At 66.9% G+C, this 114376-nt stretch carries 110 protein-coding genes, 1 tRNA gene, 5 pseudogenes and 1 riboswitch (2 of these 117 cut by a window edge); of the genes and pseudogenes, 71 read left to right on the forward strand and 45 right to left on the reverse strand.

Features of this window, described 5'->3' with window-relative positions; all coding sequences use genetic code 11:
* The 4 genes in view from cphA to glgC are tightly spaced (at most 43 nt apart) and all read right to left on the reverse strand, a layout consistent with a single transcriptional unit that may run on beyond the window.
* Nucleotides 1–1685: the 5' portion of a cyanophycin synthetase gene (gene cphA, locus H7F30_RS10565; protein WP_187034997.1), read on the reverse strand. 1165 nt of this gene lie to the left of the window's left edge; the window shows 1685 of its 2850 coding nt (coding positions 1–1685); the start codon lies at nt 1683–1685; its stop codon lies beyond the left edge, outside the window.
* A gap of 30 nt (nt 1686–1715) precedes the next feature.
* Entirely contained in the window at nt 1716–2606 is an 891-nt protein-coding gene (locus H7F30_RS10570; RefSeq protein ID WP_047312799.1) for a cyanophycinase, read from the reverse strand.
* A gap of 10 nt (nt 2607–2616) precedes the next feature.
* Nucleotides 2617–3840 (reverse strand): phosphoserine phosphatase SerB, encoded by a 1224-nt coding sequence (gene serB / locus H7F30_RS10575; RefSeq protein WP_222617795.1) that lies wholly within the window; start codon nt 3838–3840, stop codon nt 2617–2619.
* A 43-nt stretch (nt 3841–3883) separates the two neighbouring features.
* Nucleotides 3884–5137, reverse strand: a complete 1254-nt coding sequence (gene glgC / locus H7F30_RS10580; RefSeq protein WP_187035001.1) for a glucose-1-phosphate adenylyltransferase — start codon at nt 5135–5137, stop codon at nt 3884–3886.
* A gap of 63 nt (nt 5138–5200) precedes the next feature.
* Between glgC and glgA the strand changes: the two genes are divergently transcribed.
* Complete coding sequence (glgA, locus tag H7F30_RS10585; protein WP_187035003.1) at nt 5201–6412, forward strand: glycogen synthase; 1212 nt, start codon at nt 5201–5203, stop codon at nt 6410–6412.
* A gap of 64 nt (nt 6413–6476) precedes the next feature.
* Here glgA and H7F30_RS10590 read toward each other — a convergent pair whose 3' ends face one another.
* Genes H7F30_RS10590 through H7F30_RS10600 form a run of 3 tightly spaced genes read right to left on the reverse strand, consistent with a single transcriptional unit; the run spans nt 6477 to nt 9249 of the window.
* On the reverse strand, nt 6477–7238 hold the full coding sequence (locus H7F30_RS10590) for a hypothetical protein (RefSeq protein WP_038568232.1): 762 nt from the start codon (nt 7236–7238) through the stop codon (nt 6477–6479).
* Nucleotides 7239–7263: 25 nt separating this feature from the next.
* Nucleotides 7264–8550 carry an MFS transporter gene (locus H7F30_RS10595; RefSeq protein WP_187035005.1) on the reverse strand — a complete coding sequence of 429 codons (1287 nt, stop codon included), beginning with the start codon at nt 8548–8550 and terminating at the stop codon, nt 7264–7266.
* Between the two features lie 57 nt (nt 8551–8607).
* Entirely contained in the window at nt 8608–9249 is a 642-nt protein-coding gene (locus tag H7F30_RS10600) for a GntR family transcriptional regulator (RefSeq protein WP_118912400.1), read from the reverse strand.
* Nucleotides 9250–9422: 173 nt separating this feature from the next.
* Between H7F30_RS10600 and H7F30_RS10605 the strand changes: the two genes are divergently transcribed.
* The 3 genes and pseudogenes from H7F30_RS10605 to H7F30_RS10615 all read left to right on the forward strand — a co-directional run.
* Nucleotides 9423–10208: an ABC transporter ATP-binding protein gene (locus H7F30_RS10605; RefSeq protein WP_118912399.1), complete on the forward strand. Its 786-nt coding sequence runs from the start codon at nt 9423–9425 to the stop codon at nt 10206–10208.
* Nucleotides 10209–10307: 99 nt separating this feature from the next.
* A complete protein-coding gene (locus tag H7F30_RS10610) occupies nt 10308–11084 on the forward strand; it encodes a sulfite exporter TauE/SafE family protein (protein WP_187035007.1) in 777 nt (258 codons plus the stop codon).
* Between the two features lie 23 nt (nt 11085–11107).
* Nucleotides 11108–11628 (forward strand): annotated as a pseudogene (locus H7F30_RS10615) (TrmH family RNA methyltransferase); the annotation flags it as partial.
* A 480-nt stretch (nt 11629–12108) separates the two neighbouring features.
* Here the strand turns inward: H7F30_RS10615 and H7F30_RS10620 are convergent.
* The 7 genes from H7F30_RS10620 to H7F30_RS10650 all read right to left on the reverse strand — a co-directional run bounded on the left by H7F30_RS10620 (nt 12109) and on the right by H7F30_RS10650 (nt 19180).
* Complete coding sequence (locus tag H7F30_RS10620) at nt 12109–12771, reverse strand: CueP family metal-binding protein (protein ID WP_255464766.1); 663 nt, start codon at nt 12769–12771, stop codon at nt 12109–12111.
* Nucleotides 12772–12867: 96 nt separating this feature from the next.
* Nucleotides 12868–13203, reverse strand: a complete 336-nt coding sequence (locus tag H7F30_RS10625) for a metal-sensitive transcriptional regulator (protein WP_255464767.1) — start codon at nt 13201–13203, stop codon at nt 12868–12870.
* Nucleotides 13204–13214: 11 nt separating this feature from the next.
* Nucleotides 13215–15398, reverse strand: a complete 2184-nt coding sequence (locus H7F30_RS10630) for a heavy metal translocating P-type ATPase (RefSeq protein ID WP_187035009.1) — start codon at nt 15396–15398, stop codon at nt 13215–13217.
* Nucleotides 15399–15488: 90 nt separating this feature from the next.
* Nucleotides 15489–16085, reverse strand: coding sequence for a YdhK family protein (locus H7F30_RS10635; protein ID WP_047312809.1), 597 nt, complete (start codon nt 16083–16085; stop codon nt 15489–15491).
* A 148-nt stretch (nt 16086–16233) separates the two neighbouring features.
* Nucleotides 16234–16575 (reverse strand): hypothetical protein, encoded by a 342-nt coding sequence (locus H7F30_RS10640; protein ID WP_187035011.1) that lies wholly within the window; start codon nt 16573–16575, stop codon nt 16234–16236.
* Between the two features lie 49 nt (nt 16576–16624).
* Nucleotides 16625–18895, reverse strand: a complete 2271-nt coding sequence (locus H7F30_RS10645; protein ID WP_187035012.1) for a cation-translocating P-type ATPase — start codon at nt 18893–18895, stop codon at nt 16625–16627.
* Between the two features lie 75 nt (nt 18896–18970).
* Nucleotides 18971–19180: a heavy-metal-associated domain-containing protein gene (locus tag H7F30_RS10650; protein ID WP_047312812.1), complete on the reverse strand. Its 210-nt coding sequence runs from the start codon at nt 19178–19180 to the stop codon at nt 18971–18973.
* Nucleotides 19181–19328: 148 nt separating this feature from the next.
* On the opposite strand from H7F30_RS10650, the gene H7F30_RS10655 reads away from it, so the two are divergent.
* The 4 genes and pseudogenes from H7F30_RS10655 (at nt 19329) to H7F30_RS10670 (ending at nt 23659) form a co-directional block, all read left to right on the forward strand.
* The gene (locus tag H7F30_RS10655) at nt 19329–19766 is read left to right on the forward strand and encodes a DUF6153 family protein (protein ID WP_047312813.1); all 438 of its coding nucleotides are present in this window, start codon (nt 19329–19331) and stop codon (nt 19764–19766) included.
* A gap of 206 nt (nt 19767–19972) precedes the next feature.
* Nucleotides 19973–21496 (forward strand): multicopper oxidase family protein, encoded by a 1524-nt coding sequence (locus H7F30_RS10660; protein WP_047312814.1) that lies wholly within the window; start codon nt 19973–19975, stop codon nt 21494–21496.
* Nucleotides 21497–21707: 211 nt separating this feature from the next.
* A pseudogene (locus H7F30_RS10665) lies at nt 21708–22136 on the forward strand (TrmH family RNA methyltransferase); the annotation flags it as partial.
* Nucleotides 22137–22612: 476 nt separating this feature from the next.
* Nucleotides 22613–23659, forward strand: coding sequence for an IS30 family transposase (locus H7F30_RS10670; protein ID WP_255465017.1), 1047 nt, complete (start codon nt 22613–22615; stop codon nt 23657–23659).
* Nucleotides 23660–23726: 67 nt separating this feature from the next.
* Here the strand turns inward: H7F30_RS10670 and H7F30_RS10675 are convergent, their stop codons facing one another.
* The 3 genes from H7F30_RS10675 to H7F30_RS10685 are packed head-to-tail and all read right to left on the reverse strand — an operon-like array spanning nt 23727 to nt 25464.
* Nucleotides 23727–24266, reverse strand: coding sequence for a YbhB/YbcL family Raf kinase inhibitor-like protein (locus H7F30_RS10675; protein WP_187035016.1), 540 nt, complete (start codon nt 24264–24266; stop codon nt 23727–23729).
* A 32-nt stretch (nt 24267–24298) separates the two neighbouring features.
* Nucleotides 24299–24691 (reverse strand): DUF3037 domain-containing protein, encoded by a 393-nt coding sequence (locus H7F30_RS10680; RefSeq protein WP_187035018.1) that lies wholly within the window; start codon nt 24689–24691, stop codon nt 24299–24301.
* Nucleotides 24688–25464: a HipA family kinase gene (locus H7F30_RS10685; protein WP_129663518.1), complete on the reverse strand. Its 777-nt coding sequence runs from the start codon at nt 25462–25464 to the stop codon at nt 24688–24690. The genes H7F30_RS10680 and H7F30_RS10685 overlap by 4 nt, the downstream gene beginning before the upstream one ends.
* A 34-nt stretch (nt 25465–25498) precedes the next feature.
* Here H7F30_RS10685 and H7F30_RS10690 point away from each other — a divergent pair, with 34 nt between their 5' ends.
* The 4 genes from H7F30_RS10690 to H7F30_RS10705 all read left to right on the forward strand — a co-directional run bounded on the left by H7F30_RS10690 (nt 25499) and on the right by H7F30_RS10705 (nt 30919).
* Nucleotides 25499–26272: a 1-acyl-sn-glycerol-3-phosphate acyltransferase gene (locus H7F30_RS10690; protein ID WP_187035020.1), complete on the forward strand. Its 774-nt coding sequence runs from the start codon at nt 25499–25501 to the stop codon at nt 26270–26272.
* A gap of 77 nt (nt 26273–26349) precedes the next feature.
* Nucleotides 26350–28446 carry an ATP-dependent DNA helicase RecQ gene (locus tag H7F30_RS10695; protein WP_187035022.1) on the forward strand — a complete coding sequence of 699 codons (2097 nt, stop codon included), beginning with the start codon at nt 26350–26352 and terminating at the stop codon, nt 28444–28446.
* A gap of 53 nt (nt 28447–28499) precedes the next feature.
* Complete coding sequence (locus H7F30_RS10700) at nt 28500–29546, forward strand: glucose 1-dehydrogenase (protein ID WP_187035025.1); 1047 nt, start codon at nt 28500–28502, stop codon at nt 29544–29546.
* Nucleotides 29543–30919 carry a DNA polymerase IV gene (locus H7F30_RS10705; RefSeq protein ID WP_187035027.1) on the forward strand — a complete coding sequence of 459 codons (1377 nt, stop codon included), beginning with the start codon at nt 29543–29545 and terminating at the stop codon, nt 30917–30919. The genes H7F30_RS10700 and H7F30_RS10705 overlap by 4 nt, the downstream gene beginning before the upstream one ends.
* 43 nt (nt 30920–30962) lie before the next feature.
* Here the strand turns inward: H7F30_RS10705 and H7F30_RS10710 are convergent, their stop codons facing one another.
* Complete coding sequence (locus tag H7F30_RS10710; RefSeq protein ID WP_187035029.1) at nt 30963–31331, reverse strand: hypothetical protein; 369 nt, start codon at nt 31329–31331, stop codon at nt 30963–30965.
* Nucleotides 31332–31467: 136 nt separating this feature from the next.
* Between H7F30_RS10710 and H7F30_RS10715 the strand changes: the two genes are divergently transcribed.
* The 4 genes from H7F30_RS10715 to H7F30_RS10730 all read left to right on the forward strand — a co-directional run bounded on the left by H7F30_RS10715 (nt 31468) and on the right by H7F30_RS10730 (nt 34883).
* Nucleotides 31468–31920, forward strand: coding sequence for an NfeD family protein (locus H7F30_RS10715; RefSeq protein WP_047312822.1), 453 nt, complete (start codon nt 31468–31470; stop codon nt 31918–31920).
* A gap of 67 nt (nt 31921–31987) precedes the next feature.
* A complete protein-coding gene (locus H7F30_RS10720) occupies nt 31988–33241 on the forward strand; it encodes an SPFH domain-containing protein (RefSeq protein ID WP_047312823.1) in 1254 nt (417 codons plus the stop codon).
* 161 nt (nt 33242–33402) lie between these two features.
* Nucleotides 33403–33487, forward strand: a tRNA-Leu gene (locus H7F30_RS10725).
* Between the two features lie 73 nt (nt 33488–33560).
* Complete coding sequence (locus H7F30_RS10730) at nt 33561–34883, forward strand: M20/M25/M40 family metallo-hydrolase (RefSeq protein ID WP_129663532.1); 1323 nt, start codon at nt 33561–33563, stop codon at nt 34881–34883.
* Between the two features lie 32 nt (nt 34884–34915).
* Here the strand turns inward: H7F30_RS10730 and H7F30_RS10735 are convergent, their stop codons facing one another.
* Complete coding sequence (locus tag H7F30_RS10735) at nt 34916–35116, reverse strand: DUF5703 family protein (RefSeq protein WP_047312900.1); 201 nt, start codon at nt 35114–35116, stop codon at nt 34916–34918.
* Nucleotides 35117–35153: 37 nt separating this feature from the next.
* Between H7F30_RS10735 and H7F30_RS10740 the strand changes: the two genes are divergently transcribed.
* Nucleotides 35154–35432 (forward strand): hypothetical protein, encoded by a 279-nt coding sequence (locus H7F30_RS10740; protein WP_047312825.1) that lies wholly within the window; start codon nt 35154–35156, stop codon nt 35430–35432.
* Between the two features lie 94 nt (nt 35433–35526).
* Here the strand turns inward: H7F30_RS10740 and H7F30_RS10745 are convergent, their stop codons facing one another.
* Both H7F30_RS10745 and H7F30_RS10750 read right to left on the reverse strand, forming a co-directional pair.
* Nucleotides 35527–36513 (reverse strand): aldo/keto reductase, encoded by a 987-nt coding sequence (locus tag H7F30_RS10745; RefSeq protein ID WP_222617796.1) that lies wholly within the window; start codon nt 36511–36513, stop codon nt 35527–35529.
* A complete protein-coding gene (locus H7F30_RS10750) occupies nt 36510–37511 on the reverse strand; it encodes a magnesium and cobalt transport protein CorA (RefSeq protein WP_047312901.1) in 1002 nt (333 codons plus the stop codon). Before H7F30_RS10750 ends, H7F30_RS10745 begins: the two co-directional genes overlap by 4 nt.
* A gap of 51 nt (nt 37512–37562) precedes the next feature.
* Here H7F30_RS10750 and H7F30_RS10755 point away from each other — a divergent pair, with 51 nt between their 5' ends.
* The 4 genes from H7F30_RS10755 (at nt 37563) to mshC (ending at nt 40936) form a co-directional block, all read left to right on the forward strand.
* Entirely contained in the window at nt 37563–38291 is a 729-nt protein-coding gene (locus tag H7F30_RS10755) for an MSMEG_4193 family putative phosphomutase (protein ID WP_187035033.1), read from the forward strand.
* Nucleotides 38292–38300: 9 nt separating this feature from the next.
* Nucleotides 38301–38822 carry a DUF3090 domain-containing protein gene (locus H7F30_RS10760; RefSeq protein WP_047312828.1) on the forward strand — a complete coding sequence of 174 codons (522 nt, stop codon included), beginning with the start codon at nt 38301–38303 and terminating at the stop codon, nt 38820–38822.
* Complete coding sequence (locus H7F30_RS10765; protein WP_222617797.1) at nt 38819–39655, forward strand: SCO1664 family protein; 837 nt, start codon at nt 38819–38821, stop codon at nt 39653–39655. The genes H7F30_RS10760 and H7F30_RS10765 overlap by 4 nt, the downstream gene beginning before the upstream one ends.
* A 144-nt stretch (nt 39656–39799) precedes the next feature.
* Entirely contained in the window at nt 39800–40936 is a 1137-nt protein-coding gene (mshC, locus tag H7F30_RS10770) for a cysteine--1-D-myo-inosityl 2-amino-2-deoxy-alpha-D-glucopyranoside ligase (protein WP_370562447.1), read from the forward strand.
* 69 nt (nt 40937–41005) lie between these two features.
* On the opposite strand, the gene H7F30_RS10775 is transcribed toward mshC, so the two are convergent.
* Nucleotides 41006–41884 (reverse strand): PAC2 family protein, encoded by an 879-nt coding sequence (locus H7F30_RS10775; RefSeq protein ID WP_255464769.1) that lies wholly within the window; start codon nt 41882–41884, stop codon nt 41006–41008.
* Nucleotides 41885–41984: 100 nt separating this feature from the next.
* On the opposite strand from H7F30_RS10775, the gene metH reads away from it, so the two are divergent.
* Both metH and H7F30_RS10785 read left to right on the forward strand, forming a co-directional pair.
* Nucleotides 41985–45761, forward strand: coding sequence for a methionine synthase (metH, locus tag H7F30_RS10780; RefSeq protein ID WP_187035035.1), 3777 nt, complete (start codon nt 41985–41987; stop codon nt 45759–45761).
* Nucleotides 45762–45763: 2 nt separating this feature from the next.
* On the forward strand, nt 45764–46483 hold the full coding sequence (locus tag H7F30_RS10785) for an HAD family phosphatase (RefSeq protein WP_322612347.1): 720 nt from the start codon (nt 45764–45766) through the stop codon (nt 46481–46483).
* 171 nt (nt 46484–46654) lie between these two features.
* On the opposite strand, the gene thiC is transcribed toward H7F30_RS10785, so the two are convergent.
* From thiC to H7F30_RS10810, 5 genes are all read right to left on the reverse strand, one after another.
* Nucleotides 46655–48520 (reverse strand): phosphomethylpyrimidine synthase ThiC, encoded by a 1866-nt coding sequence (gene thiC / locus H7F30_RS10790; RefSeq protein WP_187035037.1) that lies wholly within the window; start codon nt 48518–48520, stop codon nt 46655–46657.
* A gap of 89 nt (nt 48521–48609) precedes the next feature.
* Nucleotides 48610–48724, reverse strand: a riboswitch (TPP riboswitch).
* Between the two features lie 94 nt (nt 48725–48818).
* A complete protein-coding gene (locus tag H7F30_RS10795) occupies nt 48819–49529 on the reverse strand; it encodes a CE1759 family FMN reductase (protein ID WP_118912375.1) in 711 nt (236 codons plus the stop codon).
* A gap of 103 nt (nt 49530–49632) precedes the next feature.
* Entirely contained in the window at nt 49633–50823 is a 1191-nt protein-coding gene (locus H7F30_RS10800; RefSeq protein ID WP_187035039.1) for a CE1758 family FMN-dependent luciferase-like monooxygenase, read from the reverse strand.
* A 115-nt stretch (nt 50824–50938) separates the two neighbouring features.
* Complete coding sequence (locus H7F30_RS10805; protein ID WP_187035040.1) at nt 50939–51403, reverse strand: hypothetical protein; 465 nt, start codon at nt 51401–51403, stop codon at nt 50939–50941.
* Nucleotides 51396–52241, reverse strand: a complete 846-nt coding sequence (locus tag H7F30_RS10810) for a PD-(D/E)XK nuclease family protein (protein ID WP_187035042.1) — start codon at nt 52239–52241, stop codon at nt 51396–51398. The genes H7F30_RS10805 and H7F30_RS10810 overlap by 8 nt, the downstream gene beginning before the upstream one ends.
* Before the next feature lie 69 nt (nt 52242–52310).
* On the opposite strand from H7F30_RS10810, the gene H7F30_RS10815 reads away from it, so the two are divergent.
* From H7F30_RS10815 to arc, 3 genes are all read left to right on the forward strand, one after another.
* Nucleotides 52311–53474 carry a site-2 protease family protein gene (locus H7F30_RS10815; protein ID WP_052947153.1) on the forward strand — a complete coding sequence of 388 codons (1164 nt, stop codon included), beginning with the start codon at nt 52311–52313 and terminating at the stop codon, nt 53472–53474.
* 10 nt (nt 53475–53484) lie between these two features.
* Entirely contained in the window at nt 53485–54627 is a 1143-nt protein-coding gene (locus H7F30_RS10820) for a tRNA (adenine-N1)-methyltransferase (protein ID WP_187035043.1), read from the forward strand.
* A 157-nt stretch (nt 54628–54784) separates the two neighbouring features.
* Nucleotides 54785–56389 (forward strand): proteasome ATPase, encoded by a 1605-nt coding sequence (arc, locus tag H7F30_RS10825; protein WP_187035045.1) that lies wholly within the window; start codon nt 54785–54787, stop codon nt 56387–56389.
* Between the two features lie 76 nt (nt 56390–56465).
* On the opposite strand, the gene H7F30_RS10830 is transcribed toward arc, so the two are convergent.
* Nucleotides 56466–56837, reverse strand: coding sequence for a DUF3054 domain-containing protein (locus H7F30_RS10830; RefSeq protein ID WP_187035047.1), 372 nt, complete (start codon nt 56835–56837; stop codon nt 56466–56468).
* 141 nt (nt 56838–56978) lie between these two features.
* Here H7F30_RS10830 and H7F30_RS10835 point away from each other — a divergent pair, with 141 nt between their 5' ends.
* From H7F30_RS10835 to H7F30_RS10890, 12 genes and pseudogenes are all read left to right on the forward strand, one after another.
* The gene (locus H7F30_RS10835; protein WP_255464770.1) at nt 56979–59003 is read left to right on the forward strand and encodes an MFS transporter; all 2025 of its coding nucleotides are present in this window, start codon (nt 56979–56981) and stop codon (nt 59001–59003) included.
* 52 nt (nt 59004–59055) lie between these two features.
* Nucleotides 59056–60573: a depupylase/deamidase Dop gene (gene dop, locus H7F30_RS10840; protein WP_187035051.1), complete on the forward strand. Its 1518-nt coding sequence runs from the start codon at nt 59056–59058 to the stop codon at nt 60571–60573.
* A 108-nt stretch (nt 60574–60681) separates the two neighbouring features.
* Complete coding sequence (locus tag H7F30_RS10845; protein ID WP_187035053.1) at nt 60682–60879, forward strand: ubiquitin-like protein Pup; 198 nt, start codon at nt 60682–60684, stop codon at nt 60877–60879.
* Nucleotides 60880–60933: 54 nt separating this feature from the next.
* Nucleotides 60934–62305 (forward strand): annotated as a pseudogene (gene pafA / locus H7F30_RS10850) (Pup--protein ligase).
* A 78-nt stretch (nt 62306–62383) separates the two neighbouring features.
* Nucleotides 62384–63430 carry an FKBP-type peptidyl-prolyl cis-trans isomerase gene (locus H7F30_RS10855; protein ID WP_187035055.1) on the forward strand — a complete coding sequence of 349 codons (1047 nt, stop codon included), beginning with the start codon at nt 62384–62386 and terminating at the stop codon, nt 63428–63430.
* A gap of 33 nt (nt 63431–63463) precedes the next feature.
* Nucleotides 63464–63883 (forward strand): FKBP-type peptidyl-prolyl cis-trans isomerase, encoded by a 420-nt coding sequence (locus tag H7F30_RS10860; RefSeq protein ID WP_047312839.1) that lies wholly within the window; start codon nt 63464–63466, stop codon nt 63881–63883.
* Between the two features lie 142 nt (nt 63884–64025).
* Nucleotides 64026–65063 carry a YafY family protein gene (locus H7F30_RS10865; protein ID WP_187035057.1) on the forward strand — a complete coding sequence of 346 codons (1038 nt, stop codon included), beginning with the start codon at nt 64026–64028 and terminating at the stop codon, nt 65061–65063.
* Complete coding sequence (locus H7F30_RS10870; protein WP_047312841.1) at nt 65060–66070, forward strand: YafY family protein; 1011 nt, start codon at nt 65060–65062, stop codon at nt 66068–66070. Before H7F30_RS10865 ends, H7F30_RS10870 begins: the two co-directional genes overlap by 4 nt.
* Nucleotides 66067–66420, forward strand: coding sequence for a hypothetical protein (locus H7F30_RS10875; RefSeq protein ID WP_187035059.1), 354 nt, complete (start codon nt 66067–66069; stop codon nt 66418–66420). Before H7F30_RS10870 ends, H7F30_RS10875 begins: the two co-directional genes overlap by 4 nt.
* A 52-nt stretch (nt 66421–66472) precedes the next feature.
* Entirely contained in the window at nt 66473–66751 is a 279-nt protein-coding gene (gene tatA / locus H7F30_RS10880; protein WP_129663572.1) for a Sec-independent protein translocase subunit TatA, read from the forward strand.
* 64 nt (nt 66752–66815) lie between these two features.
* Nucleotides 66816–67598 carry a twin-arginine translocase subunit TatC gene (gene tatC / locus H7F30_RS10885; RefSeq protein WP_047312844.1) on the forward strand — a complete coding sequence of 261 codons (783 nt, stop codon included), beginning with the start codon at nt 66816–66818 and terminating at the stop codon, nt 67596–67598.
* Nucleotides 67599–67671: 73 nt separating this feature from the next.
* On the forward strand, nt 67672–70461 hold the full coding sequence (locus tag H7F30_RS10890) for an RNA helicase (RefSeq protein WP_187035061.1): 2790 nt from the start codon (nt 67672–67674) through the stop codon (nt 70459–70461).
* Nucleotides 70462–70482: 21 nt separating this feature from the next.
* Here H7F30_RS10890 and H7F30_RS10895 read toward each other — a convergent pair whose 3' ends face one another.
* Nucleotides 70483–71409: a 5'-3' exonuclease gene (locus H7F30_RS10895; protein WP_047312911.1), complete on the reverse strand. Its 927-nt coding sequence runs from the start codon at nt 71407–71409 to the stop codon at nt 70483–70485.
* Between the two features lie 37 nt (nt 71410–71446).
* Nucleotides 71447–71944, reverse strand: a complete 498-nt coding sequence (ybaK, locus tag H7F30_RS10900) for a Cys-tRNA(Pro) deacylase (protein ID WP_187035063.1) — start codon at nt 71942–71944, stop codon at nt 71447–71449.
* Between the two features lie 289 nt (nt 71945–72233).
* Here ybaK and lnt point away from each other — a divergent pair, with 289 nt between their 5' ends.
* Nucleotides 72234–73808, forward strand: coding sequence for an apolipoprotein N-acyltransferase (lnt, locus tag H7F30_RS10905; RefSeq protein ID WP_255464773.1), 1575 nt, complete (start codon nt 72234–72236; stop codon nt 73806–73808).
* 7 nt (nt 73809–73815) lie between these two features.
* On the forward strand, nt 73816–74415 hold the full coding sequence (locus H7F30_RS10910) for an FxsA family protein (protein ID WP_255464774.1): 600 nt from the start codon (nt 73816–73818) through the stop codon (nt 74413–74415).
* Nucleotides 74416–74491: 76 nt separating this feature from the next.
* Here the strand turns inward: H7F30_RS10910 and H7F30_RS10915 are convergent, their stop codons facing one another.
* The 8 genes from H7F30_RS10915 to H7F30_RS10950 all read right to left on the reverse strand — a co-directional run bounded on the left by H7F30_RS10915 (nt 74492) and on the right by H7F30_RS10950 (nt 80331).
* Nucleotides 74492–74848, reverse strand: a complete 357-nt coding sequence (locus H7F30_RS10915) for an RNA polymerase-binding protein RbpA (protein ID WP_047312847.1) — start codon at nt 74846–74848, stop codon at nt 74492–74494.
* A 140-nt stretch (nt 74849–74988) separates the two neighbouring features.
* A complete protein-coding gene (locus H7F30_RS10920; RefSeq protein WP_187035065.1) occupies nt 74989–76362 on the reverse strand; it encodes an MFS transporter in 1374 nt (457 codons plus the stop codon).
* A gap of 122 nt (nt 76363–76484) precedes the next feature.
* The gene (locus tag H7F30_RS10925) at nt 76485–76673 is read right to left on the reverse strand and encodes an antitoxin (RefSeq protein WP_187035067.1); all 189 of its coding nucleotides are present in this window, start codon (nt 76671–76673) and stop codon (nt 76485–76487) included.
* Nucleotides 76674–76683: 10 nt separating this feature from the next.
* Nucleotides 76684–77385, reverse strand: a complete 702-nt coding sequence (locus H7F30_RS10930; RefSeq protein ID WP_187035069.1) for an HAD hydrolase-like protein — start codon at nt 77383–77385, stop codon at nt 76684–76686.
* 86 nt (nt 77386–77471) lie between these two features.
* Nucleotides 77472–78296 (reverse strand): DUF1206 domain-containing protein, encoded by an 825-nt coding sequence (locus H7F30_RS10935; protein WP_187035071.1) that lies wholly within the window; start codon nt 78294–78296, stop codon nt 77472–77474.
* The gene (locus tag H7F30_RS10940) at nt 78293–78835 is read right to left on the reverse strand and encodes a YbaK/EbsC family protein (RefSeq protein ID WP_187035073.1); all 543 of its coding nucleotides are present in this window, start codon (nt 78833–78835) and stop codon (nt 78293–78295) included. The genes H7F30_RS10935 and H7F30_RS10940 overlap by 4 nt, the downstream gene beginning before the upstream one ends.
* Before the next feature lie 64 nt (nt 78836–78899).
* Nucleotides 78900–79859 (reverse strand): pseudouridine synthase, encoded by a 960-nt coding sequence (locus H7F30_RS10945; RefSeq protein WP_187035075.1) that lies wholly within the window; start codon nt 79857–79859, stop codon nt 78900–78902.
* A 10-nt stretch (nt 79860–79869) separates the two neighbouring features.
* Nucleotides 79870–80331, reverse strand: a complete 462-nt coding sequence (locus H7F30_RS10950) for an SRPBCC family protein (protein WP_187035077.1) — start codon at nt 80329–80331, stop codon at nt 79870–79872.
* Between the two features lie 68 nt (nt 80332–80399).
* Between H7F30_RS10950 and H7F30_RS10955 the strand changes: the two genes are divergently transcribed.
* Complete coding sequence (locus H7F30_RS10955) at nt 80400–80828, forward strand: PH domain-containing protein (RefSeq protein ID WP_187035079.1); 429 nt, start codon at nt 80400–80402, stop codon at nt 80826–80828.
* A 16-nt stretch (nt 80829–80844) separates the two neighbouring features.
* Nucleotides 80845–81789: an aminoglycoside phosphotransferase family protein gene (locus H7F30_RS10960; RefSeq protein ID WP_187035084.1), complete on the forward strand. Its 945-nt coding sequence runs from the start codon at nt 80845–80847 to the stop codon at nt 81787–81789.
* Here H7F30_RS10960 and H7F30_RS10965 read toward each other — a convergent pair.
* Complete coding sequence (locus H7F30_RS10965) at nt 81770–82177, reverse strand: RidA family protein (protein ID WP_187035086.1); 408 nt, start codon at nt 82175–82177, stop codon at nt 81770–81772. The genes H7F30_RS10960 and H7F30_RS10965 overlap by 20 nt on opposite strands.
* Before the next feature lie 349 nt (nt 82178–82526).
* On the opposite strand from H7F30_RS10965, the gene H7F30_RS10970 reads away from it, so the two are divergent.
* From H7F30_RS10970 to H7F30_RS14935, 11 genes and pseudogenes are all read left to right on the forward strand, one after another.
* Nucleotides 82527–82955, forward strand: a complete 429-nt coding sequence (locus H7F30_RS10970; RefSeq protein ID WP_118912351.1) for a PH domain-containing protein — start codon at nt 82527–82529, stop codon at nt 82953–82955.
* A gap of 152 nt (nt 82956–83107) precedes the next feature.
* Nucleotides 83108–83812 (forward strand): Pr6Pr family membrane protein, encoded by a 705-nt coding sequence (locus H7F30_RS10975; RefSeq protein WP_187035088.1) that lies wholly within the window; start codon nt 83108–83110, stop codon nt 83810–83812.
* A gap of 76 nt (nt 83813–83888) precedes the next feature.
* Nucleotides 83889–84347, forward strand: coding sequence for a hypothetical protein (locus tag H7F30_RS10980; RefSeq protein WP_187035090.1), 459 nt, complete (start codon nt 83889–83891; stop codon nt 84345–84347).
* A 417-nt stretch (nt 84348–84764) separates the two neighbouring features.
* Entirely contained in the window at nt 84765–85949 is a 1185-nt protein-coding gene (locus H7F30_RS10985) for a S1C family serine protease (protein WP_187035092.1), read from the forward strand.
* Between the two features lie 163 nt (nt 85950–86112).
* A complete protein-coding gene (locus H7F30_RS10990; RefSeq protein WP_255464777.1) occupies nt 86113–87456 on the forward strand; it encodes a hemolysin family protein in 1344 nt (447 codons plus the stop codon).
* Complete coding sequence (locus tag H7F30_RS10995; protein ID WP_187035096.1) at nt 87453–88499, forward strand: hemolysin family protein; 1047 nt, start codon at nt 87453–87455, stop codon at nt 88497–88499. The genes H7F30_RS10990 and H7F30_RS10995 overlap by 4 nt, the downstream gene beginning before the upstream one ends.
* Nucleotides 88496–88777 carry an acylphosphatase gene (locus H7F30_RS11000; RefSeq protein ID WP_187035098.1) on the forward strand — a complete coding sequence of 94 codons (282 nt, stop codon included), beginning with the start codon at nt 88496–88498 and terminating at the stop codon, nt 88775–88777. Before H7F30_RS10995 ends, H7F30_RS11000 begins: the two co-directional genes overlap by 4 nt.
* Before the next feature lie 11 nt (nt 88778–88788).
* A complete protein-coding gene (locus H7F30_RS11005; RefSeq protein ID WP_187035100.1) occupies nt 88789–89922 on the forward strand; it encodes a methyltransferase domain-containing protein in 1134 nt (377 codons plus the stop codon).
* A gap of 123 nt (nt 89923–90045) precedes the next feature.
* On the forward strand, nt 90046–91170 hold the full coding sequence (locus H7F30_RS11010) for a cation:dicarboxylate symporter family transporter (protein WP_370562460.1): 1125 nt from the start codon (nt 90046–90048) through the stop codon (nt 91168–91170).
* Nucleotides 91080–92012, forward strand: a pseudogene (locus H7F30_RS15150) (recombinase family protein); the annotation flags it as partial. The gene H7F30_RS11010 and the pseudogene H7F30_RS15150, both read left to right, overlap by 91 nt.
* 93 nt (nt 92013–92105) lie before the next feature.
* Entirely contained in the window at nt 92106–92624 is a 519-nt protein-coding gene (locus tag H7F30_RS14935; RefSeq protein WP_255464778.1) for a hypothetical protein, read from the forward strand.
* A gap of 140 nt (nt 92625–92764) precedes the next feature.
* Here the strand turns inward: H7F30_RS14935 and H7F30_RS11020 are convergent, their stop codons facing one another.
* The gene (locus tag H7F30_RS11020) at nt 92765–93310 is read right to left on the reverse strand and encodes a hypothetical protein (RefSeq protein WP_187035104.1); all 546 of its coding nucleotides are present in this window, start codon (nt 93308–93310) and stop codon (nt 92765–92767) included.
* An 861-nt stretch (nt 93311–94171) separates the two neighbouring features.
* On the opposite strand from H7F30_RS11020, the gene H7F30_RS11025 reads away from it, so the two are divergent.
* From H7F30_RS11025 to H7F30_RS11085, 13 genes and pseudogenes are all read left to right on the forward strand, one after another.
* Entirely contained in the window at nt 94172–94513 is a 342-nt protein-coding gene (locus H7F30_RS11025; protein WP_187035106.1) for a hypothetical protein, read from the forward strand.
* 1 nt (nt 94514) lies between these two features.
* The gene (locus tag H7F30_RS11030) at nt 94515–94964 is read left to right on the forward strand and encodes a hypothetical protein (RefSeq protein WP_187035108.1); all 450 of its coding nucleotides are present in this window, start codon (nt 94515–94517) and stop codon (nt 94962–94964) included.
* Nucleotides 94961–95185 (forward strand): hypothetical protein, encoded by a 225-nt coding sequence (locus tag H7F30_RS11035; protein WP_187035110.1) that lies wholly within the window; start codon nt 94961–94963, stop codon nt 95183–95185. The genes H7F30_RS11030 and H7F30_RS11035 overlap by 4 nt, the downstream gene beginning before the upstream one ends.
* 1077 nt (nt 95186–96262) lie before the next feature.
* Nucleotides 96263–97702, forward strand: a complete 1440-nt coding sequence (locus H7F30_RS11040; RefSeq protein ID WP_187035112.1) for a terminase large subunit domain-containing protein — start codon at nt 96263–96265, stop codon at nt 97700–97702.
* The gene (locus H7F30_RS11045; protein ID WP_187035114.1) at nt 97702–99045 is read left to right on the forward strand and encodes a phage portal protein; all 1344 of its coding nucleotides are present in this window, start codon (nt 97702–97704) and stop codon (nt 99043–99045) included. The genes H7F30_RS11040 and H7F30_RS11045 overlap by 1 nt, the downstream gene beginning before the upstream one ends.
* A gap of 44 nt (nt 99046–99089) precedes the next feature.
* Complete coding sequence (locus tag H7F30_RS11050; protein WP_222617798.1) at nt 99090–99527, forward strand: phage head morphogenesis protein; 438 nt, start codon at nt 99090–99092, stop codon at nt 99525–99527.
* Entirely contained in the window at nt 99524–99946 is a 423-nt protein-coding gene (locus tag H7F30_RS11055; RefSeq protein ID WP_187035118.1) for a hypothetical protein, read from the forward strand. The genes H7F30_RS11050 and H7F30_RS11055 overlap by 4 nt, the downstream gene beginning before the upstream one ends.
* Before the next feature lie 112 nt (nt 99947–100058).
* On the forward strand, nt 100059–100934 hold the full coding sequence (locus H7F30_RS11060; protein WP_187035120.1) for a phage major capsid protein: 876 nt from the start codon (nt 100059–100061) through the stop codon (nt 100932–100934).
* Complete coding sequence (locus tag H7F30_RS11065; RefSeq protein ID WP_222617799.1) at nt 100931–101260, forward strand: hypothetical protein; 330 nt, start codon at nt 100931–100933, stop codon at nt 101258–101260. The genes H7F30_RS11060 and H7F30_RS11065 overlap by 4 nt, the downstream gene beginning before the upstream one ends.
* Nucleotides 101261–101539: 279 nt before the next feature.
* A pseudogene (locus H7F30_RS11070) lies at nt 101540–101902 on the forward strand (cation:dicarboxylate symporter family transporter); the annotation flags it as partial.
* Nucleotides 101903–102072: 170 nt separating this feature from the next.
* Entirely contained in the window at nt 102073–103530 is a 1458-nt protein-coding gene (locus tag H7F30_RS11075) for an amino acid permease (protein WP_118915104.1), read from the forward strand.
* A gap of 167 nt (nt 103531–103697) precedes the next feature.
* Complete coding sequence (locus tag H7F30_RS11080) at nt 103698–104111, forward strand: hypothetical protein (RefSeq protein ID WP_187035122.1); 414 nt, start codon at nt 103698–103700, stop codon at nt 104109–104111.
* 59 nt (nt 104112–104170) lie between these two features.
* Nucleotides 104171–105562 (forward strand): cystathionine beta-synthase, encoded by a 1392-nt coding sequence (locus tag H7F30_RS11085; RefSeq protein WP_187035124.1) that lies wholly within the window; start codon nt 104171–104173, stop codon nt 105560–105562.
* Between the two features lie 65 nt (nt 105563–105627).
* On the opposite strand, the gene fdhD is transcribed toward H7F30_RS11085, so the two are convergent.
* Entirely contained in the window at nt 105628–106401 is a 774-nt protein-coding gene (gene fdhD / locus H7F30_RS11090; protein ID WP_187038014.1) for a formate dehydrogenase accessory sulfurtransferase FdhD, read from the reverse strand.
* Between fdhD and H7F30_RS11095 the strand changes: the two genes are divergently transcribed.
* Nucleotides 106395–107225, forward strand: a complete 831-nt coding sequence (locus H7F30_RS11095) for a fructosamine kinase family protein (RefSeq protein ID WP_370563193.1) — start codon at nt 106395–106397, stop codon at nt 107223–107225. The genes fdhD and H7F30_RS11095 overlap by 7 nt on opposite strands.
* Before the next feature lie 67 nt (nt 107226–107292).
* A complete protein-coding gene (locus H7F30_RS11100) occupies nt 107293–108294 on the forward strand; it encodes a M15 family metallopeptidase (RefSeq protein WP_187035128.1) in 1002 nt (333 codons plus the stop codon).
* A 15-nt stretch (nt 108295–108309) separates the two neighbouring features.
* Here H7F30_RS11100 and H7F30_RS11105 read toward each other — a convergent pair whose 3' ends face one another.
* The 4 genes from H7F30_RS11105 to H7F30_RS11120 form a co-directional block, all read right to left on the reverse strand.
* Nucleotides 108310–108873, reverse strand: coding sequence for a nucleosidase (locus H7F30_RS11105; RefSeq protein ID WP_187035130.1), 564 nt, complete (start codon nt 108871–108873; stop codon nt 108310–108312).
* Entirely contained in the window at nt 108870–109493 is a 624-nt protein-coding gene (locus H7F30_RS11110; RefSeq protein WP_187035132.1) for an L-threonylcarbamoyladenylate synthase, read from the reverse strand. Before H7F30_RS11110 ends, H7F30_RS11105 begins: the two co-directional genes overlap by 4 nt.
* A gap of 3 nt (nt 109494–109496) precedes the next feature.
* Nucleotides 109497–109973, reverse strand: coding sequence for an SRPBCC domain-containing protein (locus tag H7F30_RS11115; RefSeq protein ID WP_187035134.1), 477 nt, complete (start codon nt 109971–109973; stop codon nt 109497–109499).
* Between the two features lie 109 nt (nt 109974–110082).
* A complete protein-coding gene (locus tag H7F30_RS11120; protein WP_187035136.1) occupies nt 110083–110511 on the reverse strand; it encodes an OsmC family protein in 429 nt (142 codons plus the stop codon).
* Nucleotides 110512–110539: 28 nt separating this feature from the next.
* On the opposite strand from H7F30_RS11120, the gene H7F30_RS11125 reads away from it, so the two are divergent.
* The 3 genes in view from H7F30_RS11125 to H7F30_RS11135 are tightly spaced (at most 44 nt apart) and all read left to right on the forward strand, a layout consistent with a single transcriptional unit that may run on beyond the window.
* Entirely contained in the window at nt 110540–111175 is a 636-nt protein-coding gene (locus H7F30_RS11125; RefSeq protein WP_047311614.1) for a histidine phosphatase family protein, read from the forward strand.
* Between the two features lie 44 nt (nt 111176–111219).
* The gene (locus H7F30_RS11130) at nt 111220–112410 is read left to right on the forward strand and encodes an exonuclease SbcCD subunit D (protein ID WP_187035138.1); all 1191 of its coding nucleotides are present in this window, start codon (nt 111220–111222) and stop codon (nt 112408–112410) included.
* A protein-coding gene (locus H7F30_RS11135) for an AAA family ATPase (protein ID WP_187035140.1) crosses the window boundary here: on the forward strand, nt 112407–114376 show its 5' portion. Its footprint extends 1306 nt past the window's final position; 1970 of the gene's 3276 nt are visible here — the first part of the coding sequence; it begins with the start codon at nt 112407–112409; the stop codon falls past the right edge of the window. Before H7F30_RS11130 ends, H7F30_RS11135 begins: the two co-directional genes overlap by 4 nt.

Below are 114376 nucleotides of genomic sequence, written 5' to 3' on the forward strand. Positions count from 1 at the left end.
GGGTTCTGCAGCACCATCTTGGCCGACTTGGGGCCGGACGCGTCACGGGTGATGAGCAGACGCTCGTCGACGATGATGCCGTCGGTCGAGGTCATGCCGACCTTCTTGCCGAGGCCCTTCATGACGTGCGCGAGCATGCGCGACGTCGTCGTCTTGCCGTTGGTACCCGTCACCGCGACGATCGGCACACGCGACGGCGTGCCGGGCGGGAAGAGCAGGTCGACGACCGGCTTGGCGATGAACTGCGGTTCCCCGACCGTCGGGTGGGTGTGCATGCGGAACCCGGGAGCGGCATTGACCTCGCAGATCGCGCCACCGGACTCACGCACCGGCACCGTGATGTCGGGGCAGATGAAGTCGATACCGGCGACGTCGAGTCCGATGAGGCGCGCGGCCTCCTCAGCGATCTCGACGTTGTCCGGGTGGGCATCCATGGTGCGGTCGATGGAGATACCACCGGTCGACATGTTGCCGGTGAGGGCAAGCTTCACCATGACGCCGGCCTCAGGCACGGCGTCCATCGCGTAGCCCTGTTCCTCGACGAGTTCGCGGGCGGCGTCGTCGACCTTGATGCGCGTGAGCACCTTCTCGTGACCGTATCCACGACGCGGGTCGGCGTTCGTGATGTCGACGAGTTCGGCCACCGTGTGCTCGCCGTCGCCCATGACGTGGGCGGGCACGCGCTCGGCGATGGCCGCCATCCGGCCGTCGATGATGAGGCAGCGGTAGTCCTTGCCCGTGACGAAGGACTCGACCTGCAGCACGCCGCGGCGCGACTGGGCAAGAGCGATCGGGTAGGCCTCGCGGACGTCGTCCTCGTTCTGCAGGTTGAGGCAGACACCACGGCCGTGATTGCCGTCGAGCGGCTTGACGACGACCGGGAAGCCGATCTCCTTGGCCGCCTCGACGGTGCCCTCCATCGTGCGCACGACGTCGGACTTCGGCACCGGCAGACCGGCCGAACCGAGCAGCTTCACCGTGAGGTTCTTGTCGCCCGCGATGTCCACCGCGAGGGCGGGGGTGCGCGACGTCATCGTGGCGCGGATGCGCTGGGCGTGGACGCCCTGACCGAGCTGGACGAGGGAGGCGCCGTTGAGGCGGGTCCACGGGATGTCGCGCGAGACGGCCTCTTCGATGATGGCCTGCGTCGACGGGCCGAAGGCCTTGCGCTGCACGAGGTTGTGGAACCGCTCGAGCTCTGCCTCGACGTCGAACTCGGGGTTGTTCTGCACGAGGTGATTGACGATGTTGACCGCCAGTTCACCGGCTGCGAGACCGACGCTCTCGTCGAGGAAGGCGAAGATGACGTTGTACCAGCCCTCGCGGTCCTCGACACCACGCGTCTTGCCTCGACGGACGTCGTGGCCGGCCTCCTGCTGCAGCTGCAGCGCGAGGTGCTCGGCCACGTGACCGAGCCAGGTGCCCTCGTGGAGGCGCTCGATGAAGCCACCCTCACGCCCGCGCGAACACGAGTGACGCTGCAGACCGGGGAAGAGCTCGACGAGAGCCTCGGTGAAACCGGGCAGCGCGTGCGTCGGGTAGTACTCGAGCACGCCCAGATCGAGCACGAGGTGAATCGCCGGCTCGTAGGACCACACGTTGGGGCCGCGGTAGACACGCGTGCTTCGGATGCGCAGGCTCGGCTCGATGGGCCCGGGAGCTTGCGGGATCTCGACGACGGTCATGGAGTTCTCCCTCGTGGAAGGCACAGCGTCTCAGTGACGCAGTGCGGCTGCCGCCGTGGCGGTGTCGTGCTGATCCTTCGCGGCCGTGACGGCCACGTCGGCGTTCTGCTCGACGAAATCCGTCAAGGTCGCTGTGGTCAGGTCGAACGTCGCTCCGTACGGGAGCGAGTGAACGACCGCTCCCGTGACGAGCAAGGGCGCGTCACGGCGGGCTTCATGGGCGTCGGTCTGCGCCCGTCGGGCATCGACGATGAAGACGGCACCGGATCCGACGATCGTCATCTCGTGCCCGTTCGTGATCTCGGCGGCCGTGTCCTCGTCGATGCCCATTCCGAGCAGGCTGGGAGAACCGGCGACGAGCGACAGCAGTCGGCCGTAGCGCGAGCGCTGGTCGAAGTGCTGGTCGATGATGACGCCCGGCACGAGGCCGAGACCCTGCGTGAGCTGGCTGGAACGCTGGCGAGGGGTGACGCCTTCCTCGCCCATGGAGATCATGAACTGGCTCATGATCGAGGCGCCCGCACTCGTGCCGGCGATGACGGCGCCACGCTCGTAGGCGCGCAGCATGGCGTCGCCGAGCGGGGTGCCGACGATGAGCTGGCTCAGCTTGAGCTGGTTACCGCCCGAGATGAAGACGCCCGTGGCGTTGTCGATGCGCTCGACGAGCTCCGGCGACGACGACTCGAGCCGCGTCTGCGGGTCGACGCTCGAGACCTCGGGGCACCCCAAGCGCGAGAACACGGTGGAGTACACCTCGATGACCTCGGACGCCAGCGACGATGCCGTCGGGATGACGACGATGTTCGACTTGCGGCCCCCGGCCAGACGCACGAAGCGGCGCAGGATGGTCACGCGGCCGATCTTGTCCTCGGCCCCACCGATGATGAGCAGGGATCGACGGGGCTCGCTGTTCTCAGGCATGGGGGCTATGTTAGGCGCCCGTTCCGCTTATCGCAGCAGAGTCCACGTCGAGATTGTCGGCCTCTTCGATGTCCTCGCGGCTGATACCGAGCAGGAACAGCACACTGTCCAGGTAGGGCACGTTCACGGCGGCATCGGCCTGAGCCCGCACAACGGGCTTGGCGTTGAACGCAACGCCGAGACCGGCGAGCGCGAGCATGTCGAGGTCGTTGGCTCCGTCACCGATCGCGACCGTGCGTTCCAGGGGGAGACCTTCGTTCTGCGCGAAGTGCGCGAGAGCGCGTGCCTTGCCCTCACGATCGACCACCTCGCCGAGCACCCGCCCGGTGAGCTTGCCGTCCGCCACCTCGAGTGTGTTGGCCTGGGCATACGTGATGCCGAGTTCGTCGGCCAGGGGGCGCACGACCTCGATGAAGCCACCCGAGACGACGCCGACGGTGAAACCGAGACGCTTGAGGGTGCGCACCAGCGTGCGCGCGCCGGGCGTCAGGCGAATCGCGGCGCGGACGTCATCGAGCACCTCGACCGGAAGCCCTTCGAGAACGGCGACACGTGCGTGCAGGGACTCGGCGAAGTCGAGTTCGCCGCGCATGGCCCGCTCGGTCACCTCGGCGACCTCGGCCTCACGGCCTGCGTGGGCCGCGAGCATCTCGATGACCTCGTCCTGGATGAGCGTCGAGTCGACGTCCATGACGACGAGACGCCGCCCTCGCCGCGCCAAACCGGCAGCGGCGACACTCGCGTCACAGCCGCTCTCCGCCGAGACCTCGGCCACGCGGCGTCGCAACTCGACGACCTCGACACCGGACACATCGAGCTCGATGGCCGTCACGGGGGTACGGGCGAGACGACGCACCCGGTCGATGTTTCCGCCGTGGTGAACGACTTCGGCCGAGATCTCGGCCAGTGCCTCGGCCGGCACGGTGTCCGCCAGCAGCGTGACGACGGCGCGCCCGGGCAGGCGGTGCACGTCATCCGCCATACCGGGCGTCAGCGTGAGCGAGAGACCACGCAGTTCGGCGAGGCGGCGCATCTCGACCTCGAAGTCCTCCGGATGCTGGGAGGAGACGAGGAAGGACAGCGTGATGCTCCCGCCGAGCACGGCCTGCCCGACGTCGATGATCTCGACGCCGAACCGGGTCATCGCATCGGCCAGTTCGTGGAAGAGCCCCGGGAAGTCGGTGCCCTGGAACGTCAGGCCGATGAGGTCGGTACGCGAGTTGTCGTTCGTCACAACCCCATTCATAGCGTGAACCACTCTCGCGTGCATCCGCCGCTCACGACGTGATGACCGTGCCCTTGCCGACGACGACAATGCCCGACTCCGTGACGGTGAACCCGCGAGCACGGTCCTGCTCGTGGTCGAGGCCGATGTGCGTGCCCTCGGGCAGGTGCACGCCCTTGTCGATGATGGCGCGTCGGATGATGCACGAGCGGCCCACGTCGACGCCGTCGAGGAGGATGGACGAATCCACGTCGCTGAACGAGTGAACGCGCACGTTCGGCGAGAGCACCGACTGACTCACCGTGGCGCCGGAGATGATGCACCCGGGGGAGATGAGCGAGTTCACGCCCGCACCCGTGCGTCCGTGCTCGCCGTGGACGAACTTCACCGGCGGGAGGCTCATGCCCGACGTCGTGTGGATGGGCCAGTCGCCGTTGTAGAGGTTGAAGATCGGGTGGACCGACACGAGGTCCATGTGCGCGTCGTAATAGGAGTCGATGGTGCCGACGTCGCGCCAGTAGCCGCGGTCACGGTCCTCTGCGCCGGGGATCGTGTTGTCCTTGAAGTCGTAGACGTAGGCCTCGCCCCGGTCGACGAAGGCGGGAACGATGTCGCCGCCCATGTCGTGCTTGCTGCCCTCGAGGTCCGCGTCGCGGGTGACGGCATCGATCAGTGCGTCCGCCGTGAAGACGTAGTTGCCCATCGAGGCGAGCACCTCGTCGGGGCTGTCCGGCAGGCCCTGGGGGTCGGTGGGCTTCTCGAGGAAGGCCCGGATGCGCGACGGGTCCTCGGGGTCGACGTCGATGACGCCGAACTGGTCGGCGAGGGAAATGGGCTGACGGATCGCGGCGACGCTCGCCTTGGCGCCGGAGGCGATGTGCGCCTCGACCATGTCGGCGAAGTCCATGCGATAGACGTGGTCGGCGCCCACGACGACGACGTAGTCGGGCTTCTCGTCGTAGATGAGGTTGAGGCTCTGGTAGATCGCGTCGGCTGAACCGAGGTACCAGTTCTTGCCCACGCGCTGCTGTGCCGGGACGGGCGTGACGTAGTTGCCGAGCAACGAACTCATCCGCCACGTCTTCGTGATGTGGCGGTCGAGGCTGTGCGACTTGTACTGGGTCAGCACGACGATCTGGAGGTAGTCGCTGTTGACGAGGTTGCTCAACGCGAAGTCGATCAGTCGGTAGATACCGCCGAACGGCACCGCGGGCTTGGCCCGGTCCGTGGTCAGGGGCATGAGGCGTTTGCCCTCGCCGCCGGCGAGAACGATGGCTAGGACCTTGGGGCCTCCACGATTTGGCATGCCACTGACGATAGGCGGATCGTGTCTTTCATCACACCCCCGGAGGGGCTACCGTCTTGTCCCGTGAGAGTCGACATCCTGACGAAGGAATACCCGCCCAACATCTACGGCGGCGCCGGGGTCCACGTCGCCGAACTCGTCAAGGCCTTGCGAGCGACAGGCACGCAGACCAAGGTGCGGGCGTTCGGCGAACCGGTGGGGGAGGCCGACACCGTCGGATTTCCCGATCTGCCGCAGTTGGCCGACGCCAACGGCGCGCTGAAGACCCTCGGCGTCGACCTGACGATGGTGCCCGCCGTCGCGGGCGCTGACGTCGTGCACTCGCACACCTGGTACGCCAACTTCGCCGGCCACCTCGCCTCGATGCTCCACGGCATCCCGCACGTCGTGAGCGCGCACAGCCTCGAGCCGATGCGGCCATGGAAGGCCGAACAGCTCGGCGGCGGCTACGCGATCTCCTCCTTCATCGAACGCACCGCCTACGAGGGCGCGGCCGCCGTCATCGCGGTCTCCGACGGCATGCGACGCGACGTGCTGCGCAGCTACCCCCAGCTCGACGAGAGCAAGGTCCACGTCGTCCACAACGGCATCGACGCAGACGCCTGGGCGCCGGATTACTCCGAGAAGGCGCTGGAGATCGTGCGCGGCCACGGCGTCGACACCGGCCGCCCGAGCATTGTGTTCGTCGGTCGCATCACCCGTCAGAAGGGCCTGCCGTTCCTCCTGCGCGCCATGCGTGACGTTCCCGCCGACGTGCAGCTCGTGCTGTGTGCCGGCGCCCCGGACACCCCCGAGATCCTTGCCGAGGTCGAGGGCCTCATCGCCGAACTGCGTGAGAGCCGTGACGGCGTCGTGTGGATCCCCGACATGCTGCCCCGCCACGAAGTCGTCGCGCTGCTGTCACAGGCCACCTGCTTCGTGTGCCCGTCCGTCTACGAGCCGCTCGGCATCGTCAACCTCGAGGCAATGGCGTGCGAGGCGGCCGTCGTCGGCACGGCCACCGGGGGAATCCCCGAGGTCGTCGTGGACGGCGAGACCGGTTGGCTCGTGCCGATCGAGCAGGTGAACGACGGAACGGGTACGCCCGTCGACCCCGATACGTTCGTCGCCGATCTGGCCCGCGCCCTCACCGAGGCGACCTCCGACGTCGAAGAGGCCCGCCGACGGGGTCGAGCCGGGCGTCAGCGCGCCGTCGAGCACTTCGGGTGGGACGCGATCGCCGAGCGCACCCAGCAGGTCTACGCGACGGTCCTCGAAGGCTCCCGTACGGCCTGATACGTCATTGCCGGAGACACTCCGCTCTGAGCACACCGCAACGCGCGATCAACGTTGCCCGTCCTCATCTAGGGCGGGCAGCGTCGTGTGCGAGGCCGATGGCAGCCGCCGTCGCGGCCTGTGCGAGAGCGAGTTCGGCCTCGTCGAGCAGGGAGCGCAGCGTGCGCTCGCGCGCTGCGACGCTACCCGCGTCGAGGCCGCCGCTCGTCGTCAGTGCCTCGTCGAGGGCGGCGACGACGAGGCCGGCCGTCGTGATGATGCGCATCGCCCGCGGGTGCAGGCCCGGTGGCAACGCCCAGCGCGCGCCGTCGAGGCGTTCGTCGACGCGCTCGCGGGCCGAGGAGCCGAGGAACGGTGCGATGTGCAGGGATTCGAGCACCCCGACGTGCGCCAGCAACGCCTCGCGGAAGCGTCGGTCGATGTCGGCCAGTGCGAGTGCCTCGAGGCGGTGGATCGGCACCGGGTCGCTGTCGTGCGGTTCGAGCGTGAGCTTGAGGCCCTCGTCGCCGGCCGGCCCGTAATACTCCAGCCGCGGCACGAGCACCCCGCCGAGCGACGGCACGAACAGGCATTCTCCGACTTCGATCGCAGCCTGAGTCGCGGGTCCGCCGGGCGGCAGCAACCCGCCGTGGACCCCCGGGCGGGGCAGGTCGACGCAGACGATGCGTTCGCCGAGGTCACGCCACAGTTCGAGGCGCGGCAGGCCACCCTCGACGGCGTCGACGTCGGGCAGCGCGGCGCCGATCGCCTCGCTGAGCGGGCGATCGGCGGCGATGGCGTGCGTGGCCCACAGGGCCAGGCGCACGGAGGCAGGCAGTTCGTACACGATCGCCCAGTCTAGTGGCGACGGGTCAGTGCGCCAGAGCCGTCGGAAGGTGCTTGCGCGAGAACATCAGGACGACGCCGAGGCTCAGCGCGGCGAGCACGACGCCACCGACGAACATCACGGGGTAGCTCAGCCAGTGGCTGACGACGGCGAGCGCGGCGGGCACGAAGAAGCCGAGGTAGGTGATCGAATAGTAGACAGCCGTCAGTCCCGCGAGGTCCTCGGGACCGGCGATGCGCTGCACCTCCTGCAGGCCGGAGACAAGCAGCATGCCGTAGGCGAGACCGAGGACGGCGGCCGCGACGAGCGCGAGCCACGGGCTGACGAGGCGCGCTGCAAGTGCGGCGATGCCGAGGCCGGGCAGCGTCATCGTCAGGGCGATGATGATGGCGCGCGCGGAGCTGACGTCGTCGAAGCGCTTGCCGACCTGCTGGATGAACAGCCCGCAGCCGAGCGCGACGAGGCACAGCAGGCCCGAGAAGGCGATGCCGAACGAGCCGGTGCGATCACCCATGACGGCGGGCAGCACGGCATAGGCGCATCCCGCGCAGCCGAACACCCACGGCGCCATCGGCAGGACGACGAACAGGAAGCGACGGTGGCCCGCAGCGGGCACGCGCAGGTCGTCGAGGAAGCGTCCCGGCATCTTTTGGGCCGCATGCGTCTCGGGGGCGCGCGTCAGGAGCACATAGCTCGCCGCCGTGATGACGAGGTGGACGAGGTAGCACAACTCCGCGGGCAGCGGCGCGAACTGCGCGAGCGCCGCTGCGGTGGCGGCGCCGAGCGCGAATCCGGCCGTCAGGCTGATGGAGGCGCGACGCGCGCCCGCGGCGGCGTCGGCCTCGGCGTCGAACGGGGGGCTCGACAGTTCTTTGATCCACGAGCCGCCGACAACCATGGCGAGCCCGAGCGCCAGGCCGGAGAAGATGCGGCCGACGAAGAGCACGGCTGGCGAGCCGGAGCCGACGGCGAGCAGCACCGACGCGATGATCGCGAGGATCGGCGCGGGCAGCATGAGCGGGCGACGGCCCCAGCGGTCCGAGGCGGGCCCGCCGAGCAGCAGCGCGGGCATGATGCCGAGGACGTACGCACCGAGCAGCAGGTCGACGGCGCCCGTCGAGAGCGCGTCGATGTCACGGTAGAGCCCGAGCAGCGGCGTGAACTGATTGCCACCCCACGCGACGGTGAACATCGCCGCCCCGACCGGCAGCCAGGCGGCACGCGCGCCCCCGGCGCCGGCGCGCTCGGGGCTGTCGACGCTCGTCGTGACGCGTTCGTGGCTGGTGGTGCGGGTCGGGGTGTCGAGTGACACGCGGGGGCCTTTCGTCGGGTGTGGGTGAGTGGTGCGAAACTCGTGTGGTCGGAGGGCTCAGGGGAGCAGTCCGTCGTAGGAGTGGTGCAGGTGCGCCGTCAGCTCCTGCTCGAAACCGGTCGCGTCTCCCGCGGCGACGAGGTCGACGAGGCGGGCGTGGGCGGTGAGGACGTCGCGGCAGCGGCGGTCGTCCTTCCACAGGATGCGCGCGGCCATCCGGCGCTGACGTTCCCCGAGACGCTCGTAGAACTCGGTGAGGATGGCGTTGCCGCCGGCGGCGACGAGGTGGGTGTGGAAGACGCAGTCGGTCTCGGTGAAGTCGTCGTGGTCGCCGGTTTCGAGGCTCTGGCGCTGACGGCGCAGGATCTCGCCGAGGTCGATGGCGACGTCGCGGTGCTCCTGCGCCTCGACGACGCTGCGCGCCGCACGCGACTCCACCGCGATGCGCGCCTCGACGACGTCACGCACCTCGCGCGGTTCGACGGCGCGCACGAGCGCGCCGCGCTTGGGGTACAGCGTCATCCACCCCTCGGCCTGCAGCCGGACGAACGCCTCGCGCACGGGGGTGCGGGAGACGTCGAGCAGCTCCGAGATCTCACCCTCGCTGATGAGGGCGCCGCCGGCGATCGAGCCGTCGAGGATGCAGCCCTTCACCTCGCGGTAGACCGCGTCGGCCGCGGAGATCTTCGGCTCGCTCATGCTCGCTCCTCGTTCAGGTGGTCGATGTGCTGCCCACGCTTGCAGGCGTTCGACGCAACATAGATACAAGTTGTAGCTTACACCCGTGTCGGCTGGGCGTCAGGCGCGTCCACGACGTCATCGGTGCCGTGTCGCGTGGCATTCGACCCCGTCGAGTCAGTAGGGTCAAGGGTATGAGCGATGTGTTGTCCTTCTCCGGGGTCGGTGTCACGCGCGGCGCGCAGAAGCTGCTCGACGACATCAACTGGGACGTCGAGGAGGGCGAGCGTTGGGTCGTCGTCGGCCCCAACGGCGCCGGTAAGTCGACGCTACTGTCCATCGCGTCCGGGCGGATGCACCCGAGTGCCGGTGTGGCCGGCATCCTCGGCGAGGTGCTCGGCGCCGTGGACGTGTTCGAACTGCGTCCGCGTATCGGCCTGTCGGCCGCCACGATCGCCGACCGTATTCCGAACGCTGAGAAGGTTTCCGACGTCGTCGTCACGGCCAGCTACGGCATGGTCGGACGCTGGCGCGAGAAGTACGACGAGTTCGACCACGGCCGTGCTGCGGAACTGCTCGAGGAGATGGGTGTCTCGCACCTCGCCGAGCGTCGCTTCGGGACGTTGAGCGAAGGTGAACGCAAGCGCGTTCTCATCGCCCGCGCTCTCATGACCGACCCGGAGCTCATGCTCCTCGACGAACCCGCCGCAGGGCTCGACCTCGGCGCCCGTGAAGATCTCGTCGGTCGCCTCAGCACACTCGCCGAGGACCTCGACGCTCCGGCGCTCGTCCTCGTCACGCACCACGTCGAAGAAATCCCGCCGGGCTTCACCGACATCCTCATGCTGCGCGAGGGCCGTGTCGTGGCGGCCGGCCCGATCGAGTCGACCCTCACGGCGGAGAACCTGTCGGAGACCTTCGGCATGCCGCTCGAACTCGAGCAGCACGGCGAACGCTGGAGCGCCCGAGCCGCTCGCTGATTTCTTGGTGCGAAGGCCGCACGCCTTCGTCCGTGTGCGGCACCCACGGCCCCACCGTGCCCACGCGCCCCTCCTCGTGGCCGTGAGAAAGATGTCGACATGGGTCTGTGGGAAGCGCTCGCCATCATCGCGGCGGGTATGGCTGCTGGCATGATCAACGCGGTTGTCGGTTCCGGCACCCTCGTCACCTTCCCTACTCTTCTCGCCCTCGGGTACCCGGCCGTCACGGCCAATATGAGCAACACGATCGGACTCGTGGCCGGCGGCATCACGAGCACTCTGGGTTACCGCGAGGAACTGCGCGGCAAGGCCGCCCGCCTCAAGCGGATCGTTCCGTTCTCCTTCTTCGGTGCCGTGGTCGGCGCGCTGCTCCTGCTCGTGCTTCCCGAGTCGGCCTTCGACGCGATCGTCCCGGTGCTCATCGCGCTGGGCGTGCTCCTCGTGCTCGCCGGACCGTGGCTCAACAAGAAGGCCGCGAAAGCACACGAGGACGCCGACCCCACGCGTCCGCTCGCGGGGCCCCGCCTCGTCGCGCTGGCCGTCGGAATCTTCGTGGCCGGTATGTACGGCGGCTACTTCGGCGCGGCCCAAGGCATCATCCTCATGGGCCTCATGAGCGTTCTCCTGCCTGATCCGCTGCAGGAGATCAACGGCATCAAGAACGTTCTCGGCACGGTGGTCAACGGCGTCGCAGCCCTGACGTTCATGGTCGTCGCGACCGACCAGATCGACTGGGCCGTGGCGGCCCTCGTCGGCATCGGCGCTCTCGTCGGCGGCTTCGTGGGAGCGCGCGTCGGGCGCAAGCTCAACCCGTGGGTCCTGCGCGTCCTCATCACCTTCATCGGCATCATCGCGATCGTCAACATCCTGCGCTGATCCCGCCCGCGTACCCTTGTGCGGTGCCGATCGAGATCACGAGCCCCGACGACGAACGCGTCGCCGACTACTTCCGCCTCACCGACGTCGCGCTGCGCAAGAAGCTCGAGACCGAGCGTGGCCTCTACATCGCCGAGAGCGAGAAGGTCATCCGCCGGGCACTCTCCCGGGGTGACGTTCCCCGCAGCTTCCTCATGGGCGAGCGCTGGCTCACCGACCTGGCAGACGTCGTCGCCGACGCCGAGGCCCAAGGCGTTCCGGTCTACGTGGGGGAGGCCGACGTCATCGAGTCGATGACCGGCTTCCACCTCCACCGCGGTGCGCTTGCGTCGATGAATCGTCCGGCCCTCGCCGACCCCGCGGAGTTGCTCCGTGGGGCCCGCCGCGTCGTGGTGCTCGAGGACATCGTCGATCACACGAAGGTCGGTGCTCTAATTCGTAATGCCGCCGCGCGACTGGCGTCGAAGCGTTCCTCGTGACTCCACGTTGCGACGACCCGTTGTGCCGACGAGCAATCCGAGCCTCGATGGGGACCGTCTTCCAGTTCTTGCGGCCTCGTCTCCTCGAGCCGGCCTCGCTGGCGAGCTCGGTGCGGAGCTGGCTGACCGATTGCCAGTCAACCTCCATGACCAGTTCGCCTCGGCTGCCGCATTTGCTGAGGGTGACGACCCAGCGCGGTGGGCGCGCCGGGCGAGCAGCCTGTTCGACCTGATCAAGAATCCAGGCCGGGTACTGGCGGAGCTCGGCAAGGCTCAGCACCGACAAGTCTGAGCTTGAGGACATGGCCAGAGAAAATCCCCCAAGTGCGCATCGTGGAGAGGCGTGGGGGATGAAGTGCTCTCAAGTTAGCACAGGCTGGTCCTGGTCGACGCGGCATCAGCCCGATGTGCTCGCGCCTTCCGACGACCCTGAAGCTAGCTCTCTGGTGGAGCCTCAGGTCGGCAAGACTCTCGGGGAAGACCGAGGATTGGACCGTCCAGACGCCTGATCTGTCGACGAGGCCGAGGAGCACGAGGTCCGGACCTCAAGTCAGCTGGAGGGCGGTTAGGCAGGTGGGGTCGTCGAGGCGGGTCGAAATGTCCTGCTTCGCGGTGCGGTCTTCGGTGCTGACCGTGAGCGTCGCGTGAATGCCGCGGGGCAGCCAGAGTCCGATGAATCCGTTGTCGTAAGTCGTGAGTGTTGCGTCGAGGATGGTCTTGCCGGATGCCGCGTTGACCACTGTGACGTCGACGTCAGTGTTGGCGAGCTCGCCGAGGCAGGTAGTGAGGCTGTGGAAGTAGCACTCGTGGGTCTGCTCGGTATATGGGGCGACTGAGACGTAGAAGTCTTCCTTTGGCATCGGCAGCGTGGTTTGGTTGTTCTGATTGTCGGTGAGGACGAGTTCGTCGGTTTTGATCGCGGCCATGAGTTCGGTTGAGCGGTCTGTGACCGGCATCGTGTCAAGGCGCTTGATGATTTCCCGGGCGTCCAGGCCATCGAGGCCGTGCTCGGTCAGCAGGGACTGATCGGATCCTGCGGAAGAAGAGGGACCGGGGTCAGCCCCGGCGCAGCCGCTGAGTAGGAGGACGGCGCTGGCTGCCATCGCGGTTATGGTCGCGCCGAGTCCCTGCCGGCTTCTGGGAGGCCGGTTCGGTGCGGAAAGTGAAGGGAACATGTCGAGCTCTTCTCTCGGGTAGATCGTGTTCATGACGTCAGGCCCGATCTCCGCCTTCGCGATCGCGCCCAGGGGCCGAGGGCAAGGCGAAGCGCAGCTCACTACTGCGCGAGGCTGAATCCGATGGCGTCAGGAGCGGACGAGCCGGTTGATAGCATCGGTGGCTTCTTGGATCTTGGCGATGGCCGCGTCCTCATCACCTTGTTTTGCGGCGTCGAGCACGCAGTGCTTGAGGTGGTCATCGAGCAGGCCGGTCGCCACCCCCTGAAGGGCCCGGGTGAGGGCAGAGACCTGGGTGAGGATGTCGATGCAGTACTTCTCGTCGTCGATCATCTTCGTAATGCCGCGGGCCTGGCCCTCGATGCGCTTCATGCGGTTGCGGTAGCGGTCCTTGTCGCTGATGTAACCGTGCTGGTGGGCCCCGGTGTCGGTGCAGGTCTCATCGGTTGCAGTGTCGTTGGTCATGGGCGTGGCCTTCACTTCTGGCGCTCCAGGACAGAGCGGGTGCTGGCTTCGGGGGTGAGGTCAATGCGGCGCAGCAGCTGGGCGTTGAGCGCGACGACGACGGTGGAGATCGACATCAGTATCGCGCCGACCGACATCGGCAAGACAAAGCCGATAGGTGCGAGCACGCCGGCCGCGATCGGTACAGAGAACAGGTTGTACCCGGCAGCCCACCACAGATTCTGCTTCATTTTACGGTATGCGGCACGGGAGAGCTGGATAACTGAGAGCACGCTGCGCGGGTCGGAGCTGGCGAGGATGACGCCCGCCGAGGCGATGGCGACGTCGGTGCCCGCGCCGATGGCGATGCCGACGTCGGCCTGCGCCAGCGCCGGGGCGTCGTTGACGCCGTCGCCGACCATGGCGACTTTCTTGCCTTCGTCCTGAAGCGCGGCGACCTTTGCGGACTTGTCTTCGGGGCGGACGCCGGCAAAGACACGGTCGATGCCGAGTTCGCGGCCCACCTCGTTCGCCACGGCCTCGGCATCGCCGGTGATCATGACGACCTCAACGCCGAGCTCATGGAGGGCGTCGACGGCGTCGCGGGACTCGGGCCGGACCTCGTCGGCGAGCTTGAGGCCGCCGATCACTTGGCCGTCGCGGAGGACGTGCAGGATGATCGCGCCCTCGGCCCGCCACGCGTCGGCCGCGTCGATCTCGTCCTGCCCGGTCTCCTCGAGCAGACGAGGTCCGCCGACGCGGATCTCCTGGCCGGCCACAGTCGCGGTGACGCCGACCGCCGGGGAGGAGGTGAATCCACTGGCCGCCTCGATAGCGAGGCTCTTCTCCTTGGCGGCAGCGACGATGGCCTGGGCGAGCGGGTGCTCGCTGTCGGCCTCGGCCGCGGCGGCCAGGGCGAGGACCTGGTCGGCATCCAGCGCACCGGTCGGCTCGACGCCGGTGACGGTGGGCTCGCCCTTGGTCAGAGTGCCGGTCTTGTCGAAGAGCACCGCGTCGACCTGACGCATCGACTCCAGGGAGAGGCGGTCCTTGACCAGGACGCCGCCACGGGCGGCGCGCTCGGTGGCGATGGACACGACCAGCGGGATCGCCAGACCCAGCGCGTGGGGGCACGCGATGACGAGCACGGTGATGGTGCGAATGACCGCGTCGTCGGGCAGCCCGAACAGCGTCCAAACGACTGCGGTGATCAGGGCCGCACCGAGGGCGAACCAGAACAGCAGGGCGGCAGCGCGGTCGGCAATGCGCTGGGCGCGGGAGGAGGAGCCCTGCGCCTCGGCCACGAGCCGGTTGATGCCGGCCAGGGCGGTGTCGTCGCCGGTGGCGCTGATCTCCACGCGCAGGCCGGAGTCGGTGGCCACGGTGCCAGCAGTGACGTTCTCGCCTTCGCCGCGGGCGACGGGGCGTGATTCGCCGGTGATCATGGACTCGTCCATATCGGCGCGGCCGTCGACGATGGTGCCGTCGGCGGGGACGCTGCCGCCGGGGCGGACGATGACGAGGTCACCGACGCGGAGGTCGGCGGGGTCGACCTTGACCACGTCGTCGCCCTCGACGCGCTCGGCCTCGTCAGGCAGCAGCGCGGCCAGGGAGTCCAGCGCCGAGGTCGTCTGGGCCAGGGAACGCATCTCGATCCAGTGGCCTAGCAGCATGATGACGATCAGCAGCGCCAGCTCCCACCAGAACTCGAGCTCGTGGTGGACGAGCCCGAGAGTGGCGGCCCAGGAGGCGAGGAACGCTACGGTGATGCCGAGCGCGATGAGCAGCATCATCCCCGGCTGGCGGCTCTTCAGCTCGCTGATCGCACCGGTGAGGAACGGGGTGCCGCCCCAGGCGTACATGACGGTGCCGAGGACTGCGGCGACCCAGCCCGCCCAACCGGGCACCGAGTAGCCCAGGAGCATGGCAAACATCGGGGAGAACGCGACCACCGGGACGGCGATGACGAGGTTGATCCAGAACAGTCGACGGAACTGGCCCACGTGGTCACCGTGGCCGGCATGACCGCCGTGGCCGCCGTGCGCTGCGTGGTCGTCGTGCTGGCCGTGGCCCTCGTGCTCGCCGTGGCCCTCGTGCTCGCCGTGGCCCTCGTGCTCGCCGTGGCCCTCGTGCTCGCCGTGCGCGCCGTCCCCGTGGCCGAGCTCGGTGGTCGCGACGGCGTCGTGGTGATGTTGGTGCGCGTTCGGGTCCGTCATTGCTCTTCGCTTCCCCTCGTTCTTCCCCGGTCTTTCCTTCGATCGGGTCGTGTCTCGCCGCGGACCTTGAATGGGCCCGGGGCGACCGGCTCAGGAGGCCGGCTTGATCTCGCTCTCGACGACCCACTTGTGGTTGGTCATCGTCATGCCGTCGGACTCGTAGTCGACCATGTAGACGGTCTCGTCGGTGGAGGAGGCGATGGTCGCCTTCGCGCCCTTCATGCCCTCCATGTGCTCGGCCTCCAGGGTGACTTCGGTGCCGTCGGCGATTCGCTGGTCGCCGGCGTCCTCGATCTCCTCCTGCACGACCCACTTGTGATCCTTGACCGGATCCCCGCCGGTGGTGGGCGTGAAGTTCACCGCGTAGGTATACGTGTCAAAAGCGCCGGCGATGGTGGCCGGTGCGCCGTCCATTCCCTCCATGTGGTCGGCGGTGAGCGTCACCTCGGTGCCGACCGGGTACTTCGGCGACGCAGCCTTCTCGATGCCCTCGGGGGCGGGGCCGCCGTCCATCGGATGCTCCATCCCGCCGCTGTCAGAACTGCCGCCACTGCTCCCGTGGCCCTCGTGCTGACTGGTCGACGAGGGGGTCGCTTGGTCCTGATCCCCTCCGGTGCTGCAGCCGGAGAGCACGAGTGCTCCGCCGAGCACTCCCGCGGCGACGGTGGTCATGAGGCGCTTACGCATAAAATCTCCTATTCATTCTGGCCCGATCAACATTATACCCCTCTGGGGTATGGGTCAAATGTCGATCGGTGGGCGTGGAATCGCTCAGCTATGCTTTAGTCGCCCCGGGGCGGCAGCAGTGATGCTGCAGCCCCGGGGCGTCGAAGGATCAGGCCATGTTGGCGGCGTACTTGGCTGGGTCGGAGTCGAAGGTCGGTCCGCAGCCTGGGCAGCAGAGCCAGTAGCGTTGCCCGTCGAAGTCGCGGAAGAGGTCCTTTTCTTCGGCGTCCTGTTTGTTGACCGGATTGCCGACCATGACGGGGCAGGTGGTCACGTCGTCGCTTCCTTCGACGAGGAGGTTTTCGCGATGGCCGGAATCGGCGGCGTGGTTCTCTGCGCCGGTCGTGCCGCAGCAGCTGGAACCGTCGCTGACAGGTTCCTCGGCTGCGGATGTCTCGGTTGCAGGGGAGGTGCTGCAGCAGCTGGTGAATGCCTGGTCTTCGTTGCTCATTCTCGGTGAATGCCTTTCGTGTATTCGGATGATGGTCGATTCTGCGGCGTCACTGCCTGGCAACGCTGCGGAACCCGTGCAGGCGGAGGCTGTTGCCGACGACGAAGACGGACGAGAACGCCATCGCCGCGCCTGCGAGCATGGGGTTGAGCATGCCCAGCGCCGCGACCGGAATGGCCGCGACGTTGTAGGCAAACGCCCAGAACAGGTTGGTCTTGATCGTGCCGAGGGTCTTGCGGGAGAGTCGGATCGCGTCGACCGCGGCCCGCAGGTCCCCGCGCACGAGGGTGATGTCGGAGGCTTCGATGGCGACGTCAGTGCCGGTGCCCATCGCCAGGCCCAGGTCGGCCTGGGCCAGCGCCGGGGCGTCGTTGACGCCGTCGCCGACCATCGCGACGACCTTGCCCTCGTCCTGGAGTCCGGTGACGACGTCGACCTTGTCCTTGGGCAGGACCTCGGCGATGACCTTCTCGATGCCGACCTCGGCGGCGATCCGGCGAGCCACGGCCTCGTTGTCGCCAGTGAGCAAGACCGGGGTGAGGCCCATGTCCTTCAGGCCCTGGATCGCCTCGGCGCTGGTGGCCTTGACGGCGTCGGCGACAACGAAAATCCCGCGGGCCTGTCCGTCCCAGCCGACGGCGACGACGGTCTTGCCCTCGTCCTCGGCTGCGGCCTTAGTAGCAGCGACGTCGCCGGAGAGGTGCTGGGACCAGTCGGCCAGCAGGGACTCCCGGCCGACGAGCACGCCGCGGCCGTCGACGACGCCCTGGACGCCCTTGCCCTCGATGTTGGCGAAGTCCTCCGGGGAGGGCAGCTGGCCGATCTCCCCGACCGCGCCCTTGGCGATGGCCTGGGCGATCGGGTGCTCGGAGGCGTTCTCCAAAGCGCCGGCCAGGCGAAGCAGCTCGGTGCGGTCAGTGCCCGGCTCGGTGATTGCGTCGACCAGGGTCATCTTGCCGGTGGTGACGGTGCCGGTCTTGTCGAGGACGACGGTGTCGACCTTGCGTGTGGATTCGAGGACTTCGGGGCCCTTGATGAGGACGCCCATCTGCGCGCCGCGGCCTGTCCCGACCAGCAGTGCTGTCGGGGTGGCCAGGCCGAGGGCGCAGGGGCAGGCGATGACGAGGACCGCGACCGCTGCGGTGAAGGCGGCGGAGACGCCGGGTCCGAAGATCAGCCACGCGCCGAGCGTGCCGAGGGCGATGACGATGACGATCGGCACGAAGATGCCCGAGATCCGGTCGGCCAGGCGCTGGACGGCGGCCTTGCCGGACTGGGCGTCCTCCACCAGTTTGGCCATCTGCGCCAGCTGGGTGTCCGAACCGACCCGTGTCGCCCGGACAACAAGACGCCCGCCAGCGTTGACCGTGGCCCCAGTCACCGCGTCGCCTGCGACGACCTCGACGGGAACGGACTCGCCGGTGAGCATGGAGGCGTCCACGGCCGAGGTGCCGGAGACGACGGTACCGTCGGTGGCGATCTTCTCGCCGGGACGGACGGCGAACTCGTCGCCGACGGCCAACTCTCCGGTCGGGATCTTGGTCTCGACGCCGTCACGCAGGACGGCGACCTCTTTCGCCCCGAGGTCGAGCAGGGCGCGCAGCGCGGCACCGGCCTGTCGCTTGGAGCGCTTCTCGAAGTAGCGTCCGGCGAGGATGAACATCGTCACACCCGCGGCAGCCTCGAGGTAGATGTTGCCCGCGCCGTCAGACGGCGCGATGGTGAACTCGAAGGGATGCGTCGTCCCCGGCATGCCGGCATGGCCGAGGAACAATGCATAGAGCGACCACAGGAACGCCGCGCTCGTGCCCATCGAGACGAGCGTGTCCATCGTGGCTGTGCCGTGCTTGAGGTTGGTCCATGCGGCCTTGTGGAACGGCCAGCCCGCCCAGACGATTACCGGCGCGGCCAGAGCCAGCGAGGCCCACTGCCAGTAGGTGAACTGCAGGACCGGAATCATGGCCATCGCGATTACCGGCACGGTGAGCACGATCGACCCGATCAGCCTCTGCTTGAGCGAGGTCAGTTCGGGGTCATCGGCTGGGTCCTGATCGTTGCCTTCGGAGTCCGTCGTCGCGGCTTCGGGCCGGGGCAATGCCGCGGTGTAGCCGGTCTTCTCGACCTCGGCGACCAGAAGAGCCGGGTCATAGCCGGCGGGCACGGTGACCTTGGCCTTTTCGGTGGCGTAGTTGACGCTCGCGGTGACGCCGTCAAGCTTGTTCAGCTTGCGCTCGATCCTGTTCGCGCAGGAGGCGCAGGTCATCCCTCCGACTTCCAGCTCGATGCCCGAGTCCGCGCTCAGTGGCGCTGGTGCGCTCATGCTGTTTCCTTCTCTCTGCTCTGCCGCGACCGTGCAGTGCAGTGCAGTGGGCCGCGAGGCTGGCCGGGGCCTTCATCAGGCGCGCACGGCCGAATAGCCGGCCTCTTCGACGGCGGCCAGGACCTGTGCGTCGTCGATCTCGCCGGAGGTGGTGATCACGAGCCTTCCCGTCTGGGCGCTGACCTCGATGGCGGTGACACCGGCGATCTCGCCGACCTCCTCGCGGACTGATGCCTCGCAGTGCCCGCAGGTCATGCCCGTCACTTGGTACTCGTTTGCAGTCATCGGATAGCCTCCTCTACTTGGATACCCCCGGTGGGTACTCTTTTGAGAACCTTATACCCGCACAGGGTATTCCCGCAAGGTCGGCCGGGATCGCTTCTGAACGGACCCGTCGTTTCGAAGTGATACGCCACCGGGGTATGCTGTGGCTGTGAAGTGCGCGACTCCTGAACCCTGCCGCGGCCGGCAATGGCTGCAGCTGGTCGTTCTTACGGTGCTGCTGATCACGGGTCTTCTCGGCATGCACGCGCTGGTCGGCGGCCCGGCAGCGGCGACGGCCTCGATGGCGTCGCCGGCTCACGCATCCCCGTCCTCGCCCGGCATGACGGGCATGTCGCCTACCGCCTCCATGTCGGCCGCGGCCGGAGCGCAGGGCCTGGTGCACGGCTCCGGCGGCTGCGCAGACGCCATGAACAGCGGCGACTCTACCTGTGTCTCCGCGCCCACGGCCGAGAGTATTCCGGCCCTTCCCGTTCCTTCCGTCGCGGATGTCCTCACGCCCGTCTCTGCGCCCCTGCCGACGCCGCTATCGGAGACGCCTCGCAGGTTTGCGCTGACGCATCTGGAACTGTCGATCTACCGAACGTGAGCAGACGGGAGCGCCGATGCTGCGCTCCTCAGTCAGCCACCTCGGCGGGTCCACTACCCTGCCGTGCCTGCCACGACACCGTGTCCCACAACGATGGCCCCCCTTCTGGGCTCATGCTGACCTGCGCCTCCGACCATCCGTGATCGTCGAGCGCGCAAGCGCGATGCCGTGGCTCCGCTCACTACCGACACACAAGGACATCACCCATGCATTCCACCCTGAACCGTCGACAGTTCCTGTCCGTCGGCGCACTGACCCTCACCGCCGCCGGCCTCGCCGGATGCAGCACCACTGCCACCAAAACAACCTCATTCGTGAGACCCAGCAGCACCGCGGTCACCGCCGCGGAGGCGAAGCGCCGCAGCACCGGTGCTGTCGTGCACCGCGCGCTGACCGCCGAGCCGGTCACCCTCGACCTCGGCGGGAAGACCGCGAAGACCTGGGCCTACCGGGGAGCCTCGGCGACCCAGCCGCTGCGCGGCAACGTCGGCGACACCCTGAAGGTCGCCTTCACCAACGATCTCCCTGATCCAACCAGCGTCCACTGGCACGGGCTGGCGCTGCGCAACGACATGGACGGCGTGCCGAGTCTCACCCAGGATGCCGTGAAGCCCGGCGGGTCGTTTGATTACGAGTTCACACTGCCCGAATCAGGCACATTCTGGTTCCATCCCCACGTCGGCACGCAGCAAGACCGTGGTCTGTACGCGCCGCTGATCATCGATGACCCGAACGAGAAGGGCGACTACGACAAGGAATGGGTCATCGTCGTCGACGACTGGCTCGACGGCATCACCGCAACACCGGACGAGGTGATGAAGGAGCTCGGCCAGGGAATGATGGACCACGATAGTGGGGGACACGGTGACATGGACATGGGCCCGATGCGAATGGGCAACACCCTCATGGGCGCGACCTCGCCTCTGCTCGGCGGCGACGCAGGCGACGTCTACTACCCCCTCTACTTGATCAACGGCAAGCCCGCCAACGACCCGCAAACCTTTGCCGCCAAGCCTGGAGAGCGGATCAGGCTGAGGATCATCAATGCTGGCGGCGACACCGCCTTCCGCTTCGGCGTCACCGAGCACGAGATGACGATCACGCACTCCGACGGATTCCCCGTCAAACCCCTCAAGGCAGAGAGCCTCGTTCTTGGAATGGGGGAGCGCTACGACGCAGTCGTCACTGCCGGCGACGGCGCATTCGCAGTCATCGCCGAAGCCCTTGGGAAGCAGAACCAGGCCCTTGCTATTCTGCGCACTGGGTCGGGAAGCGCGCCCGCGATGGACGTGAAGCTGCCCCAGCAGAAGACCCCCGCCACCGCGGACAGCCTCAAAGCAACCAGTTCAGTCGCTCTGCCGAACCGCGCTGTCGACCGCACCCTCTCACTTGAGCTGACCGGTGGCATGGAGAAGTATGACTGGGCGATCAATGGCAAGCGCATGAACATGGACAAGCCGATGCGCGACGCCCTCGGTATCGTCGAAGGGGAGCGGGTCGCCCTCGAGTTCAAGAACTCGACTGAGATGTGGCACCCGATGCATCTGCACGGACACACCTACCAGCATTCCGGGGGAGGGCCGCGCAAGGACACCTCGATCGTTGTTCCCGGCACAACGTTGCGGGTCGAGTTCGATGCCGACAATCCCGGACGGTGGCTCTCGCACTGCCACAACGTCTACCACGGGGAAGCCGGTATGATGACGACGATCGCCTACCAGGTGAACTGAAGCATCGGGGCCGCGCGCCTTACCGGCGCGGCGCAGGTCATCGCTGCTCCTCCCGGCCTGGGCAGAGAAGATCTCCGAAGTGCGCTTCGAGGTTGGTTCGGGAGCGAGCAGCCTGCGACGATAGTGGTATGCAAGGTGAACAAGTCGTCAAAATTCGCACGTCATATCGGTCCCTCCGAATAGCGAGCCCTCCTCCGTCGGCAGAGCGCGTGTTTTAGAACACCCGACCAATGTCGGTGCCATCTTCCGTTCCGCTGCGGCACTCGGCGTCGATGCCGTGCTAGTGACGCCCCGGTGCGCCGACCCGCTCTACCGGCGCTCGATCCGCGTCTCAATGGGCACGGTGTTCCAGGTGCCGTGGACCCGCATCGAACCGTGGCCGGGCGGCATGGACGCGTTGCGCGAGCAGGGTTGGGCCTTCGCCGCGATGGCTCTCGGCGACGACTCGGTAACGCTCGACGAGTTGGCGGCCCGCGCGCCGGAGCGGCTGGCCCTCGTCATGGGTACGGAGGGCGACGGCCTCGGCAAACGAACGGTGGCCGGCTGCGACCTCACGGTGCGGATTCCCATGGCCGGCGGCGTCGACTCGCTCAACGTCGCCGCGGCGTCCGCCGTCGCCATGTACACGTTGCGCGCCTGACGTCGAACCCGCGCCGCACCACGGCCCCCCGGCCCAGCACTTCACTGGACAGCATCGACGACGCCCCACTCGAGCTTGGCGGGTTCTAGTAGTCCTCGCAACACCCAGACTTTTTGGGAGTTGCGAGGACTGTGTCGGTTGACGGGGTGAAGGCAGCGTTCTTGGCTGCGATGGATGCCCATGATGGGAACGTGTCGGCTGCTGCTCGCGCGGTCGGTGCGAATCGGAACTCGGCGTACGCGTGGGCGCGCCAAGCGGGCCTTCGCGGGCGTGGGAAAACCGGGGCCGGTCCGCACCCGCGCCGTGGTGAGTACGACTTGTTGCGTGCTCGTGGAGTCTCGCGCCGGGAGGCTGCCGCCCTGGTCGGCGTGCATGCGCGCACAGCTCATGACTGGGATCGGGGGATTCGTCAGATCGGTCATAGCCGCCTGCACTCCGATGGGCGCCTGGTCGACTATCGCACTGGTACGACGACGATGGTCGGCATGGACACCTTGACGCCGACGTTGGCGGCGTTATCACGGCCCCTACACCCGCGATACGTGACGCTCGAAGAGCGGGAGAAGATCGCGGACATGCGCCGGGAGGGAGCATCATTGCGCACGATCGGGCGCGCACTGGGACGGCCTGCGTCCACGATCAAACGTGAGATCGACACCTACACCGATGAGGCGGGCCGCTATCGCCCGTATGCCGCGCACCGGGCGTGGACGCAGTCGCGGGCCCGTGCGAAGGAAGCGAAACTCGCCCAGCCGGGCCGGCTGCGTGACTACGTGATCGCGAAGTTGGGTGTGAAGTGGTCGCCCGAGCAGATCCACAATGTCTTGATCAAGGAATTTCCTGACGATGAGGACATGCGGGTGAGCACCGAGACGATCTACCAAGCGATCTACGTGCAAGCCCGCGGCGGATTGAAGCGTGAAGTCACAGCGGCGTTGCGCACGGGCCGCGCCCGCCGCCGCCCGCACCGCAGCCCGGATCAGCGCGCGAGCCGGTTCGTTGATCCGATGGTCATGATCGGCGACCGGCCACCCGAGGTCGCTGATCGTGCGGTGCCCGGGCATTGGGAGGGCGACTTGATCATCGGAAAGGATGGCGCGTCAGCGATCGCGACACTGGTGGAGCGTCACACCCGGTATGTGATGCTCGCTCATTTACCTGGTGGCGCGCATGACGCGTTGACCGTCAGGGACGCGCTCATCGCGACGATCGGTGGGTTGCCACAGCATTTGCGGGCGTCGTTGACGTGGGATCAGGGCGCGGAGATGGCGTTGCACAAGCAGTTCAGCATCGCGACCGGCACCAACGTGTACTTCTGTGACCTGCATTCACCGTGGCAACGCGGCAGCAACGAGAACACGAACGGATTGCTGCGTCTGTACTTCCCAAAGGGCACTGACCTGAGCGTGCACGGGCCCGCCGAACTGGAACTCGTCGCTGCCGAGCTCAACGGGCGCCCACGCAAAACGCTCAACTGGGACAACCCAGCCGAGCGCCTGCGTGATCTACTTCAAACCACGTGATCAATCAGGTGTTGCGAGGACCACGAGAATCAGCCCAAGCTCGAGTGGGGCGTCGTTGTGAGCCGGATCAGTGACCGTAGGTGGCCGTGATCGTTGCGCGCGCCGCGGTCTGGAAGACCGCGTTGAAGCTGAGGACCGCGGGGGTGACGCTGTCGTCGATGGCGAGCGGGTCGCCCTCGATGGCGTGCACCGCGAAGATGTAGCGGTGGGGACGATCGCCCTCGGGCGGAGCGGCGCCGGCGTAGCCGCGCGAACCCGTGTCGTTCGTCAGCTGGAAAACACCTTCGGGCAGGTTCGTGCCGTCACCGGCGCCTTCGGGCAGTTCAGTGACGTCGGCGGGGATACCGGCCACGGCCCAGTGCCAGAAGCCGGACGGTGTGGGGGCGTCGGGGTCGAAGCACGTGACGACGTAGGAGGTCGTCGACTCCGGAGCGCCGCTCCAGCTCAGCTGAGGGGAGCGGTTGCCACCGGTGAAGCCCCAGTCGTCGAAGACGTGCGCGTCGGCGAGCGTGTCGCCGTCGGCGAAGTTCTCGCTCGTCACGGTGAACGACGGAACCTCGGGCAGGAGGGAGTAGGGGTCGGGTGCGACGGGTCGTTCGAGAGTCATGTTTCGACCCTATGCCGCGACCTCGGGCGTTGTCAGCCGCCCGACGGGGTGACGAGGCGCGACACAAGCCGATCGAGGGTGAGTGCCGGATCGTCGGTGACGCCGCCGTGCAGGGGGCCGGGCTGAAGGATCGTCGAACGAGGGGCGGTGATCCATCCGAAACGCTGCCCCAACTTCGGCATCGCCGGTCGGCCGGCGCAGGCCTCGCCACGCACAGCGGCACACATACGCTCGAGCGCGGCTTCGACATCAGCCGGGTCGAGGTGCGGTGCGAAAGCTTCGAGGCGCTGCGGCGCGAGATCGAAGCGGGCGTCGAGGAAATCGGCCATCTGCGCATAGACGACGACGCCGACGTTGAGGAACTCCTCGCGCTCGATCGACGGCACGAGACGCAGGAGGACGTACTGGTAGCCAATGCCGCTCATCGCGCACCCTCCGCGTGGGCGGGCGACCAGGCCTGCGGTGAGGCCAGCCGCGCGAGAAGGTTCTCGACGTAGGCCCCGCGGACGTCGGTCGGCGTCGGCATGGCATCGGTGGCTTCGAGCCACTCGTCCGGTACGAGGCCGAGGATGCGCTCGAGGAGCTGTGCATCGACCTGGGCGCTGAGCCGTTCGTGCGTCGCGGCGGCTTCGGTGGCCACGCCCCACATGATGTGCGAGGTGGCCTCGAAGCGTTGCGCGGCGAACCGCTCTGGGTTGGAGCCCTTCGACGGCCACGAGTAGTGGAAGTAGAGCGCTGCGCCGTGATCGATGCACCACGTGTTGCCGTGCCAGCGCACGAGATTCGGGTTGTGCGGCGTGCGGTCGATGTTCGCCGTGAACGCATCGAGCCAGAGGATGGTGGCGGCTTCGTCGGCGGGCGGCGGCTGCGAACCGTCGTAGGCGAACGCGCCGGGCAGCAGGTCCACCCCGAGGTTGAGCCCGAGGCTTGCCGTGAGCAGGTCCTGTACCTCCTCGTCCGCCTCGTACTTCGCGATGGGTTCGGGGAGCTCGACGAGCTTCAGCGCAGGAACCCGCAGGCCGAGGGTTCGTGCGAGTTCACCGACGACCACCTCGGCGACGAGAACCTTGAGCCCCTGACCGGCTCCGCGCAACTTGACGACCCACGTGCCGTCGTCACTTCCCTCGACGACGCCGGGCAGCGAACCGCCCTCCTTGAGGGGGACGACGTACCGCGTCGCGGTGATGGTCTCGAGCACCGCAACAGGGTAGCCGGGCCACTAGGCTGGCCGCATGGAACCGGTCTACACCTCCGTCATCGGCCTGGCCCGCACGCTCTTCGCCGGCCAGGGCTTGAAGTTCACCCTCCTCGGTGAGGACAACGTGCCGCGCACCGGCGGCGCCGTCGTCATGATGAACCACCTGTCGTACATGGACTTCACGTACGCCGGCTTCCCCGCGCGCAAGCACAAGCGCCTCATCCGCTTCATGGCGAAGAAGGAGGTCTTCGACAACAAGATCTCCGGTCCGCTCATGCGCGCCATGAAGCACATCGCCGTCGAGCGCGGCAACGGTGCCGCGAGCTACCGCCAGGCCGTCGACGCTCTCAAGGCAGGCGAGATCGTCGGCATCTTCCCGGAGGAGACGATCTCGCGCTCCTTCGAACTGAAGTCCTTCAAGTCCGGTGGCGTCCGCATGGCCAAGGAGGCCGGCGTTCCGATCCTTCCCATGATCATCTGGGGCTCTCAGCGCGTGTGGACCAAGGGCAAGCCCAAGCGCATGGGCCGCACGAACACGCCCATCACGGTCGCCGTCGGTGAGCCGATGCACTACGACGAGGCGCTCAGCCCCGAGGAGAACACCGAGCGTGTCAAGGGCGTCATGAAGACCATGCTCGACGAGATCCGCGCCGCCTACCCGAAGCTCAGCGGCAGCGACCTCGAGTTCCTACCGGCCTCCATGGGCGGAACCGCCCCGACGCTCGAGGAGGCCGAGGCCGAGGACGCCCGCGTCGCCGCCGAGCGTCGCCGCAAGTACGTCGAGAAGCAGCACGAGAAGCGCGACTGATCTCTGGCAGGTTCGGAGCGAGGCGCCGACAGCCCCGGATTTCCGGGGTTGTCAGCGCCTCGTCCTAGGGTGAGGACATGTCGATCGACCACGTCGCCACTCGCGTCCTCGAAGCGCTCGCCGGTCCTGGGGCCACCCTCCGCGACGATCAGCGCACCGCGGTCGAAGCGCTGTCCCGTCCGGGTGCCCGCGTCGTCGTCGTGCAGGCCACCGGCTGGGGCAAGTCTGCCGTCTACTGGGTCGCCACGGCAGCCTCCCGCGAACGAGGTGACGGTCCCACCCTCGTCGTCTCGCCACTGCTCAGCCTCATGCGCGACCAGGTCGCCGCCGCCTCCCGTGCCGGCCTGCGCGCCGCGGCCATCCACTCGGGCAACCTCGACTCGTGGAGCGAGATCGAGGCAGCCGTGGCCGCCGACGAGCTCGACGTTCTCCTCGTCTCACCCGAACGCCTCGCGAACCCGACCTTCGGCAAACGTGTCATGAGCGGCCTCGCCGGGCGCCTCGGTCTCCTCGTCATCGACGAAGCCCACGCAGTCTCCGACTGGGGCCACGACTTCCGGCCCGACTACCGCCGCGTCGCCGACGTCCTGCGCGAACTGAACCCCCGCACGCCCGTGCTCGCCACCACGGCCACCGCAAACGAGCGTGTCACCGAGGACCTGGCGGCCCAGCTGGGGGAGTCGGCCCTCGTGCTACGCGGTCCGCTGGCCCGATCGTCCCTCCACCTCGCGGTGCTCCCGGAGATGACGGCGCTCCAGCGCTACGCGTGGGTCGTCGATCACCTCGCGTCACTGCCGGGCAGCGGCATCGTCTACACCCTCACCGTCGCGGACGCCGAGCGCCTGACGGCCGCCATCAAGGCGGCCCACGGCGATTCCCTTCCCGTCGAGGCCTACACAGGTCAGCTGGAAGCCGGTGAACGCGAGCACCTCGAGGACGCTCTGCGGCGCAACGAGGTCAAGGCCCTCGTGGCCACGTCGGCCCTCGGGATGGGCTATGACAAGCCCGACCTCGGCTTCGTCGTCCACCTCGGCGCCCCGGCGTCGCCGGTCTCCTACTACCAGCACATCGGGCGAGCCGGGCGAGCCATCGAGCACGCCGTCGTCGCGCTTTTGCCAGCGGCCGGTGACGAACACATCTGGGACTACTTCGCCACGGCCACCATCCCGCGCAAGGACCAGGTCGAGTCCCTCCTCACCGCACTGCGTGCCTCCGACGGGCCGATGAGCGTTCCGGCCCTCGACGCCGAAACAGGCATCCGCCGTACCCGCGTCGAACTGCTGCTCAAACAACTCGCGGTCGACGGTGTGGTCGAGCGCAGCGCGGACGGCTGGAGCGCCACCGGCGTCCAGTGGACGTTCGACGAGGAGCACTACAAGGGCGTCATCGCCACGCGTGAGCGTGAGGCCGACATCATGCGCAGCTACATCGCAGGCCGCGAATGCCTCATGAAGCTGCTGCGTACGGCCCTCGACGACCCGGAGGCCGAGAACTGCGGCCGATGCTCCGTCTGCCTCGGGCGTCTGCCCGAACCGCTGAGCGCCGACGTCGACGCCGCCACGGTCGAGCGCATCGCCGCCGTGTTGCGCGCGGAGACCATCACGCTCGAACCCCGCAAGATGTGGCCAGGTGGCCCCTTCGGGGCCCGTGGGCGCATTCCGGCGGAACTGGGAGCAGATCCGGGGCGGGTCATCATTCACGCCGACGCTGCCGAGTGGGAGGACGAACGCCGCGAGGATGCCCGCGCCGGTGGAAGCGAGCCACCCTCGCAGGCGCTCCGGGACTCTACGGTGCGTGTCCTCGCGGCCTGGGCGTCCACCTGGCGCCGCCGCCCGAGCTGCGTCATCGCGCTTCCCACACGCACCGCATCGGCCGCCGTCGCCGCGGCGCGCGTCGAGGGCCTCGCCGAGCACCTGGGCGAGGTAGGCAATCTGCCCGTGGCGACGTGGAACGGCGTCCCGCCGGACACCCAGGGGCTCTCCGGAGCACAGGTTGCTGCGGCGTGGCGTGACGCCTTGGCCACGACGGGTTTCCCCGACGTGGCCGGCGCGAGCGTTCTCCTCGTCGTCGACACGACAAACACGACGTGGGAGCCCACCGTCGCCGCGGCGAGCCTGCGCGAAGCCGGTGCCGATGTCGTCCTTCCGCTCGTCATCCACCGCGCGGTCGGCTGACGTGGCGTGCGTCGAATCGCCGGTCGCCCGGCCTCGGTTCTAAGGTGACGTTCATGCGTGCACTCACCGTCGTACCCCTGAAGGCCGGCTCCCTCGCCGTCACCGACATGCCCGACCCGAACCGTGGTGACGACGAGCTCCTCGTCGAAGGCCTCGCGCTCGGCGTATGCGGCACCGATCACGAAATCTCCGAAGGCGCCTACGGCTGGGCCCCCGACGGTGCCGAGCGCCTCATCCTCGGCCACGAGTCCCTCGGGCGCGTTCTCGAAGCTCCCGAAGGCAGCGAGTTCGCACCGGGTGACCTCGTCGTCGGCATCGTGCGTATGCCCGACCCCCAGCCCTGCGTCGCGTGCGCCCACGACGAGTGGGACATGTGCCGCAACGGCGAGTACACCGAGCACGGCATCAAGCAGATCCACGGCTTCGGTTCGAGGCGCTGGAGCATTCCCGCCGAACACGCCGTGAAGCTCGCACCCAACCTCGAGAAGGTCGGTGTCCTTCTCGAACCGACCACCGTGGTCGCCAAGGCGTGGGAGCAGGTCGAGCGCATCGGCTCGCGCGCCTACTTCGACCCCAAGAAGGTGCTCGTCACCGGCGCCGGTCCCATCGGTCTCCTCGGCGCCCTCATCGGCGTTCAGAAGGGCCTCGAGGTCTACGTCCTCGACCGTGCCACCGAGGGCATCAAACCCGAACTCGTCGAAGCGCTCGGCGCGCACTACGTCACGGGCGATGCCGTCGAGCAGATGACGACCATCGCCCCCGACGTCGTCATCGAAGCCACCGGTGCCGTGCCCGTCATCTCGGCCGTGCTGGCCAACAACGTTCCGTACGGCATCGTCTGCCTCACCGGAATCTCGGCTCCGCACGAGTCCGAGGTCGACCTCGGGTTCATCAACCGTGACCTCGTGCTCGACAACGGCGTCGTCGTCGGCTCCGTCAACGCCAACCGTCGCCACTACGAAGAGGCCGCCGCAGTGCTCGACCGTGCGGACAACGCGTGGCTCGAGCGTCTCATCACGCGCCGGGTGCCGCTGGAGGACTTCGCGCAGGCCTTCGAGCGTCAGGACGGCGACGTCAAGGTGGTTCTCGACCTCACGTGAGAAGCGACCCCAGCATCCTGCACGTCGACCTCGACGCCTTCTTCGCGTCCGTCGAACAGCGGGACAAGCCCAGTCTGCGTGGGCGACCAGTCGTCGTCGGCGGCACCGGGATGCGTGGGGTCGTCTCGACGGCGTCGTACGAGGCCAGGGTTTACGGTGCCCGCAGCGCGATGAGCACGGCGGAGGCGCGTGCTATCTGCCCCGCCGGAACGGCGTTCCTCTCCCCGCGATTCGAGGCGTACCGCAAGTCGTCCCTCGTCGTCATGGATCTGCTGCGTGAGCTGTCGCCGCTCGTGGAGCAGGTCTCCATCGACGAGGCGTACGTCGATCTGCGGGGCGCCGACCTGGAGGATCTGGAGGTCGACACCGTCCGGAAAAGACTCGAGCGCCTCGATGCCGACATCCGGGAGGCGACCGGCGGCCTCACGGCCAGCGCCGGTGCCGCCACCTCGAAGATGCTCGCGAAGATCGGCTCGGATCTCGACAAGCCGAACGGCATCACGATCGTCGCGCCGGGGGAGGAGAAGAGCGTCCTCGAACCGATGAGTGTGCGGGCGATCAGCGGCGTCGGGCCGGCCACGGCGGCCCGGCTGCGCACGTTCGGGGTCGAGACGGTCGGCGACCTGCGGCGCATGACCGACACCGACCTCGTCAGCGTGTTCGGCGAACGGCACGGGCGCTCCCTCTTCGCGCTGGCGCGGGCCCGGGACGACCGCGAGCTCACGCTCTCGCGCGAGGCCAAGAGCATCTCGAACGAGGAGACCTTCGAACGTGACGTGCACGAGCGTCACGTCCTGCACCGCGAGATCGAGCGCATCGCCGAATCGGTCGGGGCGCGCGCCGAGAAGGCCGGTGTTTTCGGCCGAACCGTCCACCTGAAGGTGAGGCTTCCCGACTTCACGGCCCTGACGCGCAGCTTCACGACCGCCTCCCCGACGCGGGACGCCGACGTCATCGCGCGAACCGCCACACGCTTGCTCGACGGGCTCGATCTGCCTCAGGGTGTGCGTCTGCTCGGCGTTGGTCTCAGCGGGTTCGTGGCGCACGCCCAGACGGGACTGTTCGATCTCGAGACCGCGGCCGGCGACGAGACCGAGTACCCGGAGGTCTTCGCGCCGTCACCGCAGGACGAGCCCGCCCCCGGCAGTGACGCCATCGATCTCTCGACGCGCTTCAGCCCGTCGCCAGAGCGCCGCTGGCGTACCGGAATGGACGTCCACCACCCCGATCACGGCAACGGCTGGGTCTGGGGTTCCGGGCGCTCTCGCGTCACGGTTCGCTTCGAGGGGCCGACCACCCCGCCGGGACCGGTGCACACCTTCGCCGTGGACGACGAGGCCCTCTCACCAGCAGAAGCGCCGTGCTGGACGTAGATCACGTCTCAGCTCGGCGCTTCGCCGGTTGTTCTTCGGACTGTCAGTCGGCAGTCACGCCCAGGGCCGCCGCCAAAGCGGCCGGAGCCTTCGCTTCCTCCGCGCGCCCCTGCCGCTGCAGCGTTCGCGCGAGAAGCATGGCGGCGTAGCCGTTCGTCGGCTGATCGCTCATGACGGCACGAGCGGTGCTCTCGGCGAGATCCAGCCGGGCCGAGTGGTAGTAGGCGCGGGCGAGCAGTTCACGCACGTCACCGAGCCCGTGGCGGTGGTCGACCGGCTGGCCCAGGATCCATTCGAGCCGCTCGGCGGCATCGACGTAACGGCGGCGTTCGAAGTCACGCAGGGCACCCTCGTACTCGACGCGGGCGTCGGCGCGCACGGGGGTGAAGTCGCTCCACGGGTAATTCGTCATCGAAGGCCTCCTGACCGATTGGTCGATCTTCTGAGATGTAAGACAATCGTTAGGGTTTCCGCATTCCCGACCCCAGTCGGACCACGTACGGTGGGCCGCAAGCGCATTGACGGCCAACCCTTGGGAGCGGAACACGATGAACGGCAGTGCATGGCTGATGTGGCTCGGCGTCGCGCTCGCGATGGCGGCCGTGGAGGCCGTCACGGTGGACTTCGTGTTCATCATGCTCGCGATCGGCGCTCTCGCCGGCGCCCTGGCCTCCTTCCTCGGCGCAGGGTTCGTCCTCAGCGCGGTCGTCGCGGTCGCTGTCGCAGTGGGCCTCCTGTTCACGCTGCGCCCGGCCCTGCGCAAGCGTCTGCGCCCCAAGCGTGACAACAGGGACATCGGCCCGACGTCCGTCGTCGGCCTCACCGGCTACGTCGTCGAGCCCGTGTCCGACACGGCCGGCCTGGTCAAGGTCCACGGTGACCTGTGGACCGCGCGTACCGACGTTCGCACGACGCTGCCGCTCGGCTCGTCCGTTCAGGTCGTCGAACTGCAGGGCGCCACCCTGCTCGTCGACCCGGCCAGCCCCGGCGCCCACTACTGATCGCGCGCCACCACAGTCCGAAGCACACACACTGCCGGGCACCCGAACCGGCGGGGGAGGGAACACCATGTCACCAGGACTCATCGCCGTCCTGCTGCTCGTCCTGTTCGTCGTCGTCGTCCTCATGCGGACGGTGCGCATCGTGCCGCAGCAGACGGCGCAGATCATCGAGCGCCTCGGTTCGTACAACCGCACCCTGACCGACGGTCTGCACATCCTCGTGCCGTTCATCGACCGCGTCCGCGCGAACATCGACCTGCGCGAGCAGGTCGTCACCTTCCCGCCGCAGCCGGTCATCACGAGCGACAACCTCGTCGTGAGCATCGACACCGTCATCTACTACTCGGTGACCGACCCGAAGTCGGCCGTGTACGAGATCGAGAACTTCATCCAGGGCATCGAGCAGCTCACGGTCACGACGCTGCGTAACGTCATCGGTTCGCTCGACCTCGAGCAGACGCTGACCTCGCGCGACCAGATCAACGGCCAGCTGCGCGGCGTGCTCGACGAGGCGACCGGGCGCTGGGGCATCCGCGTCAACCGCGTGGAGCTCAAGGCCATCGACCCGCCGGCTTCGGTGCAGGACTCGATGGAGAAGCAGATGCGCGCCGAGCGTGACCGCCGCGCCGCCATCCTCAACGCCGAGGGTTTCAAGCAGTCGCAGATCCTTACGGCCGAGGGTGAGAAGCAGTCCTCGATCCTCAAGGCCGAGGGTGAGGCCCAGGCGGCCATCCTCAAGGCACAGGGTGAGGCCCGCGCCATCCAGCAGGTCTTCGACGCCATCCACCGAGGCAAGCCGACGCAGCGTCTGCTCGCCTACCAGTACCTGCAGACACTGCCGCAACTCGCTCAGGGCGACTCGAACAAGATGTGGGTCATCCCGTCCGAGGTCACGGACGCTCTGCGCGGCATCTCGAGCGCCCTCGGCGGCGACGCCGGTCGCCCGGGGGACAACGACGACGAGGAATGGGTCGACCCCGGCACGAACGACACCAACGCGTTCGCCGACACCACGCTCGAGGACCCGGAGGTCGCTCTGGCGAACGCCCGCGGTGAGGCCAACCAGGCCACGACCGAGGCGGAGCGCAACACGCAGACGGCCGCTCGCCCCGTGCGAGCTGCTGCTCCGTCAGCCGCCGAAGATGCCCCGAGCGAAGTCGAGCGCCAGCAGATCGCGCCGTCGCCGCACGTGGCTGCTCCCACGTTCGACGAGGCTGAAGGCTCGCCGGAGCCGGCACCGCAGGAGGTGCGCGAGGAGCGTCCCGTGCGCGCGCCGCTGCCAGGCGTGAACCGCGACGAGCAGGGGAATCCCAACGCCTGACGTATGACGTTTCGACGTCGTCAGCACGCGAACGGCCCGCCGACATCACCGTGTCGGCGGGCCGTGGCGCACCCCCAGGATCTCGATGTGCATTCGCCGGAATCGCCTGGTAGTGTTTTCCCTCGTTGGAAGGACGCGGAAGCGGCCGGAAAACACCACCTGTCCGGGTGGCGGAATGGCAGACGCGCTAGCTTGAGGTGCTAGTGTCCTTTATCGGACGTGGGGGTTCAAGTCCCCCCTCGGACACACCGCGAAGCGGCTCGATGAGAGATCATCGGGCCGCTTTTTCGTGCCCGGAAACGGGTGGCAGAGTAGGAGCATGACTTCTGCAGCCGCCGAAAGCGACGTCCTTCGTATCTGCCGTGACCTCATTCGCATCGACACGAGCAACTACGGCCCCGGGGTCGAGGGGCCGGGGGAGCGCGAGGCGGCCGAGTACGTCGTCGGTCAGCTGCAGGAGGTCGGCCTCGAGCCCGAGTTGTTCGAGAGCGAGAAGGGCCGCGCTAACGTCGTCGTCCGCATCCCCGGTGAGGACTCCGAGCGCGGGGCTCTCGTCGTCCACGGGCACCTCGACGTCGTTCCGGCGGAAGCGGCCGACTGGACCCACGACCCCTTCGCGGCAGACCTGGCCGACGGGTGCGTCTGGGGTCGCGGCGCCATCGACATGAAGGACATGGACGCCATGATCCTCGCGACGGTGCGTGACTTCGCCCGCCGCGGCGTCAAGCCGTCGCGTGACCTCGTCGTCGCCTTCTTCGCCGACGAGGAAGCCGGGGGAGTGCTCGGCTCACACTGGGCCGTCGACAACCGCCCCGAGTTGTTCGACGGCGCCACCGAAGCTATCAGCGAGGTGGGCGGCTACTCCGTCACCGTGCCGGCAGCCTCCGGTGGTGACCAGCGGGCCTACCTGCTCCAGACCGCGGAAAAGGGCATCCGGTGGCTGCGCCTCACCGCCCACGGACGCGCCGGACACGGCAGCGTGCCGAACGACGAGAACGCCATCGTTCGACTCGCGCAGGCCATCACGCGCATCGACGCCCACGTGTGGCCGCGCCAGTACATCGCGAGTGTGCGCGCCCTCCTCGACGGTCTGTCGACCACCACGGGCATCACGTACGCCGACGACGACAACACCGCCCTGCTGTCCACGATCGGCGGGGCTCGCGGCTTCGTCGAAGGCACCCTGGCGAACACGTCGAACGTGACGATGCTTGCGGCGGGGTACAAGCAGAACGTCATTCCTCAGACGGCATCGGTCAACGTCGACTGTCGCTTCCTGCCCGGCCACGAGGACGAGCTCATGGCGGTCATCGAGGAACTCGCCGGTGAGCACGTGACGGTCGAGACGTTGCATCGGGACATTGCGCTCGACGCACCGTTCGAGACGGACCTCGTCGATCGGATGAAGTCGGCTCTGCGCGCCGAGGACCCGGGATGTGAAGTGCTGCCCTACTGCCTCTCGGGCGGCACGGACAACAAGGCGCTCAAGGAACTCGGCATCACCGGCTACGGGTTCGCACCCCTGCGTCTGCCGGCCAACCTCGACTTCGCCCCGATGTTCCACGGCATCGACGAGCGCGTGCCGGTCGAGAGCCTGGAATTCGGTCAGCGCGTCCTGGCGCGCTTCCTTACCGACTGCTGAGCGGCTCGCGGCTCCGCCCGACACGACAGGAGTCAGAGCAGGCCGCCGGGGGACTCGCGGCGCATGCGAATGATGCGCCGGCGCAGCCAGACCCGACGCATTCCGCCGAGGTAGAGGCGCGTGCGCGCGAGTTCCCAGTGCCCGTACTCCGCCTCGTCGGTGAGGGCCTGTCGGATGTCTCCGCGGCTGGTGCCGCGCTCGAAGGTGAGCGTGCGGTATTCGTACTCGGGCATCTGCACATTCTGCCGCGTTCGCGGTAGCGTTTTCCACATGACCGCAGACCCGCGCGCAGCTCTGGAAACACTCACGAGCGCCTTCGAACGTCACCTCGAAGCATGTTCCGGACGACGGGGAGAGAATGACCCCGCGGTCGTCGCCGCCTACCAGGCGTTGGCCGATGCCTTCGAGGACTACGACGACGCCCTCATGGACGCCTTCAACGAAGTCACACCGCTCGAGGTGTACTCGGAGGAGGACTTCGACGAAGATGACGACGACGAGTACGACGAGGAAGACCTCGACGACGAAGACGAGGACGACGAGCACTGAGCGCCGCGCGCGTCATGGTGCAATGACGCTCCGAACATGAGGAAGGCCCGCCGGCAACGGCGGGCCTTCCTCATGTCTAGTGTCGCGAGGCGACTCAGCGGGTGCGCGAGACCTCGTCGAGGACGGCAAGGATCTCGTCGGGGACGACGAGTTGGCCCGCGCGCAGGAGCACGCGCATCTGCGCTGGTGTTCGCGCACCGACCATGAGGGCGTCGAGTCCCTCCTGCCGCAACTGCCAGGCGAGGGCCAGTTCGCTCGGGTGCACGCCCAGCCCCTCGGCGGCGGTGGCGAGCGACTCGACGACGGAACGCGCCGAGGCACCGAAGTGACGGGGCTGGAGCGGGACGACACCGGCGGCCCTGCGCGAGTCCGCCGGGGTTCCGTGGCGGTACTTGCCGGTCAGGGCCCCACCCGCGAGAGCGCTTCCGCCGAGCACACCGTGGCCCCGAGTCCGAGCTGCGTCGACCACGTCGGTGTCCGCAGAACGCTCGAGCAGGCTGTACTCGGTGGCGTGCGCCGCGAGACGGATGCGCCGCGTGGCCAGTTCGTGGCTGAGATCCACTGCGCGCCAGGCCGGTACATCGCCGACACCGACGTAGGTGGCGCGCCCTGAGATCAACGCCCACTCCATCGTCTCGGCCACCTCGGCGATCGGCGTCACGCCGTCGAAGCCGTCGACCAGCCACAGGTCGAGGTGCTCAGTGCCGAGGCGGGCCAGCGACGCGTCGAGGCCCGCCATGAGCGCCCGACGCGACGTGTCGCCGCTACTACCGGGCACCGGCACACTGTGCGAGCCGCGCCCGGAACGTCCGATGAGAAACACTTCGTCACGCGCATGGCGGCCGCCGACGATCTCACCGAGAAGTTCCTCGGCCACGCCGCCGTCCGTGTCACCGACCTCGAGGGTGAAGCCACCGGCGTCACGGTAGGTGTCGACGACCTCGGCGCCCCGTTCGGCGTCGACGCTGCCGCCCCACCCGGAGACACCGAGGACGACACGACTCACCCGGGCGCCACTCGCGCCGAGGGTCGCGACGTCCACGTGCGGTCGGTCGTCGTGCAGGTGCGTCAGTGAGCTCACAGCCATCCTGTTCTCTTGAAGGTGCGCCACAGGAGCACACACGCGGTGACGAGGACGGCGAGCACGACGTAGTAGCCGTAGTAGAACTCGCTGCCGCCGACATTCACCGATGCTTCCAGCTCCGGCATCGAGTGGAAGTTCATGCCGTAGATGCCCGCCAACATCGTCGGGACGGACGCGATCGCGACCCAGGCCGAGATCTTGCGCATGTCGTCGTTCTGGCGAACCGAGACCTGCGCGAGGTGGGCCGACAGGACATCCGACAGGAGCCGGTCGTAGGTCTCGATGTGCTCGTGGACGATGAGGAGGTGATCCTGGATGTCACGGAAGAAGGGCGAGAACTCGTCGGGCACGAAGCGTGCCGCGAGCAACCGCCGAGCGGGCTCGATGAGGGGCTGCACGGCCCAGCGCGCTTCGAGCAGTTCGCGCTTGAGCGCGTAGATCTCACCGACGTCCGTCGTCAGGCCGGGGGTGAACACGCGGTGCTCGATGGCGACGACGTCGTCACTCAACTCCTCGTCGATGGTGCGGTAGCGGTCGACCACCGCGTCCATGACGCTGTAGAGCACAGCCATCGGCCCCTTCTCGAGCATCGTGGGGTCGTGTTCGAGCGCAGATCGCACCTGCTCGAGGGGCGCGGGTTCACCCCGTCGCACCGTGACGACGAAGTGGGGGCCGACGAACGCCATGAGTTCACCGGTTTCGACGTCGGAACTCTCGTCGATGTAGCGCAGGGTGCGCATGACGACGAACGCCATGTGGCCGTAGATCTCGAACTTGGGTCGTTGGCCGCCCTTGAGGGCATCCTCGACAGCGAGGGGGTGCAGCTCGAGTTCACGGGCGAAGTGTTCGAACTCGTCGGCCGTCGGATCCTTGAGGCCGATCCACAGGAAGCTGGACTCGTCGTCCCCTCGGGCCTGGAGTTCAGCGAGTTCGTCGCTGATGTCACCGCAAGGCAGGCGTTCGCCCCGGCGGTAGACGGCCTGGTCGATGATCACGGGCTCATTGTCCTCGACCATCCCGCCCGGCGCTGTCATTAGGCTGGCGGCGTGGCGACCCTCATCCTGCTCCGACACGGACGTACGACGGCCAACGCTTCAGGTGTTCTCGCCGGTTGGACGCCCGAAACCCACCTCGACGACACCGGCCGAACACAAGCCTCCGCCATCGCCGAGTCGATCTCCGGGGCGACGACTCCCGTACGCCTTGTGACGTCGCCGCTCGTGCGCTGTCGCGAGACGGCAGCCCCGCTCGCAGAGCGCACCGGCTTGGCGCCCGAGGAACACGACGGCATCGGCGAGTGCCACTACGGAGCGTGGACGGGGCGCCCACTCGTCGAGTTGGCGAAGGAACCGCTGTGGAAGGACGTCCAGGAGGCCCCCTCCGGCGTCACCTTTCCGCCCAGCGACGCGTTCGAGCACGAGTCGATGCGCGACATGCAGCGTAGGGCCGTCGAGACCGTCCGCGGGATCGACGCCGGGGTCGAGCAGGCCCACGGCGCGAGTGCCACGTGGGTTGCCGTGAGCCACGGCGACGTCATCAAGGCGGTGCTTGCCGACGCTCTGGGCACACCGCTCGACGACTTCCAGCGGATCGTCGCCTCGCCCGCCTCGGTCAGCATCGTGCGCTACACGTCGTCACGGCCGTTCGTCCTCCTCATGAACCACACCCACGGCGGGCTGCGTGACGTGCTCACCCACCAGGCGACGAGCGGCTCGGACGCCACCGTCGGCGGATCGAGGGGCGTCACGGACACCGCGTCTGGACAGCGCAATTAGGCTGGAGCCATGCCAGTGCTCGAGTTCGTTCATCCTCAGCGCTTCGTCGCCGGTACGGTCGGCGAGCCGGGGGCCCGTGAGTTCTACCTTCAGGTGCGCGACCCGCGCCGCGTCGAGGGCGTCGCCATCGAGAAGCAGCAGGTGGAACTCCTCGCCGAGCGTGTTGCCGAACTGCTCGACGAGGTGGGAGCCGACCGGGACGTTCCTGCTGCGCCGCAGGACAACGACCCCCTCGAGCTGCCTGTCGACCCGATCTTCCGGGTCGGCAGTATGAGCGCCGCGTGGAATCCGACGACGCACTTGCTGAGCATCGAGTGCCACGACCTCGAGCACGAGGTGGGCGCCAGCGACGAGACCGACGGCGAGCAGACGACTCTGCGCGTCGTCATGACCCCCAGCGTGGCGCGAGAGTTCTCCCGCCGCTCGATCGCCCTCGTCGCGCAGGGCCGACGTCCGTGCCCGCTGTGCAACGAGCCGCTCGATCCCAGCGGTCATGTCTGCCCTCGAGCCAACGGGTACCGCCGCCGTTGAGCGAATCCAAGGAATCAGGAGGTTCGCTCCCTGAGCACGCGCGGTGGACGCTCGAAGGGCGACTCGTCGAGGCGTCCAACGTCGTCCTGCGCATGGCCGACGTGAGTTCACTCGCCGCGGTGCCGGACGACCCGAGCGAGCTCCCGGACGACGCAGCCCGCGCCGTGTTCAAGCCCGTGGCGGGCGAGCGTCCGCTGGCCGACTTCCCCCGAGGCACCCTCGCGCACCGGGAGGTTGCGGCGTCCCTCGTGTGCGCCGCGCTCGGCTGGGATCACGTTCCCGAGACCCGGTGGTTCGAAGACGACCTGGGCGAAGGCTCACTGCAGCGCTGGGTGGGTCCCCTCGTCCCGACGGAGCAGGCACACGTCGCGCTGCTCGACGAGGAGGAGTTCGTCTCCCAGCAGGGGTCGGTCCACCCGATCGCCGCGTTCGAGGGTGAGGAGGGGCCACTCGTCCTCGTCCACACCGACACGCCCGCCCTGCGGCGAATCGCCGTGTTCGACACTGTGACGAACAACGCAGACCGCAAGGGCTCCCACCTCATCGAGACACCCGAGGCACTGTTCGCCATCGACAACGGCCTCACCTTCCACACCGACGACAAGCTGCGCACCGTCCTGTGGGGCTTCGCCGGTGACCCACTGGAGGAGCCCATCGAGAACGCCCTTCGCCGCCTTGTCGCGGCGCGAGGGCAGCTCACGCAGGAGCTGGCCTCGCTCCTTACACCGGCCGAGATCGAGGCGCTGCACGCGCGCACCGACGCACTGCTCGAATCCGGCACCTTCCCGGACCCACCCGAGGAGCGCTACGGCCTGCCCTGGCCGCCGCTGTGAGCGCGTTAGGCTGGGCGGCGTGAAATCGTGGTCCGCGCCCTCCCTGCCCGCCGTCTCGACCACCGCAGGAGCGGACACGCCGTTCGCCCTCTTCGACACGGCCGCCGGGAACCCCTTCCGATCGAGCCCGCTGAAGCAGCCGGCATGTACGTCTGCGGCATCACTCCGTACGACGCGACGCACCTCGGTCATGCGGCCACCTACGTCACCTTCGACCTGGCCCACCGCGTCATGCGGGACATGGGCATGAAGGTCACCTACGTCCAGAACGTCACGGATGTCGACGACCCACTGCTCGAACGTGCCACCCGTGACGGTGTCGACTGGCGCGACCTCGCCATGAGCGAGATCGAGCTCTTCCACGGCGACATGGAAGCCCTTGCCGTTCTGCCGCCGCAGCACTACATCGGCGTCGTCGAGTCCATGGGCTCACACGCCGCCAATGTGACGAAGCTCGTCGAGTCCGGCGCGGCCTACGCCTCGCCGGTGCCCGAGGGTGAGGACGTCGCCGACGGCGCGGCGGACATTTACCTCGACCTCGCGCAGCAGCCCACGTTCGGCGACCTGTCGCACTGGAGTCGCGAGGAGATGCTCGACGTCTACGCCGACCGTGGCGGTGACCCCGAGCGCCCTGGTAAGCGCGACGCGCTCGACCCGCTCCTGTGGCGCGCCGAGCGCGCGGGGGAGCCCGCCTGGAACGGCGGTTCGGTCATCGGACGCGGTCGCCCCGGATGGCACATCGAGTGCACCTCGATCGCGCTCGAGCACCTCGGTTCCGGTTTCACTCTGCAGGGCGGCGGCACCGACCTCGTCTTCCCGCACCACGAGATGAGCGCGGTCCAGGCCGTCGCGCTCACCGGCCAGGTGCCCTTCGCCCGTCACTATGCCCACCAGGGCATGGTCGGGTACGAGGGCGAGAAGATGAGCAAGAGCAAGGGCAACCTCGTCAAGGTCTCCGTGTTGCGCCGTGAGGGCGTCGACCCGATGGCCATTCGTCTCGTCATGCTCGCGCAGCACTACCGCAGCGACTGGGAGTACACCGACGCCATGCTCGAGGCGGCCAAGGAGCGACTGGCGCGCTGGCGTGCCGCCACGTCCAACGATCGTGGGGACGCCGAGGCCGTCGTCGCGGATCTGCGCCGGGCCCTGCGCAACGACCTCGACACCGCATCGGCGCTCGCCGCCGTGGACGCTTGGTGTGAGACCGCGGAGAACGAGGCCATCGGTTCCGGTGGCCAGGTCCGCGAAGCGGTCGAGGCCCTGCTCGGCGTCCGCCTCTGAGTCACACTCCGACTCTCGCGAGGATCGGCCCGTCCCCACGTGGGGGCGGGCCGGTCCTTGTTCGTGCGCTCAGAGCTGGTCGTCGTCGCGGCGGCGCAGGAACTGCTCGAACTCCTGCGCGATGGCGTCTCCCGACGCCTCGGGCAGTTCGGTGACGTCGACGGTGTTCTCGAGCGTGTCGACGTAGGACGCCATCTCACCGTCCTCCGCCACGAGGTCGCTCACACCCCGTTCCCACGCGCGCGCCTGCTCCTCGAGATCGGCCAGGGGGAGCGGCGCCTCGAGAAGGCGTTCCAGCGCGCTGACGACGGTCAGGGAGACCTTCGGCTGGGGCCCACCGAGCGCGTATCGAGGAACGGTCACCCACATCGAGAGCGTCTCGTACGCAGTGCGCCCGAGGGCGTCGACGAGCACCCCGACGATGCCCGTCGGTCCGATGTAGGTGGGTGTCCGTGCGTCGTGGGCCGCCCGGGTCACCGGCTGAGGGGAGGTGAAGGCGACGGGGAACGGACGCGTGTGGGCAACTTCGCCGTCGAGCACGCCGCACAGGACCACGCGACGGGGGTTCACGTCGTCGAGCATCGTGAGCAGTTCGTCGAGGAACGCCTTCCAGCGGAACGACGGTTCGATGCCCTTGACGAGCAGCACATCGCCCACCCCGGCCACCACCGCGTGGTGGACCTCGGTCGTGCGCCAGATGATGCGACGCTCGCCGTCGACGACGTCGACGCGCGGCTGGTTGACCTGGAAGTCGTAGTAGTCCTGAGGATCGATGTCGGCCCACAGCCGAGCCTTCGTCTGGGTGACGAGGTGGTCGACGGCGTCCAGGGCCGCACCGGACACGTCGTTCCACCCCTGGAACGCGACGATGACGGTGGGCGCGGTCTCGGTGACGAGTTCGAAGTGACGACGCACTGCGGGCACCCCTTCGGGTCGAAAGATCGGCAAGCGTTCCAGTATGCGGCCACGAGGCTGCGCGCACCAAGGCCGGTACCTCGCTCCCGCTTAGCATGTGGCGTTCAGACCATCTTCGGTGAAGGGACGTCACGTGAGCAGCCGCTCCAAGACAACGACCGACCAGGACGAGTTCGTCACGACCAGCACGGATCGCACGGACGAACTCAGGCGCCTCCTGAGCGATCGCCTCCTCATTATGGACGGCGCCATGGGAACGATGATCCAGCGCGCCGGCCTCACCGAAGCCGACTACCGCGGCGAGCGGTTCGCCGACTACCCGAGCGACCTGCGGGGCAACAACGACCTGCTCTCGCTCACCGCGCCCGACGTCATCGAGGGTATCCACCGCGAATACCTCGAAGCCGGGGCCGACATCGTCGAGACGAACACCTTCAATGCCCAGCGCATCTCGCTCGCCGACTACGACATGAGGGACCTCGCCTACGAGCTCAATCTCGCCTCGGCGAAACTCGCGCGCAACGCCGCCGATGCCGTCGCCACCGACGAGCGTCCCCGCTTCGTGGCCGGGGCCATCGGCCCGACGAACCGCACCGCGTCCATCTCGCCGGACGTCAACGACCCGGGCAAGCGCAACATCTCCTTCGACGAGCTCGTCTCGGCCTACCTCGAGCAGGCCGAAGGCCTGGCCGACGGCGGCGTCGACATCATGCTCGTCGAGACGATCTTCGACACCCTCAACGCCAAGGCAGCTCTGTTCGCACTCGACGTCCTGTTCGAGCAGCGCGGCCGCCGTTGGCCGATCGTCATCTCGGGCACGATCACCGACGCCTCGGGACGTACGCTGTCGGGCCAGACGAGCGAGGCGTTCTGGAACTCGGTGCGCCACAGCAAGCCGCTGGCCGTCGGCCTCAACTGTGCACTCGGCGCGGACGAGATGCGACCGTACGTCGCCGAGATCTCCCGCATCGCAGACTGTTTCGTTTCCTGCTACCCGAACGCGGGGTTGCCGAACGCCTTCGGTGAGTACGACGAGACGCCCGACGCGATGGCGGGGGTCGTCACGACGTTCGCCACCGACCGACTTGTCAACATCGTCGGTGGATGCTGCGGCACGACCCCGGACCACATCGCGGCCATCGCGGAAAGGATCGAGAAGCTGCCGCCACGTCCGGTGCCCGAGATCGGTTCTGCTCTAAGGCTTTCCGGCCTCGAGCCCTTCACCGTCGACGACGACTCGCTCTTCGTCAACGTCGGTGAGCGCACGAACATCACCGGTTCGGCTCGATTCCGCAAGCTCATCAAGGACGGCGATTACCCCACCGCCTTGTCTGTGGCTCGTCAGCAGGTCGAGAACGGCGCTCAGATCATCGACGTCAACATGGACGAGGGGATGATCGACGGCATCGAGGCGATGGACCGCTTCTGCAAGCTCATCGCGTCCGAACCCGACATCAGCCGCGTTCCGGTCATGGTCGACTCCTCGAAGTGGGACGTCATCGAAGCCGGGCTCAAGTGCATCCAGGGCAAGTCGATCGTCAACTCCATCTCGATGAAGGAGGGCGTCGAGCCGTTCGTCGAGCAGGCGCGACTCGTCAAGCGCTACGGCGCTGCGGCCGTCGTCATGGCCTTCGACGAGGACGGCCAGGCGGACACCCTCGAGCGGCGCAAGGACATCTGCCGACGCGCCTACGACATCCTCACCGGGCCGGAGGTGGGCCTGCCGGCCGAGGACATCATCTTCGACCCCAACATCTTCGCCATCGGTACGGGTATCGAGGAGCACGCCAACTACGGCGTGGACTTCATCGAGGCCACGCGCTGGATCAAGGAGAACCTGCCGGGCGCTCTCATCTCCGGCGGCGTCTCCAACGTGTCGTTCAGCTTCCGCGGCAACAACCCCGTGCGCGAGGCCATCCACGCTGTCTTCCTCTTCCACGCCGTCGCCGCGGGGATGGACATGGGCATCGTCAACGCGGGCGCCCTCGTCGTGTACGACGAGATCGACCCCGAACTGCGCGACCTCGTCGAGGACGTCGTGCTCAACCGTCGACCCGACGCCACGGAGCGCCTCCTCGAGGCCGCCGAGCGCTTCAACACCGGCGACGCCGTCGCCGAGACGAAGTCCGAGAAGTGGCGCGAGGAGCCGGTGCGCGACCGCATCACGCACGCCCTCGTCAAGGGCATCGACGACTTCATCGAGGACGACACCGAGGAAATGCGCGCGGAGCTCGAGGCCGAGGGAAAGCGCCCGCTCGAGGTGATCGAGGGCCCGCTCATGGACGGCATGGGCGTCGTCGGCGACCTCTTCGGTGCCGGCAAGATGTTCCTGCCCCAGGTCGTGAAGTCGGCCCGGGTCATGAAGAAGGCCGTCGCGTACCTCATCCCCTTCATCGAGGCGGAGAAGGTGAAGAGCGGCACGACGGGCAAGCAGACGAACGGCACGGTCGTGCTCGCGACGGTCAAGGGCGACGTCCACGACATCGGCAAGAACATCGTCGGCGTGGTGTTGCAGTGCAACAACTACGAGGTCATCGACCTCGGCGTCATGGTGGCCGGGCAGAAGATCCTCGACGCTGCCCGTGAGCACGAGGCCGACATCATCGGCCTGTCGGGCCTCATCACGCCCTCGCTCGAGGAGATGGTGAACGTCGCGGGGGAGATGCAGCGGCAGGGCTTCGACCTGCCCCTGCTCGTCGGGGGCGCCACGACGTCGCGCGCACACACCGCCGTCAAGATCGATCAGCGCTACGACCAGCCCGTCGTGTGGGTCAAGGACGCCTCGCGCTCCGTACCGGTCGTTGCCGCGCTCCTGTCGAAGGGCGCCCGTCGCGAGGCGCTCCTCGCGGACGTGACGGCCGACTACGACTCTCTGCGTGCGCGCCACGCGGCCAAGCGTGACGACCGCCCGCTGCTCAGTCTCGATGCGGCTCGGGAGAACCACCCGATGCTCGACCTCGGTGCTGTGCCCGCAGCGCCGGCACTCGCCGCGGACGGGGCGCCGGTGACACGCACGTTCACCGACTACCCCGTGAGCGAACTGCGCGAGTACATCGACTGGCAGCCCTTCTTCGCCGCGTGGGAGATGAAGGGTCGCTTCCCGGACATTCTGAGCAACCCCGCCCAGGGTGAGGCAGCACGCAAGCTCTACGACGATGCGCAGGAGATGCTCGACCGTGTCGAGGCCGAGGGCTGGCTCCACCCGGCCGCCGTCATCGGCTTCTGGCCCGCCGCGGGCGACGGCGACGACACCGTCCTGTTCACCGACGCCGAGCGTTCCGACGAGCGTGCCCGTCTGCATCACCTGCGCCAGCAGGGTCAGCACCGCGAGGGCGTGCCGAACCGTTCCCTGGCCGACTTCGTCGCGCCGCAGGGCTCCGGCGTGGACGACTGGGTCGGCGCCTTCGCCGTGACCGCCGGTACCGAGCTTCCGGCTCGGATCGCCGCGTTCAAGGAGGAACTCGACGACTACTCCGCGATCCTGCTCGAAGCCCTGGCCGACCGATTGGCCGAGGCGCTCGCCGAGCGCATGCACGAGCGCGTTCGCACCGAGTTCTGGGGTCACGAGGCAGGGGAGAACCTCTCCAACGAGGACCTCATCGCCGAGCGCTACACCGGCATTCGCCCCGCGCCGGGCTACCCGGCGTGCCCCGAGCACACGGAGAAGGACACCCTCTTCGAGTTGCTCGATGTCACGCGTGAGATCGGTGTCGAACTCACCGAGTCGCGTGCGATGTGGCCGGGAGCGTCGGTGTCCGGGTGGTACTTCGCCCACCCCGAATCGCGCTACTTCGTCGTCGGACGGATCGGGCGCGATCAGGTGGAGGACTACGCTGGGCGAAAGGGCTGGTCGGTGAAGGACGCGGAGCGTCATCTCGCCCCCAACCTCAGCTACGACCCGGAAGACTGACCGTGAACCCGACGCCCCACCTCACGCGCCTCGAGCAGCGTGTCACGCACGCCCCGACGAGGCCTCACGGCGTGCTGTGGGACATGGACGGAACACTCATCGACACCGAGCCGTACTGGATGGAGGCCGAGAACGACCTCATCGAGTCGCACGGCGGCACGTGGAGCGACGCCCAGGCGTTCCAACTGGTCGGCAACGCGCTCATCGTCTCGGGGCGCATCATCAAGGAACAGACCGGCATTCCCCTCACGCCGGAGGAGATAGTCGACGCCCTGCTCGAACGTGTCGTCGTCAAGCTGCGTGAGCACGTGCCGTGGCGACCGGGGGCTCGCGAGCTCCTGCTCGCGGCGCGCGACGCGGGTCTACCGTGCGCCCTCGTCACGATGTCGTACGAGTCGTTCGCCCGGGTTCTCGTCGATTCCCTGCCTGCGGGGACGTTCGAAGTCGTCGTCACCGGCGACATGGTCGAACACGGCAAGCCGCACCCAGAGCCGTACCTGCGGGCCGCACACAACCTCGCGCTCGCGCCCGAGCAGTGCGTCGCGATCGAGGACTCGGCGACGGGCGTGCGCTCGGCCGTCGCGGCCGGCGTCCCCACGCTCGCCGTGCCGCATCTCGTCGAGATTCCGCAGCTCGACGGCCTCGTGGTCGTCCCCGACCTCGCCGCCGTCAGCCTCGACGACCTGCCGCGTCTGGCAGAGCGGGCTCGGGCGACGCGCTGACGCTCGAGCCGGCCCGGCAGGCCGTGGCACAGGCGAATGTGACCGAAAATCGCAGATGGGTACGCCGTTCGCGCATGTGGACGTAGATCGCAGATGGGGTGGACACGGACGGAGACAAGAGTCGGTGAGGGGCGGAGTCGCGTCGCTCCACCCCTCACCGTTGCGAACCCGTCAGTCCTGGGGCGTGGGGGTTGCCAAGGCGTGGGCGGTGTCGGGTTCGACGTAGACGCTGCGTCCGAGCTCGACGAACGTCTTCGACATCTGCTGCATGCCCTCACGGGCCTCGCTCTCGCTGACGACGCGCTGCTGGGCGCCGGCGTCACCGAAGCGGTGGCGCACGTCCTGGCTGATGCGCATCGAGCAGAACTTCGGCCCGCACATCGAGCAGAAGTGTGCCGTCTTCGCCGCCTCGGCGGGCAGCGATTCGTCGTGGAACTCGCGGGCGGTGTCGGGGTCGAGCGACAGGTTGAACTGGTCGTTCCAACGGAACTCGAAGCGCGCCTTGCTCAACGCGTCATCCCACGCTCGCGCGCCGGGGTGGCGCTTCGCGACGTCGGCGGCGTGCGCCGCGAGCTTGTACGTGATGACGCCGGTCTTGACGTCATCACGGTTCGGCAGCCCGAGGTGCTCCTTCGGCGTGACGTAGCACAGCATCGCGGTGCCACCCATCGCGATCGTCGTCGCGCCGATGGCGGAAGTGATGTGGTCGTAGCCGGGTGCGACGTCGGTGACGAGCGGGCCGAGCGTGTAGAACGGCGCGCCGTCACACCACTCCTGCTGCAGGCGCACGTTCTCCTCGACGAGGTCGAGCGGCACGTGCCCGGGGCCCTCCACCATGACCTGGACGTCGAACTGCCATGCCCGCTTCGTCAGCTCGGCGAGGGTGCGCAGCTCGGAAAGCTGCGCCTCGTCGTTGGCGTCGGCAGTGCAGCCAGGGCGCAGGCCGTCACCGAGGGAGAAGGCGACGTCGTAGCGGGCGAAGATCTCGCACAGCTCGTCGAAGTGGGTGTAGAGGAAGTTCTCCTCGTGGTGCGCGAGACACCAGCCGGCCATGATCGAGCCGCCGCGGCTGACGATGCCCGTGATGCGCTCGGCCGTCATCGGCACGTAGCGCAGCAGCACGCCGGCGTGGATCGTCATGTAGTCGACGCCCTGCTCGCACTGCTCGATGACGGTGTCGCGAAAGATCTCCCACGTCAGCTTGTCGGCCTCACCGTTGACCTTCTCGAGGGCCTGGTAGATCGGCACAGTGCCGATCGGGACGGGGGAGTTGCGGATGATCCACTCGCGCGTCGTGTGGATGTCGTCACCGGTCGACAGGTCCATGACGGTGTCGGCGCCCCACGTCGTCGCCCACGTCAGCTTGTCGACCTCCTCGGCGATCGACGACGTCACGGCCGAGTTGCCTATGTTCGCGTTTACCTTGACGAGGAAGCGGCGCCCGATGATCATCGGCTCGCTCTCCGGGTGATTGACGTTGGCCGGGATGATCGCGCGCCCGGCGGCGACCTCGTTGCGCACCAGTTCGACGGCGCAGTTCTCGCGCGCCGCGACGAATCGCATCTCGGGGGTGATCAATCCCTTGCGGGCGTAGTGCATCTGGGTGACGACGGCACCGCCCTTGGAGCGCAGCGGTGCGCGACGTTCGCCGCGCCACTCGCGGCTCGCCTCACCGCGTCGGACGGCCGAGCGGCCGTCGTCGAGCAGGGTGCGTTCCCGACCGGCGTAGGTCTCGACGTCGTCGCGCTCGGCGATCCACTCGGCGCGCAGCGGCGGCAGCCCGACCTCGGGGTCACTGCCCGGGCCGGAGGTGTCGTACAGCTCGACGGGAGCGTTGGCCGCGCCGGTGCCGGGGGAGTTGTCGAGGATGACCTCGGTGTAGGGCACGCGCAGGCCGTCCGCGTCGCGGTACTGCTTCCGGCGAGCGTCCGATCCGTCAGCGGGGGTGGTCGCGCGCGTCTGAACGGGGGCCGACGTCGGCGACGTGGCTGCTCGGTCGGTGGTGGCCGCGAGCTCGCGGGAGTTGAACGTCGTCATGATGGTGCCTCCTTCGGATCGGGCGAAGGCACTGCAAGACCCCACGCAACAGATGTCGACGAACGTCGGCACCGAACGGAGGATGAGCGACCACGAGGTCTCCTTGGCTGCCTGCGCCGGCATGATCCGGGTCAGGTCGGGTAGCGGTCGGAGCAGTATCAGCTCCCTCTCAGCCCTGTTCTCAGGACTCCCACGAAGGACGCTTCCGACTATGGCACATCCCGGCAGACGAACGTGACGAAGGGGTCCGTCAGGTTCATGACGAACCTGACGGACCCCTTCCGGTCACGGGTCGTGCTCAGCCGCGCAACATCTCTTCCATCGTCGGCACCGCGACGAACGGATCGCGCGCCCGATTGCGCGTATCGGCAAGCGTACGAAACGATTTCGACGATGTTCTCGGCGCTTCTTCAACCTTGGACGAGCGCGCCTCAGAACTGCCGTTCACCGCCACGTCCGCTCCGCCGAGCCCGCGCTCTAGCTGCTGCGTCAACTCATCGGCAGCCTCGCTCGCACGCGCTTCCAGGCCTCGCCCGGCCCACTCGTCGGGCGAGGCGTAGACGGCCGTCGGCATGACGAGCGCCTTCATGTACGCGAACAGCGGTCGCAGGGCCGTGTCCGTCACAAGCGAGTGTCGGGTGGAACCGCCCGTCGCGCCGACGATGACGGGCACGCCGCTCAGCACGCCGTCTGCAGTGGCGTCCCAGAACGACTTGAACAAGCCCGTGAAGCTCGCCTTGTACGTCGGCGTCACCGCGACCACGGCGTCGGCCGCGCCCAGCACCTCGTACGCGTCCGCGAGCGCCGGGGGAGCGAACCGGGTCAACGACGCCGTCGTGATGTCGTGCGCCAGCGCCCGCAGGTCGATCCGCTGAACGACGACCTCGCCGCCCTGCTCCCGCGCACTCTCGACAACCGCGTCGCACAGCAGCTGGGCGAGACGATGCGTCGACGATTCCTCACTCAGCCCGCCGCTGATCACGGCGAGGCGTGCCGTCCAGTTCGTCATCGTGTTCTCCTTCGTCTCGTTGCTCTGAGTCTGGGCCGAACGTCGCCGCCGGCGTCGCCCGCCGGGCCCGGTTAGCCGAGTTGTCGGCGAACCGGGCTGATGCTCAACGGTCTTCGGCGCGCGTTCCCGTCACGTCGTCGACCTTCGGAGCGCGCGGCGCACCTGTCTCGACGCTGCCCATCTGACCGGCGTCAGCCGAGGGCGTGTCGGTCGCCTGGGCAGCGCGCGCAGCCAGCAGGCTGGCATGCGTCGGGGCGTCCGGCACACCGGCGGCGCGGCGCTTGGCGAACTCCTCGCGCAGCACCGGGACGACCTTCGTGCCGAGCAGCTCGATCTGGTTGAGCACCTCCTGGTGGGGGATGCCGCCGTGGTCGACGAGGAACAGCTGGCGCTGGTAGTCGCCGACGTACTCGCGGAAGCCGAGCGTGCGCTCGATGACCTCGTCGGGCGTACCCACCGTCAGCGGCGTCTGCGTCGTGAAGTCCTCGAGGGAGGCGGCACCGCCGTAGACCGGGGCGTTGTTGAAGTACGGACGGTAGGTCTCCATCGCCTTCGACTTCGAGTCAGCCATGAACACCTGACCACCCAGACCGACGATGGCATCCTCCGCGCGACCGTGACCGTAGTGCTCGAAGCGCTCACGGTAGAAGCGCACCATCTGAGCCGCATGCTCCGGCGGCCAGAAGATGTGGTTGTGGAAGAAGCCGTCACCGTAGTAGGCGGCCTGCTCGGCGATCTCGGGGCTGCGGATCGAACCGTGCCAGACGAACGGCGCGACGCCGTCCATCGGACGCGGGGTCGAGGTGAAGCCCTGCAGCGGCGTGCGGAACTTGCCCTCCCACGTCACGTTCTCCTCGCTCCACAGCTTGCGCAGCAGGGCGTAGTTCTCGATGGCCAGCGGGATGCCCTCACGGATGTCCTTGCCGAACCAGGGGTAGACCGGTCCGGTGTTGCCGCGTCCGAGCATGAGGTCGACGCGCCCGTCGGCGAGGTGCTGCGCGTAGGCGTAGTCCTCGGCGATGTGCACCGGGTCCGTCGTCGTGATGAGCGTCGTCGCGGTCGACAGGATGATGTTCTTCGTCACCGCGGCGAGGTTGCCCATGAGGACGGGCGGGCTGGCGGGGGCCACGAAGGGCGGGTTGTGGTGCTGACCGGTGGCGAAGACGTCGAGACCGACCTCGTCCGCGACCTTGGCCATCTCGACGGTGTTCTTGATGCGCCGGTGCTCGCTGACCGTGCGACCCGTCGTCGGGTCCGTCGTGACGTCACCGACCGTGAAGATTCCGAACTGCATGACCCCTCGCGGAAGTAGTTGAAATTGAAACTATCTGTTGAACCGTAACCCTCGGCCGGGTATTCCACGAGGTTTTGTGAAGGGGATCACGAGCACGGCGAAGGAGTCGCGCGGCTCAAGCACTGACCTCGAACTGCGTGCCGCGCCCGGTCATCTTCGGCCCGAACCACCGGGGGTCAGCGAGGAAGCGACCACCGAACTGGGGGTGGACCTGCGGCCAGAACACGTCGAGCCGGCCGTCGCGCGAATCGGGCGCCACGAGGTGGGTACACGCGAACTGCTCGGGTGCCGTGACGGAGACGAGCCAGACCGCGCCGCCGTTGTGCGTCAGCGTGTCCACGTCGAGACCGGAAACGATCTCCCCCGGGACGCCGTGGGCTGCCGCCACCTCGACGAGGGCGCGGTGGCGCCATCCGAGCGCGTCGTCGTAGCCATCGGCCGCGAGCGCCGCGCGCAACACCTCGTTGAGGTTGACGTCCACGTCGGCTTGGGTGAGGACGTGATGGAGTGCTTCGACATCGCAACCGACGGTGCGCCAGGCCTCCCAGTCCGCACCTTGAACCTGATCAGGTTCAGTCACCGTCGACATCCCCCAGGTCGGCGCTCGCGTGCGGGTCGAGGGCGAGCACGCCGGCATTGTCGGGCAGCGGCGGGGGAGTGCCGCCCCAGGCGGGACACAGCGCCTTGTGGTCGCACCAGCCGCAGAGGAACGACTTGCGTGGACGCCAGTCACCCGTCTGCGCGGCGCGCTCGATGGCTCGCCACAGAGCCGTGATTTTGCGCTCGAGAGCCCGCAGGTCGTCCTCGTCGGGCTGGTAGCGCACGAATTGGCTGTTGCCGAGGTAGACGAGCTGGAGCATGAGCGGCATGACGCCTCGAGTTCGCCAGATGACGAGCGCGTAGAACTTCATCTGGAACAGGGCCTTGCCCTCGAAGAGCTCCGACGGTGAGCGCCCCGTCTTGTAGTCGACGACGCGGATTTGCCCGCCGGGTGCTACGTCGAGCCGGTCGATGTACCCACGCAGGGTGAGGCCGTCGAGGTCGGCTTCGACGTAGAGCTCGCGTTCGGCGGGTTCGAGGTGCTGCGGGTTCTCCAGGTCGAACCACTTCTCGACGAGCTTCTCGGCGTCGCGCAACCACGTCGCGAGGTCGTGGGGCGTGCCGCCCGCGAGTTCGGCGAGTTCGGGTTCGTCGGCGAGTATGTCCTCCCACGCGTGCGGGACGAGGGAGAGCGCGTGCTCGAGTGTTCGCTGCGGCGCCTCGACGTCGAAGATGCGCTCGAGCACCGAATGGACGAGCGTGCCGCGCGCCGCGGCCGGGCTCGGCGGCTCGGGTAGCTTGTCGATGACGCGGAAGCGGTAGAGCAGCGGGCACTGCATGAAATCGGACGCTCGTGAGGGGGACAGCGCGGCGACCATTCAGCGAGCCTATCGCGCGTAACTCGCACCGCCCGAGCGACGCCGAGCCACGCCGCTTAGGCTTTCCTCATGCCGTCGACGTCCCCGGGTCTCAAGATCGCCACGCTGCGCGGCGTGCCCGTCTACATCGGCCGATCCTGGCCGATCATCGCCCTCGTCATCGTCGCGCTCTTCGGCCCGCAGGTCGCCCGACTGCACCCCGAATGGGGAGCCGGCGCCTACCTGCTCGCGGCCGCGTACGCCGTGCTCCTGCTCGTCAGCGTGCTCGCGCACGAGGCTGCTCACGCCGTCGTCGGCCAGGCCTGTGGTTACCGCGTCAACCGCATCGTCGCCGACCTGTGGGGCGGCCACACGGCCTACGACTCACCCGACGCGACACCCGGGCACTCGGCGCTCGTCGCCGTCGTCGGGCCCCTGACGAACCTCGTCCTCGCCGGCGCCGGATGGTTCGCCCTCACCCAGTCGAGCGGTGACGGCGCGGGCCATCTGCTGCTGCTCGCCTTCACCTTCAGCAACGGCTTCGTCGGGTTGTTCAACCTCCTGCCCGGGCTGCCTCTCGACGGCGGGTTCATCGTCGACGCCCTCGTGTGGAAGGTCACCGGTAGCCGGGCCAAGGGCATGAAGGCCGCGGGCTGGTGCGGCCGAATCGTCGCTGTCGCCGTCGTGCTCTGGGCCCTCGTGCCGGTGCTTCGCGGCGAGGGCTCGACGTGGAACCTCATGTGGTTCGCGCTCATCGCCATGTTCCTGTGGCGAGGTGCCAGCACCGCCGTCACCGTGGGCACGAACCGGGAATTCCTCTCCGGCATCCGAGTGGCCCAGGTGATGCGCCCCGCAGTGTCAGCCGCCGCCGACACGCCCGTCTCGGCGCTCCCCGAGGGGCCGGACCCCGTCGTCCTGCTCGGAGCGTCCAACGAACCCGTCGCCGTCGTCCCGCCCGGCGCTCACGTGCGGGTTCCGCTGGAACAGCGTGACCGGGTGCCGGCCAGTGCGATCGCCGAAGCCATCGTTTCCGGCGCCACCGCCATCGTCGCCGACACCCAGGCTGACATCACCGCCGTCCTGCCGGGTTTCGAGGGCGACACGACGCCGCAGCTCGTCGTCGTCACGCAGCCCGCGCCGGCCGCCGCGCCGCCGCACGGCGAGCAGGTCATCGGCGTCGTCCTGCTCAGCGATCTCGAGCGCGCCCTGCAGGCGCACGCGGGAGCGCAAGGCCGCGACCTGCGTACCACCTAAACTTCTCGGCATGACCGACGCCGATCGCCCGTCCGACCTTCCCGCCGCACCCACGGGAGCCGAGTACCGCCGCGGCCCCTTCCGCGAGGGTGAGCGCATCCAGCTCACCGACCCCAAGGGCCGCATGCACACGATCACGCTGACGCCGGGCAAGCAGTTCCACACCCACCGCGGCTTCGTGCGCCACGACGACCTCATCGGCTCGCCCGACGGCGTCACCATCACGAACACCGCCGGCGTCGAGTACCTCGCCCTGCGTCCTCTGCTGTCCGACTACGTCATGTCGATGCCGCGCGGCGCCGCCGTCGTCTACCCCAAGGACGCCGGCCAGATCGTCACCATGGCCGATGTCTTCCCCGGCGCTCGCGTCGTCGAGGCCGGTGTCGGTTCGGGCGCCCTGTCGATGTCGCTGCTGCGTTCGGTCGGCGAGCACGGCCGTGTCTACTCGTTCGAGCGTCGTGAGGACTTCGCCGCCATCGCCGCCGGCAACGCGCGCGAGTTCTTCGGCACCGACCACCCGGCGTGGAGCATCACGATCGGCGACCTCGTCGACATGCTCCCGCAGACCGTGGAGGCCGGCACGATCGACCGCGTCGTGCTCGACATGCTCGCGCCGTGGGAGTGCCTCGAGGTCGCCTACGACGCGCTCGCCCCCGGCGGCGTCCTCATCTGTTACGTCGCCACGGCGACCCAGTTGTCGCGCGTCGCGGAGGCCACCCGCGAGCACGGTGGCTTCACCGAACCGCAGGCATGGGAGAGCCTCGTGCGCGGCTGGCACCTCGAAGGTCTCGCGGTGCGCCCCGAACACCGTATGCACGCCCACACCGGCTTCCTCATCTCCACGCGCCGTCTCGCGGTCGGCGTCGAGGCCCCGCTGCGCAAGCGTCGCCCGGCCAAGGGCGCCTACGGCGAGGACCCTGCCGGAGGCGGCGCCACGGACAACGGCAACCCGCCGCAGACGCCGGACGACGCGTGGACCCCGGACGCCGTCGGCGAGCGCCCCGTCTCCGACAAGAAGATGCGCAAGCTCGTGCGCTCCTTCGAGAACACCCCGACCGCGCAGGCGCTCGCAGCCGAGTCGGGCGCGTCCATCGACGACGAGCCGCGTGACGAGGCCGACGCGACGGACGGCGTCGTCACCGACCAGGACTGACGCGTCCCCGCCGAGGTTCGTCGGCTGACCTCAGCGAAACCCCCGGATGCCGCACGTCGGCGCCGGGGTTCGCTCTACCCGGCGAGCCCTGCTCGATAGGGTGGGCGAAAAGGCGCGCTCGACGCGCCACCCCGGCTTCGAAGGAGGACGAGCGGCGATGAGCGTCCCGCAGTTCGACCCGAGCGACACGTCAAAGCCCACCGACGCCGACGTGCGTCAGTTGCGCTCCAACCTGTCGACCATCTCTGCGCAGAACGAGCGCCTCGTGCGCACGCTCAAGGACGCCCGCGAGCAGATCTCCTCGATGAAGAGCGAGATCGACCGGCTCGCGCAGCCGCCGAACAACTACGCGACGGTCATCGCCGCCCACGGGGACGGCAGCGCCGACATCTTCTACATGGGCCGCAAGATGCTCGTCTCGTACTCGCCGACCCTCAAGGCCGAGGACCTTCGCCCCGGCCAGGAAGTCATGGTCAACGAGGCCATGAACATCGTGAAGGTGCTCGGATTCGAGAAGGCCGGCGAGATCGTCACGCTCAAGGAGACGCTCGAGGACGGGCGTCTACTCATCTCCACGTCGAACGACGAGGAGCGCGTCGTGCGCACCGCCGGCCCGCTGGCCGAGCTCACGGTGCGCCCCGGCGATGCCCTTCTGTTCGAACCGAAGAGCGGTTTCGTGCTCGAACGCGTGACGAAGGCCGAGGTGGCCGACCTCGCACTCGAAGAGGTGCCGGACATCGACTACACCGACATCGGTGGCCTCGCGGGACAGATCGAGACGATCCGCGACTCCGTCGAGCTGCCGTTCCTGCACTCCGACCTCTACACCGAACACCACCTGCGCCCGCCCAAGGGCGTCCTGCTCTACGGCCCGCCCGGATGCGGCAAGACGCTCATCGCGAAGGCCGTGGCCGCGTCCCTGGCCAAGCAGGTGGCGCAGCGCCAGGGCACGAGCGACCAGGCGAGCTACTTCCTCAACATCAAGGGCCCGGAGCTGCTCAACAAGTACGTCGGCGAGACCGAGCGTCACATCCGCGTGCTGTTCCAGCGCGCCCGCGAGGTGGCGAGCTCGGGTACTCCGGTCGTCGTCTTCTTCGACGAGATGGAGTCGCTGTTCCGCATCCGCGGCGCAGGCGTGAGTTCCGACGTCGAGACGACGATCGTGCCGCAGTTGCTCGCGGAGATCGACGGTGTGGAGAGCTTGGAGAACGTCATCGTCATCGGTGCGAGCAACCGTGAGGACATGATCGACCCGGCCATCCTTCGCCCGGGCCGTCTCGACGTGAAGATCCGCATCGAGCGTCCCCACGCCGATGCGGGCCGCGACATCTTCGGCAAGTACCTCACGGCCGCGTTGCCGTTCCACGAGAGCGAACTCGCCAAGCACGACGGTGACGCGGGCGCGACGGCCGAGGCGCTCATCGACGCCGCGGTGGGGGAGTTGTACGCCCGCGACGACGCCCACGCCTATCTCGAGGCCACGTACGCCGACGGCAGCCGCGAGACGCTCTACTTCGCGGACTTCGCCAGCGGCGCGATGATCCAAAACATCGTCGACCGCGCGAAGAAGTTCGCCATCAAGGCGCTCATCACGAACGGCGAGCGCGGCATCACGCGCGAGTTCGTCCTCGCCGCGTGCCACGACGAGTTCCGAGAGAACGAGGACCTGCCGGGCACGAGCAACCCCGACGACTGGGCGCGCATCTCCGGCCGTCGCGGCGAGCGGATCGTCGACATCCGCACCCTCGCCGACAAGAACTGACCGGCGCCTTCCCGGAACGCAGTGAACCTCCCCGACCGTCCGTGGTCGGGGAGGTTCGTTGTTGTTGTCGAGTGGGTCAGGCGTGGGCGCGGCGACGCTCGAGGAAAGCGACGAGGGCACGCCAGCCGAGCATGAAGAAGCCGTTGAAGACGAGCGAGACGATGACGAACGAGATCGCGGTGCCCTGGTCGCTGAGCTGACGCAGCAGCATGCCGACGACGATCGTCGAGAGCCACACGACGACGCCGCCCGTCAGGGCCTTGCCCGCGAGCAACGAACGTCGGGCGACGAGCACGATGGCCCACCCCACGCAGGCGCCCACGAGGAAGGGCCATGCTGTCGTCAGTACGCCCTCGAGCGCACCCGTTTCGCCGTGGTTACGTCGGCCGGTGGCCGAGAAGACGAGAACGATGACGAGGTCGAGAACCGGAGCGAGGGCGGCAGGCATGGCCTCACGCTATCGCGACCGCTCGTGCCGCCTTCGGCCTGTCCGAGCGTGAGCTGAGCCTCGTTCCGTCCCGCCGAGATGACACGGGCTCCCCACCCTTTTATATTGATTATCAATACGCCACCACCGATGAGGAGCCCTGTGACCGCCCGCCACGCCGCAACGGCGAGATCCACCCGCCAAAGTCTCGTCGTCGCCGTGTTGTGTGTGGCCGGCACGGTCGTGGCGCTCCAGCAGACGCTCGTCGTACCGCTCATCCCGGAGTGGCCGACGTTGCTCGACACGAGCGCGGAGAACGCGGCCTGGCTCGTCACCGCAACGCTGCTCGCAGGAGCCGTGGCAACGCCGATCCTCGCGCGCCTGGCCGACATGGTCGGCAAGCGGCGCATCATGCTCGTCTCGCTCGGGTTCGTCATCGCCGGATCGCTTGTCGGCGCCCTGGGTGACGGTCTCGCCGCCCTCATCACAGCTCGCGCCCTCCAGGGTGTGGGCGCCGCGATGATTCCCATCGGCATCAGCATCCTGCGCGACGAACTGCCCCGCGAACGCGTCGGGGGAGCGGTCGCCACGATGAGCGCCACCCTCGGCATCGGCTCCGCCATCGGTCTGCCGCTGGCCGGCGTCCTCGTCGAGCACTTCAGCTGGCACATGGTTTTCTGGGTCTCCGGCGCGTCGGCCGCCCTCATGTTCCTCGGCGTCGTGCTCGTCGTGCCCGAATCCAAGGTGAAGTCATCGGGCTCGTTCGACCTCGTCGGTGCGCTGCTCCTGTCGGCTGCGTTGCTGTGCCTCCTCGTGCCCATCACGAAGGGCGGACACTGGGGATGGACGAGCGAGAAGGTGATCCTCGGGCTCGCCGCAAGCGTCGCCATCCTCGCGGCGTGGGCGCCCTGGGAGCTGCGTCACCGCTCACCGATGGTCGACCTTCGCACCTCGGCCCGACGCCCCGTACTCCTGACCAACGCGGCGTCCCTGCTCATCGGCTTCGCCATGTACGCCAACATGATGACGACGACGCAGCAGTTGCAGATGCCGGAAGCCACCGGTTACGGCTTCGGCCTCTCACTCATCGCCGCGGGCATCGCGATGCTGCCGGGCGGTCTCGCCATGGTCTTCCTGTCGCCCGTGAGCGCCGGCATCACGAAGCGCTTCGGGGCCCGGACGACGCTCATCGTCGGTGCCACGACGCTGGCGCTCGCCTACGGCATGCGCGTGTTCCTCACCGGCTCCGTGTGGCAGATCGTGCTCGGTGCGACGCTGTGCAGCGCCGCCACCGCCATCGCCTATGCGGCGATGCCGACGCTCATCATGCGCTCGGTGCCGATCACCGAGACGGCCGCCGCGAACGGTCTCAACACGCTGCTGCGCTCGATCGGGACCTCGACGTCGTCGGCCGCCGTTGCCGCGGTGCTCACGAGCATGTCGTTCTCCCTGGCCGGCCACGAGGTGCCGAAACTCGACGGCTTCAAGACGGTCTTCGTCATGGCTGCACTCGCCTCGCTGGCATCGGCGCTCGTGGCCGGCTTCGTGCCCAAGGCAGCTGTTGCGCCGCGGGCCGTGCCCGCAGCCGGGGAGGGGGCCGCGAGCGCCGAGGCGCCCACGCGCGCCACGAGCAGCGATGTCCGTGCGGGCGACAACCGCGACGTCGTCGCCTCCGGCGTGCTCACCGACCTGGGCGGGCGTCCCCTGCGTCGCGGCGTCGTCACAGCCCTCGCCCCCGACGGCGCCCACCTCGACTGGGGCCGCGTCGACGAGGACGGCCGCTACCGGCTCGCTCTCCCGGGCGCCGGTCACTACGTCCTCGTGGCGTCGGCCGACGGGTGGGCCACGCGCTCGCAGTTCGTCGACGTCACGGGACCGGAGCTGCCGCAGTTCACGCTGTCGCGGCCACTGCTGCTCACGGGCACCGTCGTCTCCAGCGGCGGGCCGACCGCCGACCTGCCCGTGACGCTGCTCAAGCACTCGGGCGAGTATCAGGCGGCCACGCGCACTGACGCCGAAGGCCGTTTCGAGATGTCGCTGCCGCCGAGCGGTCGATACGTCGTCACCGCGCTCTGCGAGGAGCGAGGGGAGTCGGCGGCGCGTGGCCTCACCGTCCTGACACAGCCTCAGGACATCGAACTCGAGCTCGCGAGTAGCCACCGCCTGAACGTCAACGCGCCTGCCTGACGTTTCGCGCCGGCCCCCGCCGCGAGATGGGGCCGGCACTAGGGTTTATCCCATGACCGTTCAGCGCATCATGGGCATCGAAACCGAGTACGGCGTCCTGCGTCCGGGGGACACGCGCACGACGCCGATGGTGCTGTCCGGGCAGGTCGTGCGTGCCTACGCCGACGCCGTCGGGCTCAACGCCGCGCAGAGCCGCTGGGACTACAGCGACGAGTCGCCGCTGCGCGACCAGCGCGGCTACGACATCGCCCGCGAGGTGGCGCACGAGAGCCAGCTGACCGACGAGGCCGACCCCAGCTTCGCCAACGTCGTGCTCGCCAACGGCGCCCGGCTCTACGTCGACCACGCGCACCCCGAGTACAGCTCGCCGGAGGTCTCGAACCCGCGTGACGCCGTGCGCTACGACCGAGCGGGCGAACTCGTCATGCGTCGCGCGGCCGAACTCCTCGCGGAGCACCCGGACGGCGCAACGCAGCTCTACAAGAACAACGTCGACGGCCAAGGCGCCTCGTACGGCACCCACGAGAACTACCTCCTGCGCCGCGAGGTGCCGTGGGCGCGCGTCGTCGCCGGCATGACGCCGTTCTTCATTGCCCGGCAGGTGATCACCGGAAGCGGTCGTGTCGGTATCGGCCAGGAGTCGGAGCGTGCCGGTTTCCAGTTGACGCAGCGCGCCGACTACTTCGAGACCGAGGTCGCCCTCGAGACCACGCTGCGCCGCCCGATCGTCAACTCGCGCGACGAACCGCACGCCGACCACACGAAGTACCGGCGCCTGCACGTCATCGTCGGCGACGCCAACCACGCCGACGTCGCGAACCTGCTCAAGATGGGCATGACGAGCCTCGTCATCGGCGCCCTAGAGGACGAGGCGCTGCCGGGCGTCATCGTCAAACAGCCGGTGGCGACCCTGCGCGCCGTCAGCCACGACGTGTCGCTCGCGCAGGAGTACGAACTCGTCGACGGGCGCACGGTCACGGCCCTCGACCTGCTCGAGATGTATCGCGACGCAACCCACGCATGGTGGACCCGCCGCGGCAACGACCCGATCGCCGACGCCACGAGCGAGGTCTTCGAGCACTGGACGCGCGTGCTCGACGCCCTGCGCGCCGACCCGATGACGCTCACGAAGGATCTCGACTGGGTCGCCAAGAGGAGCGTCATGGAGGGCTTCATCGCGCGCCACGGCACAGGCTGGGACGATCCCCGCCTGCGCGCTCTCGACATCCAGTGGTCCGACGTTCGCGCCGACAAGGGCGTCTTCCACACCCTCGAACGCGGCGGACGCTTCACCCGCCTGTTCTCCGACGACGAACTCGCCGAGGCCGTCGTCGAACCTCCCCGCGACACGCGAGCGTGGTTGCGCGGCAAGAGCATCGAGGCCTTTGGTGACGACGTGGCGTCGGCGTCCTGGGACGCGATGGTCTACCGCACCGCGCAGCCGTCGAGCTACACCCGCGTCACGATGCCCGAGCCCTTCGCCGGTGACGCGGGCTCGACCGACGGTTGGTTCGACGGGGGCGTCGCCGAGCTGCTCGAGCGGGTCGGCGACGACAAGGTGGTGCGCTGAGGGTTACCCCTGCCCGCGCCCCTGCGGCGAACTAGGGTGGTGGCGAAGCGACCACAGGCGCGCCACGGCCACACGGCGTGAGCGCGGCCGGCCACGAAGGAGTACACGATGAGCGACCAGCAGCAGTTCGGCAAGCGCGGCGGCAGCGGCGACGACTTCGACGGCGCCGGCGCGGCCGGCCAGGCCCAGGTGACGAGGGAGTCGAACACGAGCGACATCGACTCGATGCTCGACGAGATCGACGGCGTCCTCGAGTCGAACGCGAGCGAGTTCGTCTCCGGCTTCGTCCAGAAGGGCGGCGAGTGACGGCTCGCTGAGCCCCCCCCGCACCTCCACCTCGCACGCACCCCGGGAGCACCCATGGAACGCCGCATCTACGGCCTCGAGACCGAGTTCGGGGTCACCGCGACCACGAACGGCCAGCGTCGGCTCACCCCTGACGAAGTGAGCCGCGCCCTGTTCCGCAAGGTCGTGGCCTGGGGGCGTTCGAGCAACGTCTTCCTCGACAACGGCTCACGCCTCTACCTCGATGTCGGTGCCCACCCCGAGTACGCGACGGCCGAGTGCGACACGCTGCTCGACCTCGTCGCCCACGACCGCGCGGGTGAGCGCATCCTCGACGACATGACGAGTGAGGCGCAGGAGCGCCTCGCCGAGGACGGCGTCGAGGGCTCGATCTACGTCTTCAAGAACAACACCGACTCCGCGGGCAACTCCTACGGCTGCCACGAGAACCTCCTGCTCGAGCGCAGCACCGACATGAACCGCATCTCGGAGGTGCTCGTCGCGTTCCTCGTCTCGCGCCAGCTCATCACCGGCGCGGGCAAGCTCCTGCAGCGCGACGGACGCACCGTCTTCAACCTCACCCAACGCGCCGAACACATCTGGGACGGCTTCTCGAGCGCCACGACCCGATCACGGCCCATCATCAACAGCCGCGACGAACCGCACGCCGACTCGGCACGCTTCCGCCGCCTCCACGTCATCGTCGGCGACTCGACGATGAGCGAGACGACGACGCTGCTCAAGGTCGGCGCCGCCCACCTCGTCCTGCGCCTCATCGAGGCAGGGGAGTCGTTCCCGCGCATGCACCTGGCCAACCAGGTCAAGGCCATCCGTGACGTCTCGGCCGACCCGACCGGCCAGGCCGTCATCGACCTCCAAGGCGGCACCTCGATGACGGCGCTCGCGATGCAGCGGCTGTTCCTCGAACGCTCCAAGGCGTTCGTCGAGCGCGAAGGCGACCCTGACCCGTCCCGAGCTCGTGCTCAACCTGTGGGAGCGCGCTCTCGACGCCGTTGAGAGCCAGGACTTCTCGAACGTAGAGACCGAGATCGAGTGGGTCATCAAGCGTCGGCTGCTCACCGACTACGCCACGCGCCACGGCCTCGAACTCGACGACCCGCGCATGGCACAACTCGACCTCACCTTCCACGACATCCGTCGGGGCCGCGGCCTGTTCGGCATGCTCGAGAAGGCCGGGCGCGCGCGTCGCCTCGTCGATGACGAGCGCATCGCCGCCGCCGTGACGACGCCGCCCCAGACGACGCGCGCCAAGCTGCGCGGCGACTTCGTGCGCGAGGCCCGTGCGGCCGGGCGCGACTTCACCGTCGACTGGGTGCACCTCAAGCTCAACGACCAGGCCGGGCGCACCATCATGTGCAAGGACCCGTTCCTCGCCGAGGACGCCCGCGTCGAGCGCCTCATCGACAGCCTCTCCACGCCTCTGTGACGGCCCACGCACAGGTCGTCCCGAGGTCCACGCGTTATCGTGGGCCGGACTCACTTCCCACTGCTAGGACTTTTCTGCGTGTCTTCCCCCAAGCGTCTGTTCGCCCTCGCCGTCCTCCCGGTCGTCTTCCTCGCAGGTTGCGGCGACGACTCGTCCAAGGCTTCCTCGTCGGGTTCGGGCTCCGGTAGCTCGTCGGCATCGTCGTCGCCCTCGTCCTCCTCGTCGTCCGGCCTCGCCTCGCCCGCGACGAAGGGCAACGTCTCCGACGTCAAGGTCGACACGAAGAACGCCAAGAAGCCCACCGTCTCCATTGCGAAGGACAAGCTGCCCTTCGGCACGAAGTCCGCGACGACCAAGGTGCTCTCCGAGGGCAAGGGCAAGGCCATCGGAGACAAGGACCTCGTCAAGGCCGACTTCGTCATGGTCAACGGCACCACCGGCAAGACGCTCGGTTCGACGTTCGGGGAGACGGTGCCGAGCTTCAACATGGCCGACAACAACAACCTCCCGGGCCTCCTCACCCAGCTGAAGGGGAAGAAGGAAGGCTCGAAGGTCGTCATCTCCCTGCCGTCCGGGCAGGCGTTCGGCAAGGCCGGTAACCAGAACCTCGGCATCGGTTCCAACGACAACCTCGTGCTCTACATGGACATCAAGGGTGTCGACACGCCCCTGACCGAGGCCAAGGGCACGAGCAAGCCCGCACAATCCGGGATGCCGACCGTCAAGGTTCCCGCCGGTGCGGGCAAGCAGGCGGCCATCACGATGCCGAAGGGCGCCAAGGCACCCACGTCACTCAAGACCTCGACGCTTGTCGAAGGTGAAGGTGACACCGTCAAGTCGGGCGACTCCATCGCGGTCACCTACACGGGCCAGATCTGGGGCAAGAACACCGTCTTCGACGCCACGGCCAAGCACCCCGACGCGCCCAACCCGTCGGTCTTCGTCATCGGCAAGAAGCAGGTCATCACGGGCTGGGACAAGGCCCTGGTCGGCAAGAAGGTCGGCAGCCGAGTGCTCGTGGTCGTGCCGCCGGCCGACGGCTACGGCGCTCAGGGCAACTCGCAGGCGGGCATCCAGCCCACCGACACCCTCGTCTTCGTCGTCGACATCCTCGCGGCCAACTGACGCATCATCACGAACGGACTCAAGGAGATTCTTATGGGCTTCGACCCGAACACCGAAAAGCCGGAGATCGACTTCCCGGGTGACAACCCGCCGAGCGAGCTCGTCCTCGAGGACATCTGGGAGGGCGACGGCGCCACCGCAGAGCCCGGCAACATCATCAAGGCGCACTACGTCGGCGTCTCGTGGTCCACCGGCGAGGAGTTCGACGCCTCGTGGAACCGCGGTGAGCCGCTCGAGTTCCAGGTCGGCGTCGGCCAGGTCATCCAGGGCTGGGACCAGGGCCTGCTCGGCATGAAGGTCGGCGGTCGCCGCAAGATCACGATCCCGCCGCACCTCGGTTACGGCGAGCGCGGCGCGGGCGCCGCGATCAAGCCCAACGAGACGCTCATCTTCGTCGTCGACCTCGTCTCGACGAACAAGCCGGGCGCCGGTCGCTCGTTCGGCATTCGCTGAGCGAAGCACTCATGACGAGGCCCCGTTTCCGCCACGCGCGGAAACGGGGCCTCGTCGCACATGTGTGCGAAAGAACGAGTATCCTCACTCGGTGTGACGCGCCTGCAGCCGTCACGAGACCTCGGCAGAAAGGTGGCACGCGGTGGCCTCACGCTCGACGCCCGAAGCCAAGACCGAACGCCTGCTCAACCTCGTCATCGCGTTGCTCTACACGCGCCGCGCGCTGACGAAATCGGCCATCCGGCAGGCGGTGCGTCAGTACGCCGACGCGCCCAGCGACGAGGCCTTCGACCGCATGTTCGAGCGCGACAAGGACGAGTTGCGCGACCTCGGCATCCCGCTGCGCACCGAGCACATCGACACGTTCTTCGAGGACGAGACGGGCTACCGCATCGATCGGCGCGAGTACGAACTGCCCGACCTGCACTTCGACGCCGACGAGCTCGCCGTCCTCGGTCTCGCCTCACGCGCGTGGCAGCAGGCGAGCCTCGCCGGCCCCGCCGCGGCGGCCCTGCGCAAGCTCGAAGCGCTCGACATCGAGCACGACGCCGCGTCCGTGGTCGGGCTGGAGCCGCGCATCCGCACGGCCGAGCCCGCCTTCGAGGCCGTCAAGGACGCCGTCATGGAGCGGTGCGCCATCACCTTCGACTACCGCAAGGGTGGGGGAGAGTCGACGCGCCGCTCGCTGCAGCCCTGGACCGTCACCAACCGCAAGGGCCACTGGTACGTCACGGGTTTCGACACCGACCGTGACGCACCCCGCGTCTTCCGGCTCTCCCGGATCGACGGCGCCGTGCGCAAGGTCGGCAAGCCCGGTAGCTACGAGGTGCCCGCCGATCACGACGCGCATTCGATGATCGCCGGCACCGAGCGCGTGGCCGACTGGGCGCCCGCCGTGCTGCGGGTGCGCATCGAACGCGGTCACTCGCTCGTGCGTCGCGCCCGCACCGTCGGCGTCGTCGACGACGAGTGGCAGCTCGTCGACATCGAGTACGCCGACCTCGGTGTGCTGGCCGACGAGGTGGCTTCCTTCGGCGCTGACGTGCTCGTCGAGCAGCCACTCGAGCTGCGCGACGCCGTGATCCGCCGCCTGACGGGCGCGCTGCAGGCGATGACGAGCGACGCGACGTCGAGCGAGGCAACATTCGCCGCTGCGGATCACCAGGAGGAGCGGGTATGAGCGAGTCCACCACCCCCATGCCGATCTCCGGCGAGGCCGCGACCACCCGTCTCGCGCGCCTGCTGACCATGGTGCCGTGGCTCATGGGCCGTCAGGGCATCGACATCGAGCAGGCGGCACGCACCCTCGGCGTGAGCCGCAAGCAGATCGAGGCCGACCTCGCCCTCCTCTTCGTGTGCGGCACACCGGGCCACATGCCCGACGACCTCATCGAGGCCGAATGGGAGGAGGGCTACGTCTACGTGCGCAACGCCGACACGATCGCCAAACCGCTGCGCTTCACGCGCGACGAGGCACTCGCTCTCACCGTCGGTCTGCGCACGTTGCTCGATGTTCCCGGCCTCACCGAACGCGACGCCGTGGACCGTGCACTCGCCAAACTCGTCGAGGCGACGGGGGAGAGCGGCGATCCGAGCAACCGGGTGCGCGTCAGCCTCGAACGCGACGGCGACGAGGTGCTGCGCCTGCTGCGCGAGGCGCTCGACGCCTCCCGACGCGTGCACCTGCGCTACGTCGTACCGTCCCGTGACGAGATGACCGAGCGCGACGTCGACCCGATGCGGCTGCTCAACACCGAGGGTCATTGGTACCTCGAGGGCTGGTGCCACCGCGCGCAGGACGTGCGCATGTTCCGTCTCGACCGGGTGGAGTCGGTCGAGGTGCTCGACGCTGCCGCAACGGTGCCCACCGACGCCGCCACGACGGACCTCTCGCGTGGATTCTTCGCCCCCAACGACTCCGACCCGAGCGCTCGCATCAGGCTCGCGCCCGAAGCGGCCTGGGTGGCCGACTACTACCCGTGCCACGACGTCGAGCGCTCCGGCGAGTATCTTGACGTCACGCTGTACGTGGGTGACGGCCGATGGCTGCGCCGCCTGCTGCTGCAGCTCGGCGGTGCCGCCCGCGTGCTGCGTCCCGCCTCGCTCACGGACGACGTCGCCGACGAGGCTCGCCGCGCGCTCGAGGCCTACGGTGTCGACCCGTCCCAGACGGCGCGGGCGCTGTGACGTGGTGGTCGTGGATCATCTTCTGGGTGATCTTCTGGGCCGTGGCCTTCGCCTACCTCGCGAGACGCGTGTGGAAGGTGTGGCCCCACGCACGTGACTTCGGTCGCACCGTGAGTGACGCGCTGGATCGCACGCAAACCGCCCGCGACGAGGCGGACAAGGCTCGCGCCGCGGTGGCCACACGGGGGAGCGGTGAGCTCGTGGTTCGTTCCGGGGCCGACAAATTGGCGTGGGACAAGCCCGCCTCCCATTGGCGCGACCAACTGCGCAGAGCCCGTAAGCGGCACAAGGACGAGCGCCTCGACGACCACACGCAGGTGTGGGCCAGTTGGCGTCGTCCTCTAGACTGACCATCAGACCGGGTGGCCCCGCGCCGCTGTGGCACTCTTCGTAAGGACGCTCATGTTTCGCTCTCTCTTCGACAACCCCGTGATCCTGCTCGTACTCATCGTGCTGATCGTCGTGCTGCTCGGCTGGAAGCGTCTGCCCGACATGGCACGCAGCCTCGGCCGTAGCTCCCGCATCCTCAAGAGCGAGATCGACGAGATGAAGACCGAGAAGCAGTCGAAGGCCTCCTCGGAGACCGTCGAGGGCGAGGCCACGCGTCGCGACGCCGCAGCTCCGCGCGACAACGCTCCGCACGACGGCGCCACCCGCGCCGACGAGCGCCGCGACTACTGAGCACGGGCACCGCACGCACATCGTGGCTCGATTCGGTCGACGCAAAGACAATCCCGAAGCGCGGATGTCCCTCGGGGGGCACCTGCGTGAGTTTCGCAACCGCGCGATCGTCTCCGTCATCGCGATCCTCGTCGGCTGCGTGGTCGGTTGGATCGTCTACCAGGACGTCTACGACTTCCTGAAGCAGCCGATCACCGACATCGCCGCTCTTCACCCCGGTTCGAACATCGACGTCAACTTCAACGGCGTCACGGCCCCCTTCAACCTCAAGTTGAAGGTGTCGATGTGGATCGGCTTCATCGTGGCGAGCCCCGTCTGGCTCTGGCAGATCTGGGCGTTCCTCGTGCCCGGCCTCACGAAGAAGGAAAAGCGCCTGGGGCGCATCTTCATCGGTGCCGCCCTCGTCCTGTTCGCCGGCGGTGTCTACATGGGCACTCAGACGTTCACGAACGCGGTCGAGTTGCTGCTGGGAGCCACACCGGACAACGCCTCGAACCTGCCCAGCGCGACCGAGTACTTCTCGTTCGTCACGCGCTTCATTCTCGCGTTCGGGCTGTCGTTCATGCTGCCGATCCTCCTCATGGCACTCAACGTGCTCGGCATCCTCTCGGGCCGCATGATGCTCAAGGGTTGGCGCTTCGCCATCATCGTCATCGCCACCTTTGCGGCCATCATGACGCCCACCCCGGACGTGTGGACGATGTTCCTGCTGTCGGCACCGCTGCTCGTCCTCTTCTACGGCTCTGCCGGACTTGCCCTCGTCCTCGACAAGATTCGAGGCCGACGGGAGGCGAAGTCCCGTCCGGAGTGGATGGAGATCAGCGACGACAAGGCCTCCGCACTCTGATCGGGCGCGGCACGAACACTCGACACAGGCGGGCTACCGGGCGGTGGCCCGCCTGTGTCATAGCCTGGTGACCATGTCGTCTCCCGCCGAGAAGTTCGCCCAGGCCGCGTCACGCCGGAAGTTCGACTCGAGTCACCTCGGCCACTTCATCGAGCAGCTGCCCTACCCGCTGGACGAGTTCCAGCGAGCGGCTGCACAGTCGGTCCAGGAGGGGCACAGCGTCCTCGTCGCGGCCCCCACGGGTGCGGGCAAGAGCGTCGTCGGAGAGTTCGCCTGCTACCTCGCCGTCCACACCGGGCGCAAGGCGTTCTACACGACGCCGATCAAGGCCCTGAGCAACCAGAAGTACGCCGACCTCGTCGAACAGCACGGCGAGAAGAACGTCGGCCTGCTCACCGGTGACACCTCGCACAACGGTGAGGCACCCATCGTCGTCATGACGACCGAGGTGCTGCGCAACATGCTGTACGCCGGCTCCTCGACGCTCGCCGGTCTCGGCTTCGTCGTCATGGACGAGGTGCACTACCTCGCCGACCGTTTCCGCGGCGCCGTCTGGGAGGAAGTGCTCATTCACCTGCCCGAGTCGGTGCAGGTCGTCGCCCTGTCGGCCACGGTGAGCAACGCCGAGGAGTTCGGCGACTGGATGCAGCAGGTGCGCGGCGACACCGACGTCGTCATCACCGAGCACCGGCCGGTGCCGCTCTACCAACACATGATGGTCGGGCACTCGATGTACGACCTGCTCGTCCAGGACGACGAGAAGCGCCTCAAGGTGAACCCGCGGCTCCTGGAACGCATCAGTCTCATCACACGCGGACCGCGCGGTGGACGCCGCTTCGACGCGGGGGCTCCGTCCGGTCGCCGCGGGCGCGGTCGGCGTCCGGCACCGCAGAGCAAGCCGGGGGAGTCATTCCGCCCCGCGCACCGCGCCGACGTCATCGACTCCCTCGATCGCGCCGGGTTGCTCCCGGCCATCACGTTCATCTTCAGCCGCAACGGCTGTGAGGCGGCCGTCGCCCAACTCCTCGGGTACGGCACGCAGCTCGTCTCACCCGAGGAGGGGGAGTCGATCCGCGCGTACGTCGCCGAGCGCGTCGCGAACATCCCGACGCAGGATCTCGCCGTCATCGGCTACCACGACTTCGTCGAGGGCCTCACACGCGGCTTCGCAGCCCATCACGCCGGCATGCTGCCGACGTTCCGCGAGATCGTCGAGGAGCTGTTCGTCACGGGTCGGATCAAGGCCGTCTTCGCGACGGAGACGCTGGCCCTCGGCATCAACATGCCGGCGCGCAGCGTCGTGCTCGAACGCCTCGTCAAGTACAACGGCGAGTCGCACGTCGACATCACGCCGGCCGAGTTCACGCAGCTCACCGGACGTGCGGGCCGTCGCGGCATCGACGTGGAGGGCCACGCCGTCGTGCTCTACAACCGCGGTGTCGAAGCAGAGGCCGTAGCCGGGCTCGCGTCACGGCGCACCTACCCGCTGCGCTCCAGTTTCCGCCCGACGTTCAACATGGCCGTCAACCTCGTCCACACCGTCGGGCGCGAACGTGCCCGCGAAGTGCTGGAGTCGTCGTTCGCGCAGTTCCAGGCGGACCGCAGCGTCGTGGGAATGTCGCGCAAGCTGCGTCAGAACGAGGAGGGCCTCGAGGGCTACGCGGAGGCCATGCAGTGCCACCTCGGTGACTTCACCGAGTACGCGGGCATGCGCCGGCGCATCAGCGAGCTGGAGAAGAACGCCGCGAAGAAGCGCGCTGCCGCCGTTCGGGCAGCCGCGGATCGCTCCCTCGGCGAACTCGCCCCCGGCGACGTCGTGCGCATCCCAAGCGGTCGACGTGAGGGCCTCGCCATCGTCGTCAAGGCCAACCGTGGCGGTAAACGCGAGGGGCCGTCGCCGAGCGTCATCACGGCCGACGGACAGCTGCGGCAGGTGACGTCGAGCGACATCGACGCTCCGCTCGACCCGCTCACGCGACTGCAGATCCCCAAGGGCTTCACGACGCGCTCGCCCAAGTCGCGCCGCGACCTGGCCGCAACGCTGCGGGCCAAGGTGCCACACGACCCGCCGAAGCCGATCCGTCGCACGAGCATCGAGCCCGACCGTGCGATCACGGCCGAGATCGAGGAGTTGCAGCGCCGCCTGCGGGCGCACCCGTGCCACACGTGCGAGTACCGCGAGGACCACGCGCGCTGGGCCGAGCGCTGGTGGAAACTGCGCCGCGAGACCGACACGCTCGTCTCCAAAATCAACAACCGCACGCACACCGTCGCCAAGCAGTTCGACCGCATCTGCGACGTGCTCGTCGAGTTCGACTACCTCGAGCCGAACGACACCAAGCACGGCGGGCTCGCGCTCACCGAGCGCGGAACGTCGCTCATGCGCCTGTACTCGGACAAGGATCTGCTCACGGCCGAGTGCCTGCGCGCCGGCATCTGGGAGAAGCTCGACGCCCCCTCGTTGGCTGCCGCCGTCTCGGCGCTCGTGCACGAGTCGCGGCGCGACGTCGTGGGGGAGGCGCCACGCATGCCCAACCGGGACGTGGCGGACGCACTCGAGGAGACGCACAACCTGTGGTCGGTCATCGACGACGCGCTCGTGCAGCACCGCCTCACCGAAATGGCGGCTCCGGACGCGGGCCTCGCGTGGGCGGTTCACCGCTGGACGGCGGGCCAGGGGCTCGAGGCCGTTCTGCGCGACGAGGAACTCACCGCGGGTGACTTCGTGCGACGCTGCCGTCAGCTCGTCGACCTGCTCGATCAGATCGCGGGTGCCACCCACCACGAGGGCTTGACGAAGACGGCCAAGGCCGCCATCGCCGGCATTCAACGCGGCGTCGTGGCGGCCGACCGTCTCGACTGAACCCGTCGGGTGGAGCTTGCGTCAGCGCGTGAGCGCGGCGGAGAGTCGCTCCGCGCTGCCACCGAGGTCGTAGCGGGCTGCGAAGTCGGCGAACCTGTCAGGCTGTGCAACGCCGTCGGGCAGGGCCGTGACGAGGTCGCCGGGCACCTCGACGTCCAGCGCCACATCGACGACCTTCGGCGCCACATCGAGATAGTCATGAGCGGCTTCCAGCCGCGTTCGGCGCGCTCCCTTGATGCGGGGATCGCCGTTCGCCACGGCCCCACGGATCGCGGCGAGGGTGCCGAACTCGGCGAGCAGCCCGGCCGCGGTCTTCTCGCCGATGCCCGCGACACCAGGCAGTCCGTCACTCGTGTCGCCGCGCATGACGGCAAGATCGGCGTACGCGCGCCCGCCGGGCACGCCGTACTTCGTCATGAGGAAGCTCTCGTCGACGAGGTCGGGGGCGCGCACGCCGCCCTTGGCCGTGTAGAGCACGCGAACGCTCATGGCGTCGTCGACGAGTTGGAAGAGGTCACGATCGCCGGTGACCACGTCGACCGGGCCCTGGCCGGTGAAGCGGTGTGTCAGCGTGCCGATGACGTCGTCCGCCTCGTAGCCGTCGACGCCGAGGCGGGTGATACCGACGAGCTCGAGCATCTCGCGGATGAGCGGCACCTGCGGCGTGAGTTTCTCCGGTGACTCCTCGGAGCCGTCGGTGCCCTCGAGCACGCGGTGCGACTTGTACGACGGGATGGCCTCGACGCGGAACGCGGGGCGCCAGTCGTTGTCCCAACACGCCACGAGGTCGGTGGGCTCGTAGGTGCTGACGAGCGTCGCGATCATGTCGGTGAAGCCGCGCAGCGCGTTGTTGGGGGTGCCGTCCGGTGCCTCCCGCTCGGGCACACCGTAGAAGGCCCGGAAGTACAGGCTCGCGGAATCCAGCAGCATGAGTCGACGCGGCGTCATGAGCGTCATCGTGCCACAGCGCTCGAGGCGTCGAGCCTCAGCCCGCGATCGGGGCGAAGCGTCCGTGAACGTTCTCAACGAGGTCGGCCGGCGCCAACCCGATGTCGAATCCGCGCCGCCCACCCGAGACGTACACCGTCGCCAGGGCTTCCGCGCTCGCGTCGACAACCGTGGCGAGGGCGGTGCGCGTGCCGACGGGGGAGACGCCTCCGAGCACGTACCCGGTGAGACGTTCCACGTCACGCGGTTCGGCGAGGCGACACTTCTTGGCGCCGAGCCCTGCGGCCACGGCCTTGAGGTCGGCCGTCGTCGAGACCGGGACGACGGCGACGCCGAAGGATCCCGAATCCAGCGACACGACAAGGGTTTTGAACACGTGGCTGGGGTCGAGACCGAGAGCTTGCGCGGCTTCGTCACCGTAGGAGGTCACCGACGGATCGTGCTCGTACGGCAGCCCTTCGTACGAGACACCTGCCGCGTCGAGCGCGCGCGTCGCGGGGGTGGTCGGGCCGGTGTTCACGTTTCGAGACGCCATGATCACTGTCTATAGCGCATTTCGAAGTCGCCCCGAAAGACGACACGCCGCACTTCTCGGGAGTTTCTGCGGCAGGGCCGAAGCGCCGACCCAAGGGGCCCGAATCCGATCCTGACGATCACGTTGAAGGCCCGCCCGTGCGTGGCTATCTTTGCGTGAAGCACGTGACGCGATCGCGTGCGACTACGGACGGGTCTCACACCTAGTAGAAAACTTCCGGCTCCGGCTGGTCGGCCCCAACGGTGTGAGCCCGTCCGTCACACTTTCCCCGCTGAGTTACCCTTGTGCGGTGCTCCCTCGTCGCTTCCTTCGCCTGGCCGCCGCAATGGTGGCCGGCCTCGCGCTGTGGCTCGCATTTCCCGATCACGGGCTGTGGTGGACGGTCCCGATCGCCCTGGCACTCTTCGCCGTCAGCGTCCTGCACGTCCGTGCCCGCTGGGGAGCTCTGCTCGGTTTCGTCTTCGGCATGGCGTTCTTCGCGCCGGTGCTCTCGTGGTCGGGTGTGTACGTCGGCACGTTCCCGTGGATGGCGCTCGCCGTCCTGCAGTCGTTGTACTTCGCCGGCATGGGCGCGCTCATCGCGTCCTTTCAGCGTCGACGCCTCGCGCCTGTGCTGGGCGCGGCAGCGTGGGTGACACAGGAGTGGTTGCGCGGCACCACGCCGTTCGGCGGCTTCCCCTGGGCCCGCCTCGCCTTCTCGCAGGCCGACGCCCCGTGGGCGCCCCTCGTCGCGTGGGTGAGCTCACCAGGCCTGACGTTCGTGCTCGCCCTCGCCGGTGGCGCACTCGCCGGGCTGGGCGTGTGGGCGTTCACCTCATGGCGGGGCGTCTCCTCCCGCGAGACGACACAGGCCGATGCGGGTAGCCGCTTTTCCAGCGCTTCCGCCGTCGGCGCAGTGGCTGTCGGGGCCGTGGCCCTCCTCGCGGGCTCCGTCATCACACCCCCGACGGAGGGGCGCACCATCGACATCGCCGGCATCCAGGGCAACGTGCCGACCGCGGGTCTCGACTTCAACGCTCAGCGCCGCGCCGTGCTCGACAACCACGTGCGAGCCAGCGAGAAGCTCGCCGACGCCGTCGCGGCCGGCGCCACACCCAAACCTGACATCGTCGTGTGGCCCGAGAACGCCTCCGACATCGACCCCAAGCGCAACGCCGACACCCGTGACGAGATCGCGGGCGCGCTGCGCCGACTGGACGCGCCGCTCGTCGTCGGAGCGGTCCTGTCCGAGCCGATGCCGAAGGTCTCGAACGCCTCGATGCTCTACCTTCCGGGCAAGGGCCTGAGCGACACCTACGTCAAACAGCACCCGGTGCCGTTCGGCGAGTACATCCCGTACCGCTCGTTCTTCCGCACGTTCTCCAAGCAGGTCGATCTCGTGCGCGCGGACTTCACCCAGGGCCAGAAGGTCGGGGTGTTCTCCGTGCCCACGAAGTCCGGCGCAGTGAAGGCGGCACCGATCATCTGCTTCGAGGTGGCCTACGACGACCTCCTGCGCAAGCCGGCGAACCGTGGCGCGCAGCTCTTCCTCGTTCAGACGAACAACGCGACGTTCGGCTACACCGCCGAGTCGACGCAGCAACTCGCCATCTCGCGCCTGCGCGCGCTCGAGTACGGCCGCTCGATCGCGCACGTCTCCACCGTCGGTGTGAGCGCGCTCATCACCCCGGACGGCGTGACGCACGAACGCACGTCGCTGTTCACCCAGGCGGTGCTGACGGGGGAGTTGCCGCTGCGCTCGCAAGCCACGCTCGCTCAGCGTCTCGGCCGCGCGCCCGAGATCGTGGCGACGGCGGCCTGCGTCATCGCGTTCGCGCTGAATCTGCGCCGCGGGCGGAAATCTTCGCGCGCCGCCGTTCGTTGAACCTGATGTGACTACCTACTCGAGTCGTCCTCGCCGCAAGGGCTGGGCGCGTTGGCTGATGCTGGCGCTGCTCGTCATCCCCGTCATCGAGGTGTTCATCATCATCAAGATGGGGCAGACGATCGGCGGATGGCCGACGTTCGGCCTCCTCGTCCTGTGGTCCGCGCTGGGTGCGTGGATCGTCAAGCGTGAGTCGGGTCGTGCCTTCGGGGCGCTGCGCCAGGCGTTCGGTTCCGGACGGATGCCTGCGCGAGAACTCTCGGACGCTGCCCTCATCCTCGTCGGCGGCACGCTGCTGCTCGCACCGGGTTTCTTCACCGACTTCCTCGGCCTGTTCTTCCTCCTGCCGTTCACGCGTCCGTTCACGCGCAAGCTGCTCGAGAAGGTCGTGGCCGCCAAGCTCCTCGGCTCGGTCCAGGTGGCGAGCTTCGGCCCCGGCGGCTTCTCTGCCACCCGCGGGTTCGGCGGGCCGGATCCGCTGAGCCGGCCGTACCCGACCTCGGACAGCTTCGGCGGTTACGGGTCGACCTCCTCGACGCACACCTCGTCGCGTCGGCGCACTCGATCTGCGTCCGACGACGTCGTCGAGGGCGAGATCATCGACTGACGCGCTCACGCGCCACACACGAAGGCCGGTCACCCTCTCGGGGTGACCGGCCTTCGTGGTGGACGAGCGCGGCTCGTCAGGACTTCTTCTTGCGCGGCTTCTCGCCACGCGACTCGCGCAAGAGCGTCAGACGCTCGTCCAGCAGCTCCTCCAGCTCGGGGACGGAACGACGCTCGAGGAGCATGTCCCAGTGCGTACGGGCCGGCTTGACGGGCTTGCGCTCCGGCTCGGGGCCGTCGATGAGCTTGGCCTCGAGGCCGCAACGGCACTCCCAGAGCGCCGGCACGTCGGCCTCGACGGAGAAGGGCAGTTCCACGACGTGCCCCTGCTCGCAGCGGTAGCTGACCATCTGACGCTCGCTGAAGGCGATGCCCTCGTCCGTCTCGAGAGAGAGGGTGCTGAGGTTGGTACCTCGCAGAGAACGTTCGGCCATGGATGTCTCCCAACTTCACACGTACAGCGCGTCTGTTTGGTGAGAGCGCTCACCGCGCTGCTTCACGCAGAACAACGCCACAGACGTGACAAATGTTCCATCTGTCATCGTATGGCCTCAAGCGGCCCGCGACCAAAGCGTCAGCCCTGGCCAGCGCGCGCCATGCCGCGCTCGACGTCGACGCGGGAGAGCAGGTAGGCGCCGAGAGCGAAGAACATGACGAGCGCGACGATCGACAGACGGTAGGAACCGGTGAGCTGGTGGACGAGGCCGAACGTCAGGGTGCCGAACCAACTCGTGCCGCGTTCCATGGCCTGGTAGAGGCTGAAGTACTCCGACTCTCGCCCGAGCGGTACGAGCTTGCTGTAGACCGAACGGCTGAGCGCCTGCGAACCACCGAGCACGATGCCGATGCCGACGCCGAGGCACAGCCACGGCGCGAACTGCTTCTCGGGCAGGAAGAACGCGACGGCGATGACGAGGGTCCACAGGCCGAGCGAGAGCAGGATGGCCTTCTTGGCGCCCATCACGGCCGCGAGGCGGCCGAACAACAGGGCGCCGAGGAACGCCACGAACTGCACGAGCAGGATCGTCACGATGAGCTGGCTGTCGCCGAAGCCGAGCTCCTCCTTGCCGTACAGGCTGGCCGAGACGATGACCGTCTGGATGCCGTCGTTGAAGAAGAGGTAGGCGAGGAGGAATACGAGGGTGTCGGGGTAGTGCTTGAGTTGACGGAACGTGCTCGTGAGCTGACGCAGGCTGCCGCGCACGGTTCCGGCGTCACTCGCCGCCGCGGGGCGTTCGGGGTGGCGCACGTCCTTGAGCCCGAGCACGGGGATGAGCGTGAAGATCGCCCACCACAGGCCCGCGCTGAGGAGGCTCACGCGGACGGCTTCGCCCGTGCTGAGGCCGATCTTGTCGTGCAGCGTGACAACGGCCAGGTTGGCCGCGAGGAGCAAGCCACCGCCCAGGTAGCCCAGAGCCCAACCGCGCGAACTGACACGGTCACGTTCCGACTCGTCGCTGATCCGCACGAGCAGGCCGTCGTAGACGACGAGGGAAACACCGAGGCACTGGTTGGCGATGATGAGGAGCACCACGCCGAGCTGCCAGTTCGTACCGGTGACGAAGAACATCGCCGACGCCGCGGCTGCGCCCACCCAGGCGAACGCACCGAGCAGGCGCGAGGGGCGCTGTACCCGGTCGGCGATGGCGCCGACGAGAAGCAGGAGGACGGCGCTCAGGATCGTCGAGACGGTGATCGTGTACGGCGCGAGCGAGCCGGGGGAGACCGGGATGCCGAGCACCGAGAGATTCGCGTGACATGCGACGTCCGTGGGCTGATCAGGGCAGGCCGCCGCTTTGGCGACGGACGTGAGATAGGGCGAGAACAGCACCGTCGACGTCGTCGTGACGAAGGCCGAGTTGGCCCAGTCGTACCAGTACCAGCTGCGTTGGCGACGGGCGCGCGTGGCGGCGTCGGGCGCGAGAGGCGAGGCGGCTGCGGTGTTCACGGGTGAAGCGTGTCACATCCGCGGCTCGTGCGGACGTGACTGTCCCCAACCCGCATTGACGGTGGGGAAAGCGACCGCCCCGGGGCACCGTTCGGCGTCTCGGGGCGGAGCGTGTCAGCTGCTCAGCGCTGCTTGTCGATGAAGCGGTCAGCGGCGCCGGTGGCCTTGTCGATCTTGGCCGTGTGCTTGCGGCCCGTCCTGGAGTCGACGAACGAACCGGCGCGCTGCGTCGCCTGACGCACCTTCTCCGGGTTCTGTCGCACGTACTTGCGGCCCTGGGCGATCGCCTGGGTCAGGAGGTTGATCTTCATGGCCTGAATCCTAGTCGAGGGGTCTCGACGCGCCCGGGAGCAGAAGGGCCGCAAGGTCGTCGGCCGAATCGACGACGGCGGCGGCGCCCGCGTCACGCAGTTCGTCGGGTGCGGCGTAACCCCACGAGACGCCGATCGTCGCGATGCCGTGCTTCGCGGCGCCCTCGACGTCGTGCAGGCGGTCACCGACCATGACGACGTCCGCATCCGGTTCGCGCTGCAGGTGGGCCAGGGCTCGAGCGATGACGCCGGCCTTGGTGTCGCGGGGGTTCGTCACGTCGGCGCCGAAGACGCCCTCGAGGCCGCCTGCAAGGTGCGGCGCGAGGCCGAAGTGCTCGACGATTCGTCGCGCCGTCGCCTGTGGTTTCGAGGTGGCCACGGCCACGGTCGTCCCGGCGTCCGCGAGCCCGGCGAGCACGTCACGGATGCCGGGGTAGAGCTCGTTTTCGAACAGCCGGCCTGCCTCGTAGTCGCTGCGGTAGGTGGTGACGACCTCGTCCACGCGTTCGGGTGGCAGACCGATTCCTTCGAGCGAGACGCGAAACGGCGGCCCGACGAAGGAGTTGAGGACGTCGTCGCTCGGCACCTCGAGACCGTGGTGGGTCAGGGCATGCCGCATCGAGGAGGTGATGCCGGGCGCCGAGTCGGACAGCGTGCCGTCGAGGTCGAACAGCACGAGGCTCACTCGGGTTCCGGGGCTCCAGCGCGTCATGCGCCCATCCTCACAAACACGCCCCGTGCACGACGAAACGGCCGCCTCACCCGAGGATGCGACGGCCGTTTCGTGCGAGCAGAGGGTCAGACGCGCGCGTACTTCGACCGTGCCGCCGAGTACACGGCGAAGGCCACGAACCCGATGCCGATGACGGCCACCATGACGGATCCGAGCGGCTTGTCGAGCAGCGACTTCAGCGCCGTGTCGAGGCCGCCCGTGTCCTTCGGGTCGTGCGTGATGGCGCCGTTGACGAAGAACACGCCCGTGAGGACGAGGGCCAGACCCTTGAGCGAGTACCCGATGACGCCCGACCACTCGGCCCACTTGCCCGGGTTCTTCTGCAGGTCCTCGAAGAACTTCTTCTTGACGCCCTTGACGACGTGGTAGATGCCGACTGCGACGATCACCGCGCCGGCCAGGCCCACGAGGATGACTCCGGCGGTGTTCTCCATGAGCTTGCCGGTCATCGAGGCGTTCTGCTGCTTGCTCGAACTGCTCTGGCCGCGCGCGAGCGTCATGATGCACATGCCCGAGAGCACGGCGTACGTGCCCGCTTTGGCCGCGGCCTTGAGGCGCGTCTTCGTCTCGTGGAAGGAGAGGCACGCCTCGCCGATCTGCCAGAACGCGAGCGCCGCCCAGCCGAACGCGCCGATGCCGAGCAGGACCTTGCCCCAGGTGTTCTCGGTCAGCATCCCCAGGGCGCCGCCCTGGTCGGCGGAGCCACCTCCGCCCGTGGCCAGACGGACGGCGACGATGCCGATGAGCAGATGCATGACGGCGTTGGCCGCGTAGCCGATACGTGCCGCGCGCTCCACCCACGGGTGGTTGGCGGCGTCGTTGATGGCCTCCTGTGCGTCATCGGCGATGTCGGGCTTCTTGTCGCCCATGCGCTGAGCTGAAGTGTTCACGACGTCTCCTCGGTCATGGCCAGGGTGAGCACCTCGGCCTGGGGCAGCCCGGCGAGCTCCGCAGCGTCCACGATGATCTTGGCGCCGCGCACGCCGCCGCCGACGAGCACCTCGCCGCGTTCGACGACCCGCTCGTCGATGAGGAGCTTCCAGTCGCTCGGCAGGCCGACGGGCGTGATGCCGCCGCGCACCATGCCGCTTTCGACCTCCGTCTCGCTTTGGTCGGCGAACGAGATCTTGCGCGCCCCGAGGTGGCGACGCACGACGCCGTTGATGTCGGCCTTGTCGGTGGCCAACACGAGGACGGCGGCCGTCGTCTTCGTCTCCCCGCGCCGGCCCGTCACGACGACACAGTTGGCGCTCGCGGCAGGGTCGACGTCGTAGGCGTCACAGAACGCAGCGGTGTCGGCCAGGTGCGGGTCGATGATCGCGACGCGCGCGCTCGGCACCGTGTTCACCGCGTCGGCAACGGGTTTCGCGACGTCGTCGAGGCGCTCGGCGAGGGGCGCCCACGAGAGGTTTCCTTCGAGTGATGGCATGTGCGGATGCTACGACGGATGCGGCCTTCTGGGGTCGAGGTCAGCTGCGGCGCGCGGATGCGCGTCAGGTCGCGTCCCCAAGGGTGAGTTCTCGGCGCGAGGTGAACACGCGAGTGCGCCCGTCGAGGGGATCGACGAACTCGAGGCGTCGCGCCAACAGCTGCAGGGGAGTGGAGTAGTCGTCGATGTCGACGGCGAGCTCGCGTGGATAGAGCGGGTCGCCGCAGATCGGTACACCGAGCCCGCTCATGTGGACACGCAGTTGGTGGGTGCGACCGGTGCTCGGTTCGAGCCGGTAGAGGCCGATCTGGTGGACGCGTGCGTCGTCCTCGTCGCCCGCCGTGACAACGCGCCGCTCCTCGAGGTGGACGTCGGTGACGGCGTTGATCGCCGCGCCCGCCACCTCGTACGCCTGCGCAGTGCCGTGGTCCTTGCGGATGTGCGATTCCACGCGACGCGGAAGTTCCAGGTCGTCACGCAGGGGAGCGAGCGCCTCGTACGTCTTCGCCGGGACGCGGGCTTCGAACATGCGCTGGTAGGGAGCTCGCCAACGCTGTTCGGTGGTGAGGACGAGTACCCCCGCCGTCAGCCGGTCGAGGCGGTGGGCCGGCCCGAGTTCGGGCAGGCCGAGCATCTCGCGCGCCTTGACGACGACCGATTGCGTGACGTGGCGACCACGGGGGATCGAGGCCATGAAGTGCGGCTTGTCGACCACGACGATCCGCTCGTCGACATGCAGGACGTCGAGCTCGAACGGAAGCTCCGGCTCGGGCCGCAGGTCACGGTGGAAGTGCACGAACGTGTGGGGACGGTAGATCTCGTCACCGTTCCAGGGGCGTCCGTCGTCGTCGACGAAACGCCCGTCGGTAAGCATCGCGTCGACGTCGACCTCTTCGGGCAGCTTGTGGCGCAGGAAGTCACGCATCGATGCCCACGGCATCGGGTTCGCGGGGTCGCGATCCGGCGTGCGCACCCACGCGGCCCGCAGCCCGTGACGCATAGGCAGCGGGGAGTGCGTTGGCATGGTGGGTGACTCAGCTCCGCTCTGCGGCAGCGGCGAGTGCGGCCAGGCCCTTGTCGAAGTCCTTCTCCACCCTCTTGTTCATGCGGAACACCGTGAAGAAGATCTTCTGCGCGACGCTCTGCGGACCGGTCATCGTCCAGCTAACGTCCGTGCCGCCGTCGGCGCTCGGACGAAGGTCGAAGACGGTCGTGTTGTCCGACGAGAACGGCTCGGTGAACGTCAGCGCGACGGTGATGCGCTGCGGCGTCGACTCGGTGATCTTCATGTGCCCGGAGCCGGCCTTCTTGTTGCCCTTCCAGGCGTAGCGGCTGCCGACCCCCTGCTCGGGGCCCTCGTACGTGCGCGTCATGTTGTCGTCGAGACCCTCCCACGGCGACCACTGCGTCCAGTTGCGGAAGTCGTCGATGAGAGCGTGGACCTGCGACGGTGCGGCGCTCGTGTGACGCGCTCGGCTGACCGCGAATTCACCCATGCGCACAGGGTAAGCGGATGCGGAGCAGAACCCGCCACGGCGCAGTGCACCGGACTACCGTGTCGAGCATGGCTCTCATCAACGCACTCACCGGCAACGCCTCGCTCATGAAGGAGGAGAAGGCGCGCGAGCAGTACGGGCCGTGGCTGCTCGAGAACGAGCGCCTCGAGGGCGCTTTCGAACTCGTTCTCGACTCGTTCTGCCTGACGAATCTGCGCCTCATCGCCCTCGACCGGGAGGGGCCGGTCAACCCGAAGGTCGACGTGCGTTCCATCCCGCTCGCGTCGATCGTCGACGTGACTGCTCGGACGGCAGGCATCGGCATCGACGACTCGGATCTCACGATCACCTACATCACGTCGCCCCGGCTGCGAGCACACACGGTGGAGTACAGCACCATGACCTTCACCTTCAACAAGAGCTTCGACATTGCCGGTCTGTACCGCCACCTCATGACGATCGCGCAGCGCAACTACGCGTCGCTCAACGACGCCTGACGCCTACGCTGGGCCGATGCCCGCACGAGCCGATCTCATTCCTGACGCCTTCCGCGCTCGCGTCGCGGGACGCCCGGCCGACGCCGACGGGGGAATCGACGGCGACACGTGGCTCGCGTCACTGCCGCGTCTGCTCGACGAGTGCCTGTCGACGTGGAAGGCACAGCCCGAGGGCCCCACCGCGTTCGGTGAGTGTGCACTCGTCGTCCCGGTCAGGGTCGGCAAGGAGCGCGCGGCGTTGAAGGTGACGTGGCCCCACGCGGAGGCTCGTCACGAGCACCTCGCTCTGCGCGCGTGGCGCGGTACGGGCGCCGTCCGCATGAGAGCGGCCGATCCCGCGCGGTGGGCCTTGCTTCTCGAGCGCTGCGAGCCTGCCGTGCGCCTTCACGAGATGTCGGCTCTCGACGCCTGCGAGATGATCGGACTCATCCACGCCCGGCTCACCCACCCGGCGTTGCCACAACTCGACACAGCGAGCGCGTGGTGTGCCCGCATCCGGGAGCGCCTCGAGTCGTCACCGCCGCCGATGCCGCGGCGGTTCGTGCAGCAGGGCATCGCACTCGCCCGCGACCTGCCGCAGGCTGATCGAATCGACGCCACCCTCGTGCACTGCGACCTCCACGACGACAACGTCATGCAGACCCGGCGGGCGGGCACGGTGGACGGGTTCGTCGCCATCGACCCCAAACCCGTCGCGGGAGAGCCGGCGCTCGCCGTCGCACCGCTGCTGTGGAACCGCTGGGACGAAGCTGCCGGGGCGTACAACCTGCGCAACCACCTGCGTTTTCGCGTCGACTACGCCTGCGACCCCATGGGCGTCGCACCCGAACGTGCGCGCGCCTGGAGCATCCTGCGGCTCCTCGACAACGCGTGGTGGGATGCCCACGCAGCGCTTCGGCCCGGAGCTGCGGCTCCTGACCTGACGAAGGCCGTGTCGATCATCAAGGCGATGCAGGGCTGACGGCGTTCTCCACCTCCGCGGTCGGTACATGGGCCACGGCTTCAGTCTCGGGAAGGCTGTCCCAGTGCAGAGCGGGAACGGGCGCGACGCACCGGGCCGGACGATGGTCGCCGAGCCACGCGCGGTACACGGCGTCAACGCGTGGCCACAGTTCGACGTCGGTGACGTAGACGCGCACCTGCGCCAAGGCGTCGCGTGGTGCACCTGCCGCCGCGAGCACCCGGTCGAGGTTGGTGAAGACAAGTTCGGCTTGCCCCGCAAGGTCCAGGTCAGTGCGCGGGGTGCCTGTCTCGTCGAGGGGGAGTTGACCCGACAGGAAGAGCAGGTCGCCGACGCGGGCGGCATGGGAGTAGTGCCCCTTCGGCGTCGGCAGATCGACGCCGCTCATCCGCCGAACACCTCCACGATCCGGGCGGCGGACTTGTGACCCGAACCGAAGAGGGATGTCGTAGGGGCCTGCGTTCTGACCGGGTCCGCCGAACCACGTCATCGTCTCCGCAACGCATCCCTTCGCGGCGAAGAGTCGCGCACGGGGGTCATCGAGACGGCCGCTCGAGCCGGCGACCGTGAGAACACCGACGCCATTGGGCACCTGCGGCCGAATCCGAAAGCCCGTACCGTCCGAGAAGGGTGCACGCGTCGGTTGGTGGCCCATGGACAGACGGTAACCGAGGGCACCGTCCGGACTTTCCTGATTTTGTCATCGCGACCCGCCTCGCTTCTCTACCTTCGTGCCTATGGGAATCTTCCAAGGCCTCGCAGGCAACATGCAGCAGATGGACCCGCAGCAAGCACAGGCGGAGTACGCGCCGTGGCTGTTGCCGGGTGAGCAGATCCACAACGCGTTCAGGATGCTGCGTGACGGTTTCTGCATCACGAACCTCCGCATCATCACCCTCGACCACCAGGGTGCGACGGGCAAGAAGACGCGAGTGAAGTCGATTGCCCTCAACACGATCGTCGACGTGACCGCCGAGACCGCCGGCGGCGGGATGGACGACTCGGAGATCACGATCACCTTCGTCACGACACCGAGGCTTCGTTCCCACAACCTTGCCTACGACTCCTACCGGTTCGAGTTCCCCAAGAACTTCGACCTGCCCGGGCTGTACCGCTACCTCATGGGAGTGGCACAGGAGAACGTCCGCTTCATCAATCAGGACTGAGTCGGCCTCCGCGGCACGTCGTCGCGGGAAGAAGGTTCACCGTCAGGTCGGGACCGGAGTGCTGATGTCACTGCGGCGCCGGGCAACCGAGGATTAGTGTCGGGGTTCCTGTCGTCACGCCCGTGATCCGGCGGGGGGAGAGGAGGCAGCACATGAGATCGGCTCGACGCGTGTGGGGGTTCGTGGCTGCACTGGCCTGGTTCGGGGTGGCATTCGACGTGACGTTGTCCGCAACCGACAACTACTCGCACGCAGAAATCGCAGCACACGCCTACGGGAACAACCCGACAGGTGCGGCCGGCGCTCTGCCGCGCGTGGTCGACACCCTGAGCTACTTCACGGCGTGGTCGAACGTCGTCGTGGCCCTCGCGTTCACGCTGCTCGCGTTGCAGGTAGGGCGAGCCACCGCGACGTCGGGGGACAGACCGACCGGGGACCGCTTCTCGCGCCTGGCTCGCGTGCTCCTGCTCGACGCGCTCGTCATGATCACCGTGACCGCGATCGTCTACCAGGTCGTTCTCGCGCCGGACGCGAATCCGACCGGCGTCGCTGTTGTCACGAACTTCCTCGAGCATCAGGCGGTTCCGGTGCTGTCGGTGCTCGCGTGGCTCGTCGTCGGGCCACGGCGTGCCTTCGACCGCCGGACGTTCAGCCTGTTCCTCGTCGTGCCGGTCGTGTGGGTGGTCTACATGCTCGTTCGCGGCGCGTTCATCGACGCGTACCCCTATCCCTTCGTCAACGTGTCGACGAACGGATACGCCTCGGTGGCGGTGGCGTTGTGCGCGATTCTGGCGTTCGGCCTCGCTCTGGCAGCGCTCTACACCGGGCTGGACAAGGTGCTCAGCCGGCGGCGCTGACCGTCGGTAACTATCTCGATCGTCTATGCAATTTTAGGGGAGTCACGCCGCCCGGGTTGGGGCGTAGGTTGGCTCCATGAGCACTCAGGACATCGACAAGGAAACGCTGAAGGCGGATCTCGTCAAGCACCTCAAGGAACAGGCGGACGCGAACAGCGAAGCCGTCGCGTTGGAGAGCCACGAGGCGCGGGCCACGGAGACCGACGAGGTCGACGTCGACGACATCTCGCACGAGGACGAAGCCGGCGACCTGCACGCGATGTACCAGGAGACCGACGACCGCCAGCAGGAGCTGATCACGACGGCCGAGAACCTCGACGTGTCCGCAAAGGAGACTGTCGAGCCAGGCGCCGTGGTGAGCTTCGGCGACGAGGTCTACCTGGTGGGCGTCGCCGTGAGCGAATTCGAATCACAAGGCCGTAGCTTCTCGGGCATCTCGACGGACGCACCGATCTACAACGGCATCAGCGGCAAGCGCGCAGGCGACACGTTCGATCTGAACGACGCGACGCAGACGATCACGTCGGTGCAGTAGCGCCACACAGAAAGGGGCTGACGAAGCAGGTGCGTGAGCACGCGTCGTCAGCCCCTTTCGACGCTCCAGTCAGTTGCCGATAATCTACATTATGTAAAGTTACGTTGAGGAAGCCCTCTTCCACCCGAGGCTCCCACCTGCACCGCCACACCCGCATATGAGCGTGAGGCGCGCCTCACGTTCATGCTGTTGAGCTCGGGCCGTCGGCATTCGGCGTCAAAACCGAGCAACCCGGGCGCTACCTGTCACGGGTGGGCGCCCCTCACGACCGATTCCCACGGTGGTGAGGGGCGCTCACGTGTTCCATTGCGCATGCGGGCGCGAACATAGCTGAGGCACAGGAACGAGCCAGGTACGCCATGGCTACCCCCGGTTGTCTGGTCACCATCACCCCAGGCACGTTCCGAGGAGCACCCCATGCGCACCACCACGATCGTCGGCATCACCGCACTCACCACGGCAGCGCTTGCCGCCCCGGCCGCCGTCGTGGCGCACGACAACCTCGGTGATCTCCTGCCGGTGACGCGCATCGCGGGCTCGTCGGGAACGAGCTTCCTTCCCGACAGCTCCAGCGCTGGCAACGGCTGGAACGGCGACGACGGAGCGTCCGGTACGAGCGCCAGCTCGACGAGCGGCACGTCCACGACCGCTACCGAGGCCCAGCAGCGAGGCGTCGTCATGATCGACACCGTGACGACGAACGGCGAAGGCGCCGGCAGCGGCATGGTGCTGCGCTCTGACGGCACCGTCCTGACGAACTACCACGTCGTCGAGGGCTCCACCCAGATCCGCGTCACGGTGCCCGGCGGGCAGAAGTACACAGCCGAGGTGGTCGGACATGACGAGTCACACGACATCGCCGTGCTCAAGCTCAAGGGCGCAAGCAACCTGGCCACCGTCCGACTCGACACCGACGGCGTGAAGGTCTCCGAGAAGGTACTCGCCGTCGGCCAGGGCGGTGGCGAGGGCGTGCTGTACGCCGCGAGCGGACTCGTCACCGCCACCGACCGCTCGATCACGGCGAGCGATTCGACGGCGCTCGACTCCTCCGAGGAACTGACCGGTCTCATCCAGACGAGCGCACCCATCGTCGGCGGCTATTCGGGTGGCCCGCTTTTCGACGCGGACGGCGAAGTCATTGGCATCGACACCGCCGCAGCCTCCAGCAACTCCCTCACCGCCTACGGCAACGGAAGCTCACGCAGCGCCGAGGGCTATGCCATCCCGATCACGCAGGCGAAGTCGCTGGCCGACACCATCCTCGCCGGAACGAAGACATCGACGAACCACATCGGTCACCGTGCCGCTCTGGGTATCGCCGTCGTGCCGAGCGGCTCGAGCCGCCGCGGAATGACGCCCTACGGCGGGTCGAGCGGGGTCACGGTGCAGAACGTCCAGAGTGGGTCGGCCACGGCATCCACGGGCCTGGCGGCCGGCGACGTCATCACAGCCTTGGACGGTACGACCATCTCCGACACCGGCGATCTGGCCGATGTCATGGACGGCCACTACCCCGGCGACTCCATGAAGGTGACGTGGACCGACACCTCCGGCGTGACCCGCACGGCAACCGTCACGTTGCAGAAGGCGACGACGAACTGAGGGCCCGGGAGAAGCAAGCGGGCCGTTTCGACGGTGACCGCGCGCTCGGCAGCGAGGCATGGGAACCCCCGTCGATCCAGTACCGTTGTGCCATCGACCGTTCCCCCACCGTGAGGCATTCTCGATCATCATGGGCCCAGCCCTTTCCCTTCTCGCCGGCATCGTGATCGTTCTGATCATCACCGCGTTCACCGGCTGGTTCGTCGCCCAGGAATTCGCGTTCATGGCCGTCGACCGTTCCCGCACCGCAGCACGAGCCAAGGGCGGCGACGACAAAGCCGCCAAGACGCTCCAGGTCACCCGCAGCACCTCGTTCATGTTGAGCGGCGCTCAGCTCGGCATCACCGTCACCGGTCTGGTCGTCGGTTACGTCGCCGAACCACTCATCGGTGGCGCGATCCGCGACATGGGCTCTGCAGCCGGCATATCGAAGGCGTTCGCCGCCGTCGTCGGTGCCGTCGTCGCGCTCCTGCTGTCGACCATCATTCAGATGGTGCTCGGCGAGTTGTTCCCCAAGAACTACGCGATCGCGCGCCCGGAGCAGGTCTCCGACCGCCTCGGCGGTTCGACGCTCGCGTACCTGCGCGTGTTCAAGCCCCTCATCTGGCTCTTCGATCGTGCCTCCGAGGCTCTGCTCAAGCTCCTGCGCATCGAGCCCGTGCACGACGTCGAGCACTCGGCGACGCTGCGCGACCTCAAGCACATCGTCGGCGAGTCCCGCGGCTCGGAGCTGCCCGAGGAACTTTCCGACATGATCGACCGTGCCCTCGAGTTCCCCCAGCGCCCCGCCGGTCACGCAATGATCCCGCGTGCCCGCGTCGACGTCGTCCAGGCCGACACCCCCGTCCATGAGATCCGACAGCTCATGGAGGGCGGCCACACGCGCTACCCCGTACTCGACAACGACGACGTCGTCGGCGTCGTCGAACTCCTCGACGTGCTCACGCTGCCGCCGAACGACGAGCGCGAGGTCAGCGAGATCATGCGCCCCGCGTTCCTCATCTCCTCGTTCACCGTGCTCCCCGAGGCGCTCGCGGCCATGCGAGCCGAGCGCCGCACCCTCGCCATCGTCGTCGACGAGTTCGGTGGCTTCGCCGGCGTGCTGTCGACCGAGGACCTCGCCGAGGAGATCGTCGGCGAGATCGAGGACGAGCACGACCCCGACGACCTCACGGCCATCGTCGAGGACGAGACCGGTGACGACGACGCGTGGATCTGCCCCGGCGGCACGCCCACCGACGAGGTCGAGCGTTCGCTCGACATCCTCATGCCGCCCGGCGACTTCGAAACCGTCGGCGGCGTGGCCATGGCCTACAACGGCGGCTTCGTCGAGGACGGCGTCACCGTCGAGGTTCCGCTGCCCGTCGACCCGGGCGAGTACGCCTCCGACGACGCGCCGCCTGAGCGTTTCCTCGTCATCCAGGTCATCGACACCGAGAACCGCGTGCCGCACACGGTGCGCCTCACCCTCGAAGCACGCCACGAGACGGAAGGTGACGACGCATGAGCACCACCGCCCTCATCCTCATCAGCGTCGCGATCGTGGCGCTCAGCGCCTTCTTCGTGGCCGTCGAGTTCTCGCTCATCGCAGCGAAGCGCCACCGCTTCGAAGAACTCGCCGCCACCTCCCGCAGCGCCCGCGCCGCTCTACGCAGTTCGGGTGACCTGACGCTGTTGCTCGCCGGCTCCCAGCTCGGCATCACCCTGTGCACCCTGGCACTCGGTGCCCTGTCGAAGCCGGCCGTGCACCACGCACTGACGCCGCTCCTCGCTGACCTCGGCCTGCCCAGCACTGTGGCCGACGTCCTCGCGTTCGTGCTTGCCCTGTTCATCGTGACGTTCATCCACCTCGTCGTCGGCGAGATGATGCCGAAGTCGTGGGCCATTGCTCACCCGGAGCGTTCCGCGATGCTCCTCGCGCTGCCCATGCGCGGCTTCATGCTCTTCACGCGTCCGCTGCTCGTCGTCCTCAACGGCGCCGCCAACTGGCTTCTGCGCCGCATGGGCGTCGAGCCGGCCGACGAGGTCGCCGCGGCCCAGGACCCGGAGGGCCTGGAGCAGCTCGTCGAGCACTCGACGGAGACCGGCACGCTCGACCCGGTCTCGAGCAGCCACATCCGGGGTGCTCTGTCGCTGCGGGAGATGACGCTCTCCGATCTCGTGCGACCCGACCACGCCATTACCGCGGTCTCGAAGGACGCCACCGCGGCGGACGTCTGGCACACCGCCCAGAAGGCGGGACACCTGCGTGTCCTCATCGGTTCGAACGGCCACTACGAAGGCGCGGTTCACGTCCGAGACACCGTCTCGCGCGAACCGTCGGCACCGATCGCCGACCTCGTCCACCCCACGGCAACGTTCGACGAGAGCACGCCGGTGACGAAGGCGATGCATGCAATGCGCGAAGGCCGCCAGCACCTCGCCCAAGTCACCCGCGAAGGCTCCTTCGTGGCCGTCGTCACGCTCTCCGACACCTTGCGCGGTCTGTTCCCCGCGGAGGTGGGCACCCGCGTTGAGCCTGCGACGAGCGACGTACCGTTGGACTCATGAACGCCTCCCCGCGCGCTGTCGACCTGACGATCACCGGCCACGTCCAAGGCGTCTCGTTCCGCGCCTACACGGCCGACCGAGCCCGCGAACTGGGCCTCGTCGGCTGGGTGGAGAACCTCGACGACGGCTCAGTGCACGTGCGTGCCCAAGGTGACCCCGACGCCGTCGAGAGCCTCGTCGACTGGTGCCACGACGGTCCGGCCGCCGCACGTGTCGACGACGTCGAGGTGCGCGATGTGGCGCCCGAGTCCGTCGACGACTTCTCCGTGCGGCGCTGATCGCCCCCTCGATGGAGTGCGTCTACTTCGACCGGCATCTGTGCCGCTCGTGCACCCTGCTCGAAACTCCCTACGCGGAGCAGCTTCGCAATAAGCAGGCTCGGGTCGCCGAGACGCTGGCCACGCGGGTCGCCGACGGTGTCTGGCGACCCGCGCGGGCATCGGCCGAGACGCGGTTCCGATCCAAGGCGAAGCTCGCCGTCGGCGGCACCCTGCAAGCGCCGACACTCGGCATCACGGACGCAGATGGAACCGGGGTCGACCTGCGTGAGTGCGGTATTCAGGACGAAGCCATCTGGGACGTCGTGCCCGATCTCGCAGGCTTCGTCACGTATGCCGGGCTGCGCCCCTACGACGTCACACGTCGCGAGGGTGCCCTCAAGTTCGTTCTCGTCACCGCGAACACCGACGGCGAACTCATGGTGCGCTTCGTCCTGCGTAGCGAGGACGACGTACCGCGTCTACGCGAGGCGTTGCCCGCTCTCCTCGAGCGCCTCCCCCAGGTGCGCGCCGTCTCGGCGAACATCCATCCCGAGCACAAGGCCGTGGTCGAGGGCGACCTCGAGATCCCACTGACGCCGGAGCAGACCCTGCGTCTGCCGGTGGGCGACGTCACGCTGCACCTGCGTCATCGCAGCTTCCTCCAGACGAACACCGACGTCGCCGGCGACCTGTACCGACAGGCCGCCGCCTGGGCCGACGCGGTGCACGCGCGCAACGTCCTCGACCTGTACTGCGGGGTCGGCGGGTTCGCACTCCACCTCGCCGGCGAGCACCGGAGGGTGCACGGCGTCGAGATCGAACCCACCGCGGTGGAGAGCGCGCGCCTGGCTGCGTCGGAGCGAAGCACCGCAGGGGATGTCACGTTCGAGGTCGGTGATGCGAGCGTGCTCGACGTGCCTGCGGAAGACTCCGCCGACCTCGTCGTCGTCAACCCACCACGACGGGGTATCGGCGAGCACCTGGCTCGTACGCTCGACGGCAGCGGCGCGCACACCGTCATCTATTCGAGCTGCAACCCGACGACGCTCGCGGCCGATCTGGAACACCTCGCCTCCTTCGATGTCACCGCCGCGCGCCTGTTCGACATGTTCCCGCACACCCACCACGCCGAGGTGGCCGTGCTCCTGCGCCGTCGCCTCTGAATGCGGTCGACCGCATAACCATTCGGACACAAAGCTCCTGCGCCCCGAACCGCTGCGCCGATTCAGGGATCGCCAAGAATAGATTGAGGGGTCTTTCACCCACGTCACACCTGGGAGCCCTGAGTGCCCGAGAACTTGCCCGCTGACGCCCGCGACGCGTCAGCACCCTCCGCGCCTTCGACCTCGACGCCGAAGAAGGATCGCAGCCACTGGCTGTACATCGCCGTCATCATCGCCGTGATCGGCGGCATCATCTTTGGTCTCGTCGCTCCCGACGCGGCCAAGGAGTGGAAGCCTGTCGGCGAGATGTTCGTCGATCTCATCAAGATGATGATTTCGCCGGTCATCTTCTGCACCATCGTCCTGGGTATCGGCTCGGTGCGGAAGGCTGCCACCGTCGGTAAGGCCGGCGGTCTGGCCCTCGCGTACTTCCTCACGATGTCGACCTTCGCACTGGCCATCGGCCTCGTCGTCGGCAACATCATCCAGCCGGGACACGGGCTCAAGATCACCCCCGGTTCGGCTGACAAGTACGTCGAAAAGGCGTCGGAGTCCGACCACGGCCTCCTCGGGTTCATCGCCGACATCATCCCAACAACTCTGTTCTCCCCTCTCACCGGCGACAGCGTCCTGCAGACCCTGTTCGTCGCCCTGCTCGTCGGCTTCGCCATCCAGAAGATGGGCGCCGACGCCGAGCCGGTGCTGCGCGGTATCACCTACCTGCAGAAGATCGTCTTCCGCGTGCTGACGATGGTTCTGTGGCTCGCCCCGATCGGTGCATTCGGCGCCATGGCTGCGGTCGTCGGAGAATCCGGAGCCAAGGCCGTCGGTGAAATGCTCAAGCTGATGTTCGGGTTCTACGTCACCTGTGCTCTCTTCATCTTCGTCATCCTCGGCGCACTGCTGTGGCTCGTCGCTCGCGTCAACATCTTCAAGCTGCTCAAGTACCTCGCCCGCGAGTTCCTCCTCATCGTCGCGACGTCGTCGTCCGAGTCGGCCCTGCCGAACCTCATGGCGAAGATGGAGCACGCCGGCGTCGACCGCTCCACGGTGGGCATCGTCGTGCCGACGGGTTACTCGTTCAACCTCGACGGCACGGCCATCTACCTCACGATGGCGTCACTCTTCATTGCCGATGTGAAGTGTAAGTTAGGTGCATGGCACAGACAGCGATTTACGCGCGACTCTCAACGGCGGACGATGGTGACAGCATCGCCTCTCAGGTGGACACCTGCCGTCGTTGGCTAGACCTCCAAGACGCGAGCACAGATGACGTACTGATCTACAGCGAAGACGCACAGAGCGCGTACTCAAAAGCAATGACGGCACGGCCCGAGTGGTCGCGCCTCGAAAATGACATTCGACGCGGCAAGGTTGACCGCGTTGTCGCACGTCACATGGACAGAATCACCCGTTCTGTCAAAGACCTCTTGCACCTCGTAGACCTCGTCCAGGCGACAGGCGTGCGCCTCGACACTGTTTGGTCTGGAGAACTAAACCTAAACAGCGCCACAGGGCAGCAAATCGCTACGATTACGGCAGCGATCAGTCAGGGTGAATCTGCCACCAAGTCAGAGCGCATCAAGGCATCGAAGGCGCGAGCACGAGCGCAGGGCCGCGCTAGTGGCGGCCGTGTCCCGTTCGGTTGGGTGTCAAGTAACGGCGACCTCAACACCAAGGAAGCCGACCTCATCCGGGCCGCGACTCACTACGTGCTCGACGGTGGCACTCTGCTAGGTGCCACGCGCATGTTTACCGATAGCGGGCTACTGCCTCACAACAGCGACCAGTGGCGTCCTACGTCGGTGAAATACACGCTCACACGGTGGCGCAACGCGGGCAGGCTGTCGCACCAAGGGCAGGACGCAGGCCCAGCAACGTTCCCTGCAATCGTGGGCCTCGATGACCTCACCGCCGTTAGAGGCATCCTCACCAACGGCTCACGAGCAGGACGCCGGAACCCTGCACGAGTCGCGGCAGGCCCATACCCGACAACGTTGCTCAGCGGCCTGGTGACGTGTGCGAGGTGCGGGGAATCGTTTAAGGGTGGAGGACGAGCGAACGACAGAGGAACGCCTGTGTATCGGTGCCGCTCATGTAACTCGTCCATCGCTCGTGAGTTGCTGGACGATCTAGCAGGTATGGCAATGGTCAGGTTTTGGAGTCGCGTAGACGTTGCTGACGTGGCACCGACCGACGATCTGCGGGTCGAAATCCAAGCGATTCGAGCACGTATGGCACAGGTGGAGACAGAGCGCAGTGACACTGTGCAGCTGCGTAAAGACAGCCTTGTCACGCCTGCCGAGTTCCGCGACCTCATGGGGTCGATCCGCGAGCAACAGGAAGCCCTCGACGCTCAGATGAGAGACCTACAGGAGCGTTACACCCTGGCCTCAACCCTGGACATTGGTACGGACGTGCTGACGAACGCGGCTGCGTTGCTGGCCCGTTGGAAAGATCAGCCCCTCGACGTGCAGCGCACGCAACTAGCCGAGGTGTGGGAAATCGAAATCCGGCCCGTCGATGCCGTGAAGCCGACAACGGTCACGATCAACGGCACCGAGTACAGAGAGCATGTCACGAAGCAGCGGAGCGCCCAACGTCGTGCAAAGTTCACATGCAGGCTCGCGCCTGCGTTGTCGTTCGACCCTGTTGAGGAGGATCGAGCGGCACTCATTGGTGAGGTGAGCGACTACGCCTAGCCTCAGCGCACCTCGAACAGCCGTGGGGCACAACGACTCTCAGAGCCTAAAATGTAATTTGACAACTGATTGTACACTGTGCTAGCGACGTGCTAGTCTACCGATCAGTTTCTTGACAACTCCATCTGTGGCCCCGAGGGCTAGCCTCTGTAGCCGGGAGCGTCGAGCATCTCCATGAGTTCGCTCACGAGTTCCTCGACCTCGACAGGTTCCTGCACCTCGACGGGTTCCTCGACCTCGACAGGTTCCTGCACCTCGACGGGTTCCTCGACCTCAACAGGTTCCTGCACCTCGACGGGTTCCTCGACCTCAACAGGTTCCTGCTCGCGCTCCCAAGCCCGCACGAGTCGTTCTAGGGTGCCGTCCTCGTACAGTTCCACGAGGCGTTCCTCGCTCATGGCGTCGAGCGCCGGGACAGCACGCACACGCTCCCAAAACCGTCGCTGCTCTCGTGGTTGGTTCCATCGTGGGTGAGTGACCCGAGGCTCAGCAGGCCTGCCGATAACGAACAGGTGCGATCTGGTGACCTTGCCACTAGGTGCCACGTCGGGCCGATCCTCGATGTAGCCACGTTCCTTCCCGAGGCGCAAATACTCTTTAGTTGTCCCGTCACGCCACGGCATCGCCTTTAACAGTTCGTTCCTGCCAACGCCGGGGTTTGCCTCTAGGTAGTTCAGCAAGGTCACCCAGCAGTGATACCGAGCAACAAACTGTTTACGTTGTTTTGACTTACCTTCACTAATCTGAACTTCACGGTCTCGCCTGGTCTCGTCAGTAGTGTAGGAGTTCTCCCAAAGGTACATAAACTTTTCCTCCGCGTTATCCTGCGCTCTAAGCCACGCAAAACACATAAACGTGTCTGAGCCTGTCAGTAGGTCAAAAACCTCGTCAGAACCCCATTTAAGGCGCTTCAACAGCCCAATACCCCAACCCGTCGTGTGGACACAAGAGGTATTGCGCGGGTATGCGTAATCCAAGCAAGATGATGAGTAGTCAATCTCTTTAGGTGGCCTACATTTCTTCTCACACTGCCAACCAGAGACGAACTTTCCTACTTCACGCGAGCGAACAGGCTTACCCGAGCCAACAGGATAAAGCAGGTCATATTCTCTAGGTTCTAACTTTGAATGGTTCATTAGATACTCACATACTTTCACTAACTTAGTTTGGTCACTCAGAACAACAGGGGATAGGTACTAGGTATTCCTTACACTCCTACGGAATCAGCATTGCCCCACCTACTACAGTATTGCCCCACCTGTTTATATTATCGTCCTAGTATTGCCCCACCTGTTGTATGATGAAGTTGGGAATGAATGGACGATACTATCTGTTGTAGATAGCAGATACTCACTCACAGGTATCCCTACAAGGTTTGGTCACCTTTACACAGATAGCCCCGCTTCAATCCTCAGCCAGTTGAAGCGGGGCTATTTGTGTCTTATGGACGATAATATAAGTGAACAACATCACCACACCCCTACTGTTCCCTTTAATCGCGTCAGGCCAGTAGGGGTGTTGTGGTCTCTAAAGTTAGGAACCCTCTAATGATTAATCTCATCCTCCCGCACAGATGCTCAGTGAAGCGTGGTGTATCTGACTACTCCAGCGGATCACCTGTGACCGTATGGAAAGAAATCGCCCGCGATGTTCCGTGTTTGTTCTCACGCCGAGACTGGCTCGAACAGCATAATGATGTAGCCGCCACAAACGCTAAAGCATCGGGAACAATCTATTTTGACCCCGATGCGGACATTAAGACGAATGACGCCGTGACGGTTCCTGGCATCGGTGTTTTCAGCATTGGCTCAGAGGGTGGTCTAGTTAACGATTACCTAGGTAACGCGCATCACATTGAGTACGCGGCACGACAGACAGGAGCGGCGTGACATGGGACTGTGGGAACACCTCGACCTAACTATGACAGAAACCGTTTACAAGCGCCTCTGCGAGCCTTTGAAGGCAGCAGGTGTACCTGTTTACCAAAACTATGCCCCGGCACCCGTGGAAGACTCTACAGAGCCGTATTACGTGACAATTCTCCAGCACGATAGCGGATGGGCGCAGGACTCGTACCATGCAGGGATTCGTCACAAGCGGGCAGTCATTAACATTTACGCGCGCAACTCCACCGACGAAAACGGGCTACCCGTGAGAGCCGACGCTAAAGACATTGCAGATGCGATCTTTAATCTAATTGATAGCCTTATGCATTTTCAAACCTCTGCAACGTGGCCCGATGTGGTCTCGTGCAGGCGCGAGGAAGAACCCCAGTTCATCACTATCCCTAATCATCCTGATATCGCAATGCTGCACAGCCGATGGGAGGTGGCCTTGTGACTCAGTACAGCGACGTAAGAGCCGAGGTATACGGCGCAACAGCCCTTGCCCTCGAAGACCCCGAAGCAGCCTTTGACCTTATGGAGGGCTTAGACCCCGAGGCACGGGCCGCGTTCGTCGCCGTGCTGCTCGGTGCCTTCACCTCATCCCTGGTCACGCTCACAGGCTCCCCAGAGGCCGCTGCAACCTACGCACGCACGCAGGCTCAACAGAGCCGATGACGGGTGCCCTACGTCCCTGTCTCGACTGTGGCGAACTCTCACCCAACAGCAGGTGTGATGACTGCACACGCGAGAGACGCAGAGCACAGGAACGTGACACGTACGCACGACGAGGCAGACGTGAGCGTAAGGCAGGTCACGACGATGCACGTTGGCGCAGGCTCTCACGCCAAGCACGCAGGCAACAGCCGTGGTGTACGGATTGCCTACTGACCGAGGCAGAACTAAAGGCTTTGGGCCAACGACTAGAGGCCGATCACCTCCCCTCGGCTTGGGCAAAGCGCGAAAAGCAAAAGCCGATACTATTAACAGATGTTGAAGTTGTGTGCGGCAATTGCAATGTTAAAAGAGGCTCCAGCCGACCAGGCTCAGAGCGTTTCATAAAGTGGGAAAGTGGGATAAACAATGACGGAAATACAGTTATTGAAACTTGAAATCTTGAACCTAGCCGCACATTTTGGCATTACCGAGGAGGACTTAAATGGGTATCCGAATGTCCAGTAAGGATTTGCCAGACTTTAATAAAATGGCCGATGAACTCTTAACAGAAAAGTTCGCAGAGGCAGAGGTCGCAGCCCGTAGTTACCTGCCACGTCTACGCGAGAACATCCACAGAGACACTGGAGCACTCGCAGAGTCTGCACGGCTCAACACTGCACGTCACGGAGATACGTGGGTTGCAACGTACATCGTGGGACGCTCCCCCGAGATTGATTACGTCATTTATGAAAATGCTAGAGACGGACATAACATTTTCGGAACTCTCGATGAAGAGATGGAAACAGCATTCTCTCGCGTCTTTGGTGGCCCTCCATCGTCAGCACGAGGCAGCGTCGATCACAGCAAGGGCGAAGCCACCTAAAAGATTTCAACGCATGAATCTTATGCAGTCACATGTATATTCATGCAACGGTGGGGACGTAACCCCTCCAATCTTTTTCTGTCGTCCGCCCTCTTTTTGGAGAAGTTTCTATTACTAATTCCGTTTCGAGCCGAACCGAGTGTATATCCATGCATAGAACGTAGGAGCACATGAGCACAGTAGCGAATCGTCCAGGGCCAAAGTCAGCCCGTGACGTGACGCTGCTCAATTTGAAAAGTGCTCCCAAGCGTGGCCACAAGCGCGTTTATTGGTTTGCTAACAAGTACCTAAAAGTTCCGCAGGGACACGGACAGGGTAAATCCTTTAAGTTGCGTCCCTGGCAGAAAGAGATTACCGAGGGTGTTTTTCCCGATAACAGGGAAAGACCGTCACAGGGTCTCGTCTCACTCCCCCGTGGTAACGGGAAATCGACTCTTGCAGCCGTGTACGCGCTCTATGCCCTGTTTGCCGATGGAGTCGAGTCGCCACAGGTGCTCATCTGTGCTAGCGACGTACGCCAGGCTGGAATCATTTTTAACGCCTGCCGTAGAATGATTGAACTTTCACCCGAACTGGACAAGCGGGCAAAGATTTACAAAGACAGAATTGAGATTCCCGGCAATAACGCACTACTCATGCCTCTACCTAGCGACGTAGGAGCGCTTCAAGGGTGGGCACCGAGCCTAGCCCTGGTCGATGAACTCCACGTCGTAAATCAAGATGTATGGGAATCGATGCTACTTTCATCGGGTAAGCGTCCAGACTCGATGTGTTTAGCAATTTCGACCCCTGCCGATAACGACGAGTCTGTTATGTGGTCATTGGTGAAGAATGCTAGGGAAAATCCAGACCCAGATTTCTATTTCCGTGAGTACACCTCAGACCCTAGTCACGAAACAGACTGCCTGCACTGCATTAAGCAATCCAACCCTGCATTTGGTGATTTCTTGTCTGCTAAGAGTATGGCAAATGTTCGTAAGACCTCCCGCGAGAGCGCCTACAGACGCCTACGCCTGGGCCAGTGGTTGGAGGCTGTCGAGAACAGTTGGGTCTCTAAAACCCAACTAGACGCCGTTCTCACGGACAAGCAGATCAGTGACGGGTCTAAGGTCGTTCTAGCCGTGGACGGCTCCTACAGTGGCGACACGACAGCGATTGTGGCTGTATCTGTCGGCCCCGTTCCCCGTGCCCAACTGGTGAAGTTGTGGCGACCCCAGGACGAGGCCGAAGAGGGCTACCGGGTGCCAATCCTCGACGTTGAGCAGGAAATTAGAAATGCCTGCACGAGGTGGGACGTTGCAGAAATCTGTTTCGACCCCTACAGGTTCGCTAGAACGATGCAGGAACTAGGCCGGGAGCGTCTGCCCGTTGTGGAGTTCCCACAGTCTGCACAACGGATGACTCCTGCCGTGACGCAGGCGTATGAGGGTATTGTTAACCGAACCTATGAAATCCACAATGACGAAAATCTTACGAAGCACATTTTAAATTGCCGCGTGACCGAGGACAACAGAGGCACACGGCTACGCAAGGAAAAAAAAGATAGCCCCAACAAGATCGACAGTGCCGTTTGTATGGTCATGGCTTTGTCTAGGGCATCGTTCCTTGCCAACAAACCTGTTAAGCGTGGCAAAATCTTTAGGAGCGTTGCCTAATGGAAATGTTAGATGAAGTACAAAAGTTAAACACCCTGCTAGACGTGCGTGAGGGCGACGTGCGAGGTTGGGAAAACCGTTATAGCGGTGACGTGCCTTTATCGTTCATCGCACCCGACACCCGTAAGAAACTCGGTGACAGACTCACTAATTTGAAAATTAACGTGTGCGCCCTGGCGGTCGATGCTCTTGCCGAGCGTCTGCGCTTGCAGGGGTTCACGGTGGACGGACAGCCGGATTTGGATTTGTGGCAGACCTTCAACTCGACGATGGATGCAGGCGCGGGCCAGGTGCATCTGGACGCGCTAGCACTCGGTAGTTCCTACGTGTCAGTGTGGGCCGACGCAGGCCTACCTGTCGCGCTCCCCGAGCATCCGGCCCAAGTTGTTGCTACGACGAACCCCGCGACGCGTCGAGTCGATGCAGCACTGAAGCGATGGACGCAGGATGGTCGCGCCTATTGCGTTTTGTACAAACCCAACAAAATCACAATCTTGCAATCTGACTCGTACGTCCCTGCCGATGCCACGGCCCCGAACGCCTGGAGCGTCGGCTCGATTCCCTCGACCGGATGGAGCGTTACGGCATCGGTGCCCAACCCTCTAGGCGTGGTTCCTGTCGTGCCCTTTGTGAACGCTGGACGCCTCACCGAACCGTACGGGGTTAGCGAAATGGCGGGGATTGCCGATCTGAACGACGCGCTCACCAAACTGATTACCGACATGCTGGTGACCTCCGAGAGCAGCGCCAAGCCCCGCAGATGGGCAACAGGGATTGAAGTTGAGGTAGACGAGAACGGCAACGCGTTTGACCCCTGGGACGGGAAGACCACAACGGCACAAAGTGAGTCGCCAGAAACGAAGTTCGGGCAGTTCACCGCTAGTGATCTGAGTGCGTACCGGAACGCTGCGGAACTCATCGTGAGGCAGATCGGAGCGTTGTCGGGTCTCCCACCTCAGGCGCTCGGACTCCATGCCGACAGTGCGATGTCGGCAGATGCGATCAGAGCAGCAGAGGCCTCACTAGTGGCAAAGGCAGAGCAACGTCAAAGACTGTTCGGTCGTTCGTGGGCCGAGGTGGCGCGCCTCATGGTGGCGATTCGGGATGGACGCGACCCTCGAACTGTGCGCGTAGAGCCGATCTGGGGTGACCCCGCTAGCCGTAGCACTGCACAGGAAGCCGATGCAGCAACGAAACTCTTTAGCAGCGACATTTTGAGCAGGCGCGAGACCCTGGCATCCCTCGGCTACTCCCCCGACAAGATCGCAGAGATTGAAGCCGATACGGCCCGTGAGGCTGCGCTGCGTCAGATGCTCACAACGGCACCTAGTGAGGTCGCATGAGTCCACTAGCCCAACAGGTGCAGCGGCTCGCGTACGCCGTGACGGTGGGCACGATCACGCAATCGCTTTTCCTAGCCCTCGTCGTGCCTCTCCTAGCCGCTAGGCGTGCTCGTGCCGCTGTTGAGGCCGACGTGAACGTGTCGGAGCACCTGGACGACGAGCCCGTAGGCCTGTGGTTGCCAGATCGCTCAGAGCACTACACCAAATCATTTTCAACGGTGCTCACGATCATTGACGAGGTGCTCCCCGGTGAGGCCGACAGGTTGACAGCCCTAGTGGAGAGCATCGAAGCAGACAGCACGCAAGAGGCCACACAAAAGGCAATGAAGTTTCACGACGTGGAGAAATACCAATTTGTTGCAGGTTCAGATGCCTGCGACGAGTGTAAGGCCGATAACGGAAAAATCTATCCAGTAAGCAGAAATCCCAGCCACCATCGCAATTGCAATTGTGAGGCTAAACCCATTAAGGAGAACCCATGACAGATGAAACAGAAAACCTAGAGGCTACCGAGGCCGATGCTACCGACGAGGCCCAGGACGCAGACGAACAGGACACGTTCAGCCGTGAGTACGTCGAGAAACTGCGAGCCGAGGCTGCCGAGCATCGAGTTAAGGCTAAAGAGGCCCAGGACGCTCTATCCGCCTCTGTAACGGCCTATCGCAGCCTTGCCGTGGAACATGCTGCACAAGACATTTTGAAGGCTCCAGCGGCCCTAGAATGGCGCGACGAATGGGCTACGGACGAAGGTCTAGACTTTGAAGCAATCCGAACAGCAGCGACCGAGTATGCCAACCAGTTCCCCCACGCTGCCAAGGTCTCAGGTGACGTTGGTCAGGGCTACAAGGATTCAGCCAGCACTGTTGTCGATCTAGCGGGGATGCTCCGAGCAGGCTCATAAACTCAATAAATGCCGATAATAGTTAGGTAAGGCTTGATGCCTTCCTAATCTTTTATCGGTTGTCTGGTACCTCCGATGTCATTTCATTTAATCTCATCGGAGGTATTTTATTATGTCTGTTAAGACGAACACAGCCCCAGAACTTACGGCAGAGCAGATCAAGAATGTTCTCGTTCAGCCTCTAATGGAAAAGTCGCAATTCCTAGCGTGTGGCCCCACGGTCGTTGACACTAGCGGCCCGGTGCGTCTGCCAAAGGCTACGAAGTATGACGGTTCCGACCTCACTTGGACTGGTGAATCAGAATTGATTCCAGAGGTTGACGCAGAGTTCGATGAAATCTCGCTGATGCCCTCGACAATGAAGAGCGTTAAGGTCATCACCCGCTACTCGAACGAACTCGCCCGCCAGAGTGTCATTTCACTTGACGCTGCGATCAAGGACAGAATGGTAGGCGACGTTGCGGCCAAGTTGGATACGCAATTCTTCAGTGCAGGCGGTGACGGTGTAACCACACCTCGTGGCCTCTTTAACCTTCCTGGCACGCAGAAAGTCGATGTAAACGGCGAACTTTCCTACGACGTTCTACTCGACGCATGGGGCAAGGCTCTAGGCGCAAATGTCAACATGAGTTCCCTTAAATGGGTCTTGACTCCAGCCGATTTCGTTGGTCTACGCAAGATCAAGGACACGAGCGGTCGCTACCTGCTACAGCCAGATGTGACAGCAGACGGCGTGTTCCGCCTCTTCGGTAGCCCTGTCGTTGTTTCCTCGCGCGTACCAAACACCACAGGCTCGACGCCTACGGGCCGTGCCGCGCTCGTGGACTTCTCGCAGGTTGTTGTGGCCCGTGACCTTGCTCCATCGGTCACGATTCTGAAGGAGCGTTTTGCAGATTACGACGAGCAAGCAATTCGAGTTGTTTCGCGTTACGACCTAGGAACACTGAACGCCGAGGCCGTCGTGACCCTTGGTGGCATCACGCGATGAATCTCGTAAGCCTGCCGACAGGTGCCGACCTTTTGAGTTTTCTCGGCTGGTCTGCGTCGGCGCGCAACGTTGCCCTAGCGGGTGAGCACGTCGAGCACGTCACCGAGTTGGCTCAGGCCTACACGCGCGGGCGAGGGTTTGAGGGCGAGTTGGTCGATGCGGCTATCGCTCGTGTCATCGTCGGTGCTGCGGCTCGGTCGGTGTCGAACCCTGCCAATGCCTACAGGCTGGAGGCTGGCACCGTCACCGCCACGCCTGCACGCTTTGAAGGCTGGACGCTAGCCGAGCAGACCGTTCTGAATCGGTATCGAGTTCGCACTAACTAGAAAACTTGCCGTAGGTCGCTCCCACTACCTGCGGCAGCAGATGAAGCACCGCGCTCCGGTTCCAAGGGTTCAGGCCGTCGAGCGCGGTGCTTCTCTGTCTCTCACTGTCTACTTGTCAACAACTACGCAAGTTTAGCACAGGAGTTGACAGATTCCAAATCGTGTGGTAATTGCATTTTCACTCTCGAACAGTGTTGCGCTGCAACAGGTTTCGAGTCTAGTTGTCGTTTCCCGTGCGCTACTACCCGCACGACACATGGTCTACCTAACTCGACTACAGCAGACGCCATGAACATGCCGATGTCGATGGGTGAGCAGATCGGTCTGCTCCTGTTCATGATCGTGGCGTCCAAGGGGGCCGCAGGTGTTACCGGTGCGGGCCTCGCGACCCTTGCCGGCGGCCTGCACGCGCACAAGCCCGAACTCGTTGACGGCGTCGGCGTCATCGTCGGTATCGACCGCTTCATGTCCGAGGCACGCGCGCTGACGAACTTCGCGGGCAACTCCGTCGCCACGGTACTCGTCGGCACGTGGACCAAGTCCATCGACCGCGAGCGCCTCAACATCGTCCTGGACGGCAAGGAGCCGTTCGACTACTCGACGATGGAGGACCACGGCAGCGAGGCTTCAGCGCGTCACTGATCGGTTCTCCCCGGTATCGATGCGATCCCGTCACCCGCGAAGGGTGGCGGGATCGCATCGTTATGGAACCTATATGCGCACCGCGGGTGTCGACGACGTGGGCCACGCCACACCGCCCGTAGGGTCGCGGGATACCCCTACTCCCCCGACGACGTCCGAAAGGCGGCCACGTGTCGAGCCCAGTCGCACCACAGAACGAGGAGGTGGCGGGCGAACAGCTCTCCCGCGGCCTCAGCAATCGCCACATCCAACTCATCGCCATCGGCGGAACGATCGGCACCGGTCTGTTCATGGGCTCCGGCCGCACGATCAGTGCCGCCGGCCCGTCGGTCATCCTCGTCTACGGGATCATCGGCTTCTTCCTGTACTTCGTCCTGCGCGCCATGGGCGAACTGTTGCTGAGCAACCTCGAGTACAAGTCGTTCGCGGACTTCGCCGGTGACATCCTCGGCCCGTGGGCCGCGTACTTCACGGGGTGGACGTACTGGTTCTGCTGGATCGCCACCGCGATCGCCGATGTCGTCGCGATCGCAAGTTACGTCGCGTTCTGGTGGCCCGATCTCCCCCTGTGGATTCCCGGCCTGGCGCTTATCTTCCTCCTCCTGGCGCTGAACCTGCCCTCGGTGAAGTCCTTCGGTGAGCTCGAGTTCTGGTTCGCCCTCATCAAGATCGTCGCCATCGTGGCGCTCATCATCATCGGCCTGTACATGGTGTTCACCGGCTTCTCCTCCGGTGGCTCCAAGGCCGCGTTCTCGAACCTGTGGGACCACGGCGGCTTCTTCCCCAAGGGCTTCATGGGCTTCGCGGCCGGCTTCCAGATCGCCGTGTTCGCGTTCGTCGGTGTCGAGCTCGTCGGCACGGCCGCCGCCGAGACGAAGGACCCGCACCGCAACCTCCCCCGCGCGGTGAACTCGGTGCCGATCCGCATGCTGCTGTTCTACATCGGCGCCCTCTTCGTGCTGATGTCGGTTCGTCCCTGGACGGAGTTCAAGGCGGGCGAGTCGCCCTTCGTCAAGATGTTCGCGCTCGCCGGTCTCGCGGCAGCCGCGGGTGTCGTCAACTTCGTCGTCCTCACCTCGGCGGCGTCCTCGGCCAACTCGGGCATCTACTCGACGTCGCGCATGATCTACGGCCTCAGCCGTCAGGGGGACGCACCCCGGGCGTTCTCGAGCCTGTCACGCAACAAGGTTCCGGTCGCGGCGCTCCTGTTCAGCTGTGTGTTCCTGCTCATCGGCATTCCGCTGCTTTACGCCGGTGGCGGTGTTGCCGAGGCCTTCGACATGATCACCACCGTGTCGGCGATCTGCTTCATGTTCGTCTGGACGATCATCCTGCTCAGCTACATCACCTACCGCCGCCGTCGTCCTCACCTGCACAAGGAGAGCACCTTCAAGATGCCCGGCGGCATCGGCATGTGTGTGGCCACGATGGTGTTCTTCGTCTTCGTCCTGTGGACCCTGACGACGCAGGAGAGCACCCTCACGGCGCTGCTGTGGACGCCCCTGTGGTTCGTCCTCATCGGGATCGGTTACCTCTTCGTGCGCAACACGCCGGAACACCGCGTCCTGCGTGGCCAACACGCCGACAAGGTCGTGGCCGAGAAGCGGGCAGCAGCAGCACACCGCTGACCTCTTTCTGCTCGGACCGACGACGGCCGTCCGCTCACTTCGGTGGCGGGCGGTCGTCGTCGTATCGCGAGCGCTGAATCGCCGTCCTCTGTCCACAGGTGTGACGGCCGTTCGGGGCTGTGGACGGCCCCCGGCACGCTCGGTGCGTTTCGGCGCACGCTGAAGGCATGACGATCAATCCAGCCCACGCCCCCATCACCTCCCGATCGACGCTCACGTCGTTCTGGCAGAACGTGCTCGGTGCCAGCCGGCCACAGGGGCGCAGCCTCTGGCTCGCCTTCCACGACGAGAACGGCCGCGTCCACAAGGCACTCACCCAGATCGACGGCCTCGCCCTACGTCCCGACGCGGACGCCGTCGCCAACCTCGCGCTCGTCGTCAGTTCGATCGCTGAGGAGTCGCCGGACATCACCGGAGCGCTCGTCCTGCTCGAACGCGAAGGAACGAGCGGAGCCTCGCCCTTCGAGGAATCCTGGGCCGACGCCCTCACGCTCGCCCTGGAGGGGTACCTGCGCTGGCCGGTCATGGTCGCGGCACCGGGCAAGCTGGCGGAGGTGCCGCTCTGGACGAGCGCGGCGTGATTCCTGCTTTCCTGTCGGCACGCACGCCAGGCGTGTTCGCGGCGTGAAACGATGGCCTCATGAAATTCGCAGAGAACGTCGCCGACCTTGTGGGCAACACCCCGCTCGTCAAGCTCGGCCCGGTAGCACGTGAGGCGGGCGTCGAATGCACCGTCCTCGCGAAGGTCGAGTACTTCAACCCCGGAGGCTCGGTCAAGGACCGCATCGCCCTCAAGATGATCGAGGCCGCAGAGGCCTCGGGCGAGCTCAAGCCCGGTGGCACCATCGTCGAGCCGACGTCCGGCAACACCGGTGTCGGCCTCGCGCTCGTCGCTCAGCGCAAGGGCTACCGCTGCATCTTCGTCTGCCCCGACAAGGTGGCCAAGGACAAGATGGACGTTCTGCGTGCGTACGGCGCCGAGGTGGTCGTGACGCCCACGTCGGTGGCTCCCGATCACCCGGATTCGTACTACTCGGTCTCCGACCGCATCGTCGCGGAGACGCCGGGCGCGTGGAAGCCGAACCAGTTCTTCAACGAGTTCGGCCCGCAGTCGCACTACGAGAGCACGGGCCCGGAGATCTGGCGTGACACCGAGGGCAAGGTGACGCACTTCGTCGCCGGCGCGGGTACCGGCGGCACGATCACCGGCACGGGTCGCTACCTCAAGGAGATCAGCGCCGACCGTCCGGAGAGCGAAGGTGGGCGCGTCCGCATCATCGGTGCCGACCCCGAGGGATCGATTTACTCGGGCGGCAGCGGACGCCCGTACCTCGTCGAAGGTGTCGGCGAGGACATGTGGCCGGGCGCGTACGACCCGTCGGTTCCCGACGACGTCATCGCCATCAACGACCAGGACGCCTTCACGATGACGCGAGCTCTCGCCGAGAAGGAAGGTCTTCTCGTCGGTGGCTCGAGCGGCATGGCCGTCGTCGGTGCTCTGCGTGTGGCGAAGGACCTGCCGGCCGACGCCGTCGTCGTCGTCCTGCTGCCCGACTCGGGCCGCGGCTACATGTCGAAGATCTTCAGCGACGAGTGGATGAACTCCTACGGCTTCGTCACCGGCGGCGACGAGAAGACCGTGGGCGAGGTGCTGCGCCAGAAGTCGGGAGACCTCCCCGACCTTGTGCACACGCACCCCACCGAGACGATCCGCGACGCGATCGACATCATGCGCGAGTACGGCGTGAGCCAGCTGCCCGTCGTGGCTGCCGAGCCGCCGCTCATGCTCGGCGAGGTCCGCGGCGCCGTCAGCGAGCGCACGCTCATGGATCTGCTCTTCGCCGGCAAGGCGCAGTTGGCCGACTCCGTGGTCGATCACCTCAGCGAAGGTTTGCCCCTCGTGGGCCGGGGCGAACCGCTCTCGGCCGCCCGTGAGGCGCTGCAGGAGGAGGACGCTCTCCTCGTCGTCGAAGGTGGCCGTCCCGTCGGCGTCCTGACGCGCTTCGACCTGCTCGAGGCCCTCGCCAAGTAGGCCCCCGAGATGTGACGAAGGCCCCGCAGTCGACGCTGCGGGGCCTTCGTCATGCCCCGGTTGCTTCAGGCGCGCACGCGTTCCGCACCGGCGTACACGTTGAAGTGGTCGCGGCGCATCATGCCGACGAGCACGAGCCCGTACTCCTCGCAGAGGTCGACGGCCATCGACGACGGCGCCGACACCGCGACGATGCCGCTCACGCCCGCGGCAACGGCCTTCTGCACGATCTCGAAGGACACACGTCCCGACACGACGAGCAGACGGTCGCGCGCAGGGAGCAGCCCGTCCATGAGTGCTCGGCCGAGCACCTTGTCGACGGCGTTGTGACGGCCGACGTCCTCGCGCACGACGTCGATCCGCCCGTCGTAGGTGGCGAGCCCGGCGGCGTGGAGACCTCCCGTGCGTTCGAACGCCCTTTGCTGTTCGCGGAGGGTGTCGGGCAGGTCGCGTGCGACGTCGACGTCGAGCACCTGAGCCGAGCGCGGCCCGACGGCGCCGAGCGTCAATTGGTCGGCACTACAGACGCCGCAGGCCGCGCCGGTGACGAAGGATCGGGGGCGCGGTGGTGTCGTGTGCGGCGCGAGCGCGATCTCGATGACATCGACGTCGTTCTTCCAGCACCCGCGCAGCTGCGTGACCTCGGCCGGAGCTTCGACGCCGGATTCGACGAGAAGCCAGCCGGCGGCAAGTTCCGTGTCGTGCCCCGGGGTTCGCATGAGCACGGCGAGCGTCGTGTCACCGAGGTGGAGTTCGAGGGGCGCCTCGACGACGAGGTCGTCGGCGCGTCCGGTCATGCCACCGGCGTTGACGCGGTGGACGCGGCGACGGGCTGTCATCTGCGACACCCGGGAAGCGTACAGTCGCGAACATGGCTGACGCGAGAACCCATGTGAAGGAACGCACTTCGGCGCCTGAGGGCTTTTTCGAAACGGAGGCCGCCGGGTTGCGGTGGCTCGGTAAGGCAACGGCGAGTGGCGGAGCGGACGTCGTCGAGGTGCTCGACGTCGATTCGCGCTCGCTCACCTTGGCTCATGTCGAGTCGGCCTCCCCAAACGCCGAAGCGGCTCACGCCTTCGGCAAGGCGCTTGCCGCGACGCACGCCGCCGGGGCCCCCGGCTTCGGCGCCCTTCCGCCGGGCGCGGGTCACTACTATTTCGGTCCGCTCGATCAGCCGATCTCGCTACCCACGGACGTGTACGACGACTTCGGCACCTTCTACTCACGTGCCCGCCTGCATCCCCTGGCGGAGCGCGTCGACCTTCCCGGGCGGGAAACTCGCCTCCTCGACGATCTCTGCAGGGCACTGGAGAACGGCGCAGCCGAGTTCGGCCGTTCCCCCGTCACGCCGGCACGGGTGCACGGCGACCTGTGGAGCGGCAACGTCATGTGGTCCCCGAACGGCGTGGTACTCATCGACCCGGCAGCGTGCGGCCACCACCCGTTAGCGGACCTCGCGATGCTCATGATGTTCGGCGCTCCGCACGTCGAGGAGATTGTCGCGGGCTACGAGGCGGCGCGACCGTTGCGCAGCGGTTGGCGTCAGGAGATCCCCCTGCACCAGCTCTTCGGCTACCTCGTGCACCTTGATCTCTTCGGTGGCGCCTACCTCTCCCCCACGACTGATGCGCTACGGGCAAGTGCCGAACTCTGCGGCGTCTGAGACGGAACCGATGTGACTGCGCTCACGTCGTAGTGCTGGCATATCAACCACGGGGCAGGGGAACAGCATGTGCGAGCACGACGCCTTCACTCACACGCCAGGATCGGGCCACGGCACGACGCGACGAACGTTACTCACTGGCGCACTCGCCGCGCCGCTCGTGGCGGGTGTCTCCGCCGGATCGGCCACGGCAACCACCACGGTGACGCGCTGGGTGAAGCCGCCGTACACCGACGCCTACCCGGCGATGCAGGTCAAGAACGCCGTGGGCCGTCTCGGTGAGGCGGTGCCGGTCACCGGCTACTTCGTCAACACGACGTGGTTCAAGATCACCACCGGCAAAATGGCGGGTACGTACGTCTCCGGTTCGGGGCTGACCACGACGAACCCGGCCACCCAGACCTTCGCCTACCCCTCACCCGACCCGTTCTCGCTCCCCCCGGTTGGCTCCCGCCTCACGCGTTACGTCATCAGCCGCGACTTCTATGTCAGCACCCGCGCGTCCGCGTCCTTCTCCGCCGCGCGCAGAACATCGATCGCGCCCCGCACGAAGGTCACCGGCAAGCTCGTCTCGAGCGACTGGGTGAGGCTGGACGACGGCCGCTACATCACGACCGCGCTGCTCGCCACCACACCGGTCGTCCGTGCCTTCAACGGCCGCGTGCCGAGCGGAAGGCTCCGCGCGTTGCCCGCCTACCTACGAGCACCGTCGGCCGCCGCATCGTCCCTCGAGCGCGTTGCGGCCATGCAGTTCATCCGGATGGACACGGCGTTCGCGAAGGTCTTCGGCTACCACATCACCGTCGAAGAGGGCTACCGCTCGCTGTACTGGCAGAAGCACTGGTACGCCCAGTACGGCGCTCCTCGCGCTGCCTATCCGGGTACGTCGAACCACGGCATGGGGCTGGCCGTCGACATCCGAAGCGGTGCCGGATCGCCCTTCACCTTCGGTACAGCTGCTGACAAGTGGCTGACCGCGAACGGCGCAGGTTTCGGCTTCGACCGCTCGTGGTGGCTCGACCAGGGCCGCCCGAACGCCGAGTTCTGGCACTACAACTTCATCGGCTGACAGAGACGGCGAGCCTCAGGCGAGGTTCGCCGTCCACCACTGCGCGAGGTCGCGGGCCGAGGTGTCGACGGCCGTCGCCCAGTCGAGCGCCGACTCGTCGGCGTCGTCGGAGACGTGCTTGACCACGCGCACCGGCACCCCAAAGGTCTGGCACGCCATGACGACCGCGTACCCCTCCATGTCGACGAGCGACGCGCGCTCGGCGAGCACGTCACGCACCGCAGGGTCGCTGACGAACAGGTCACCGGTGGCCAGGACGAGCTCGGGGTCGCCGAAACCCGTCGTCAGTCGCTCACGTGGGTCGTAGCCGAGTACACGGATGGCGTCTGCACTCATGTCGTGATTCAGCACGACGCCCGGCTCGAAGGCGCCGCGAAGACCGGGCCGGAGCGCCCCGCAGCTGCCGAGGTTGACCACGGTGAGCCCCTCGCGACCGGCTTCCCCGCGCTCCGCGAGAGCACGCGTCGTGGCGATCGCCGCCGCCGTCTTCCCGAGCCCGGTGATGACGACCTCGACATCGTCGGGCAGATAGCGCGTCTCGCTGCGGGCAGCGGCAATGACGAGGAAACGCTCGCTCATGCCTCGAAGCGCTCCGTGTCACCCGAGCCAACACGAACCACCTCCGGGTAACCCTCGGTGAAGTCGACCACCGTCGTCGGACGAGGCTCCACCGACTCCGCGTCGATGACGATGTCGACGAGGTGATCGAGTTCCTCCTTCACCGCCCAGCCGTACGTGAACGGCTCTTCCTGATCGGGCAGGATGAGCGACGTCGACAGCAACGGCTCCCCCATCGCCTCGAGGATGGCACGCGCCACCGGGTGAGTGTCGAGACGCACGCCGACGGTCTTCTTCTTGGGGTGGACAAGCTTGCGGGGCACCTCGCCCGTCGCCGGCAGAATGAAGGTGTACGGTCCGGGCGTCGCCGCCTTCACCGCGCGGAACGCTGCGTTGCTCAACTGCACGAGCTGCCCCAACTCCGCGAAGTCACGGCACACGAGCGTGAAGTCGTGCTTCGCGTCGAGCTTGCGGATCCGAATCATCCGCTCCTTCGCCTCGGCATTGCCGAGCGTGGCACCGAGCGCGTAACCCGACGACGTCGGGTAGGCGATGAGCGCGCCGTCACGCAACGCGTCCACGACCTGCGCGATGAGACGCGGCTGCGGGTTCTCGGGGTGGATGTCGAGGAAAGTTGCCATGCCTCACGCTACGCCGCGCTGCTGCTCCCCGTCGATGCGTGGATCCTGGTCGAAACCCCGCCGTCGGGTGTGCAGAACGTAGGCCGCCATGATCAGGGGCCACTGCTCGTACGCCGCGCGGAACGCCGCGTTCGCCTCGCGCCATCCGTCGTGCTCGAAGTGCACCCGACTCCCCCAGTCGTTCTCCGAGAAGCGCACGGACACGTGGCTCGGCGCATTCTCTTCGCCCTGCCACCAGCACCACCACGTGACCTGCTCGCCGGGTTGGAGCACCTCGATTCGTCCCCACACGTCCACCCCGCCATCGGACGACGTCCACGTGACATCGGCGCCTGCGACACCGCCCAGTGAGGCGCTTTCGAACGCCAGGGGGTCACGGCTGAACTCACGCGGCCACCATCGGGAGAACTCGTCGACGAAAAGAGCAAAGGCGAGCGACTGCGTCACCGGGACGTCGTACGTCAGCCGGATGGGATCCACGAAACGTCGCCCCCTTCTCACTCAACGGGTCGCTCCATCTGACCACAGCGGCTCCGTGTGTCGGGGGTTTGGGCGCAGCCGTTCGTCGTCAGGATTCGTTGGGCCACCGTCAGGGTTCGACGTGCATCCGAACGTCGGTCGGAAGGAGCACAGTACGGCTCACGGTGCACAGGCGTTCGTGCGAGAGCTCCACCGTCTCCGGGTACACCTTGCGCGCAGCGTCGCCCGCTTCACCCTCCGGGAAACGCACGGTGAAGGTGACGTCGATCGGACCCATGTGGTTGCCCTGCTCGTCACGCAGCTTGTCGCCCTCGGCGACGACGTCGAACTGCTCGGGCTCGCTGCGGCGCGAGGTGAAGATGTCGACGTCGATCGCGCTGCACCCGGCGATGGCCGTGAGCAGGAGCTCGACGGGCGTGAACTGCTCGTCCTCGCCCGAACCGAAGTCGAGCGTGCCGCCGCGCGCGTTCGTCGCGGTGAAGCGACCGGCGCTCGTACGGGTGAGGGAAACACTGCGGTGGGCATCGGTAGAAGTCATGGGGCCATGGTGCCACTAGGCTCTTCGGGTGCCCCTCGTCACCGCTCCTCAAGGTCCCCCGCCCGGCAAGGGCCAGCTCGTCCTCGTCCGTCACGGCGAAACCGAATGGTCGCGCGACGGGCGCCACACCGGCACCACCGACCTTCCACTGCTTCCGGCCGGCGAAGCCGTTGCGCGCGCGGCGGGGCAGGCGCTCGCCGGTCGTCACTTCGTCGCCGAGTTCGTCTCACCGCTGACCCGGGCGCTGCGCACCGCCGAACTCATCGGCCTGAAGAACCTCGAGATCGACGAGGACCTGCGCGAGTGGGATTACGGCGGCTACGAAGGCAAGTCCACGCCGCAGATCCGTGACGAGGTCGGCTACGACTGGGAGATCTTCAGCCACGGCGTCGTGCCGGGTGAGACCCCGGGTGAGACGGTCGAGGACGTCGCGGCCCGCGCCTCGCACGTCCTGAACCGCGTCATGCCGTTGCTGGAGAGGGGCGATGTCATCCTCGTGGCCCACGGCCACCTCCTGCGCATCCTCGCAGCCGTCTACCTTCGGCAGGAGCCCCGCTTCGCCGCCCAGCTCATGCTCGACGCCGGCGCGGTATGCGCCCTCGATCACCACCACGACGTGCCCGGGATCCTCAGCTGGAACACGACGCACCTGCCGTCGGCATGACCTGCGGGATCGGGTTGTCGGTGGTCGCTCCTAGGGTGTGAGCCATGCGCATCCTCCACACCTCCGACTGGCATCTCGGCCGGTCCTTCCACGGTGAAGGCCTCGGCGATGCGCACGCGCGCTACCTCGACCACCTCGTCAAACTGACCCGCGCGGAGAAGGTCGACGCCGTCGTCGTTTCCGGTGACATCTACGACCGGGCACTGCCGAACCCGCGCACCGTCGAACTGCTCGACGACGCCCTCGTGCGACTGCTCGACACCGCAAGCCGCGTCGTGGTGACCTCCGGCAACCACGACTCGGCCACGCGCCTCGGGTTCGGATCCCGCGTCATGGAGCACTCCGGGCTCCACATCCGCGCCGCCTACGAAGGCATCGCGCGCCCCATCGCGATACCGCGGTTGGGCAGCCAGGACACGGCAGGACATGTTGTGGCGCTTCCCTACCTCGAGCCGTCCGTTGCGGCGGGGAGGTTCGACACAGAGTCGACGCACCGGGCCGTGCTCACCGAGGCGGTGACGCGCGGTCGCACCGCGCTACCTGACGACGGGCTGCCGGTCGTCGGCATGGCACACGCCTTCTTCGCAGGCGCCACGACGAGTGAGTCCGAACGCGACATCTGCGTCGGCGGTCTCGGCGTCGCGCCCCGCTCCGTCGTCGACGCCTTCGACTACGCGGCACTCGGGCACCTCCACGGCGCGCAAACCCTCAGCGAGTCGGTGCGCTACAGCGGCAGTCCGGTCGCCATGTCGTTCAGCGAAGCGGCCCACACCAAGGGCACGTGGCTCGTCGACGTCGCCCGCGGCAGTGTCTCCGCCGAGTTCATCGAGGCACCGATCCACCGTTCGCTCGCCATCCTGCGCGGCGAACTCGACAACCTGCTCGCCGATCCCAAGCTCGAACACGCCGAATCGGCCTGGTGCCAGGTCACGCTCACCGACGAGATCCGGCCCGCAGCGGCCATGGATCGCGTGCGAGCGCGCTTCCCCCACACCCTGCGCCTCATCTTCGACACGCCTCGTACCGAGACCCAACCGATCACCTACGCCGAGCGACTCAAGGGCCGTGACGACGTGGAGCTGTGCTGCGACTTCCTCGCCCACGTGCGGGGCGGACGCGGCCCCAACGCCACAGAGCGCACCGCTATCGGCAAGGCCGTCAGCGCGGCTCTGCGACGCGGTGACGAACCGATGGCAGACGACGGCTCGATGTTCTCCCTCGAGGATCTGCGATGAGGCTTCACACCCTGCGCCTGGAAGCGTTCGGGCCCTTCCCAGACCGTGTGGACGTCGACTTCGATGAACTCGACCAGGGCATCCTGCTCGTCAACGGCCCCACCGGCTCGGGCAAGAGCTCGCTCCTCGATGCCGTAGCGTTCGCGCTGTTCGGCGACGTTCCGGGCAGTCGACGCAGCCTGCGCAACGCTCTGCGGAGCCACCACGCCGCGCCAGAGACGGCGCCCTGGGTCGAACTCGAGTTCAGCGTCGGCCCCGAGCGCTGGCGCGTACGCCGGGCACCCGCGTGGGACGCGCCGAAGCGCCGCGGTTCGGGAACCACCACGCGCCCCGCATCGGTGAGGCTCGAGCAGTGGCGGGAGGGCCAATGGCACCTCGTCTCGTCCCGTATCGACGAGGCGGCCGACATGGTCACCGACACGCTGGGCATGGGTCTCGAGCAGTTCGCCCAGGTCGTGCTCCTCCCCCAGGGCGAGTTCGCCCAGTTCTTGCGCGCCAAGCCCGAAGACCGCCGGGCCCTGCTCGAGCGGCTCTTCGACGTCGCCCGCTTCGACGCCGTGGAGCGATGGTTCGCTGAGACGAAGAACGAACGCCTCCGTGCCAGTGAGGCCTCGCTCGAACACATCCGGGGTCACATGACGGTCGTCACCGACACGCTCACGCGTCTTGACGACGACGAGTTGCCACCGGCCGTCTGGTCCGACGAGAGCGTTGCCGACCTTCCCGAGGTGTTGCGGACCCTCCTCGCCGCCCTGCGCGGGCGCCGTGACGACGCGGGCACGCGGGCGGCCGAGGCCGCGGCCGCAGCCAAGCAGGCCGAACGCGCCGTCGAACGCGCCGGCGCGTTGCTGGCCCTCCGTGAGGCCCACGAGCGGGCGCGCACCGACCTCGACGCCTGGCCCGCCGAAACCGTCACCCAGATGAAGAATGACGCGGACGCCGCCGATCACGTGGCGGGCGTGCTTCGCCTCGCGCAACGCAGTGGACGCGCCGACAAACAACTCGAGCAGGCACGTGCCCGGCGCATCGAGACCGCCGGAGCACTCGCGGAGATCACCGGGCTCGAGGCGCCTGGCGAACGTCACGATGCCGACGCCGTTCTCCCGGCCGAGGCGCTGAAGGCTCGGTCACAAGCGCTTCAGGCGCTGCAGTTGCACCTGCCGCGAGCCCTGCGCGCCCTCGACGACGTCGCCGCCGCTCGGCGCCATGCGTCAGCGGCCGAGCAGAAGGCCGTCGCCACGAGGGAGACGGTGGGGACGGCGAAGGAGGAGTGCGAACGTGCCGACGAAGCTGTCGTCGTCGCGGAGGAGACGCTCAGCTCGCTGCCTGACGTGCGAGGCTCCCTCAACGCCGTTCACGCTGCGCGTCGGATTCTTCAGGAAGTCCCTGCACACAGCAGGGCCGTGACCACAGCAACCGAAGCGCGCGACGCAGCAGTGGCCACCTTCACCGAACGTGAGCACGACGCGGTGGCCCTGCGTCTTGCGCGGCTGGCCGGTATCTCCGCCGAGATCGCCACCGATCTCACGCCCGGCAACCCGTGCCCCGTGTGTGGCTCGTGCGAACACCCGAACCCTGCGACTGCGTCACCGCAGGCACCCGGCCCGCAGGCGATCGAGGCGGCGGAACGGGCTGCCCGGGATGCTGACGAGAAGCGTCGCCGTGCCGAAGCCACACTCGCCGGCGCCGAGCAGGCCTGGGCGAGCCACCTCGCGCACCTGCAAGCCCGCCTCGACGACGTCGTGGCCGCTGTGCCGGACGGGGAGACATCCCCTGCGGGGAGCGATGACACAGCCGAAGCCCTCGTTGCCGCCGATCTCGTCGATGACGACAGCGCGCTGCGTCAGACCGAGCGCGACCTGAACGAGCGAGCCCAGCGTCGGGAAGAAGCGGCCGTGACGCTGGAAAAGGCTCGATCAGCACAGACGCGAGCCCACAGAGGCATAGCAACCGCGGAGAAGGACGC

The organism is Dermacoccus sp. PAMC28757 (assembly GCF_014302635.1).
GTDB lineage: Bacteria > Actinomycetota > Actinomycetes > Actinomycetales > Dermatophilaceae > Dermacoccus > Dermacoccus abyssi.

Coding starts and splice junctions, on each gene's coding strand:
- H7F30_RS10570 (WP_047312799.1), bottom strand. CDS start 2,606: ATGCCTGAGAACAGCGAGCCCCGTCGATCCCTGCTCATCATCGGTGGG.
- glgC (WP_187035001.1), bottom strand. CDS start 5,137: ATGCCAAATCGTGGAGGCCCCAAGGTCCTAGCCATCGTTCTCGCCGGC.
- H7F30_RS10600 (WP_118912400.1), bottom strand. CDS start 9,249: ATGAGCGAGCCGAAGATCTCCGCGGCCGACGCGGTCTACCGCGAGGTG.
- H7F30_RS10605 (WP_118912399.1), top strand. CDS start 9,423: ATGAGCGATGTGTTGTCCTTCTCCGGGGTCGGTGTCACGCGCGGCGCG.
- H7F30_RS10610 (WP_187035007.1), top strand. CDS start 10,308: ATGGGTCTGTGGGAAGCGCTCGCCATCATCGCGGCGGGTATGGCTGCT.
- H7F30_RS10620 (WP_255464766.1), bottom strand. CDS start 12,771: ATGAACACGATCTACCCGAGAGAAGAGCTCGACATGTTCCCTTCACTT.
- H7F30_RS10625 (WP_255464767.1), bottom strand. CDS start 13,203: ATGACCAACGACACTGCAACCGATGAGACCTGCACCGACACCGGGGCC.
- H7F30_RS10630 (WP_187035009.1), bottom strand. CDS start 15,398: ATGACGGACCCGAACGCGCACCAACATCACCACGACGCCGTCGCGACC.
- H7F30_RS10635 (WP_047312809.1), bottom strand. CDS start 16,085: ATGCGTAAGCGCCTCATGACCACCGTCGCCGCGGGAGTGCTCGGCGGA.
- H7F30_RS10640 (WP_187035011.1), bottom strand. CDS start 16,575: ATGAGCAACGAAGACCAGGCATTCACCAGCTGCTGCAGCACCTCCCCT.
- H7F30_RS10645 (WP_187035012.1), bottom strand. CDS start 18,895: ATGAGCGCACCAGCGCCACTGAGCGCGGACTCGGGCATCGAGCTGGAA.
- H7F30_RS10650 (WP_047312812.1), bottom strand. CDS start 19,180: ATGACTGCAAACGAGTACCAAGTGACGGGCATGACCTGCGGGCACTGC.
- H7F30_RS10660 (WP_047312814.1), top strand. CDS start 19,973: ATGCATTCCACCCTGAACCGTCGACAGTTCCTGTCCGTCGGCGCACTG.
- H7F30_RS10670 (WP_255465017.1), top strand. CDS start 22,613: ATGGTCGGCATGGACACCTTGACGCCGACGTTGGCGGCGTTATCACGG.
- H7F30_RS10675 (WP_187035016.1), bottom strand. CDS start 24,266: ATGACTCTCGAACGACCCGTCGCACCCGACCCCTACTCCCTCCTGCCC.
- H7F30_RS10680 (WP_187035018.1), bottom strand. CDS start 24,691: ATGAGCGGCATTGGCTACCAGTACGTCCTCCTGCGTCTCGTGCCGTCG.
- H7F30_RS10690 (WP_187035020.1), top strand. CDS start 25,499: ATGGAACCGGTCTACACCTCCGTCATCGGCCTGGCCCGCACGCTCTTC.
- H7F30_RS10695 (WP_187035022.1), top strand. CDS start 26,350: ATGTCGATCGACCACGTCGCCACTCGCGTCCTCGAAGCGCTCGCCGGT.
- H7F30_RS10700 (WP_187035025.1), top strand. CDS start 28,500: ATGCGTGCACTCACCGTCGTACCCCTGAAGGCCGGCTCCCTCGCCGTC.
- H7F30_RS10710 (WP_187035029.1), bottom strand. CDS start 31,331: ATGACGAATTACCCGTGGAGCGACTTCACCCCCGTGCGCGCCGACGCC.
- H7F30_RS10715 (WP_047312822.1), top strand. CDS start 31,468: ATGAACGGCAGTGCATGGCTGATGTGGCTCGGCGTCGCGCTCGCGATG.
- H7F30_RS10720 (WP_047312823.1), top strand. CDS start 31,988: ATGTCACCAGGACTCATCGCCGTCCTGCTGCTCGTCCTGTTCGTCGTC.
- H7F30_RS10730 (WP_129663532.1), top strand. CDS start 33,561: ATGACTTCTGCAGCCGCCGAAAGCGACGTCCTTCGTATCTGCCGTGAC.
- H7F30_RS10735 (WP_047312900.1), bottom strand. CDS start 35,116: ATGCCCGAGTACGAATACCGCACGCTCACCTTCGAGCGCGGCACCAGC.
- H7F30_RS10740 (WP_047312825.1), top strand. CDS start 35,154: ATGACCGCAGACCCGCGCGCAGCTCTGGAAACACTCACGAGCGCCTTC.
- H7F30_RS10760 (WP_047312828.1), top strand. CDS start 38,301: ATGCCAGTGCTCGAGTTCGTTCATCCTCAGCGCTTCGTCGCCGGTACG.
- mshC (WP_370562447.1), top strand. CDS start 39,800: ATGTACGTCTGCGGCATCACTCCGTACGACGCGACGCACCTCGGTCAT.
- thiC (WP_187035037.1), bottom strand. CDS start 48,520: ATGACGACGTTCAACTCCCGCGAGCTCGCGGCCACCACCGACCGAGCA.
- H7F30_RS10795 (WP_118912375.1), bottom strand. CDS start 49,529: ATGACGAACTGGACGGCACGCCTCGCCGTGATCAGCGGCGGGCTGAGT.
- H7F30_RS10800 (WP_187035039.1), bottom strand. CDS start 50,823: ATGCAGTTCGGAATCTTCACGGTCGGTGACGTCACGACGGACCCGACG.
- H7F30_RS10810 (WP_187035042.1), bottom strand. CDS start 52,241: ATGGTCGCCGCGCTGTCCCCCTCACGAGCGTCCGATTTCATGCAGTGC.
- H7F30_RS10815 (WP_052947153.1), top strand. CDS start 52,311: ATGCCGTCGACGTCCCCGGGTCTCAAGATCGCCACGCTGCGCGGCGTG.
- H7F30_RS10820 (WP_187035043.1), top strand. CDS start 53,485: ATGACCGACGCCGATCGCCCGTCCGACCTTCCCGCCGCACCCACGGGA.
- arc (WP_187035045.1), top strand. CDS start 54,785: ATGAGCGTCCCGCAGTTCGACCCGAGCGACACGTCAAAGCCCACCGAC.
- H7F30_RS10830 (WP_187035047.1), bottom strand. CDS start 56,837: ATGCCTGCCGCCCTCGCTCCGGTTCTCGACCTCGTCATCGTTCTCGTC.
- dop (WP_187035051.1), top strand. CDS start 59,056: ATGACCGTTCAGCGCATCATGGGCATCGAAACCGAGTACGGCGTCCTG.
- H7F30_RS10845 (WP_187035053.1), top strand. CDS start 60,682: ATGAGCGACCAGCAGCAGTTCGGCAAGCGCGGCGGCAGCGGCGACGAC.
- H7F30_RS10860 (WP_047312839.1), top strand. CDS start 63,464: ATGGGCTTCGACCCGAACACCGAAAAGCCGGAGATCGACTTCCCGGGT.
- H7F30_RS10870 (WP_047312841.1), top strand. CDS start 65,060: ATGAGCGAGTCCACCACCCCCATGCCGATCTCCGGCGAGGCCGCGACC.
- tatA (WP_129663572.1), top strand. CDS start 66,473: ATGTTTCGCTCTCTCTTCGACAACCCCGTGATCCTGCTCGTACTCATC.
- tatC (WP_047312844.1), top strand. CDS start 66,816: ATGTCCCTCGGGGGGCACCTGCGTGAGTTTCGCAACCGCGCGATCGTC.
- H7F30_RS10890 (WP_187035061.1), top strand. CDS start 67,672: ATGTCGTCTCCCGCCGAGAAGTTCGCCCAGGCCGCGTCACGCCGGAAG.
- H7F30_RS10895 (WP_047312911.1), bottom strand. CDS start 71,409: ATGACGCCGCGTCGACTCATGCTGCTGGATTCCGCGAGCCTGTACTTC.
- ybaK (WP_187035063.1), bottom strand. CDS start 71,944: ATGGCGTCTCGAAACGTGAACACCGGCCCGACCACCCCCGCGACGCGC.
- H7F30_RS10915 (WP_047312847.1), bottom strand. CDS start 74,848: ATGGCCGAACGTTCTCTGCGAGGTACCAACCTCAGCACCCTCTCTCTC.
- H7F30_RS10925 (WP_187035067.1), bottom strand. CDS start 76,673: ATGAAGATCAACCTCCTGACCCAGGCGATCGCCCAGGGCCGCAAGTAC.
- H7F30_RS10930 (WP_187035069.1), bottom strand. CDS start 77,385: ATGACGCGCTGGAGCCCCGGAACCCGAGTGAGCCTCGTGCTGTTCGAC.
- H7F30_RS10940 (WP_187035073.1), bottom strand. CDS start 78,835: ATGCCATCACTCGAAGGAAACCTCTCGTGGGCGCCCCTCGCCGAGCGC.
- H7F30_RS10945 (WP_187035075.1), bottom strand. CDS start 79,859: ATGCCAACGCACTCCCCGCTGCCTATGCGTCACGGGCTGCGGGCCGCG.
- H7F30_RS10950 (WP_187035077.1), bottom strand. CDS start 80,331: ATGGGTGAATTCGCGGTCAGCCGAGCGCGTCACACGAGCGCCGCACCG.
- H7F30_RS10955 (WP_187035079.1), top strand. CDS start 80,400: ATGGCTCTCATCAACGCACTCACCGGCAACGCCTCGCTCATGAAGGAG.
- H7F30_RS10960 (WP_187035084.1), top strand. CDS start 80,845: ATGCCCGCACGAGCCGATCTCATTCCTGACGCCTTCCGCGCTCGCGTC.
- H7F30_RS10965 (WP_187035086.1), bottom strand. CDS start 82,177: ATGAGCGGCGTCGATCTGCCGACGCCGAAGGGGCACTACTCCCATGCC.
- H7F30_RS10970 (WP_118912351.1), top strand. CDS start 82,527: ATGGGAATCTTCCAAGGCCTCGCAGGCAACATGCAGCAGATGGACCCG.
- H7F30_RS10975 (WP_187035088.1), top strand. CDS start 83,108: ATGAGATCGGCTCGACGCGTGTGGGGGTTCGTGGCTGCACTGGCCTGG.
- H7F30_RS10980 (WP_187035090.1), top strand. CDS start 83,889: ATGAGCACTCAGGACATCGACAAGGAAACGCTGAAGGCGGATCTCGTC.
- H7F30_RS10985 (WP_187035092.1), top strand. CDS start 84,765: ATGCGCACCACCACGATCGTCGGCATCACCGCACTCACCACGGCAGCG.
- H7F30_RS10995 (WP_187035096.1), top strand. CDS start 87,453: ATGAGCACCACCGCCCTCATCCTCATCAGCGTCGCGATCGTGGCGCTC.
- H7F30_RS11000 (WP_187035098.1), top strand. CDS start 88,496: ATGAACGCCTCCCCGCGCGCTGTCGACCTGACGATCACCGGCCACGTC.
- H7F30_RS11005 (WP_187035100.1), top strand. CDS start 88,789: ATGGAGTGCGTCTACTTCGACCGGCATCTGTGCCGCTCGTGCACCCTG.
- H7F30_RS11025 (WP_187035106.1), top strand. CDS start 94,172: ATGATTAATCTCATCCTCCCGCACAGATGCTCAGTGAAGCGTGGTGTA.
- H7F30_RS11030 (WP_187035108.1), top strand. CDS start 94,515: ATGGGACTGTGGGAACACCTCGACCTAACTATGACAGAAACCGTTTAC.
- H7F30_RS11045 (WP_187035114.1), top strand. CDS start 97,702: ATGGAAATGTTAGATGAAGTACAAAAGTTAAACACCCTGCTAGACGTG.
- H7F30_RS11055 (WP_187035118.1), top strand. CDS start 99,524: ATGACAGATGAAACAGAAAACCTAGAGGCTACCGAGGCCGATGCTACC.
- H7F30_RS11060 (WP_187035120.1), top strand. CDS start 100,059: ATGTCTGTTAAGACGAACACAGCCCCAGAACTTACGGCAGAGCAGATC.
- H7F30_RS11065 (WP_222617799.1), top strand. CDS start 100,931: ATGAATCTCGTAAGCCTGCCGACAGGTGCCGACCTTTTGAGTTTTCTC.
- H7F30_RS11080 (WP_187035122.1), top strand. CDS start 103,698: ATGACGATCAATCCAGCCCACGCCCCCATCACCTCCCGATCGACGCTC.
- H7F30_RS11085 (WP_187035124.1), top strand. CDS start 104,171: ATGAAATTCGCAGAGAACGTCGCCGACCTTGTGGGCAACACCCCGCTC.
- fdhD (WP_187038014.1), bottom strand. CDS start 106,401: ATGACAGCCCGTCGCCGCGTCCACCGCGTCAACGCCGGTGGCATGACC.
- H7F30_RS11100 (WP_187035128.1), top strand. CDS start 107,293: ATGTGCGAGCACGACGCCTTCACTCACACGCCAGGATCGGGCCACGGC.
- H7F30_RS11105 (WP_187035130.1), bottom strand. CDS start 108,873: ATGAGCGAGCGTTTCCTCGTCATTGCCGCTGCCCGCAGCGAGACGCGC.
- H7F30_RS11110 (WP_187035132.1), bottom strand. CDS start 109,493: ATGGCAACTTTCCTCGACATCCACCCCGAGAACCCGCAGCCGCGTCTC.
- H7F30_RS11120 (WP_187035136.1), bottom strand. CDS start 110,511: ATGACTTCTACCGATGCCCACCGCAGTGTTTCCCTCACCCGTACGAGC.
- H7F30_RS11130 (WP_187035138.1), top strand. CDS start 111,220: ATGCGCATCCTCCACACCTCCGACTGGCATCTCGGCCGGTCCTTCCAC.